The sequence below is a fragment of the Micromonospora eburnea genome (assembly GCF_900090225.1).
In the GTDB taxonomy this organism is placed as follows: Bacteria; Actinomycetota; Actinomycetes; order Mycobacteriales; family Micromonosporaceae; genus Micromonospora; species Micromonospora eburnea.
Genome location: NZ_FMHY01000002.1, coordinates 4,742,505 through 4,857,847 on the forward strand (window position 1 = coordinate 4,742,505; position 115,343 = coordinate 4,857,847).

The 115,343-nt window shown below is 69.6% G+C and carries 63 protein-coding genes (2 of these 63 cut by a window edge); 31 read left to right on the forward strand and 32 right to left on the reverse strand.

The window, feature by feature from the left end:
* The 6 genes from GA0070604_RS20610 to GA0070604_RS20650 form a co-directional block, all read left to right on the forward strand.
* Window positions 1-2,241, forward strand: partial view of a type I polyketide synthase gene (locus tag GA0070604_RS20610; RefSeq protein WP_091120901.1) — the end only. The gene continues 3,357 nt to the left of window position 1, outside the view; only the last 2,241 of its 5,598 coding nucleotides appear in the window; its start codon lies beyond the left edge, outside the window; its stop codon occupies window positions 2,239-2,241.
* Between the two features lie 47 nt (window positions 2,242-2,288).
* Entirely contained in the window at window positions 2,289-14,273 is an 11,985-nt protein-coding gene (locus GA0070604_RS33130; RefSeq protein ID WP_091120905.1) for a type I polyketide synthase, read from the forward strand.
* 8 nt (window positions 14,274-14,281) lie between these two features.
* A complete protein-coding gene (locus GA0070604_RS32670; RefSeq protein WP_167363536.1) occupies window positions 14,282-18,904 on the forward strand; it encodes a type I polyketide synthase in 4,623 nt (1,540 codons plus the stop codon).
* Complete coding sequence (locus GA0070604_RS20640) at window positions 18,904-20,379, forward strand: FAD-dependent oxidoreductase (RefSeq protein WP_091120909.1); 1,476 nt, start codon at window positions 18,904-18,906, stop codon at window positions 20,377-20,379. Before GA0070604_RS32670 ends, GA0070604_RS20640 begins: the two co-directional genes overlap by 1 nt.
* 60 nt (window positions 20,380-20,439) lie before the next feature.
* The gene (locus tag GA0070604_RS20645; RefSeq protein ID WP_091120913.1) at window positions 20,440-21,471 is read left to right on the forward strand and encodes a 3-oxoacyl-ACP synthase III family protein; all 1,032 of its coding nucleotides are present in this window, start codon (window positions 20,440-20,442) and stop codon (window positions 21,469-21,471) included.
* 80 nt (window positions 21,472-21,551) lie between these two features.
* On the forward strand, window positions 21,552-22,679 hold the full coding sequence (locus GA0070604_RS20650) for an alpha/beta hydrolase (RefSeq protein ID WP_141721360.1): 1,128 nt from the start codon (window positions 21,552-21,554) through the stop codon (window positions 22,677-22,679).
* Here the strand turns inward: GA0070604_RS20650 and GA0070604_RS20655 are convergent.
* The 3 genes from GA0070604_RS20655 to GA0070604_RS20665 all read right to left on the reverse strand — a co-directional run bounded on the left by GA0070604_RS20655 (window position 22,661) and on the right by GA0070604_RS20665 (window position 27,190).
* Window positions 22,661-23,434: an AfsR/SARP family transcriptional regulator gene (locus GA0070604_RS20655; RefSeq protein WP_091120916.1), complete on the reverse strand. Its 774-nt coding sequence runs from the start codon at window positions 23,432-23,434 to the stop codon at window positions 22,661-22,663. The two genes, GA0070604_RS20650 and GA0070604_RS20655, sit on opposite strands and share 19 nt — an antisense overlap.
* Window positions 23,431-24,219, reverse strand: coding sequence for a thioesterase II family protein (locus GA0070604_RS20660; RefSeq protein WP_091120921.1), 789 nt, complete (start codon window positions 24,217-24,219; stop codon window positions 23,431-23,433). Before GA0070604_RS20660 ends, GA0070604_RS20655 begins: the two co-directional genes overlap by 4 nt.
* Before the next feature lie 634 nt (window positions 24,220-24,853).
* A complete protein-coding gene (locus GA0070604_RS20665) occupies window positions 24,854-27,190 on the reverse strand; it encodes a HelD family protein (RefSeq protein WP_091120924.1) in 2,337 nt (778 codons plus the stop codon).
* 507 nt (window positions 27,191-27,697) lie between these two features.
* Here GA0070604_RS20665 and GA0070604_RS20670 point away from each other — a divergent pair.
* Complete coding sequence (locus tag GA0070604_RS20670) at window positions 27,698-27,925, forward strand: hypothetical protein (RefSeq protein WP_091120927.1); 228 nt, start codon at window positions 27,698-27,700, stop codon at window positions 27,923-27,925.
* Between the two features lie 158 nt (window positions 27,926-28,083).
* Window positions 28,084-29,391 (forward strand): lipopolysaccharide biosynthesis protein RfbH, encoded by a 1,308-nt coding sequence (rfbH, locus tag GA0070604_RS20675; RefSeq protein ID WP_091120932.1) that lies wholly within the window; start codon window positions 28,084-28,086, stop codon window positions 29,389-29,391.
* Window positions 29,392-29,488: 97 nt separating this feature from the next.
* Here the strand turns inward: rfbH and GA0070604_RS20680 are convergent, their stop codons facing one another.
* Genes GA0070604_RS20680 through GA0070604_RS33725 form a run of 4 tightly spaced genes read right to left on the reverse strand, consistent with a single transcriptional unit; the run spans window position 29,489 to window position 52,299 of the window.
* Window positions 29,489-30,676 carry a cytochrome P450 gene (locus GA0070604_RS20680; RefSeq protein WP_091120947.1) on the reverse strand — a complete coding sequence of 396 codons (1,188 nt, stop codon included), beginning with the start codon at window positions 30,674-30,676 and terminating at the stop codon, window positions 29,489-29,491.
* A 28-nt stretch (window positions 30,677-30,704) separates the two neighbouring features.
* Complete coding sequence (locus tag GA0070604_RS33135; protein ID WP_091120950.1) at window positions 30,705-37,307, reverse strand: type I polyketide synthase; 6,603 nt, start codon at window positions 37,305-37,307, stop codon at window positions 30,705-30,707.
* Between the two features lie 5 nt (window positions 37,308-37,312).
* Window positions 37,313-42,820 carry a type I polyketide synthase gene (locus GA0070604_RS33720; protein ID WP_141721362.1) on the reverse strand — a complete coding sequence of 1,836 codons (5,508 nt, stop codon included), beginning with the start codon at window positions 42,818-42,820 and terminating at the stop codon, window positions 37,313-37,315.
* On the reverse strand, window positions 42,817-52,299 hold the full coding sequence (locus GA0070604_RS33725; protein ID WP_141721363.1) for a type I polyketide synthase: 9,483 nt from the start codon (window positions 52,297-52,299) through the stop codon (window positions 42,817-42,819). The genes GA0070604_RS33720 and GA0070604_RS33725 overlap by 4 nt, the downstream gene beginning before the upstream one ends.
* Window positions 52,300-52,529: 230 nt before the next feature.
* Between GA0070604_RS33725 and GA0070604_RS20730 the strand changes: the two genes are divergently transcribed.
* From GA0070604_RS20730 to GA0070604_RS20765, 8 genes are all read left to right on the forward strand, one after another.
* On the forward strand, window positions 52,530-53,789 hold the full coding sequence (locus tag GA0070604_RS20730; RefSeq protein WP_141721364.1) for a nucleotide disphospho-sugar-binding domain-containing protein: 1,260 nt from the start codon (window positions 52,530-52,532) through the stop codon (window positions 53,787-53,789).
* Window positions 53,786-55,192: an NDP-hexose 2,3-dehydratase family protein gene (locus GA0070604_RS20735; protein ID WP_091120954.1), complete on the forward strand. Its 1,407-nt coding sequence runs from the start codon at window positions 53,786-53,788 to the stop codon at window positions 55,190-55,192. Before GA0070604_RS20730 ends, GA0070604_RS20735 begins: the two co-directional genes overlap by 4 nt.
* 8 nt (window positions 55,193-55,200) lie before the next feature.
* Window positions 55,201-56,217 (forward strand): Gfo/Idh/MocA family protein, encoded by a 1,017-nt coding sequence (locus GA0070604_RS20740; RefSeq protein ID WP_244162031.1) that lies wholly within the window; start codon window positions 55,201-55,203, stop codon window positions 56,215-56,217.
* Window positions 56,177-57,025: an NAD-dependent epimerase/dehydratase family protein gene (locus GA0070604_RS20745; protein WP_208602140.1), complete on the forward strand. Its 849-nt coding sequence runs from the start codon at window positions 56,177-56,179 to the stop codon at window positions 57,023-57,025. Before GA0070604_RS20740 ends, GA0070604_RS20745 begins: the two co-directional genes overlap by 41 nt.
* Before the next feature lie 49 nt (window positions 57,026-57,074).
* Window positions 57,075-58,283 (forward strand): nucleotide disphospho-sugar-binding domain-containing protein, encoded by a 1,209-nt coding sequence (locus tag GA0070604_RS20750; RefSeq protein ID WP_167363538.1) that lies wholly within the window; start codon window positions 57,075-57,077, stop codon window positions 58,281-58,283.
* A gap of 9 nt (window positions 58,284-58,292) precedes the next feature.
* Window positions 58,293-59,360, forward strand: coding sequence for a glucose-1-phosphate thymidylyltransferase (locus tag GA0070604_RS20755; protein ID WP_091127299.1), 1,068 nt, complete (start codon window positions 58,293-58,295; stop codon window positions 59,358-59,360).
* 27 nt (window positions 59,361-59,387) lie between these two features.
* Window positions 59,388-60,524, forward strand: coding sequence for a nucleotide disphospho-sugar-binding domain-containing protein (locus GA0070604_RS20760; protein WP_091120959.1), 1,137 nt, complete (start codon window positions 59,388-59,390; stop codon window positions 60,522-60,524).
* Between the two features lie 124 nt (window positions 60,525-60,648).
* A complete protein-coding gene (locus tag GA0070604_RS20765) occupies window positions 60,649-61,560 on the forward strand; it encodes a putative sugar O-methyltransferase (RefSeq protein ID WP_091120961.1) in 912 nt (303 codons plus the stop codon).
* A gap of 112 nt (window positions 61,561-61,672) precedes the next feature.
* On the opposite strand, the gene GA0070604_RS20770 is transcribed toward GA0070604_RS20765, so the two are convergent.
* Window positions 61,673-62,275, reverse strand: a complete 603-nt coding sequence (locus GA0070604_RS20770) for a dTDP-4-dehydrorhamnose 3,5-epimerase family protein (RefSeq protein ID WP_091120963.1) — start codon at window positions 62,273-62,275, stop codon at window positions 61,673-61,675.
* A 374-nt stretch (window positions 62,276-62,649) separates the two neighbouring features.
* On the opposite strand from GA0070604_RS20770, the gene rfbB reads away from it, so the two are divergent.
* From rfbB to GA0070604_RS20790, 5 genes are all read left to right on the forward strand, one after another.
* Window positions 62,650-63,654 (forward strand): dTDP-glucose 4,6-dehydratase, encoded by a 1,005-nt coding sequence (rfbB, locus tag GA0070604_RS20775; protein WP_091120965.1) that lies wholly within the window; start codon window positions 62,650-62,652, stop codon window positions 63,652-63,654.
* Window positions 63,655-63,760: 106 nt separating this feature from the next.
* On the forward strand, window positions 63,761-63,919 hold the full coding sequence (locus tag GA0070604_RS32695) for a hypothetical protein (RefSeq protein ID WP_167363539.1): 159 nt from the start codon (window positions 63,761-63,763) through the stop codon (window positions 63,917-63,919).
* 61 nt (window positions 63,920-63,980) lie between these two features.
* Window positions 63,981-65,837 (forward strand): HAD-IIIC family phosphatase, encoded by a 1,857-nt coding sequence (locus GA0070604_RS20780; protein ID WP_091120967.1) that lies wholly within the window; start codon window positions 63,981-63,983, stop codon window positions 65,835-65,837.
* 13 nt (window positions 65,838-65,850) lie between these two features.
* Window positions 65,851-66,078, forward strand: coding sequence for an acyl carrier protein (locus tag GA0070604_RS20785; protein ID WP_091120969.1), 228 nt, complete (start codon window positions 65,851-65,853; stop codon window positions 66,076-66,078).
* A 44-nt stretch (window positions 66,079-66,122) separates the two neighbouring features.
* Window positions 66,123-66,860 (forward strand): 2-oxo acid dehydrogenase subunit E2, encoded by a 738-nt coding sequence (locus tag GA0070604_RS20790; protein WP_244162032.1) that lies wholly within the window; start codon window positions 66,123-66,125, stop codon window positions 66,858-66,860.
* A 174-nt stretch (window positions 66,861-67,034) separates the two neighbouring features.
* Here the strand turns inward: GA0070604_RS20790 and GA0070604_RS20795 are convergent, their stop codons facing one another.
* Together GA0070604_RS20795 and GA0070604_RS20800 are read right to left on the reverse strand one after the other, a co-directional pair.
* Window positions 67,035-67,874, reverse strand: coding sequence for a CHAP domain-containing protein (locus tag GA0070604_RS20795; protein WP_091120973.1), 840 nt, complete (start codon window positions 67,872-67,874; stop codon window positions 67,035-67,037).
* A 247-nt stretch (window positions 67,875-68,121) separates the two neighbouring features.
* Window positions 68,122-69,561: a multicopper oxidase family protein gene (locus GA0070604_RS20800; RefSeq protein WP_091120979.1), complete on the reverse strand. Its 1,440-nt coding sequence runs from the start codon at window positions 69,559-69,561 to the stop codon at window positions 68,122-68,124.
* Between the two features lie 155 nt (window positions 69,562-69,716).
* Between GA0070604_RS20800 and GA0070604_RS20805 the strand changes: the two genes are divergently transcribed.
* Genes GA0070604_RS20805 through GA0070604_RS20815 form a run of 3 tightly spaced genes read left to right on the forward strand, consistent with a single transcriptional unit; the run spans window position 69,717 to window position 72,365 of the window.
* A complete protein-coding gene (locus GA0070604_RS20805) occupies window positions 69,717-70,592 on the forward strand; it encodes a hypothetical protein (protein WP_091120980.1) in 876 nt (291 codons plus the stop codon).
* A 4-nt stretch (window positions 70,593-70,596) separates the two neighbouring features.
* Window positions 70,597-71,715: a sensor histidine kinase gene (locus GA0070604_RS20810; protein ID WP_141721365.1), complete on the forward strand. Its 1,119-nt coding sequence runs from the start codon at window positions 70,597-70,599 to the stop codon at window positions 71,713-71,715.
* Window positions 71,712-72,365: a response regulator gene (locus GA0070604_RS20815; RefSeq protein ID WP_091120984.1), complete on the forward strand. Its 654-nt coding sequence runs from the start codon at window positions 71,712-71,714 to the stop codon at window positions 72,363-72,365. Before GA0070604_RS20810 ends, GA0070604_RS20815 begins: the two co-directional genes overlap by 4 nt.
* A gap of 2 nt (window positions 72,366-72,367) precedes the next feature.
* On the opposite strand, the gene GA0070604_RS34355 is transcribed toward GA0070604_RS20815, so the two are convergent.
* The 3 genes from GA0070604_RS34355 to GA0070604_RS20830 form a co-directional block, all read right to left on the reverse strand.
* Window positions 72,368-72,706 (reverse strand): integrase core domain-containing protein, encoded by a 339-nt coding sequence (locus GA0070604_RS34355; RefSeq protein WP_091120985.1) that lies wholly within the window; start codon window positions 72,704-72,706, stop codon window positions 72,368-72,370.
* A 33-nt stretch (window positions 72,707-72,739) separates the two neighbouring features.
* The gene (locus GA0070604_RS20825; protein ID WP_377593247.1) at window positions 72,740-73,513 is read right to left on the reverse strand and encodes a formylglycine-generating enzyme family protein; all 774 of its coding nucleotides are present in this window, start codon (window positions 73,511-73,513) and stop codon (window positions 72,740-72,742) included.
* 781 nt (window positions 73,514-74,294) lie between these two features.
* Window positions 74,295-74,876: a GNAT family N-acetyltransferase gene (locus GA0070604_RS20830; RefSeq protein WP_091120994.1), complete on the reverse strand. Its 582-nt coding sequence runs from the start codon at window positions 74,874-74,876 to the stop codon at window positions 74,295-74,297.
* Between the two features lie 885 nt (window positions 74,877-75,761).
* Between GA0070604_RS20830 and GA0070604_RS20840 the strand changes: the two genes are divergently transcribed.
* From GA0070604_RS20840 to GA0070604_RS20865, 6 genes are all read left to right on the forward strand, one after another.
* On the forward strand, window positions 75,762-77,207 hold the full coding sequence (locus tag GA0070604_RS20840) for an NAD(P)/FAD-dependent oxidoreductase (protein WP_167363540.1): 1,446 nt from the start codon (window positions 75,762-75,764) through the stop codon (window positions 77,205-77,207).
* Window positions 77,208-77,386: 179 nt separating this feature from the next.
* Entirely contained in the window at window positions 77,387-78,349 is a 963-nt protein-coding gene (locus tag GA0070604_RS20845; RefSeq protein WP_091121003.1) for an ABC transporter ATP-binding protein, read from the forward strand.
* The gene (locus tag GA0070604_RS20850; RefSeq protein WP_091121007.1) at window positions 78,342-79,127 is read left to right on the forward strand and encodes an ABC transporter permease; all 786 of its coding nucleotides are present in this window, start codon (window positions 78,342-78,344) and stop codon (window positions 79,125-79,127) included. The genes GA0070604_RS20845 and GA0070604_RS20850 overlap by 8 nt, the downstream gene beginning before the upstream one ends.
* Window positions 79,128-79,146: 19 nt before the next feature.
* Window positions 79,147-79,899 carry an ABC transporter permease gene (locus GA0070604_RS20855; protein WP_167363541.1) on the forward strand — a complete coding sequence of 251 codons (753 nt, stop codon included), beginning with the start codon at window positions 79,147-79,149 and terminating at the stop codon, window positions 79,897-79,899.
* A gap of 93 nt (window positions 79,900-79,992) precedes the next feature.
* Window positions 79,993-81,339: a condensation domain-containing protein gene (locus tag GA0070604_RS20860; protein WP_091121015.1), complete on the forward strand. Its 1,347-nt coding sequence runs from the start codon at window positions 79,993-79,995 to the stop codon at window positions 81,337-81,339.
* Window positions 81,340-81,360: 21 nt separating this feature from the next.
* Window positions 81,361-82,206 (forward strand): inositol monophosphatase family protein, encoded by an 846-nt coding sequence (locus GA0070604_RS20865; protein WP_208602141.1) that lies wholly within the window; start codon window positions 81,361-81,363, stop codon window positions 82,204-82,206.
* On the opposite strand, the gene GA0070604_RS20870 is transcribed toward GA0070604_RS20865, so the two are convergent.
* From GA0070604_RS20870 to GA0070604_RS20955, 18 genes are all read right to left on the reverse strand, one after another.
* Window positions 82,178-83,218, reverse strand: coding sequence for a Gfo/Idh/MocA family protein (locus GA0070604_RS20870; protein WP_091121022.1), 1,041 nt, complete (start codon window positions 83,216-83,218; stop codon window positions 82,178-82,180). The two genes, GA0070604_RS20865 and GA0070604_RS20870, sit on opposite strands and share 29 nt — an antisense overlap.
* A 56-nt stretch (window positions 83,219-83,274) precedes the next feature.
* Complete coding sequence (locus GA0070604_RS20875) at window positions 83,275-83,958, reverse strand: hypothetical protein (RefSeq protein ID WP_141721366.1); 684 nt, start codon at window positions 83,956-83,958, stop codon at window positions 83,275-83,277.
* Window positions 83,959-84,089: 131 nt separating this feature from the next.
* The gene (locus tag GA0070604_RS20880) at window positions 84,090-86,846 is read right to left on the reverse strand and encodes a non-ribosomal peptide synthetase (RefSeq protein WP_091121029.1); all 2,757 of its coding nucleotides are present in this window, start codon (window positions 86,844-86,846) and stop codon (window positions 84,090-84,092) included.
* Entirely contained in the window at window positions 86,843-87,301 is a 459-nt protein-coding gene (locus GA0070604_RS20885; protein WP_279615702.1) for a phosphopantetheine-binding protein, read from the reverse strand. The genes GA0070604_RS20880 and GA0070604_RS20885 overlap by 4 nt, the downstream gene beginning before the upstream one ends.
* A complete protein-coding gene (locus tag GA0070604_RS20890) occupies window positions 87,279-89,582 on the reverse strand; it encodes a lantibiotic dehydratase (RefSeq protein WP_167363542.1) in 2,304 nt (767 codons plus the stop codon). The genes GA0070604_RS20885 and GA0070604_RS20890 overlap by 23 nt, the downstream gene beginning before the upstream one ends.
* Before the next feature lie 59 nt (window positions 89,583-89,641).
* Entirely contained in the window at window positions 89,642-95,005 is a 5,364-nt protein-coding gene (locus GA0070604_RS20895) for a type I polyketide synthase (RefSeq protein ID WP_091121035.1), read from the reverse strand.
* 1 nt (window position 95,006) lies between these two features.
* Entirely contained in the window at window positions 95,007-98,450 is a 3,444-nt protein-coding gene (locus GA0070604_RS20900) for a condensation domain-containing protein (RefSeq protein WP_167363543.1), read from the reverse strand.
* A 74-nt stretch (window positions 98,451-98,524) separates the two neighbouring features.
* On the reverse strand, window positions 98,525-100,018 hold the full coding sequence (locus GA0070604_RS20905; protein ID WP_091121042.1) for an amino acid adenylation domain-containing protein: 1,494 nt from the start codon (window positions 100,016-100,018) through the stop codon (window positions 98,525-98,527).
* 85 nt (window positions 100,019-100,103) lie between these two features.
* Window positions 100,104-101,162, reverse strand: coding sequence for a glycosyltransferase (locus GA0070604_RS20910; RefSeq protein WP_167363544.1), 1,059 nt, complete (start codon window positions 101,160-101,162; stop codon window positions 100,104-100,106).
* On the reverse strand, window positions 101,155-102,069 hold the full coding sequence (locus GA0070604_RS20915) for a radical SAM protein (RefSeq protein ID WP_091121048.1): 915 nt from the start codon (window positions 102,067-102,069) through the stop codon (window positions 101,155-101,157). Before GA0070604_RS20915 ends, GA0070604_RS20910 begins: the two co-directional genes overlap by 8 nt.
* Window positions 102,066-103,373 carry a DegT/DnrJ/EryC1/StrS aminotransferase family protein gene (locus GA0070604_RS20920; protein WP_091121052.1) on the reverse strand — a complete coding sequence of 436 codons (1,308 nt, stop codon included), beginning with the start codon at window positions 103,371-103,373 and terminating at the stop codon, window positions 102,066-102,068. Before GA0070604_RS20920 ends, GA0070604_RS20915 begins: the two co-directional genes overlap by 4 nt.
* A 21-nt stretch (window positions 103,374-103,394) precedes the next feature.
* Window positions 103,395-104,561: an ABC transporter substrate-binding protein gene (locus tag GA0070604_RS20925; RefSeq protein WP_091121055.1), complete on the reverse strand. Its 1,167-nt coding sequence runs from the start codon at window positions 104,559-104,561 to the stop codon at window positions 103,395-103,397.
* Complete coding sequence (locus GA0070604_RS20930) at window positions 104,558-105,370, reverse strand: sugar phosphate isomerase/epimerase family protein (protein WP_091121059.1); 813 nt, start codon at window positions 105,368-105,370, stop codon at window positions 104,558-104,560. Before GA0070604_RS20930 ends, GA0070604_RS20925 begins: the two co-directional genes overlap by 4 nt.
* A 1-nt stretch (window position 105,371) precedes the next feature.
* Complete coding sequence (locus GA0070604_RS20935) at window positions 105,372-106,694, reverse strand: aspartate aminotransferase family protein (RefSeq protein ID WP_141721367.1); 1,323 nt, start codon at window positions 106,692-106,694, stop codon at window positions 105,372-105,374.
* Entirely contained in the window at window positions 106,691-107,806 is a 1,116-nt protein-coding gene (locus GA0070604_RS20940) for a Gfo/Idh/MocA family protein (protein WP_167363545.1), read from the reverse strand. Before GA0070604_RS20940 ends, GA0070604_RS20935 begins: the two co-directional genes overlap by 4 nt.
* A 984-nt stretch (window positions 107,807-108,790) precedes the next feature.
* Window positions 108,791-109,711, reverse strand: a complete 921-nt coding sequence (locus tag GA0070604_RS20945; protein ID WP_091121072.1) for a phosphotransferase — start codon at window positions 109,709-109,711, stop codon at window positions 108,791-108,793.
* A gap of 190 nt (window positions 109,712-109,901) precedes the next feature.
* Window positions 109,902-111,632 (reverse strand): ABC transporter ATP-binding protein, encoded by a 1,731-nt coding sequence (locus GA0070604_RS20950; protein ID WP_091121075.1) that lies wholly within the window; start codon window positions 111,630-111,632, stop codon window positions 109,902-109,904.
* Complete coding sequence (locus GA0070604_RS20955; protein WP_091121079.1) at window positions 111,629-113,380, reverse strand: ABC transporter ATP-binding protein; 1,752 nt, start codon at window positions 113,378-113,380, stop codon at window positions 111,629-111,631. The genes GA0070604_RS20950 and GA0070604_RS20955 overlap by 4 nt, the downstream gene beginning before the upstream one ends.
* Window positions 113,381-113,465: 85 nt before the next feature.
* Here GA0070604_RS20955 and GA0070604_RS20960 point away from each other — a divergent pair, with 85 nt between their 5' ends.
* Window positions 113,466-114,392: an LLM class F420-dependent oxidoreductase gene (locus tag GA0070604_RS20960; RefSeq protein WP_091121082.1), complete on the forward strand. Its 927-nt coding sequence runs from the start codon at window positions 113,466-113,468 to the stop codon at window positions 114,390-114,392.
* A 76-nt stretch (window positions 114,393-114,468) separates the two neighbouring features.
* Here GA0070604_RS20960 and GA0070604_RS20965 read toward each other — a convergent pair whose 3' ends face one another.
* Window positions 114,469-115,343, reverse strand: partial view of a tryptophan 7-halogenase gene (locus GA0070604_RS20965; protein WP_091121085.1) — the 3' portion only. It continues 601 nt past the right edge of the window; 875 of the gene's 1,476 nt are visible here — the last part of the coding sequence; its start codon lies beyond the right edge, outside the window; the stop codon is at window positions 114,469-114,471.

Genomic DNA, 115,343 nt, shown 5'->3' on the forward strand with positions numbered 1-115,343 from the left:
TGGCGGAACGGTGACGAGATCTACGCGGAGGTCCAACTCGCCGAGGGACTGGACGCCCGTGACTTCGTTCTCCACCCCGCTCTGCTGGAGAGTGCGTTCCGTCCGCTGTCGATCCTGCACCCTGCCGCAGAGGCGAACGACGCACACGCCGCCACAGCGCTCCTGCCGCATTCCCTGGCCGGGGTACGGCTGCGTCCTCTGCCCGCCTCCACCGTTCGCGTACGACTGACCGCCACCGGCGACGGCACGTTCGCCGCCCGGATGTGGGACACGTCGGGCACGACGGTCGGTGCCGTCGAGTCGTTGACGTTGCAACCGCTGTCCAGCCGGGACCTGCCCGCCGACGGAAAGCACCAGGACGCCCTGTTCCAGGTGGAATGGCATGCCGTGGAGCCGCCGAGGGGATCGTCGTCCCGGGCCGTGCTGGGTGAGCCTCTCCCCTGGCTCAGCGACACGCCGGCGTACCTCAAGATCGAGGACCTAGGCGCGAGCATCGGCGCTGGCGCTTCGACGCCTCGGTTCGTCATCGCATCATGCGAGACCGCACCCACGGCCGATACGGCCACTGCCGCTCATGCCGCCGGCCGACGGGCCCTGGCGATGGTGCAGTCCTGGCTCGCCGACGACCGGTTCGCCTCGTCCACGCTGGTCCTCCTGACGCGGGGCGCGGTGTCCGCCGGATTGCCGGACGACGTCGCGGACCCGGCCGGCGCCACCGTCTGGGGACTGGTCCGGTCGGCCCAGACGGAGAACCCGGGCCGTTTCCTGCTCATCGACATCGATGACACGGAGGCGTCGCGGGCAATGCTCCCGTCGGCGCTGGACTGCGAAGAGGCGCAGCTGGCGATTCGGAACGGATCCCTCTACGCACCGCGTCTGGCCCGCACGCCTCTCCTGTCGACCCAGGCCCTTTCCCCGACCGTAACAGCCTTCGCCGGTACGGTGCTCATCACCGGAGGCACCAGCGGTCTCGGCAGACTCGTCGCCCGGCATCTGGTCAGCGCGCACGGGGTACGGCGCCTGCTCCTCGTCAGCCGGCGAGGGCGCGACGCCGACGGGGCCGCCGAACTGGAAGCCGAACTGACCGAGCTGGGCGCGACCGTCACCATCGCGGCTTGCGACGCCGCGGACCGGCAGGCCCTGGCGCAGGTACTGAAGGGCGTCTCCGCCGAGCATCCGTTGACCGGCGTGGTCCACGCCGCAGGCGTGCTCGACGACGGAACGCTACCCTCGCTGACCCCCGAACGACTCGACCGGGTTCTCCGGGCCAAGGTCGACGCGGCATGGAACCTGCATCAGCTCACCGAGCACCTACCCCTGTCGATCTTCGTCCTGTTCTCGTCGATCGCCGGCGTGCTGGGCAACGCCGGTCAGGGCAACTACGCGGCGGGGAACGTGTTCCTCGACGCGCTGGCACAGCACCGCCGGGCACGGGCCCTTCCCGCCGTCTCGCTCGCCTGGGGGCTCTGGGCGCAGCCGGGAACCATGGCCGACCAACTCGCCACGGCCGACCAGAGCCGCATGGCACGCCGGGGCGTCAATCCGCTCACACCGGAGCGGGGTCTGGGCCTGTTCGACACGGCGCTGGCGTACGAGGCGGCGCTGCTGGTACCGGCGGAACTGAACCTGGCGGCGCTGCGGGCACAGGCAGGGTCGGGGCCGTTGCCGTCGATGCTGCGGCACCTCGTTCCGGCGAGCCGTATCGCTCACCAGGGTCCCTCCCTGACGAGCCGACTGTTGGAGCGCGACGCCGGCCAACGCCCGGCGCTGCTGCTCACCATTCTCCGCGATGAGATCGCCGACGTCCTGGGCCACCGCTCCGGCAACGCCATCGGCCCGGAGCGCCCCTTCCGGGACCTCGGATTCGACTCACTCACCGCGTTGGAACTACGGAACCGGTTGAACGGCATGACCGGGATCCGTATTCCGGCCACCGTCGTCTTCGATTACCCGACGCCCGCCGCGCTTGCCCGGTACCTGCTAGCCCAGGTCGTCCCGCAAGAGCGGGTACGACCAGCGCCGTTCCTCGCCGGCCTTGAGGCCCTGGAGAAGAGCCTGCTGGCCGACCCGCCGACCGGCCGCGAGCAAGCTCTGGTCACCCGGCAGTTGCGGTCCCTGCTGTGGAAGCTCAATGGCACGGCGTCGTCCAATGCGGGTGCGGAGACCGAGGACAGCGATCTCGGTTCGGTGACGGACGACGAACTGTTCGATGTGCTGGACCAGGAACTGGGGCAGGCCTGAGGTGGTGGGCTCCCCGATGATTTCGGCCCGCGAGAGGTGACCGTACGGTGAATGACGAAAAGCTGCGCGACTATCTCCGGCGGGCGACCGCGGACCTGCGCCAGGCTAATCGTCGGCTGCGTGAGGTCGACGATCGGGAACACGAGCCGATCGCGATCGTCGGCATGAGCTGCCGTTTCCCCGGCGGCGTCGCATCACCGGAGGCGCTCTGGAATCTGCTGGTGGAAGCGCGGGACGTGGTTTGCGAATACCCGGCGAGCCGAGGCTGGGAGATCAAGGAACTGTACGATGCCGACCCGGACCACACGGGCAGGACCTATACCCGTGACGGCTACTTCCTCGACGACGTGGAGGATTTCGATGCCGACTTTTTCGGGATCAGTCCCCGCGAGGCACTGGCACTCGATCCACAGCATCGTCTCGTGCTCGAGGCCTCGTGGGAAGCGGTGGAACGCAGCGGGATCCTGCCGGAATCGTTGCATACGAGCGATGTCGGTGTCTTCGTCGGCACGAACGGACAGGACTACACGAGAGCCCTGACCGGAATCCTCGACAGCGTCGAGGGCTACCTGGCGACGGGCACCTCGGCCAGCGCCGTCTCCGGGCGGATTTCCTACACGCTGGGCTTGGAGGGTCCGGCGATCACGGTGGACACCGCGTGTTCGTCGTCATTGGTGGCGTTGCACCTAGCGGGTCAGGCCCTGCGAAAGCAGGAATGCTCGCTCGCCCTCGCGGGCGGTGTCACCGTGATGTCGACGCCGGCCGCCCTGATCGAGTTCAGTCGGCAACGCGGCCTGTCACCCGACGGCCGGTGCAAGCCCTTCGCGGCGGCGGCTGACGGCACCGCCTGGGGTGAGGGCGTCGGAATGCTGGTGCTGGAACGCCTGTCGGATGCGTGTCGTAACGGGCATCCGGTGTTGGCGGTGATCCGGGGTAGCGCGGTGAACCAGGACGGGGCGTCGAACGGGCTGACCGCGCCGAACGGTCCGGCGCAGCAGCGGGTGATCCGGCAGGCGTTGACCAATGCGGGTGTGGACGCCACGGATGTGGATGTGGTGGAGGCGCACGGGACCGGCACGACGTTGGGTGACCCGATCGAGGCGCAGGCGTTGCTGGCCACCTACGGGCAGGGCCGTGAGGCTGGTCATCCGTTGTGGTTGGGATCAGTGAAGTCGAACATCGGCCACACGCAGGCCGCGGCGGGTGTCGCGGGTGTGATCAAAATGGTGGAGGCCATCCAGCACGGCCTGCTGCCGGCCACGCTGCACGTGGACGCCCCGACCCCGCACGTGGACTGGGACACCGGCCGGGTCGCGTTGCTCACCGAGACGGTGCCGTGGCCGGACACCGGTCGTCCCCGCCGGGCGGCGGTGTCATCATTCGGGATCAGCGGCACCAACGCCCACCTCATCCTCGAAGCACCCCCCACCCCCAACACCACCGGATCCCCCACCGCCACCGGACCTCTCACCACCACCGACGACGGCGATGGCACCGACACCACCGACGGCGGTGACACCCGCACCAACACCAGCAACGTCGGCGCCGGCGATGGTGGCGCTGGTAGTGGACCGGTGCCGTGGTTGTTTTCGGCGAGGTCGGTGGAGGCGTTGCGGGCGCAGGCGTTGCGGTTGGCGGATCATGTGGCCGCGCATCCCGGGTACCAGGCCGCTGACATCGCGGCCGCGTTGGTCACGACACGGACCCAGCATCGTTTCCGTGCCGGTGTCGTGGTGAACGGTGCTGGTGATGGTGAGGCGGTGTTGCGGGCGTTCGGGGTGGGGCAGCCGGACGCGGGGGTGGTGTCTGGTCGGGTGGTGTGTGGGGATGCCGAGGCCGGGGGGAAGATCGCTGTTCTTCTCACGGGTCAGGGTTCCCAGCGGGTAGGGGCCGGGCGGGGGCTTTACGGTCGGGAGCCGGTGTTCACCGCCGTGTTGGACGAGGTGTGCACCCATCTGGATGCTCACCTCGACCGGCCGTTACGGTCGGTGTTGTTCGCCGCCGCGGATGGTCCTGACGCGGGGCTGTTGGATGACACCACCTACACGCAGCCGGCGTTGTTCGCACTCCAGGTGGCCTTGTACCGGCTGGTGGAACATCACGGACTCCGCGCGGACTACTTCATCGGTCACTCGGTCGGTGAGGTGAGCGCCGCTCATCTGGCCGGGGTGATGTCACTGGCCGACGCCGCCGCTGTGGTGACCGCTCGGGCCCGGTTGATGGCCACGTTGCCGGCCGGGGTCATGGTCAGTGTCCAGGCCACCCCCACCCAGGTCGAGGAACATCTGAACCCGCGGGTCGGTATCGCCGCCTACAACACCCCTACCAACACCGTGATCTCCGGTGACCCGCAAGCCACCCACACCGTGGCTGACCGGCTACACGCCCTGGGCCATGCGGGCAGGGTGTTACACACCCGACACGCGTTCCACTCCCCGCACACCGAGACGATCCTGACCGAGTTCCACCACATCGCCAGCCGCGTCACCTACCAGCGGCCCCACACCCCGATCATCTCCAACCTCACCGGCGACGTCGCCGACCCCGACCACATCACCACCGCCGACTACTGGACCGACCACATCCGCCAACCCGTCCGGTTCCACCAGGGCATCACCACCCTGGACCAGCACCACGTCACCACCTACCTCGAACTCGGTCCCGCTCCCACCCTCACCCACCTCACCGAACACACCCTCACCCACCACAACCACAGTGACGGTGGACGGGGTGAGGATGTCGTCTACCTCAACGTCCTGCACCCCCACCACGACGAAACCCACACCCTCCTGACCACGCTCACCACCGCCCACACCCGAGGTCACCACATCACCTGGCACCACCACCTGACACCACCACCACAACCAGTACCCCTACCCACCTACCCGTTCACCCGCAACCGGTACTGGCCGGACACCAGCAGGATGGCCCTGGGGCTCGACGCCCTCGGCTCGACCACGGACCACCCGCTGCTCATGGCGTCGACCGAGCTCGCCAACGGCGAGGGGTGTCTGTTCACCGGCCGCGTCTCGGCGAAGACCCATCCGTGGCTGTCCGACCATGTGGTGGCGAACCAGGTGGTGTTTCCCGGCACAGCGTTCGTCGAGCTGTCCCTCCACGCCGCCCACCACACCGGCGCTGACCGGATCGATGAGCTGACGCTTCAAGCGCCGTTGATCCTCCCCGCCCGGGGCGTCGTCCAGCTCCAGGTCGCGGTCGGTGCCCCGGGGCAAAACGGCGAACGGACCCTGACGATCCACTCCAAAGCGGTGTCAACCGACGAGGACTCCGACGTGCCGTGGACCTGCCACGCCACCGGACTCCTCGCGTCGGATCCGCAACAGCAGCCGGCGCCACCCGCGGCGCAACCGTGGCCCCCGACCGACGCGACCAGGCTCGCCGTGGTCGACGCCTACCCGCTCCTGGCCAAGCGCGGCATCGAATACGGACCGGCATTCCAAGGGCTGCGGGCAGCCTGGCGACACGGCGACGATCTGTACGCGGAGGTGGAGCTGCCGGGCGGTGTCGACGGTGATCGGTACGCGATCCATCCCGCGGTGCTCGATGCCGCCCTCCACGCGACCGTCCTGCTGGACGAGGACCCCTCGGCGGCGGCGGCCCGGGTCCCGTTCACCTGGCAGGGCGTCTCCGTGCACGCCGTCGGTGCCACGTCCGTACGCGTCCGGCTGACCGCGCGGGGAGAAGACGCGGTCGGACTCTCGATTACCGACCCGACCGGTGCCCCGGTGGCCACCGTGACGTCGGTCGTCTCACGCAGGCTGACCGGCCGGCAGCGGCCGCTCAGCGATCCGGGCCGGCACGACACCGCCTACCGGGTGGAGTGGGTGGCTGTGCCGGCAGCCGTACCGGCAGGCAGCACACGCGAGGGCTGGGCCGTGGTCGGTGCGGCCGACCGGATCGGTCTCTCGTCCGGGGCACCGGGACAGGTCGGTGCCGCATACGCCGACCTGGCGGCGCTGCGGCAGGCGGCCGACGCCGGCGTCGCACCACCGTCCGTCGTGGTCGCCCTCTGCGACGCCCCCCGGCAGGAGACCACCGACTGCGTGCCCCGAACCCACGCGGCCGTACGAGAGCTGCACCAACTGCTCCAGGATTGGCTCGCCGACGACCGCCTCGCTGACACGCGCCTGGTCATGGTGACGACTGACGCGGTGGCCGCGACGGTCAACGACGACGTAGAGAACCTGCCGGCCGCCGCCGCGTGGGGCTTCCTGAGGGTGGCGCAGTCGGAGCACCCGGACCGGTTTGTGATCGTCGACATGGACGAGCCCGGGGCGTGCGCGTCGTTGTTGCCGGCCGTGCTCGCCTCCGGGGAGCCGCAGGCCGCCGTACGCTCCGGCGTGGTCTACGCGCCGCGGCTCGTGCGCGGCGCCGCTGAATCCGTGCTCGCCGAGCCCGCGAACGGCGAGGCGTGGCGGCTGGACGTCAGCACACCGGGAAGCCTGGAGAATCTCGTGCTGGTCGAGTGCGCGGAGAAGCTTCGTGCACTCGACGCCGGCGAGGTGCGGATCGCCGTACGGGCGGCGGGAATCAACTTCCGCGACGTGCTGATCACCCTGGGCATCTATCCCGACGAGGCGCTCGTCGGTGGCGAGGCCGCGGGAGTGGTGACCGAGGTTGGCCCGGGCGTCACCGGGCTGGCGCCGGGCGACCGCGTGATGGGTCTGTTCTCCGACGGGGCCATGGGCCCGATCGCCGTGACCGATCACCGGCTCCTGGCGCCCGTTCCCCGGGGCTGGTCATTCGCCCAGGCGGCTGCGGCGCCGATCGTCTTCCTCACCGCCTACTACGCCCTCACCGAGCTGGCCGACCTGCGGCCGGGCCAGCGGATCCTCATCCACGCCGCCACGGGCGGCGTGGGTATGGCCGCCACCCAGCTCGCCCGGCACCGCGGGGCGGAGGTGTTCGCGACAGCCAGCACCGGCAAGTGGGACACGCTGCGGGCGGCGGGGTTCGTCGAGGACCACATCGCGAACTCCCGAACCCTCGACTTCGAGCACGCCGTTCTGGCGGCGACCGGCGGAGCCGGCGTGGACGTCGTGCTGAACTCACTCGCACACGAATTCGTCGACGCTTCGCTGCGGTTGCTGCCGCGCGGCGGTCACTTCCTGGAGATGGGCAAGACAGACATCCGCCGGGCGGCCGAGGTGCAGGCGGCACACGCCGGTGTCAGCTATCGACCGTTCGACATGTTCGAGAGTGGGCCGGACCAGATCCGTACGATGTTGACGGCACTCGGGAAGCTCTTCGACAGCGGAACTCTGCGCCCGTTGCCGGTCTCGTCGATCGACGTCAGGCAGGCCCCACTGGCGTTCCGGCGCCTGAGTCAGGGCCAGCACATCGGCAAGCTCGTGCTCACCATCCCGCGGGATCCCGACCCCGACGGCACGTTCCTGGTCACGGGCGGGACCGGTGCGCTCGGGGCGTACACGGCCCGCCATCTGGTCGCCGAGCACGGGGCACGGCATCTCCTGCTGGTGAGCCGCCGGGGGCCGGAAGCCGACGGTGCCGGGGCGCTCAAGGCGGAACTGACGGCAGCGGGCGCCACGGTGACCGTGGCCGCGTGCGATGTGGCGGACGCCGACGCTCTCGCCGGCCTGCTCACGGGAATAGATCCGGAGCATCCTCTCACCGCCGTCGTACACGCCGCCGGTATCACCGATGACGGCGCGGTCACGTCCCTGACCGCGGACCGGCTCAGCCCGGTTCTACGCGCCAAGGTCGACGGCGCCTGGAACCTGCACCGCCTCACCCAGCACCTCGACCTGTCCGCGTTCGTCCTGTTCTCCTCCATCGCGGGGATCCTCGGCAACCCCGGGCAGGCCAACTACGCCGCCGCCAACACGTTCCTCGACGCCCTCGCGCAGCACCGGCACACCAACGGCCTACCGGCCACCTCCCTCGCCTGGGGACTGTGGCAGCGGGCCAGTGCCATCAGCGAGAAGGTTCTCGCCGGCAGGCGGTCGGCTGCGGGGGCGGGCATGCTCACTCCGCTGGCCACGGAGGAGGCCCTCGCCCTCTTCTCGGCCGTCGTGGCGAGTGCCCACCCGGTCGTCGTCCCGGCGCGGGTGAACCGGAGGGCCCTGCAGTCGGTTGCCGACACCGGCGTGGTCCCCCCGATGGTCCGAGCGCTACTGCGTCAACCCCGGCGCACCGCCAGGTCGGTGAGTTCGGGCTCGTCCGGCCTGCCGCGGCAGCTCGCCGGACTGTCCCCGGCCGAGCAGCGGCGCCTGCTGCTGGATCTCGTGCAAGAGCACATCGCGGCCGTGCTCGGGCACACGGCACCGCAGTCGACGGAGCCGACGCGTCCGTTCAAGGATCTCGGCTTCGACTCGTTGACCTCGGTGGAGCTGCGCAATCGCCTCACCGCGGCCACCGGTCTCAGATTGCCGGCGACGGTTCTGTTCGATCATCCGTCCGCCTCCGCGCTGGCCGACCATCTGCGCACGCTCGCCGTCGATGGCCATGGCCCGGCCGAGGTCATCGCCGACACCACGGCGAACGACGGCGACCTGATCGCGATCGTCGCAATGGCCTGCCGTTATCCGGGCGGGGTCAATTCCCCCGACGAGCTGTGGGAACTCGTCTCCGCCGGCCGGGACGCCATCTCCGGCTTCCCCACCGACCGCGGCTGGAACATCGCCGAGCTGTACGACCCGGATCCGGACCGCTCGGGCACCACGTACACCACTCGCGGCGGTTTCCTCACCGACGCCGACCGGTTCGACGCCGCCTTTTTCGGCATGAGCCCCCGTGAGGCGCTGGCGACCGACCCGCAGCAGCGCCTGCTGCTGGAGACCACGTGGGAGACCTTGGAGCGGGCCGGCATCAGACCGGAGACGCTGCGGGGCACCCAGACCGGGGTCTTCGTCGGCATGGCCGACCACCACTACGGCCTCAGCATCGCCCAGCCGTCCGCCTCGTCCCTGGAGGGCTACCTGTTGACGGGTGCCTCCAGCAGCGTCGCGTCCGGACGTATCGCCTACGCGCTGGGCCTCGAAGGACCGGCCATCACGCTCGACACCGCCTGTTCGTCGTCCCTGGTCGCGTTGCACATGGCTGCCCAGGCGCTACGCAGCGGTGAGTGCGACCTGGCGCTGGCTGGTGGGGTCACCGTGATGTCGTTCCCCGGCATCTTCACCGGCTTCAGCCGGCAGCGCGGGCTCGCCCCCGACGGGCGCTGCAAGGCGTTCGCCGCCGCCGCGGACGGCACCGGATTCTCCGAGGGCGTGGGAATGCTCATGCTGGAACGCCTGTCCGACGCGCAACGCAACGGCCGCCGGGTCCTCGCGGTCGTGCGCGGCTCGGCGATCAACCAGGACGGCGCCAGCAACGGGCTGACCGCCCCCAACGGCGCAGCGCAGCAGCGGGTCATCCGGCAAGCCCTGCACAACGCACGGCTGGAACCTGATCAGGTCGACGCGGTCGAGGCCCACGGCACGGGCACCACCCTCGGCGACCCGATCGAGGCGCAAGCGCTGATCGCCACCTACGGTGCGGGCCGCCCCGCCGACCGGCCGCTGTGGCTCGGGTCGATCAAGTCCAACATCGGCCACACCCAGCAGGCGGCCGGTATCGCGGGCGTCATCAAGATGGTGCAGGCCATGCACCACGGGCAACTGCCCCGGTCACTCCACATCGACGCGGCGAGCACGCACGTCGACTGGGACGACAGCGGCGTGGCCCTGCTCACCACCGCGACCGCGTGGCCGGAGACCGGGCGAGCCCGGCGGGCCGCCGTCTCGTCGTTCGGCATCAGCGGCACCAACGCACACGTGATCCTGGAACAGCCCTGCGCACCCGGGCCCACCCCTGCCGACCGACCCGACGTCCCACCGGCGCCGGGGACCTGGCCGGTCCTGCCGTGGCTGGTGTCGGCCAGGAGCGAGGAGGCGCTGCGCGGCCAGGCCACCCGGCTGCTGTCGTACGTCGAGTCCCGACCGGAGCTGGACATGACGCGACTGGCCGCGACGCTGGCCGGCGCGCGGACGGCCTTCGACCACCGCGCAGTGATCATCGGTACGGACCGGCACGACGTCATCCGTGGCCTGCGCGCCCTCGCGGCCGGGGAACCGCACGCGACGCTGGTGCGCGGACTGGCCTCGGCCGACCCTGGCCGGACAGTCTTCGTCTTTCCCGGTCAGGGCTCGCAGTGGGCCGGCATGGCCACGGACCTGCTGGCGGCGTCCCGCGCGTTCACCGGCAGGCTGGAGGAATGCGCCCGGGCGATCGAACGCCACGCCGGCTGGAACGTCATCGAGGTCCTGCGAGGCGTGCCCGGCGCCCCCGCCCTGGAACGGCTGGACGTCGTGCAGCCGGCTCTGTTCGCGGTGATGGCCGCCCTCGCGGATCTGTGGCAGTCGGCGGGTGTGGCACCTGACGCCGTCCTCGGGCACTCCCAGGGTGAGATCGCGGCCGCGTACGTCGCGGGCGGGCTGTCGCTGGACGACGCCGCGCGCGTGGTGGTGCTGCGCAGCCGTGCGCTGACCGCGCTTGCCGGCTCGGGTGGCATGGCCGCCGTCCCGCTCGCCCCCGACGAGGTCGCCCCCCGGGTCGCCGCGTCGGACGGCCGCGTCAGCATCGCCTCGATCAACGGCCCGGCCGCCACGATCGTCTCCGGGGATGCCGCCGCCGTCCGTGCCTTGGTCGAACAGTACGAGGCCGAGGGGGTCCGGGCCCGCATCATCCCCGTGGACTACGCCTCCCACTCGCACCACGTCGAGGCCATCCGCGACGAACTGCTGCACAGCCTGGACGGCATCGCGCCCCGCCCGTCCCGGATCCCGTTCTTCTCCACGGTGACCGGTGAGCCGGCCGACACGGCGGACCTCGACGCCGGGTACTGGTATCGCAACCTGCGTGACCCGGTGCGGTTCGACACGGCGACAGGGGCCCTGCTCGGCAGCGGTCACCGCCTGTTCGTGGAGGTGAGCCCGCACCCCGTCCTGACCATCGGCGTGGGCCAGAGCAGCGAGGGCCTGGGCGTACCGGCCACCGTGGTGGGCACGCTGCGCCGCGACCGGGACGGCCTGCGCGAGTTCCTGACGTCGCTGGCCACGGCGTACACCCAGGGCGCCGACGTACGGTGGGCCGACCTGCTGTCCCTGCCCCCGGCGGACGCGGCGGCGAGCCTGCCGACGTACGCGTTCCAGCGGGAGCGGTACTGGTTGCGGCCGGCCAGCGCGAGTCCCGGCACGGCGGTGCCGGGGATGTCCGGCACCGACCATCCCGTGCTGTCGGGCGTGCTCAAGCCGGCCGGGAGCGACGAGTATGTGTTCACCGGCCGGCTGTCCCTGTCCGCGTACCCCTGGCTCGCCGACCATGCCGTCATGGGCGCCACCGTGCTTCCCGGCAGCGCGCACGCCGAACTGGCCCGGTATGCGGCCCACCAGGCCGGCCACGACCGGGTCGACGACCTCACGCTGATGACGCCGCTGTTCGTTCCGGACACCGGCGACGTACAGCTCCAGGTCGTCGTCAACGCGGCCGACGAGCACGGCAGACGGACGGTGGGCATCTACTCCCGGCCGGGCGAGGCCGACCCCGGGACGGACTGGACCCAGCACGCCGGCGGGAACGTGTCCAGCACCTCGACGCCACCGCTGCCCCTCGGCGCGTGGCCACCGGCCGGGGCGTCGCCCGTGGCGGTCGACGCCGTGTACGACCGCTTCGTCGCGGCCGGGCTGGAGCACGGCGCCGCGTTCCAGGGACTGCGAGCGGCCTGGCGACGCGGCCAGGAACTCTTCGCCGAGATCGGGCTCGCCGCGGAGTTGGACGGCGACGGCTACGGGATCCATCCGGCCCTGTTGGACTCCGCCCTGCACGCTCTCGCCCTGACCGACGGCGGCACCGCCGCTGCGGGCGCGTGGCTGCCGTTCTCCTGGGCCGGGTTCTCCCTGCACAGCTCCGGCGCCCGGACACTGCGAGCCGTGCTGACCCCCGCCGGTCCGGACCGGGTGGGCCTGCGCCTGTACGACGAAACCGGTGCGCCCGTCGCGTCGATCAGCTCGCTGGACCTGCGGCCCATCAGCCGGGAACAGTTCACCGCCGCCCGTGGACCGGGCCGGGGCGAGCTGTGGGAACTGGGATGGATTCCTCGGACGCCGCAGCCGACGGGTGCCGAATCCCCGGGTTCCTGGGTGGCCATCGGCGACGATCCGCCGGTGCTCGGCGGCTCGGCCGCGCGGGTGCCGAGCCATCGGGACCTCGCCGCCCTCGGTGACACGATCACCGGTGGGTCGGCCGTACCCGAGGTGGTCATGGTCTCGTGCCGGGGCGACCGCTCCGGCGACGGCGAGGACGTGCGCACCGCCACCCGGACGTTCCTGAGCCTGGCCCAGGACTGGTTGTCCGACGCCCGGTTCGCCGCATCGCGTCTCGTCGTCCTCACCCACGGCGCGGTCGCCGTCGACCGGAACGAGGACGTGGGCGACCTCGCTGCGGCCGCCGTCTGGGGCCTGCTGCGCAGCGCCCAGACGGAGAACCCGGGCCGATTCCAGCTCATCGACCTCGATCCCGCCGGCCACAGCGCCGATGCGCTGCCGGCGGCGGTGGCCTCCGGTGAGCCGCAGCTCGCTCTCCGCGCCGGCCGCGTCCACGTCCCGCGCCTTGGGCGGGCGGACGTCCCGACCGGGGGTACGCCGTTCACGCTCGACCCCGACGGCACCGTCCTGATCACCGGTGGCACCGGGGTACTCGGACGTCTGACGGCGCTCCACCTCGTCACCCGGCACGGCACCCGCCGGCTGCTGCTGGCCAGCCGGCGTGGCCCCGACACGCCGGGAGCGCAGGAGATCGCGGCCGAGATCGCCGCCCTCGGCGCGGAGGTCACCCTCGCCCGCTGCGATGCCGCCGACAGCGAGGCCGTCGCCGCACTGCACGCCGCGGTGCCCACCGATCATCCGATCACCGCTGTGATCCACGCCGCCGGGGTGCTGGACGACGCCACCGTGCAGGCCCTCTCGGGTGACATGCTCGACGCGGTGCTGCGCCCCAAGGTCGACGCGGCATGGCACCTGCACCAGCTCACCCGCCACCTCCCACTGTCGGCGTTCGTGCTCTTCTCCTCGGTCGCCGGCACGTTCGGCAGTCCGGGGCAGGCCAACTATGCCGCTGCGAACGCATACCTGGACGCGCTGGCACACCGGCGTCACCGCGAAGGGCTGCCGGCCACCTCGCTCGCCTGGGGGCTCTGGCAGGAAGCAAGCGGGATGACCGGCCACCTGAAACCGGGCGAGGTGACCAGGATGGCCCGCAGCGGGCTCCTCCCGCTGCCGACGGACAACGCGCTCGACCTGTTCGACGTCGCGTTGACCCGGGGCGCGAGCCCCGTCCTGTCACCCGCGCAGCTCGACCTGCCCACCCTGCGCCGCCAGGCCGCCGCGGGTACGCTGCCCGCGGTGCTGCGCGGTCTCGTGCCCGAGCGCTCCCGGCGGGCCGAGAGCGACGGGCCGCCGCTGGCGGAACGGCTGTCCGGGCTGGACGTCTCGGCACAGACCGAGCTGGTGCTGGACCTGGTGCGCAAGACCACGGCCGCCGTCCTCGGTTACCGATCGGGCTCCGACGTCGCCCCCGAGAAGGCGTTCAAGGACCTCGGGTTCGATTCGCTCACCGCCGTGGAGCTGCGCAACCGGCTCGCCACCGCCACCGGCCTGCAGCTGGCCGCCACCACGATCTTCGACTACCCCAGCGCGCAGGCGCTCGCCGAGTACCTCCGGGCGCGGCTCGCGCCCGCCGAGGTGACCCCGGTGGAGGCGTTGACCGCCGAACTCGACCGGCTCGAGGCGATGCTCGCCGCGCTGGGGACGGACGACCCGGCACACGCCGTGGCGGCGCATCGACTGCGCGCCATGGCCATGGCGACGAGGCAGGCGCAGGCGCCGGATCCGGACGTCCAGGTCGCCGACCGGCTCAGCGCCGCATCGACGCAGGAGCTGCTGGACTTCATCGACCAGGAGTTCAAGGCGTCGGACACCGCCGGACCCTCCGCGCCCTTGCCCTTCAGCGATTAAGGATCAAGGTGGACACGACCGAGCACGGAAAAGTCGTCGAGTACCTCAAATGGGTCACCGCCGATCTGCACCGCACCCGGCGACGCCTGGCCGAGGCCGAGGCGGCCGGCCGCGAGCCGATCGCCGTCGTGGCGATGAGCTGCCGGTACCCCGGCGGGGTGGAGTCCCCGGAGGACCTGTGGCGGGTGGCGGCCGAGGGCACCGACGTGATCTCCGGTTTCCCCACCGACCGCGGCTGGGACCTCGACCGGCTCTACGATCCCGACCCGGACCGAACGGGCTGCTCCTACACCCGTGAGGGCGGTTTCCTCCACGACGCCGCGCACTTCGATCCGGCGTTCTTCGGCATCAGTCCCCGCGAGGCGCTCGCGATCGATCCCCAGCAACGCATACTGCTGGAGATCTGCTGGGAGGCGATCGAACGCGCCGGTATCGTGCCGGCCGCGCTGCGGGGAAGCGACACCGGGGTCTTCGTTGGGGTGATGTACGACGACTACGCCGGCCGCTTCTATCCCCAGGCCCCGGAGGGCTTCGAAGGCTATCTCGGCAACGGCAGCGCGAGCAGCGTGGCGTCCGGTCGGATCGCCTACACGCTGGGGCTGCACGGTCCGGCGCTCAGCGTCGACACCGCGTGCTCCTCGTCACTGGTCGCCGTCGACCTGGCGTGCCAGGCCCTGCGCCGACGTGACTGCACGCTGGCGCTGGCGGGCGGGGCGACCGTCATGGCCACCCCCAGCGTCTTCGTCGAGTTCAGCCGCCAGCGCGGCCTCGCCCCGGACGGACGCTGCAAATCCTTCGCCGCCGCCGCGGACGGTGCCGGCTGGGCGGAGGGAGCGGGCGTCCTCCTGCTGGAGCGGCTATCGGACGCGCAGCGCAACCAGCATCCCGTGCTAGCGGTCATCCGTGGCAGCGCGGTCAACCAGGACGGCGCGAGCAACGGGCTGACCGCACCCAACGGCCCGGCGCAGCAACGCGTCATCCGCCGGGCCCTGGCGAACGCGGGCATCAGCGCGAACGAGGTCGACGCGGTCGAGGCGCACGGTACCGGGACGACGCTGGGTGACCCGATCGAGGCGCAGGCCCTGCTCGCCACGTACGGTCAGGACCGCGACCCGCGGCATCCGCTGTGGCTCGGCTCGGTCAAATCCAACATCGGCCACACCCAGGCCGCTGCCGGCGTCGCCGGGGTCATCAAGATGGTCGAGGCCCTGCGGCACGGGCTCCTGCCGGCCACCCTGCATGTCGACGCACCCACGCCGCACGTGGACTGGGCCGCCGGCAACGTCGCGCTGCTGACCGAGCCCGTCGCCTGGCCGCGCACCGGCCACCCGCGGCGGGCTGCCGTCTCCTCGTTCGGCATCAGCGGCACCAACGCCCACCTCGTCCTCGAGGCGCCCCCGGAACCGGGCACGGACAGCGAGGCTGCCGGCGGCGCCGACACCGTTGCGCACCTGCCGTGGCTACTCTCCGGCAGGACCGAGCCGGCGCTCCGGAAGCAGGCCGAACGCCTGCTCGACCACCTCGGCCGGGCTGCGGACACCGATCCCGTGGCCGTGTCGTACGGTCTCGCCATCCGCCGCTCCCAGTGGGAGCACCGGGCGGTGGTGGTCGCCGACGACCACGCCGCGTTGCTGAACGGCCTGCGCTCGCTGGCGCAGGGGCAGCCGGACGCAGCCGTCATCACCGATGTCGCCGCCATGGGCGGCAAACTGGCGTTCCTCTTCTCCGGGCAGGGCAGCCAGCGTCCCGGGATGGGCAGCGAACTGTACGACACGTTTCCGGCGTTCGCCGCGGCCTTCGACGAGGTCTGTACGCATCTCGACCCGCACCTGGACCACTCGGTGCGCGACGTGGTGTTCGCCGCACCGGACGATCCGGCGGCGGCCGTCCTGGACCGGACGCTGTACACCCAGGTGGGGCTGTTCGCGATACAGGTCGCCCTGGTCCGGCTCAGCGCGTCGTGGGGGCTGCACCCCGACTACGTCGCCGGTCATTCCCTGGGGGAGGTGACCGCGGCACACGTCGCCGGGGTGCTGTCTCTGGCGGATGCCTGCACCCTCGTCGTCGCCCGCGGCCGGCTCATGGAACGGGCCCGGGCCGGAGGTGCGATGGTGTCGATCCGCGCCGCCGAGGAGGACGTCCGCGAGACGCTGGCCGGGCTGGAGCATCAGGTGTCGATCGCGGCGGTCAACGGTCCCCAGGCCACCGTCGTCTCCGGCGACGAGCAAGCCGTCTCGCGGATCGCGGCGGAGTGGAAAGCGCGCGGGCGCCGTACTCGGCGGCTGCGTGTCAGCCATGCCTTCCACTCCCCGCACATGGACGAGGTGCTCCCGGAGTTCCGGGAGATCGTCCGGCAGATCTCGTTCCGGCCGGCGACGATACCCCTGGTCTCCAACGTCACCGGCCGGTTGGTCACCGCCGATCAGCTCTGCACGGCGGAGTACTGGGTCGGTCACGTCCGCCACACCGTACGGTTCGCCGATTGCGTGCGAACCCTGCAGGACCAGGGCGTCACGCGTTTCCTGGAACTCGGCCCCGACTCGACGCTCATCACCATGGCGCAGGACTGCCTCACCGTCGACGAGCCGGCGCCCGCGCTGGTGTCGATGCTCCGCCCGAGGCGGCCGGAGCCACGGACCATCCTGGCCGCGCTCGCCCGCCTGCACGCCTGCGGCCACCCCGTCGACTGGACGGCCTGGTACGGGCAGCCCGCGCCCCACCCGGTCACGCTGCCCACCTACGCCTTCGAACGCAAGCGGTACTGGCTGGAGCAGCGCGAGCCCGTTCGCACCGGCGGTGCCGAGTCGCTGGAGTCGGCATTCTGGCACGCGGTCGACCACGCCGACCTGACGCGACTGGCCGCGGTGCTGGGGCTGGCCGAGCGGCAGCGCTCCGCGCTGAGTGAACTGCTGCCGCGGCTGACGGCCCTACGGCGATGGCCGGACCTGGGCTATCGGACGCATTGGACGCCGGTGCCGCCGGCGTCTGCGCCGCCGGCGGCGCAGACGTGGCTCGTCCTGGTGCCGGACGGGGCCCCCGGCGTCGTCGCCGAGACCATCGCCGCGCTCGGTGAACAGGGCGCCGAGGTCGTCACGGTCACCGTGGCGAGCGACGAGGAGTCCCGTGGGCTGGCCGACCGCCTTCGTCGGGCCGTGGGCGAGGGCGCCCGCTCCTCCGGTGTGCTCTCCCTGCTCGCGTTGGCGGAGCCCCTCGCGCCCTCGTCGGCCCTGAGCCGCACTCTGACCGTCATGGACGCGCTGGCGGCCAGCGGCGTACCGGGTGCCCTGTGGGTGGCCACGCGCGGCGCGGTCTCGGTCGGTTCCGGCGATCTGCCGGCCGGCGCCGGGCAGAGCCAGCTGTGGGGTCTGGCGCAGGTCATGGCTGCCGAGCGGCCCGACCGGTGGGGTGGGCTGGTAGACCTCCCGGACTCGTCGGTCCGGCAGGCCGGGCGGGCGCTGCGGGCGTTGCTGTCCGGAGCCACCGGCGAGGATCAGGTGGCGATCCGGGCATCCGGGGCCTACGCGCGCCGCCTCGGCCGTGCCGCACTGGGCACGGGCGCCGGCGAGCACCTCTGGCAGCCCCGCGGCTGCGTCCTGGTCACCGGCGCCACGACGACGCTCGGTGTCCACGCGGCTCACTGGCTGGCCGAGCACGGCGCCGCGCGCCTGGTGCTGGCCGGTTCGGCGCACCACGAGAGCACAGAGGTCAAGGAGCTCACCGAGGCGTTGGCCGGGTACGGCGCCGAGGTCTGCTACGCCACGGCGGACGCGGCCGACGTCAGTGCCCTCACCGGTCTGCTGGAGTCGTCGGACGCGAACCACCCGCTGACGGCCGTGGTGCACGTCGAGGGGTACCCGGAAGCGGACATCGCCGGGCCCGGCCGGGAGTTCGACGATGTGGTCCGCGCCGCGACGAACCTGACGGAACTCACCCGCGACATCGAACTGGACGCCTTCGTCACCTTCTCGCCTGCGGCGTGGCTGTCCGGCGTGCCCGGAGCGGTCGATGCCGCCGCCGGACTTGCGTACCTCGACGCGCTGGCGGCACGGCGTCGAGCGAGCGGCCTGCCGGCGCTGTCGGTCGCCTGGGGACCGTACGAGCAGGAGCCGCCGCGGTCGTGGGGTGTCGGCCGGATCAACCCGGCGTCCGGCATGGCGGTCCTCGCCTTCGCGCGCGATCCACGGCAGGAGGCGCTGATCGTCGCCGACGTCGACTGGGCGCCGTTCCTGTCCCGGGTCGAGGCGACCCGGGTGAACCCCCTCTTCCGCGACCTGGCCGGCGCGCCCGCGTCCGGTGACGACGGGCACCAGGCGGACGGGTGGCTCGTGCGCACCCTCCGGGAAGCGCCCGTGGCCGGGCGGCCGGCGGTGCTGGTCGACCTGATCCGCATGCGGGCGGCCACCGTCCTGGGGCTGGAGACGCCGGAGGAGCTGGGCGACCAGGACAGCCTGATGGACCTGGGGCTCACCTCGTTCGGTGCCCTCGAACTGAGCACGGTGCTGCGTACGGGCGGCGCGCACGTCTCACCCTCGGACGTCTTCGACCATCCGACGTGCGCCGCGCTCGCGGAGCACGTGAGCGCCATGCCCGCCCTGACGGTTCCCATGACACAGCACGGAGGAGACGCCTGATGAATCCCACACGTCACACGGTCGCCATCGCCGGCGCCGGCCCGGTAGGACTGATGCTGGCCGGCGAGCTGAGCGCGGCGGGCGTGCCCACCGTCGTCATCGAGCGGCTCGGGGCGGCACGGCCGGACGTGCCGGGCATGGCGATCAACCCGACGGTGGTGGAGCTACTCGAGCAGCGCGGCCTGATGGATGCCCTACGTGAGGACGGCGTGGCACTCCCCCACGCGTTCTTCGCCCATCTCGTCCTGGACCCGGCCCGCCTGCGGCAGCAGCGTCCCCTGAACTTCATGGTCCGCCAGGCGACGCTGGAACAGCGCCTCGCCGAGTACGCCGTGAAGAGTGGCGCGGAGATCCGTCGAGGTCACGAGATCATCGGGGTGGAGCAGGACGACAGCGGCGTGACGGTGCAGGTCCGGACCGCCGGCGGCGAGGACACGGTCCGGTGCCGGTACCTGGTGGGCTGCGACGGCGTGGACAGTTCGGTTCGGCAGCTGGCGGGCATCGGCTTTCCCGGCGCCGAGACTCCGTTCTACGGCATCCTCGGCGATGTGGACGCCAGCGAGGAGTTGTACGGCCACCTGGGTGCGCGGCAGTACCCGGACGGGCTGTTCACGGTCGCGCCGTCCGGCCCCGGCACCATGCGGGTGACCGTCGGCGTGTTCGACGTCGAACCGCCGGACCGCGAGAGGCCACCGAGCATCGCGGAGTTCCGCGAGCAGATCCGCCGGGTGTCGGGGCTGGATGTCGCGCTCGGCGACGCGCACTGGCTCAGCAGGTGGTTCCAGGTCGACCGGCAGGCCGAGACGTACCGCCGCGGCGACGTGTTCCTGGCCGGCGACGCGGCGCACGTGAACTTTCCGCTCGGGGGCCTGTCACTGAGCACTGGCATCGAGGACGCCGTCAACCTGGGGTGGAAACTCGCCGGCGTGATCCGTGGCTGGGCACCCGACCGCCTGCTCGACACGTATCAGGGCGAACGCTATCCCGTCGCCGAACGCGCTCGCGCGATCATCGCGGCCCAGACGGCCCTGATGCAGCCCGGGGGCAGGGCCGAGCCGATGCGGGACCTCCTCGCGGAACTCATCGTGTTCGACGACGTCAACGAGCATCTGGTCAAGGCGGTGGGCGGCCTGGACGTCCGGTACGACCTGCCCGGCACTGCCGGCCATCCGCTGGTCGGACATCGACTCGCGGACATCCCGCTCGCCACGGCGGGCGGATCGACCAGCACGGCCGCCCTCCTGCACGGCGGGCGCGGGGTTCTGCTCGATCTGTGCGGCGGCGCGCTCGTCGACGAGATGGGCTCCGGCTGGCAGGAGCGGGTCGACGGCGTGGTGGCGGAACCGGCGACCGTTGTCGGGGCCGCGGGTCTGCTGCTGCGTCCCGACGGCCGGGTCGCCTGGGCCACGCGGGACCGCGAGGCCGTGGGGCTGCGCGAGGCTCTCGACCGCTGGTTCGGCCCGGCGGGGCAATGAACGGCTAGGGCTGCTTTAGCGCAGGCCGCTAGCGTCGGGGCCGAAGCGGGAGGGATTCGAATGCAGACACCCGACATCCACATCCTGTCGGTCGCAACAGCGCTCCCCGGGCCTGCCGTGGACAACGCGACACTGGCCCGCCGCTTCAACATGCCACCGGTCTGGGAACAGTGGATCGACTCGTTCATCGGCACCCGCTTCCGGCACTTCGCCATGGACCTGGAGAGCGGGCAGGTCCGGTATTCCCTGGCAGACCTCGGGGCGACGGCCGCGGCACGGGCCCTCGACGCCGCCGGGATCAGCGCGCACGAGGTGGATGTGATGGTGCTGGGAACGGCGTCACCGGACACGCTCATGCCGGCGACCGTCAACATGATCGCCGACCGGATCGGCGTCGACGGTGTCCCGACGTACCAGATGCAGTCGGGTTGCTGTGGCGCCTTCCAGGCAATGGACCTGGCGTACACGATGCTGATGTCCGGCCGGCGTCGGACCGCACTCGTGCTGGGCGCGGAGAACTGCGCCAAGCACCTCGACCTGACGATCGACGTCGCCGCGCTGCCCGCTTCCGAGCAGGTGAACGGCGTCCTTTTCGGTGACGGTGCGGGAGCGATGGTGCTGACCACCGGGCCCGCACCGCGGCGGGCGGTGATCCGGCAGATCCATCTTCAGCTCGTCGGCCGCAACCGGCCCCCGGGGCAGGTGGTCGAATGGTTCGGACGCGGTGACCGGCGGTCGGACCGGCAGCCGGTCATGGAGGACTACCAGGCCATCGCCGAGTCGGTGCCGCTCCTGGCGGCCGAGGCGCTCGAGGACCTGCTCGACGACCTCGGTTGGCAGGAGGACGACATCGACTACCTGCTCCCACCGCAACTGTCGGGCGTCATGACCCGCAAGATCGTGGAACACCTGGACCTACCCGGCGCCACCGAGGTGAGCTGCGTGGTCGACATCGGCAACACCGGGAACGCGCTGCCGTTCTTCCAGCTCGAACGTGCGCTGTCGCGGCTGGCGACCGGGGACCGTGCGGTGGCCGTCGCCGTGGAGTCCAGCAAATGGATCAAAGCGGGCCTCGCGCTGGAGATGACCTGAAGCTGTGGTGATCGACACCGAAGAGTCCACCGCCCGGCGAGCCACGGGCGCTCACGCCTTGGTCAGAATGCGGTGAAACGATGCATGATGTAGCGGAACTCAAGCAGTTCGTGGTCGTCCACGCGCGGGGTCAGAAGATCGCGAACCACCGCGGGATACTCGACCGGATCAGCGGCGACCACGCCTCCGGCGCCGGCTCCTGGGTGGCCGAATGGACCGCGGTGGCCGAGCGGCTGGAGGAACGCGGACGCCTGCTGGAGGCGAGCCGGCACTACGCCATGGCGAGATTTCCCTTCGCGGACGGTCCGGCGCGCCGGGAGGCGCAGGACCGGTGCGTGCACGCCTTCGATCGCTGGCGGGCGAGCCAGAACGGCATCGAGCGGCTCGATGTCGATCTCCCGGACGGGCGCGTACGGTGCTGGTCCGCCGGGCTCGACCAGGCGAACCCCCGGCCCCTGCTGCTGGTCATGGGCGGCATCGTCACCGTCAAGGAGCAGTGGGGACCGATGCTCGGCCAGATCGCGGCGATGGGCATGGCGGGGATCGTCACCGAGATGCCCAACGTGGGGGAGAACACCCTCCGGTACGGGCCGGAGAGCTGGCGCATGCTGTCCGGTGTGCTCGACGCGGTCAGCGATCGGGCCGACGTCGCGCACACATACGCGATGACGCTCAGTTTCAGCGGCCACCTGGCGCTGCGCTGCGCGGTCGACGACTCGCGCATCCGGGCGGTCATCACCACCGGAGCGCCGGTGAGCGACTTCTTCACCGACACCACCTGGCAGCGTCGGGTGCCGCTCGTCACTACCCGCACCGTCGCGCACCTGATGGGGGTCGGAGCGACGAGGGTCTTCGAGAACCTGCCGGACTTCGCGCTGGCCGCAGCGCAACTCCGCGCTCCGGCCATCCCCGTCCGGTACGTGGCCAGCCGGCGGGACGAGATCATTCCCGCGACCGACTGGCATCAGCTCCGGCAGCACGTCCCCGACTGCGAGGTCCTGGAGATCGACGACGTCCACGGCGCGCCGGGCCACGTACTCGAGAGCAGGCTCTGGTGCCTTCGTGCCCTGCTGCGAATCCGCGACGTGCACGGCCCGATGAAAGGCGGTGTCGACCTGTTGTGCCGCCTGCTGCAGGCCCGCCGCCGGCTCGCCGCGCCGCGCGGCGAGCCGGCGGTGGACAGCCCCTCTCAGATGAGGGCCACGTGATCGTCCAGCTGGGGGTCGGCCACGAGGATGGCCCGGTTCAGCGCCTGAAGGCCACGGCAGGGTTCCAGGCCGAGTTCCTCGTTCAGCATGGCGCGGGCGCCCTGATAGACCCGCAGCGCGTCCGCCTGCCGCTCGGAGCGGTAGAGCGCGAGCATGAGCTGCCGGTAGAACGCCTCCCGCAGCGGATGCTCCAGGGTGAGGGAGTACAGGCGTCCGACAATCTCGCGATGGCGTCCCATGTGCAGTTGCGACTCCATCAACATCTCCAGGCACTCCAGGCGGGTCTCCGCCAGCCAGGCCGCGAATCCGTCGATGATCCGGCCGGCCCGGAGGTCGCCGGCCAGCGGTCCCCGCCACTGCGCCAGTGCCTGATCGAGGCACGCGACGGCCTGCTCGTACCGCTGGTCCCGGAAGTGGCCCCGCCCCTCTTCCACACTCTGCAGGAAGATGTGCAGGTCCAGCTCGTCGGAGCCCTTGCGCAGCAGATATCCCGACGGTCTCGTGACGACGGGACTGTCCGGCCGTTCGGGACGGCTCAGGAACTTCCGGAGCTGGGAAATGTATACGTGCACGCCGGCGGTCGCCCGCCGGGGCAGCTGGTCGCCCCAGATCTCGGCCATGAGCTGTTCGAGGGTGACGACCTGATCGGAGCGGACCAACAGCACCGTCATGACGATCTCGATCTTGGGGGCGCTGATCGTGGACACCTGGTCGCCGTCCAGGACGCGCAGCGGGCCGAGCACTTCGTACCTCATCGCATGCTCCCCTCGCGCGCGGTCCTCCGTCGGACCTGCTCCACGGCGGCGGTGACGATGCCGGTCACCCGCGGCCACTGATCGTTGACGTAGAAATGGCCGCCGGGGAGAACGTGCAGGTCACACCCGCCCATCGAGTGCTCGGCCCAGGCCGCGGCCTCGTCCACCGAGACCTGCGGGTCCCGGTCGCCGACCAGCACGGAGATGGGGCAGTCCAACGGCGGTCCGGCCACGTGGACGTAGGTCTCGACGGCCCGGTAGTCGTTACGTGTCACGGCGAGTACCGCGGCACGAAGGTCCGGCTCGCTCAGGAGCCGCTCGTCCGTACCGCCTACCCGGCGCAGCTCGGCGACGAGTCGCTCGTCGTCGAGGCGATGCACGGAGCTCCTGCGCCCGCAGGAAGGCGCGCGTCGGCCAGAGACGAAGAGCATCATCGGACCACGGTTGCCGGCCGCCCGCAGTTTGCGAGCGAGCTCGTACGCGAGTACCGCTCCCATGCTGTGACCGAAGAAGGCGAACGGAGCGTCGATCCACCCGTCGAGCGCCTGGTACGTCCGATCCACCAGTTCCGGGATGTTGTCGATCTGGGGCTCCAGACGCCTGTCCTGTCGTCCCGGGTATTGAACCGCCAGTACGTCGATACCGGGTGAGAGGGCCCGTGACATCGGAAAGTACCAACTCGCCGATCCGCCGGCGTGCGGAAGGCAAATCAGCCGTGTCGCACCTTCCGGGCAGGAATGAAATCGCCGAATCCAGGAGTCGTCCTTGCGTATCGAGCCGGACATTCATCGCCTTCCCGTTGTTGCACGCGCCAGCCGACATGGCGTTGCCATTTCTTGTGCGGCTGGCAGCCAGGCATGCGGGCCTCGGGGTTCCGCTTCGGCGCGCCCTTCACCGAGCGCCTTTCCTCGATCAGTCGACGCGCCGGCCAACGTCCACACCGAACCCGCGCGTCTTTCGGCAGCGATTTCCCGGGACACCGCGGCAGGGGCGTTGCCGAGGACGCCGGTGCGGGTGTGTCGCAGCCAAGCCGACATTTCCCGGACCCCTGCGGATCCGGCGAAATCGATGCTAATCGATAGTGGCGGCGTCGCCGACCCCAGTCGATGAGGCGGGTAGGGGTGCGGGACGGAAGAGATAGGGGTGCCGGCGACGCGCACCGTAAGGCGGCCGCCGATCGGAACGCCTACGCCTGGGACGCCCCGGCCCCGGCTGCGTTCGCACCACCGGCCGCCCGGCACGGTCCCGCACCAACCACCGCTCACCTGACTCGATCACGACCGTGACCAGCAGTGACCCGATACCACGAGTGGCCCTGCCCCCCTGTGGCCGCGTCGCGGACGCGGGCCACAGGGGCAGTCCGGGCCACCGGCCGGCACGGGGTCGCGTCAAGCGCCTGCGCCCTCGGTTGACTGACCCCTACGAGGACGGACTCAACGCCCGGAGCAACTCCGGCAGTTCACCGCTGTGGATGACGCCGAGTCGCTGCGTCGCCCGAGTGACGGCGACATAGAGATTCTTCGTTCCGTTCGGCGGGTCGGCCAGAATCCGGCCCGGCTCCACCACCAGCACCGAGTCGAACTCAAGCCCCTTGGACTGCTCCACGGTCAGCACGACCGCCACGGCGTCGAGGGCGGACGGCTCGTCGGCGAAGACGACCTGTTCGGTCTCGGCCAGCACCGTACGCAGTTCCGCCAGCAGAGCCGTGGGCACGATGATCGCGAGCCGGCCGTCCCCGACCCGGTCAGCCTCCTTCTCGATGATCCCCGGCAGTGCGGCCGCGAGGTCCGGGGCCTCGACCCGCAGGCTCCACGGTTCGGTGCCGGACGCACGAACGGCCCGGGGGGCGGTGAGGTCCGGATCGATGGCCCGGAGCACGTCGGCCGCGACCGCCATGATCTCGGACGGGGTCCGGTAGTTGATGGTCAGTTGTTCCTGGCGCCACCGCCCGGGCACGTACCGGTCCAGGGCCTCGTGCCACGACGCGGTTCCGGCGACGGCCCCGGTCTGCGCGATGTCCCCCACGATCGTCATGGATCTGCTCGGACACCGCCGCATGAGCACCCGCCAGGCCATCGGGGAGAGCTCCTGGGCCTCGTCCACGATGATGTGCCCGAAGGCCCACGACCGGTCCTTGGCCGCCCGCTCCGCCGTGGACATGAACTCGGGACCGCCGTGGTACTGCTCGAGAAGCTGTTCGGAGCTCAGCAGCCCCTTGATACCCATCTCCTCCAGCGCCTGCTCGGCATAGGCCAGCTCCGCCCGGTGCTCCGCAGCCGCGGCACGGGCCCGACGGATCTCCTCGGCGGTCTGCACGTCACCGAGCAGTTCGGCGGCCTCATCGAGCAACGGCACGTCCGAAGGGGTCCAGTACCGCTCTCCCCCACCGTCCTCCGGCGCCGCGCGCCACAGGGCGGCCCGCTTCTCCTCGGACAGATCAGGCGCCGCGGCGGCGAGGCGGTCGGGCGAGCTGAAGAGCTCGATGAGCAGTTGCTGCGGTGTCAGCACCGGCCAGAGCTGATGCAGGGCCGCTCGCACGTCGGGGTCCGCGCGCAGCTCCGTGGCGATGTCGGCGAGATCCTCGTGCCCGACCGCCCTGCTGCCGAGACTCTCCGCCGTCAACCGCGCGAGCCGAGTAATGATCTCCTTCTGGAAGACCCTGCGCGCATGATTGTGGGGCTGCCCCGACTCCAGCGCCGCAGCCCGCGCCCTTTCGCACACCGCCACCCCGAGCTCCACCACGTCCTCGTGGATGGTCCCGCGGTTCACGGTGATCCGTAGCGGGGCTTCCGGAACCCGCTTCAGGTTCTTCACCGCATTGGCCAGGACCTCCGCCATCTGCAGACTCCCCTTGACGGCAGCCGTGGCGGCGGGATCGGAGCCGACGGCGTTCAGGCCCGGATAGAGCTGGCCGACGCTGGACAGCAGGACGTCGTTCTCACCGAGCGACGGCAGAACCTCGTCGATGTAGCGGACGAAGGTGGGGTTGGGACCGACCACGAGGACGCCACGTTTGGACAACCGCTCTCGGAAGGTGTATAGTAGATATGCAGCACGGTGCAGCGCGACGACCGTCTTTCCAGTCCCTGGCCCACCCTGGACGACGAGAATGCCGGACAGATCCGCGCGGATGACGCGGTCCTGTTCCGCCTGGATGGTCGCAACGATGTCACGCATCCGGCCGGTCCTGCTCGCGGTGAGCGCAGCGAACAAGGCGGCCTCACCGTTGAGACTCTCCCGCTGATCGTCGTTGAGCGCATCCAGGTCGAAGACCTCGTCGTCGATGGCGATGACGTCCCGCTCCCGGGTACGCAACTGGCGCCGCCGCAGCACCCCAGCGGGCGCGGCCGGAGTGGCCCGGTAGAACCCTTCAGCAGCGGGTGCCCGCCAGTCGATCAGAAGCGGCTCGTGGTCCTCCTCGTCGAAGAGACTCAACCGGCCGACGTAGCGGCGGTCTCCGTCGACCATGTCCAGCCGGCCGAAACACAGCCCGTAGTTTGCGGCGGACAACTGGGACAGCCGCCGGGAGGACTTCTCCTCGGACACGTCGCGGTCGAACCGCGACTGGTGCGTGCCGCCGGCCTCCTGCAACTGAACCCTCTGTCGACGTTCGCTCTCACGATCGGCTAGCTGGTCGAGCCGCCGGTAGAGCGCGGACACGTACTCCCGTTCCTGTTCGAGCTCCCGGTGGCGGTAGCCCGCCGCCTCCGATTGCTCGTCCTTGGCTCCTGCCGCACCCTCGAATCCCAAAGCCATTCGCATCCTCACACGGGTCGATACGCAGCCGGCCCACTCCCCCGCTGCGAGCAACGACAGTAGCACCAGACATCAGTGGAAATCAGACAACGCGTCGACCTTGGCCCTCTGGCGGACGGTTTCGGCACACCGGTTCACCCCACCGTCCATGGTGGTCGGTGCCGGTCCTACTGTCCGATGACCGGCCAAGGTCCCGGCAAAGCCGCGGCAGTGCCGCGCCACTCACCGCCCGTACGGCCTGACCAGCGCTGATGCCAACGACCGCCTCGCGTCGTCCGGCACACCGTCAGGCGATCGCCACCGCCGCGACACGGCGGCCGTGCCCCTCGTCGCCTGCCCCGGTGGTCGGACGACCGCCGCCGGCATGCCCCGGAGGGTATCGGCTTTAGCCACAGCCTAAGCGGGCTGAAGAACCAGTCGGGATGGTGATGACATTCGATTACAAGGGGCGTGTTCATGGTTGATCGATGGTCATGGCGCGGGTACAGGTCATGCCTGCGATCGATCGTGCACCAGTCGGCGGACTGGCTGGAACGAATCGGTGCGGCATTCGCCTACTGCAATGTCTCGACCTTGGTGGTCTGGGGGCCGGGAGTCCTGCACGGACAGCAGCTGACCGGCGAGTTCGGCGGCGGTCCGGGCGGCGAAGCCCCGCTCACACCGGCGGAGTTGGCGGCGTGGTCGCGCCTGGTGAACGAGTTGCGGGCGTCTGGCGACTGCGACGAACATGCCTGAAGCCGCCTCCGGGACGAGGGTCACCTGTGCCAGGGTCCCGATGGAGGACAGCCGCCTCGCTCCAAAGCCGGCGGAGCTCGTCGACGAGGGACGCTACCACGCGCAGCATCACGGCTACCGAGCCGTTGGACAGCGCCTCGGGACCGAAGGGAAGCCCCATGTCCTCCACCGAAGAGCTCCTCTTCGAACTGGTTCGTAAGCACCACCGGGAAACGACCGCCCAGCGCGTTTTCGTTCCCGGGCAGACGCCGATCTGGCCGTCGGGTGCCTCACTGAACGAGGACGACCGCGTGGCATTGGTGGAGGCCGCTCTGGCGATGCGAATCGCCGCGGGGCCCAGCGCGCAGACGTTCGAGCGCTCGTTCGCCAAGGCACTGGGCCGCCGGAAGGCGCTGCTGACCAACTCCGGCTCGTCGGCGAACCTGCTCGCGCTCACCGCTCTCACCCAGCCCGAACTGGGGCGACGCCGGCTGCGGCCGGGCGACGAGGTGATCACGGTGGCGGCCGGTTTTCCGACCACCGTCAACCCGATCATCCAGAACGGGCTCGTGCCGGTCTTCATCGACGTCGAACTGGGCACCTACAACACGACAGCCGAACGGGTGCAGGAAGCGCTGACCAGCCGAACCCGGGCCATCATGATCGCTCACGCGCTGGGCAACCCGTACCCGGTGGCGGAGATCGCCGAACTGGCCCGCGCCGAAGGACTCTTCCTCGTCGAGGACAACTGCGACGCGGTCGGGTCGACCTACCAGGGTCGGCTCACCGGCACGTTCGGCGACGTCGCCACCACCAGCTTCTACCCCGCCCATCACCTGACGATGGGCGAAGGGGGCTGCGTACTGACCGATCGGCCGGCCCTGGCCCGGATCATCGAGTCGCTACGGGACTGGGGCCGCGACTGCTGGTGCGCTCCCGGCCAGAACGACACCTGTCACAAGCGGTTCTCACAACAGTTCCCCGGCCTGCCGATGGGCTACGACCACAAGTACACGTTCTCCCGTGTCGGCTACAACATGAAGACCACGGACATACAGGCCGCGCTGGGAGTGTCCCAACTTCGCCGGCTCACCGAGTTCGGAGAGGTCCGCCGGCGTAACTGGCGACGCCTGCGTGACGCCCTCGAGAACGTGCCGGGAATCCTGCTGCCCGAGCCAACGCCCGGCAGCGATCCCAGCTGGTTCGGCTTCATCATCACGGTGCTCGCGGACGCCGGATTTCGTCGCAGCGAACTGCTCGCCTTTCTCGAGGCACGCCACATCGGCACACGCATGCTGTTCGCCGGCAATCTGACTCGCCAGCCCGCCTACCGGGGGCAGCACTACCGTGTCGTCGGTGACCTGACCAACAGCGACATCATCACCGAACGGACGTTCTGGGTCGGGGTCTATCCGGAGCTGACCGCAGAGATGATCGACTACGTCGCCGCGTCCATTCGCGAATTTGCCGAAGATCGGGCCCGGTAGCCGTCGACGCGAGTCGGCAGCCTGGACCGCACGCACCGGCCGACCATCTGTACGCGTGGTCCACGCCGGGCGTGCGGTCGCGGCAGAACGATGCGGCCTACCAGACGACGGGCAGCCGGTCGAGACCGTACGTGTTCATCGCATCACGCGTATTCGTGTGCGAGTGGTCGGCTGCCAGCCGCAATCGGGGAAATCTGCGCAGCAGGGCGCTGATGGCGATGCGGATTTCCGCCCTTGCCAGGTTCTGGCCGATGCACTGGTGAATCCCGTGGCCGAAGGCGAGGTGGCTGCCTCGCGCACCGGCTTCCGCGAAGACGTTCGGGTCCGGGAAGTATCGCGCGTCGCGGTTCGCCGCAGACAGCGAGATGGTGCAGCATTCTCCCTTTTTGATGAGTACGCCGCCCAACTCCACGTCGGTCAGCGCGGTCCTGGTGACGAACTGGACGTTGGTCAGGTAGCGGAGGAGTTCGCCGACCGCCGCGTCGGAGAGGGCCGGACCGGCGGTCAACCGGCGTCGGAGATCCTCGTCCTGCAGCAGGAAGTAGGTGCTGAGGCCGATGGTGTGGGCGGTCGTCTCGTGGCCGGCGATCAGCATCATCAGAGCCAGGCCGGTCAGCTCCTGATCGTTCAGGTCGCCGTCAGCGATGAGCCGGCTCAGCAGGTCGTCAGCGGGCTCCCGGCGCTTCACCGAGACCAGCCGGCCCATGAGTTCGTGGGTTGCCCTGACCGACGCCGCCACATCATCCGCGGGCCGCTGCGGGTCGAGGGTCACCGCGCGTAGTCGCTGGAGCTCGTCCGCGAACTCGGGACCCGAGCCCAGGATATCCGAGATCACCTGCACCGGGATCGGGAGCGCGAATGCCTGCATGAGGTCGGCCGGGGGCCCGAGTCGTTCCATCGCGTCGAGGTACTCGGTGGTGACACGTTCGATCGCCGGCTCGAGCTGTCGTATACGACGGACCGTGAAGTACTGACTGAGCGGCTTGCGGTAGCGGGTGTGCTCCGGCGGATCCATGCCGATGAAGGCGCCGGGTGGCGCAGGCGTCGGTTTCAGCATCGTCGGCACCGGCGAGTGCCGCAGTTCATGACGCGTGCTGAAGGCGGCACTCGCCAGTATCGTCCGGGCCAGCGGATAGCTCGTCACCAGCCACCCGGTGTGGCCGTCCGGATAGGCCATGCTCACTATTTCCTGGCTCTCGGCGATCGTCGCCAGTTCGGCGGGCGGGTCGAAAGGACAGCCTCGCCGGGTGGGAAATTCGCGGAGGACATGCTGGTCGATTGTCATGGCTCTCCCTCGTCCGATCGACTGCTCGTCACAACTGGTTGTCGATGAAATCGAAAATCTCGTCGTCAGTGGCGGCGTCGATCTTGTCCAGGACGTCCGTCGCCTCGTCGTTGACGCGCGACGGCTCCGTGCCGATTCTTTCCAGGAATTCACGCAGTTGCGCCGCGACGGCCGCGCGCATGCCTCCGCCCGGCGTAGCGGCGACGATCGTCGCCTCCAGACTTTTGAGCTGTGACCGCACCGTTTCCACGGGATCCGGTTGATCCGGGATCAGCGTGGTCAGGAGTTGCTCCGCTATGGCTATCGGGGTGGGGTGATCGAAGACGAGCGACGCGGGCAGCCGGAGGCCCACCATCGCGCCCAGTCGGTTGCGCAGCTCGACGGCGGTCAGCGAGTCGAAACCCGCCTCCTTGAGCGGGCGCTTCCTGCCGATGGCTGTGATGTCACCATGGCCCAGCACGGCGGCCGCCTCCGTGCGCACCAACTCCACCACGACACTGTGCTGTTCCTGGGGCTCGAGACCGGTCAGCCGATCGGCCCAGGACGCCGCGACGGAGCCTTCCCCGCCCGAGGCACCGGCCGCCTGGCGCAGGCCGACACGGGAGTCACGGTGTGCCGGCGAAGAAGCTACGACACCGGTACGCCCCTGCGCGGCCTCTGCTGTGAGCCGGGCGGGCATCGCATAGGCACGCCCCGTGGCGAGTGCTCGATCGAACAGCGCCAACGCGGCCTCGGTGGAGATCGGCATGACACCCTGCTGCGCCATCCGCGCGACGCCGGACTCGCCGAGACTCGCGGTGATGCCACTGGGCTGCTGCCAGAGTCCCCAGGCGAGGGACAGTGCGGGCCGCCCGTTGATCCGCCGGCAGTGGGCGAGGGCGTCGAGGAACGTGTTCGCCGCGGCGTAGTTGGCCTGCCCGGGGCTGCCGAGGGTTCCTGCGGCGGAGGAGAACACGACGAACGCCGACAGGTCGACGTGTTCGGTGAGACGGTGCAGCTCCCACGCGGCGTCGGCCTTGGGCCCGAACACCGTTTCGAGGTGTGCTGGCGAGAGGGCGCCGACTGTGCCGTCGTGGACCACGCCGGCGGTGTGGATCACCGCGGTGAGCGGATGTTCGGCCGGTATCGCGTCGAGCAGGCTCGCCAGCTCACCGGGCTCCGCGATGTCGCGTTGCTCGATGGTGACGTCCGCTCCGAGGTTGGTGAGTTCGGTGATCAGTTGGGTGGCGTTGTGGGCGTGGGGGCCGTGGCGGCTGGTGAGTAGGAGGTGGCGTGCCTGGTGGTTGCTGACGAGGTGTTTGGCGAGGAGGCTGCCGAGCGCGCCGGTGGCGCCGGTGATCAGGACGGTGCCGTGTGGGTCCAGGGGTGGTGGGACGGTGAGGACGACTTTGCCGATGTGTTCGGCTTGACGGATGTGCCGGAACGCGTCACGGGCCGCGCGGATGTCGTAGGTGGTGACGGGTGGGGGGTGTAGATGCCCGTCGGTGAACAGGCGGATCAGGTCGGTGAGCATCTGCCGGGTGCGGGTGGGTCCGGCGTCGTGCAGGTCGAAGGGCTGGTAGTACACGCCGGGGTGGGTGGCGGCGATCCGGTCGGGTTCGCGGATGTCGGTCTTGCCCATCTCCAGGAACCGACCGCCGCGTGGTAGCAGCCGCAGCGACGCGTCGACGAACTCGTGGGTCAGGGCGTTGAGGACGACATCGACACCCGCACCGCCGGTGGCGTGGGTGATGGTGGTTTCGAAGTCCAGACTGCGGGAGTCACCGATATGGGCCGGGTCCAGGCCTTGCCGGCGTAGGGCCTGCCATTTCGGGTGGCTGGCCGTGCCGTACACCTCGGCGCCCAGGTGACGGGCGAGTTGGACCGCGGCGGTGCCGACTCCGCCGGCGGCGGCGTGGACGAGGATTTTCTCACCGGGCTGCAGGCGGGCGAGGTCGGTGAGGGCGTAGTAGGCGGTGAGGAACGTGATGGGTACGGCGGCGGCCTGCGGGTAGCTCCAGCCGCACGGGATACCGACGATCAACCGATGATCCGCGATCGCGGTGGTCGCCATGGCCTGGCTGAACAGTCCCATGACCCGGTCACCCACGGCCAGGCCGGACACGTCCGGGCCGACCTCGGTGACGACACCTGCCCCTTCACCACCGATACTGACCCGCCCCGGATACATACCCAAGGTCATCAACACATCACGGAAGTTCACCCCCGCCGCCCGCACAGCGACACGAACCTCCCCACTACGCAACGGACGCAACGCCTCCCGCGCCGCCACCAACTCCAACCGATCCAACGTGCCCGGCTCGCTCACATCGACCCGCCACGCCCCCTCACCCTCAGGCGGCGTCAAAGCATGATCGATACCCATCTTCGCCACCTGGAGGGCTGAGAAAACTCCGCGACGCATCGCGATCTGGCCCTCCCCCGCCAAGACGACCGTCAGCGCCTCGGGCAGGTGCCGCAAGGAAGACTCCTGGCCGTCGAGGTCGAGCAGCGCGAACCGGTCGGGGTTCTCCCGCTGCGCCGAGCGCACCAGCCCCCAGACCGGAGCCGAGCCGAGGTCCTGGAGGTGCTCCCCCTCGTCCACGGCGACCGCACCGCAGGTCACCACCACCAGCCTCGACTCGTCCAGACACTCGGCGCTCAGCCATTCCTGGATCAGCCCGAGGACTTCGCCCACCGCGACGTGCGCCGCCCTGATCGGCTCCATGGCGGGAAGCGCGCTGCGGGCGGCCAGGACCACGCTCGGTTGCGGCAGGCCCGCTCCGATGGCCGCGACCAGGGCAGCCAGATCGGGATGCTCGCTGGCCTCGACTCCGCTGGCCTCGAGCGCGAGAACCACTTCAGGCTGCTCCCCGAGGAGCGCCACGGAGCCGATGGGCGCCGGATCGGCCGGCGGAATGACCGGACTCCAGCGGACGCCGTAGAGGTCCCCGTCGTCGACTGCTCCGGCTGGGCGCAGCGTGAGGCTGTCCGTGGTGAGGATGAGTTGGTCTTGTGGGTCGGTGATGGTGAGTTCGATGGTGTGGTTGTCGTGTACGCGCAGGTGCACGCGCAGCGTGGTGGCGTCGTGGGCGTGGAGGGTGACGCCGGTCCAGGAGAAGGGGAGTTGGATGGTGGTGTGGTCGGGGTGGTGGAGGGTGAGAGCGTGTAGCGCGGCGTCGAGGAGTGCGGGGTGGATGGTGTGGTGGTGTGGGTGGGGGGTGGCAGGGAGGTGGACCTCGGCGTAGAGGTCGTTGTGGTGTTTCCAGGCGTGGCGTAGGCCTTGGAAGGTAGGGCCGTAGCGCAGGCCCCGCTGGTCGAGGTGGTGGTAGAGGTTGGTGGTGTCCAGCCTGCTGGCATGGGTGGGTGGCCAGACGGTGGCGGGGACGGCGGGAACGCCGGCGGTGCCGGTGGTGACCTCGGCGGTGACGTGGTCACTCCAGAGACCCGCCGTGGTGGTGTGCGCGCGGGAGCGGATGGTGCAGGCCCGATGGCCGGTGGCGTCCACCGGACCGATAACGAGTTGAATGTCGGTGGCGGTGTTATCGGACAGGGCAAGCGGCGTGTGGATGACCAGATCGGTGATGGTGTGATGACCGGTGTGGTGAGCGGCGTGCAACACCATGTCGACGAACGCGGTCGCGGGAAGCAGGCAGTGGTCCCCGATGGTGTGCTCGGCCAGCCACGACGGGGCGCTGGGATGCAGCGTGCCGGTGAACACGTGCGTGTCGTCAGGAAGTTCCAGCACGGCCGGTAGGAGCGGATGACCGGTCGGGGCAGCGTGAACAGGCACGACAGGGTCAGCGGCCAGCCAGTACCGATTCCGGGTGAACGGATAGGTGGGTAGGGGTACCGGTTGTTGTGGTGGTGGTGTCAGGTGGTGGTGCCAGGTGATGTGGTGGCCCCGGGTGTGGGCGGTGGTGAGCGTGGTCAGGAGGGTGCGGGTTTCGTCGTGGTGGGGGTGCAGAACGTTGAGGTAGACGACATCCTCACCCCGTCCGCTGTGGGTGAGGGTGTGTTCGGTGAGGTGGGTGAGGGTGGGAGCGGGACCGAGTTCGAGGTAGGTGGTGACGTGGTGCTGGTCCAGGGTGGTGATGCCCTGGTGGAACCGGACGGGTTGCCGGATGTGGTCGGTCCAGTACTCGGCGGTGGTGATGTGCTCGGGGTCGGCGACGTCGCCGGTGAGGTTGGAGATGATCGGGGTGTGGGGCCGCTGGTAGGTGACACGGCTGGCGATGTGGTGGAACTCGGTCAGGATCGTCTCGGTGTGCGGGGAGTGGAACGCGTGTCGGGTGTGTAACACCCTGCCCGCATGGCCCAGGGCGTGTAGCCGGTCAGCCACGGTGTGGGTGGCTTGCGGGTCACCGGAGATCACGGTGTTGGTAGGGGTGTTGTAGGCGGCGATACCGACCCGCGGGTTCAGATGTTCCTCGACCTGGGCGGGGGTGGCCTGGACACTGACCATGACCCCGGCCGGCAACGTGGCCATCAACCGGGCCCGAGCGGTCACCACAGCGGCAGCGTCGGCCAGTGACATCACCCCGGCCAGATGAGCGGCGCTCACCTCACCGACCGAGTGACCGATGAAATAGTCCGCGCGGAGTCCGTGATGTTCCACCAGCCGGTACAAGGCCACCTGGAGTGCGAACAACGCCGGCTGCGTGTAGGTGGTGTCATCCAACAGCCCCGCGTCAGGACCATCCGCGGCGGCGAACAACACCGACCGTAACGGCCGGTCGAGGTGAGCATCCAGATGGGTGCACACCTCGTCCAACACGGCGGTGAACACCGGCTCCCGGCCGTAAAGCCCCCGCCCGGCCCCTACCCGCTGGGAACCCTGACCCGTGAGAAGAACAGCGATCTTCCCCCCGGCCTCGGCATCCCCACACACCACCCGACCAGACACCACCCCCACACCCGGCTGTCCCACCGCGAACGCCCGCAACACCGCCTCACCATCACCAGCGCCGTCCACCACGACACCGGCACGGAAACGATGCTGACTCCGCGTCGTGACCAACGCGGCCCCGATGTCAACCGCCCGGTACCCGGGATGCGCGGCCACATGATCCGCCAACCGCAACGCCTGCGCCCGCAACGCCTCCACCGACCTCGCCGAAAACAACCACGGCACCGGTCCACCACCAGCGCCACCATCGCCGGCGCTGGTGCTGGTGCGGGTGTCACCGCCGTCGGTGGTGTCGGTGCCATCGCCGTCGTCGCTGGTGAGAGGTCCGGTGGCGGTGGGGGATCCGGTGTTGGTGGGGGTGGGGGGTGCTTCGAGGATGAGGTGGGCGTTGGTGCCGCTGATCCCGAATGATGACACCGCCGCCCGGCGGGGACGACCAGTGTCCGGCCACGGCACCGTCTCGGTGAGCAACGCGACCCGGCCGGTGTCCCAGTCCACGTGCGGGGTCGGGGCGTCCACGTGCAGCGTGGCCGGCAGCAGGCCGTGCTGGATGGCCTGCACCATCTTGATCACACCCGCGACACCCGCCGCGGCCTGCGTGTGGCCGATGTTCGACTTCACCGATCCCAACCACAACGGATGACCGTCGTCGCGGCCCTGCCCGTAGGTGGCCAGCAACGCCTGCGCCTCGATCGGGTCACCCAACGTCGTGCCGGTCCCGTGCGCCTCCACCACATCCACGTCCGTGGCGTCCACACCCGCGTTCGCTAACGCCTGCCGGATCACCCGCTGCTGCGCCGGACCATTCGGCGCCGTCAACTGACTACTGGCACCATCCTGATTCACCGCACTACCCCGAATCACCGCCAACACCGGATGCCCGTTCCGGCGTGCGTCTGACAGGCGTTCCAGCAGGACGATGCCGGCGCCCTCACCGAAGCCCGTGCCGTCAGCCGCGGCAGCGAACGGCTTGCACCGGCCGTCGGGTGACAGGCCGCGTTGGCGACTGAACTCGATGAACAACTGGGGTGTGGCCATGACCGTGACGCCACCAGCCAACGCCAGGTCACACTCACCCGACCGCAGCGCCTGACCCGCCAGGTGCAACGCCACCAACGACGACGAACACGCCGTGTCCACCGTGACCGCCGGACCCTCCAAACCCAGCGTGTAGGAAATCCGACCAGAGGCCACACTGCTGGAACTACCAGTGCTGATATAACCCTCAAAACCAGACGGAGCCGGCTGCAACCGAGACCCGTAGTCGTTGTACATCACCCCGGTGAACACACCGGTACGGCTGCCCCGCAACGTCTCCGGCGGGATCGCCGCACGCTCCAACGTCTCCCACACCGTCTCCAGCAGCAACCGCTGCTGCGGGTCGATCGCGAGCGCCTCACGAGGACTGATACCGAAGAACTCCGCGTCGAACTCGTCGGCGTCGTAGAGGAAACCACCCTCCCGGACGTAACTCTTACCCACCCGTTCGGGGTCCGGGTCGTACAGCCCCGCCAGGTCCCACCCACGACCCGTCGGGAACCCCCCGATCACATCCACACCATCGATAACCAGCCGCCACAACTCCTGCGGGGAATACACCCCACCCGGATAGCGGCAGCCCATCGCCACGATCGCGATCGGCTCACTGCTGGTCGACTCGGCCTGAAGCAGCCGCTGGCGGGTCTGATGGAGCTCGGTGGTAACCCGCCGGAGGTATCCACGGAGTGTTTCCTCGTTGCTCATCTACGCTATTCCTTCGGAGCCGAGTCAGGGATTCCGAGTTCGTTGTTGATGAAATCGAAAATTTCGGCATCAGAGGCCGAGTCGATTTCCGCGATCACCGTCGGGACGGCAGCGCCCGACTCTTCTTCGACGGGATTCAATTTCAACAGGAACTGTTGGAGACGGGTGGTTAGCCTGGTACGCCCGGCCAGGGAGAGGCCAGCCGCGACAGACTCGATCTTGTCGAGTTCCTTGAGCACCGCCTGGTCGGGCTCGGGCTGAGCCTTGGTCAGCTTTTCCAGGAGGAAGTCCGCCAGCGCAGCCGGCGCCGGGTGGTCGAAGACGGTGGTGGAGGGCAATCGCAGGCCGGTGGCGGCGTTGAGTCGGTTACGCAACTCGACGGCGGTCAGTGAGTCGAACCCCATGTCGAGGAAGCCGCGGTCGGCGTGGATATGGTCGGCTGAGTTGTGGCCGAGGACCAGTGCCGCGTTGAGTCGTACCGATTCGAGTAGTAGTTGTCGCTGTTGTGGTGTGCTGAGGCCGGCCAGTTGGGTAGCGAGCCGGGTGGTGTTCTCACCACCGGGTGGTGTGTGGCGGGGGGACACGGGTCGGTGGGCCAGCGAGTCCAGGATCGGGGAACGGTCGGGGTGGCGCCGTAGTGCTGGTAGGTCCCAGCGGGCGGCGACTACCTGCGCCCGGTCCTGACCGACGGCGGTGTCCAACAGGTGTAGTCCCTGTTCGGTGCTCAACGCCCGGATCCCGCTACGTGTCAACCGGTCACGGTCGGTGTCGGACAGCCCGCCGGTCAGCCCGGTACCGGTCTGCCACAATCCCCACGCCACACTCGTCGCGGGTAGCCCGACAGCCCGCCGGTGCTGCGCCAACGCGTCCAGGAACGTGTTCGCCGCCGCGTAGTTACCCTGCCCCGGGTTACCCAGCACCCCGGCCACCGAGGAGAACAACACGAACGCCGACAACGGCATGTCAGCGGTCAACTCGTGGAGATGCCACGCCCCGTCGACCTTCGGTCGTAGCACCGCCGACATCCGCTCCGTGTTCAGTGACTGCACCACACCGTCATCCACCACACCCGCGGCGTGGATCACCGCTGTCAACGGATGCCGCTGATCCACCTGCGCCAACACCCGCGCCAACCCGGCCCGGTCACCACTGTCACACTCCCGTACCCACACCCGCGCGCCCGCCGCTTCCAACCCCGCGCGTAGCTCCCCCGCACCCGCGGCGGCCATACCCCGACGACTCACCAACACCAACCGCCGGACTCCGTACCGGCGCACCAGGTGCCACGCCGTCAACGCCCCCAAACCACCCGTACCACCAGTGATCAACACCGTCCCCGACGGGTCCAACCCCCCGAACCCACCGCCGCTGGCGGGCACCGGTTGTGCGGGCAACCGCGACAACCGTGGCCTCAACACCACCCCACCACGCACCGCGACCTGCGACTCACCACCCGCCAACACCCCCGACAACACCCGCCAACCCACCACCCCACCATCACCATCGACCAACACGAACCGCCCCGGATGCTCCCGCTGAGCCACCCGCACCAAACCCCACAAACACGCCGCCGCGAGGTCGTCCACCGCCTCGTGCGGGACCGTGGCGACCGCCTGACGGGTCACCACCACCAGCCGGGCGTCAAGGTCACGAGCCAGCCAGTCCCGCAGCACCCGCACCAACGCGGCACTCACCTGATGCGCCCGCCGCACCACGTCCGCGTCTCTACCAGCCGTCTCGGGATCCACCACGTACAACACGGTGTCCGGAGCATCCACCGCCTCAGCCAACGCGGCCACGTCCGGATACACCGGCACCCCGTCCCACCCCGACCCCGACCCACCCGAACCCAGCAACGCCCACCCCACCGGCACCGCCACCTCGTCCGGGACCACCACACCCAACCGCTCCCACACGACGTGGAAGTTGTGCCGGTGTTCGGAGTCGCTTTCGAGCTTGTCCGGGGCGACCGGCCGGACCGTCAGCGTGTCGACCGAACAGATGGTGTGTCCGTACGCATCGCTCAGGTGCAGAGCCATGCTCGAATCTCCCGACAGCGTCATGCGGACGCGCAACGTTGTCGTTGCCGTTGCCGAAGCGGCGACCCGCACGCCGCTCCAGGAGAAGGGCACCGGGATCTGCGGGGTAGAGCCGTCTCCTCGGGGCTTGCCGGTGCCCAGGGGGTGAGCGTCGGTGAGGAAGATCGTTTGTATCGCGGCGTCGAGCAGGGCCGGGTGGACGATGAAGCCCTCATCCGACTCATCGCCGGAAAGCTCCAGCTCGGCGTGGAAGACGTCGCCTGCGCGCCAGGCGCTCTTCAAGCCCTGGAAGACCGGGCCGTAGTCGAGACCGTGATCGGAAAGATTGTCGTAGAAGCTCTCGATGTCGATGGGACTGCCGGCCGGATCCCACGGTCCGTCGTCCGGACGAGGCCCGGGGTTGTCGTCGACACCCAGGACGGCGGTGATGTTCTGGGTCCACGGCGTGTCCGGCGCGTCCGCGTCGAGGCGCCGCGACTCCACCTTCATGTCCCGGGTGCCGTCGCCGGTCGGTGGTCCGACCGTCACGTGGATCTGTACGCCTCCTCGCTCGGGCAGCGTCAGCGGTTCATGAACGTTGAGTTCTTCGATGTGGTTGCAGTCGGTGTGGTACGCGGCGTGCAGGGCGAGTTCGAGGAACGCGGTGCCGGGTAGCAGGACGGTGCCGGTGATGGCGTGGTCGGCGAGCCATGGATGGGTGGCTGTGGAGATCGTGCCGGTGAACACCCGCCCACCGTCGGGCAACTCCAAACCCCCGGCCAGCAGCGGATGCCCAGTAGCGGTCAACCCCGGCACCGTGACACCACTCGGCGCAGGATCCAACCAGTAGCGCTGGTGTTGGAAGGGGTAAGTGGGCAGGTCTGGTAGGTGTGTGGGGGTTGGGGTGTCGGGCAGGTTCAGGGGTGCGCCGTGGGTCCAGGCTTGTATCGCGGAGGTGAGGAATCGGTGGTAGCTGCCGTCGTTGCGGTACAGACTCGCGATCGCTGTGGCGGGGGTGGGGGTGGGGTGGGCGTCGATGGTGTCCTGGATAGCGGTGGTCAGCACGGGGTGGGCGCTGGCCTCGATGAACAGGGTGTAGCCGTCGCCCAGTAGTGCCTGCACGGTGTCCTGTAGGCGTACCGGCTCGCGGAGGTTGCGGTACCAGTACTGGCTGTCCAGACCGGTGGTGTCGTAGGGGGCGGCGGTCACGGTCGAGTAGAACGCGACGCTGGTGGCCGCCGGCCGGATGTTCGCCATGCTGGTGAGCTGGTCGCGGAGCACTTCGACCTGCACGGAGTGGGACGCGTAGTCGACCGGGACCAGCCTCGCGCGTACCGACGTGTCGGCGTAGAAGGTGATCAGCGCTTCCACGTCGGCGGGTGGACCGGACACGGTGGTGGACAACGGGCCGTTGACCGCGGCGATCTGCACCCCACCGGCCCGAGTGCCCAACGCGTCGATGTCGGCCCGGACCCGGTCGGCCGACGCCGCGACGTGCGCCATCGCACCGGTACCCGCGACCACCCGCAACGCCTGGCTACGCCCGACCACCAGCCGTAACGCCTCCGCCAGGTCCAACGCGCCAGCGACGTACGCGGCGGCGATCTCGCCTTGTGAATGCCCGACCACCGCGTCCACGACCACACCCGTGTGCTGCCACAACCGGGCCACAGCCGTCATCACCACGAACAACACCGGCTGGATCACATCCACCCGCTGCCACACCGGATCATCAGCCCCGGCCCGCAACACCTCCCACAACGACCAGTCCACACACTCCCGCAACACCTGCGCGCACTCCCGCACATGCGCCGCGAACACCGTGCTGGACTCCACCAACTCCAACGCCATCCCCGGCCACTGCGACCCCTGCCCCGGGAACACCAACACCGTCCCGCCCACACCCACCCGACCAGACACCACCCCCACACCCGGCTGCCCCACCCCAAACGCCCGCAACACCGCCTCACCATCACCGGCGTCGTTCACCACGACACCGGCACGGAAACGATGCTGGGTCCGCGTCGTGACCAACGCGGCCCCGATGTCAGCGGCCCGGTACCCGGGATGCGCGGCCACATGATCCGCCAACCGCAACGCCTGCGCCCGCAACGCCTCCACGGACCTCGCCGAGATCAACCACGGCACCAGCCCACCACCAGCGCCAGTGCCAGTGCCGGTGTCACCATCGCCGGCGCCGCCGTTGGTGGTGCTGGTGCCGGTGTCACCGCCGTCGGTGGTGTCGGTGTCATCGCTGTTGTCGGTGGTGAGGGGTCCGGTGGCGGTGGGGGGCCCAGTGTTGGTGGGGGGTGCTTCGAGGATCAGGTGGGCGTTGGTGCCGCTGATCCCGAACGATGACACCGCCGCCCGGCGGGGACGACCGGTGTCCGGCCACGGCACCGTCTCGGTGAGTAGCGCGACCCGGCCGGTGTCCCAGTCCACGTGTGGGGTCGGGGCGTCCACGTGCAGCGTGGCCGGCAGCAGGCCGTGCTGGATGGCCTGCACCATTTTGATCACACCGGCGACACCCGCCGCGGCCTGGGTGTGGCCGATGTTCGACTTGACTGATCCCAACCACAACGGATGACCAGCCTCACGGCCCTGCCCGTAGGTGGCCAGCAACGCCTGCGCCTCGATCGGGTCACCCAACGTCGTGCCGGTCCCGTGCGCCTCCACCACATCCACATCCGTGGCGTCCACACCCGCGTTCGCTAACGCCTGCCGGATCACCCGCTGCTGCGCCGGACCGTTCGGCGCGGTCAGCCCGTTCGACGCCCCGTCCTGGTTCACCGCGCTACCCCGGATCACCGCCAACACCGGATGCCCGTTCCGGCGTGCGTCTGACAGGCGTTCCAGCAGGATGATGCCGGCGCCCTCACCGAAGCCCGTGCCGTCGGCCGCGGCAGCGAACGGCTTGCAGCGGCCGTCGGGTGACAGGCCGCGTTGGCGGCTGAACTCGATGAACAACTGGGGTGTGGCCATGACCGTGACGCCGCCGGCCAACGCCAGGTCGCACTCGCCTGATCGCAGGGCCTGGCCGGCCAGGTGCAGTGCCACCAGTGATGAGGAACAGGCGGTGTCGACGGTGATGGCGGGGCCTTCCAGGCCCAGGGTGTAGGAGATCCGGCCGGACGCGACGCTGCTGGAGCTGCCGTTACCGATGTAGCCTTCGAAACCGGAGGGGGCCGGTTGCAGTCGGGTGCCGTAGTCGTTGTACATCACTCCGGTGAACACACCGGTACGGGTGCCCCGCAACGTCTCCGGCGGGATCGCGGCACGCTCCAACGTCTCCCACACCGTTTCCAGCAGCAACCGCTGCTGCGGGTCGATCGCGAGCGCCTCACGAGGGCTGATGCCGAAGAACTCCGCGTCGAACTCGTCGGCGTCGTAGAGGAAACCACCCTCCCGGACGTAACTCTTACCCACCCGTTCGGGATCCGGGTCGTAGAGCCCCGCCAGGTCCCACCCACGACCCGTCGGGAACCCCCCGATCACATCCACACCATCGATGACCAGCCGCCACAACTCCCGGGGGAGTACACCCCACCCGGATAGCGGCAGCCCATCGCCACGATCGCGATCGGCTCACCACCGTCGACCGTCGTCGGTGACGCGACGGTGGTCGTGGGGACCGAAGCGGTCAGCTGGTGCAGGATCTGCTCGGCCAACGCCGAGGGAGTCGGGTGGTCGAAGACGGTGGTGGAGGGCAATCGCAGGCCGGTGGCGGCGTTGAGTCGGTTACGCAACTCGACCGCGGTCAGCGAGTCGAACCCCAGTTCCTGGAACGGCTGGCCCACATCGACCGCTCCCACCTGGTCGTGACCCAGCACCTCAGCGGTGTGCGACCGCACCACCTGCAGCACCACCGACCGCTGTTCCGATGTGCTGAGGCCGGCCAGTTGGGTAGCGAGCCGGGTGGTGCTCTCACCACCGGGTGGTGTGTGGCGGGGGGACACGGGCCGGTGGGCCAGCGAGTCCAGGATCGGGGAACGGTCGGGGTGGCGCCGTAGTGCTGGTAGGTCCCAGCGGGCGGCGACTACCTGCGCCCGGTCCTGACCGACGGCGGTGTCCAACAGGTGTAGTCCCTGTTCGGTGCTCAACGCCCGGATCCCGCTACGTGTCAACCGGTCACGGTCGGTGTCGGACAGCCCGCCGGTCAGCCCGGTACCGGTCTGCCACAATCCCCACGCCACACTCGTCGCGGGTAGCCCGACAGCCCGCCGGTGCTGCGCCAACGCGTCCAGGAACGTGTTCGCCGCCGCGTAGTTACCCTGCCCCGGGTTACCCAGCACCCCGGCCACCGAGGAGAACAACACGAACGCCGACAACGGCATGTCAGCGGTCAACTCGTGGAGATGCCACGCCCCGTCGACCTTCGGTCGTAGCACCGCCGACATCCGCTCCGTGTTCAGTGACTGCACCACACCGTCATCCACCACACCCGCGGCGTGGATCACCGCTGTCAACGGATGCCGCTGATCCACCTGCGCCAACACCCGCGCCAACCCGGCCCGGTCACCACTGTCACACTCCCGTACCCACACCCGCGCGCCCGCCGCTTCCAACCCCGCGCGTAGCTCCCCCGCACCCGCGGCGGCCATACCCCGACGACTCACCAACACCAACCGCCGGACCCCGTACCGGCGCACCAGGTGCCACGCCGTCAACGCCCCCAAACCACCCGTACCACCAGTGATCAACACCGTCCCCGACGGGTCCAACCCCCCGAACCCACCGCCGCTGGCGGGCACCGGTTGTGCGGGCAACCGCGACAACCGTGGCCTCAACACCACCCCACCACGCACCGCGACCTGCGACTCACCACCCGCCAACACCCCCGACAACACCCGCCAACCCACCACCCCACCATCACCATCAACCAACACGAACCGCCCCGGATGCTCCCGCTGAGCCACCCGCACCAAACCCCACAAACACGCCGCCGCGAGACTGCCGGGATCGGGTGTGTGAAGGGGCTCATCCGGTGAGGTGTTGACCGCTCCACGAGTGACGATCACGAGCCGGCTGTTGGCGAGGTCGTCGGCGCGAAGCCATTCCTGCAAGACATCGAGCAGGCCGATCGCCGTGGCATGGGCCTGCGCGACCACGCTGCCGGCGGTCACCTCGACTGCGGCGTCCATCGGTGACATGACGACCACATCCGGTACCGCGTCGCCGTTCGCGGTGGCCATCTTCAGAGCGGCGAGGTCGGCATGACGGGTGATCCGTACGTCCCTCAGCTCCCCTGGCTCCGCGGGCCACCCCGCGTCGGGGCCGAGCATCGCCCAGGTGAGCGTGGATGGCTCCGCCGGCGCGCTCTCGGGCATCGGCGACCAGGCGATCTCGTACAGGACGTCGTTTTCGGCCCCGCGATTCGCGGTCACGTTTTCCAGGGCGACCGGGCGCAGGGCCAACGCGTCGACGTCGGCGATCGGTGAGCCGGTCTGATCGGTGATCGCCAGCGTGACGGTCCCGTCCGATGTCGATGACGACCGCACTCGCACCGCGGTGGCACCGCTGGCGTACAGCGACACACCTTTCCAGTGGAACGGGAGGGCGAGCCTGCCACGGTCGTCCGCCTGCAAAGAACCGCCGATGGCGAGCGAGTGCAGGGCCGCGTCCAGCAGCGCGGGGTGAAGACCGAAGCCAGCCGCATCGGCTTCCAGGTCCTCGGGAAGCTCGACGTCGGCGTAGACGTCCGGACCGTGCCGCCACACCCGCCGAAGCCCTTGGAAAGTTTCCCCGTACTCGTAGCCGCGAGCGGCGAGATCCGCGTACAGGGTGTCGGTGGAGAGGGGAACCGATCCGGCCGGGGGCCACACCGCCATCGACTGTCGAGGAGCCGGTGCCGTCATGGTGAGCACGCCCGTCGCGTGACGCGTCCAGTTCCTGGTATCAGATGCCGTGGGGCAGGAGTAGATGGTCAAGGCCCGTCGACCGGATCCGTCGTCGGCAGCGACGAGGGCCTGCACCCGCAGACTCTGATCCACTGGCAGGACAAGGGGCGCTTCGAGCGTAAGTTCTTCGATGTGGTTGCAGTCGGTGTGGTGCGCGGCGTGCAGGGCGAGTTCGAGGAAGGCGGTGCCGGGTAGCAGGACGGTGCCGGTGATGGCGTGGTCGGCGAGCCATGGATGGGTGGCTGTGGAGATCGTGCCGGTGAACACCCGCCCACCGTCGGGCAACTCCAAACCCCCGGCCAGCAGCGGATGCCCCGTAGCGGTCAACCCCGGCACCGTGACACCACTCGGCGCAGGATCCAACCAGTAACGCTGGTGTTGGAAGGGATAAGTGGGCAGGTCTGGTAGGTGTGTGGGGGTTGGGATATCGGGCAGGTTCAGGGGTGCGCCGTGGGTCCAGGCTTGTATCGCGGAGGTGAGGAATCGGTGGTAGCTGCCGTCGTTGCGGTACAGACTCGCGATGGCTGTGGCTGTGGCTGTGGCGGGGGTGGGGGTGGGGTGGGCGTCGATGGTGTCCTGGATAGCGGTGGTCAGCACGGGGTGGGCGCTGGCCTCGATGAACAGGGTGTAGCCGTCGCCCAGTAGTGCCTGCACGGTGTCCTGTAGGCGTACCGGCTCGCGGAGGTTGCGGTACCAGTACTGGCTGTCCAGACCGGTGGTGTCGTAGAGGGCGGCGGTCACGGTCGAGTAGAACGCGACGCTGGTGGACGCCGGCCGGATGTTCGCCATGCTGGTGAGCTGGTCGCGGAGCACTTCGACCTGCACGGAGTGGGACGCGTAGTCGACCGGGACCAGCCTCGCGCGTACCGACGTGTCGGTGTAGAAGGCGATCAGCGCTTCCACGTCGGCGGGTGGACCGGACACGGTGGTGGACAACGGGCCGTTGACCGCGGCGATCTGTACCCCACCGGCCCGAGTGCCCAACGCGTCGATGTCGGCCCGGACCCGGTCGGCCGGCGCCGCGACGTGCGCCATCGCACCGGTACCCGCGACCACCCGCAACGCCTGGCTACGCCCGACCACCAGCCGTAACGCCTCCGCCAGGTCCAACGCGCCAGCGACGTACGCGGCGGCGATCTCGCCTTGTGAATGCCCGACCACCGCGTCCACGACCACACCCGTGTGCTGCCACAACCGGGCCACAGCCGTCATCACCACGAACAACACCGGCTGGATCACATCCACCCGCTGCCACACCGGATCATCAGCCCCGGCCCGCAACACCTCCCACAACGACCAGTCCACACACTCCCGCAACACCTGCGCGCACTCCCGCACATGCGCCGCGAACACCGCGCTGGACTCCACCAACTCCAACGCCATCCCCGGCCACTGCGACCCCTGCCCCGGGAACACCAACACCGTCCCGCCCACACCCACCCGACCAGACACCACCCCCACACCCGGCTGCCCCACCCCAAACGCCCGCAACACCGACACCGCACCACCAGCGTCATCCACCACGACACCGGCACGGTGAGCGAACACCGCCCGCCGACCCAACACCCCCGCGACAGCCGCCACATCCACATCCGCACGACCAGCCACAAAATCCGCCAACCGCAACGCCTGCGCCCGCAACGCCTCCACCGACCTCGCCGAAAACAACCACGGCACCACATCGGTGTCGAGGGGCAGGTCTGGTAGGTGTGTGGGGGTTGGGGTGTCGGGCAGGTTCAGGGGTGCGCCGTGGGTCCAGGCTTGTATCGCGGAGGTGAGGAATCGGTGGTAGCTGCCGTCGTTGCGGTACAGACTCGCGATCGCTGTGGCGGGGGTGGGGGTGGGGTGGGCGTCGATGGTGTCCTGGATAGCGGTGGTCAGCACGGGGTGGGCGCTGGCCTCGATGAACAGGGTGTAGCCGTCGCCCAGTAGTGCCTGCACGGTGTCCTGTAGGCGTACCGGCTCGCGGAGGTTGCGGTACCAGTACTGGCTGTCCAGACCGGTGGTGTCGTAGAGGGCGGCGGTCACGGTCGAGTAGAACGCGACGCTGGTGGACGCCGGCCGGATGTTCGCCATGCTGGTGAGCTGGTCGCGGAGCACTTCGACCTGCACGGAGTGGGACGCGTAGTCGACCGGGACCAGCCTCGCGCGTACCGACGTGTCGGTGTAGAAGGCGATCAGCGCTTCCACGTCGGCGGGTGGACCGGACACGGTGGTGGACAACGGGCCGTTGACCGCGGCGATCTGTACCCCACCGGCCCGAGTGCCCAACGCGTCGATGTCGGCCCGGACCCGGTCGGCCGGCGCCGCGACGTGCGCCATCGCACCGGTACCCGCGACCACCCGCAACGCCTGGCTACGCCCGACCACCAGCCGTAACGCCTCCGCCAGGTCCAACGCGCCAGCGACGTACGCGGCGGCGATCTCGCCTTGTGAATGCCCGACCACCGCGTCCACGACCACACCCGTGTGCTGCCACAACCGGGCCACAGCCGTCATCACCACGAACAACACCGGCTGGATCACATCCACCCGCTGCCACACCGGATCATCAGCCCCGGCCCGCAACACCTCCCACAACGACCAGTCCACACACTCCCGCAACACCTGCGCGCACTCCCGCACATGCGCCGCGAACACCGCGCTGGACTCCACCAACTCCAACGCCATCCCCGGCCACTGCGACCCCTGCCCCGGGAACACCAACACCGTCCCGCCCACACCCACCCGACCAGACACCACCCCCACACCCGGCTGCCCCACCCCAAACGCCCGCAACACCGCCTCACCATCACCGGCGTCGTTCACCACGACACCGGCACGGAAACGATGCTGACTCCGCGTCGTGACCAACGCGGCCCCAATATCCACCGCCCGATACCCAGGATGCGCGGCCACATGATCCGCCAACCGCAACGCCTGCGCCCGCAACGCCTCCACCGACCTCGCCGAAAACAACCACGGCACCGGTCCACTGCCACCAGTGCCAGTGCCGGTGGGGGGTTCGGGAGTGCTTGTGCTTACGGTGGGGGGTGCTTCGAGGATCAGGTGGGCGTTGGTGCCGCTGATCCCGAATGATGACACCGCCGCCCGGCGGGGACGACCGGTGTCCGGCCACGGCACCGTCTCGGTGAGCAACGCGACCCGGCCGGTGTCCCAGTCCACGTGTGGGGTCGGGGCGTCCACGTGCAGCGTGGCCGGCAACATGCCGTGCTGGATGGCCTGCACCATCTTGATCACACCCGCGACACCCGCCGCTGCCTGGGTGTGGCCGATGTTCGACTTCACTGATCCCAACCACAACGGATGACCAGCCTCACGGCCCTGCCCGTAGGTGGCCAGCAACGCCTGCGCCTCGATCGGGTCACCTAATGTCGTGCCGGTCCCGTGCGCCTCCACCACATCCACGTCCGTGGCGTCTACACCCGCGTTCGCTAACGCCTGCCGGATCACCCGCTGCTGCGCCGGACCATTCGGCGCGGTCAGCCCGTTCGACGCCCCGTCCTGGTTCACCGCGCTACCCCGGATCACCGCCAACACCGGATGCCCATTACGACACGCATCCGACAGGCGTTCCAGCACCAGCATCCCGGCGCCCTCACCCCAACCGACACCGTCAGCCGCCGCCGCGAACGGCTTGCACCGACCATCCGGCGACAGACCCCGCTGCCGACTGAACTCCAGAAAGATCCCCGGACTCGCCATCACCGTCACACCACCGGCCAACGCCAGGTCACACTCACCCGACCGCAACGCCTGACCCGCCAGATGCAACGCCACCAACGACGACGAACACGCCGTGTCCACTGTCACCGCCGGACCCCGAAGCCCCAACGAAAACGACACCCGCCCCGACGCAACACTCACCGCATTACCCGTCAACAGGTGGCCGCCGACATCGTTCGATGCCTCGTGCATGCGGGGCCCATAGTCCTGACCCATGGCACCGACGAAGACGCCCGTCAGTGTGTCGCGCAGCGTCCCAGGGTCGATACCCGCCCGTTCGATCGCTTCCCACGACGTCTCCAGCAGCAGCCGCTGCTGGGGATCCATCGCCCTGGCTTCCCGGGGGCTGATGCCGAAGAACGCGGCGTCGAACTGATCCGCGTCGTAGAGGAAGCCGCCGTGCCTGGCATAGGTCGTGCCGGCATTGTCGGAGTCCGCGTCGTACAGGTCGTCGAGGTTCCACCCGCGGTCGCCGGGAAAAGGCCCGACAGCGTCTCCACCGTCGAGGAGTAGCTGCCACAGCTTCTCCGGGCCGTCGGCACCGCCAGGAAACCGGCAGGCCATACCGACCACGGCGATCGGTTCGTCGGTCCTGCTCAGCATCGACGGCGCGGCGATGGGGGCCGGTACGGCAGGCGCCAGCCCGTTGACGATGAACTCGGCGACCCCGCCCGGCGTGGGGTAGTCGTACGTGAGCGCAGCGGGCAGTCCCAGCCCGGTCGTCTCGGCGAGGCGATCCCGCAGTTGCACCGCCGACACCGAGTCGAAGCCGAGTTCCTTGAACGTCCTGCCGGCGTCGATCGCCTCGCCCGTCACGTGTCCCAGAACGATGGCGATCTGGGTACGGAGAAGGTCGAGTACCGCCTCCGTCCGTTCCGCTCTGCTGCGTCCCGCGAGCCGACTGCGCCACGGCGAGGCATTGGTCGAGTCGTCGTCGCCGGACGGGGTGGCGGAGGAGGTCCGGGCATCGGACGGCCAATACCGCTGCCGCTGGAAGGCGTAGGTCGGAAGCGGGACCCGACGACCGGAGGCACCCAGGACGCGGCCCCAGTCGACGTCGACACCGGCGACGTACAGCCGGGCCAAGGCCGCCATCACGGTCCTGGCGTCGGCGTCGCCACGGTCCGTCGTTGGGTCGGGGCGTACCTCGCCGGCGGCGACGGTCCCGGCACCGAGTTCGAGGAAGGCGGTGGCGCCCGCGGCTCGCAGCGTCCCGACTGCGGCCTCGGAGTCCGCCGCGTGGCGTGCGCCATGCACCCAGTGCTCCGGCGTGCGCAGCGTGTCGACATCGACCGCCTGGCCCGTGGCAGCGGAGAAGAGGGGGAGGCGCGGCGCCGCGAACGACAGCGTGGCGACCGTACGCCGGAACTCCTCGCCGGCGAACGTGGCGCACCCGTCGCCGACCGGCGCGTCGGCGCCCAGCGACGCGAGGAGACGGGCTCGGGCCCTGAGCAGTACGTGGGCATCGGTCAGTGTGAGGATTCCCGCCGCATGGGCGGCAGCGACCTCTCCGGCCGAGGCACCGACGAGGGCTGCGACCGGCACGCCCCAGGACTCGTACAGGCGGAACAGGGCGATGTGCGTCGCGAACGACGTCGCGTCAGGGTTCGCGGGATCGTCGGTGCGTTCGAACGCCTCGGCGAAGGCGGGGAACTCTTCGTGGAGGTGCCAGCCCAGCTCCGGGAAGTCGGCGCTGTCACCGGTGAACACGACGGCCAGCCGGTGTCCCCGGGTGGCCCTGCCGGTGAGGAGACGCCCGTCGGCCGATCCCTGGATCACCGCGTCGAGACCGCTCAGCAGTGCCTCGCGTCCGGCGCCCAGCAGCACGGCGCGGTGCTCGAAATGGGTACGCGTGGTCGCCAGGGACCGGCCCACGTCCACCGTTGCCAGGTCGGCGCGGCTGCTCAGGTGGTCCCGCAGCCGGCTCGCCTGGCCCCGGAGCGCCGACTCCGAGCGTGCCGAGATCAGCCACGGCACCAGCCGGTGGTCGGATTCCGCCTCGCTGATCGGGGCCGGTGCGGCAGCGGCGGGTTCGGCCAGGACGACGTGGCAGTTGGTGCCACCCATGCCGAACGAGCTGACCCCGGCGACCAGCGGACGGTCACCCGGCCAGGGCGTGAGGGTGGTCTGCACGCGCAGGTTGAGACGATCGAGCGGGATGTCGGGATGCGGGGTGCGGTGGTTGAGGCTGGGCGGAAGCAGCCGGTGGTGGATGCTCAGGACGGCCTTCAGCAGTCCGACGATGCCCGCAGCGCCTTCGAGGTGCCCGACGTTGGTCTTGGCCGAGCCGACGAGCAGGCTGCCCTGATCGGCCGTCCGGGCGCCGCCGTAGACGGATCCGAGCGCGGCCGCCTCCACGGGATCGCCGACACGCGTGCCCGTTCCGTGCAGTTCGACGTACTGGACCGCGGCCGGCTGCACCCCGGCACGTTCGCAGGCGCGGCGCAGCACGTCGGCCTGTCCGGCTGTGCTCGGGACCGTCAGACCGTCGGTCGCGCCGTCGTTGTTGACCGCCGTGCCGTGGATGACACCGTAGATGCGGTCTCCGTCGGCCACCGCCTGAGCCATGGGTTTGAGGACGACGAATCCACCGCCCTCGCCGCGCACGTAACCGTTGGCCCGGGCGTCGAACGTGTAGCAGCGGCCATCCGGGGAAAGAGCTCCGAACCGGACGGTCTTGGCCGTGCTGGCCGGATCGGTGATCAGGTTCACCCCGCCGACGAGGGCGAGGGTCGATTCGCCGGAGCGCAGGCTCTCGCACGCGAGATGGACCGCGACCAGGGATGAGGCCTGGGCCGCGTCGATGGTGAGACTCGGGCCGAGCAGCCCGAGCAGGTACGAGATCCGGTTGGCGATGATGCCGCGGTTGGTGCCGGTCATCGCGTGCCGGTCGTAGCCTTCGCCGCGGTGCTGCGCGAGCGACACCGCGTGGTCGTCGGCGATGGCGCCGACAAAGACGCTGGTACGGGTGCCGTTGAGCGTCGGGGGCGGGATGGCGGCGTCTTCCAGCGCCTCCCAGCCCAACTCCAGCATCAGCCGTTGCTGCGGGTCCATGCTGACCGCTTCGCGCGGGGAGATCCCGAAAAACTCCGCGTCGAATTCGTCGACGTGGTCGATGAGCCCGGCGTACCGGAGGCGGGTGTCCGGCGGTTCGAGGGCATCGGGGTCGGCCGGGTAGCGTCGGCTCAACGTCTCCCGGACGGAGTCGGTGATCGCGCTGGTGCCGCCCGCCAGTAGGTCCCAGAAGGCAGCGGGATCGGGAGCGCCGGGAAGCCGGCAGGACAGACCGATAATTGCGACGCCCTGCTCGGGCGAACAGTTTTCCCCAGCGGCAGCGTGATGACCGGTCATGCTTGGATGCTGAATAGATCAGCTAAGGGAAACCTTGCCGGACCCTAAAGGGCCGTGCGCCGCCGTCCGCAGCCTGACCGGCGTACCGGCCTGGGCGAGGGACAGCGCAACGGACCGGAATTTTAGCGGCGTTTTGGTGGGGTCCTGTCCGCGGTCTAGCGGCGCGTGATGCGATCGGGCAACCGGATTACCAAGGCTGGCGTCTCTGGGCACGAAATGGCAATTCGGGAGTGAGTGATCGCTGCCAAATTCCTGGAGTTAGCGTGCGTGTATTGTTCGTTCCGCTGGCTGCGGCCGGCCATTACTACGCGATGGTGCCGCTCGCCTGGGCTCTGCGTGCGGCCGGCCATGACGTGCGCGTGGTCGGCGAGCCCGCGACGCTCGGCATGATCGAGAGGTCGGGACTGACCGCGCTGCCCGTCGCGGGATCCTCCGGCGTCATGACGAACATCAGGATGTCCGTCGACGCGTTGCGTCAGGAGACCGGCAAGAGTCTGGCTGACTTCGGTGACCTCGAATCCATGCCCCCGGACGTCCGGCAGCGGTTCAAGGAGCTGCGGCGGGAGGCGTTCGCCGGCACGGCCGCCTCGATGGCGGACGAGCTGGTGCACTTCGCGCACTACTGGCGGCCGAACCTCGTGGTCACCGACCCGGTGATGTTCGCGGGGCCGCTCGTCGCCGCGGTGGCCGGGGTGCCGGTCGTGCGCCACCTGTCCGGACCGCTGCTTCCCACGGCGGGACGGTCGCTCGGGGACGGCCTGCCGGTCGAGCGATGGCCTGCGTCGTTGCGCGCGCTGTTCGACCGTTTCGGCGCCGAGGCGCGGCCCGATCCGATGACGGCGACCGTCGACCCCTGCCCGCCGATGCTGATGACCACGGCCCCGCCCAACCGCATCGGCATGCGGTACGTGCCCTACAACGGCTCGGGGGCGATGCCCGGGTGGTTGCGGCGGCCGGCGACGCGGCCGCGGGTGTGCGTCTCCTGGAGCATGAGCAACACGGCGAGCTCCGGCGACCGGAACTACCCGGCGGCCGTGATCTCGGCGGCGCTCCGTGACCGCGGTATGGACGTCGTGGTCACCGTCAAGGAGAGCGATCGGGCGAATCTCGGTCGGGTGCCGGACGGCGTACGGGTCGCCAGCGAACTGCCGTTGCAGCTGGTGGTTCCCTCCTGCGCCGCCGCCGTCAACCACGGTGGTGGTGGCACGTCGCTCACCGTCGTCACTCACGGTGTGCCGCAGGTGATGACACCGCAGGACCCGGCACACGTCGTGCACGCCGAACGGATATCGGCGGTGGGCGCCGGAGTCGCACACCGCACGCGTCCCATCGACGTCGCCGCCATCGCCGACGCGGTGGAGTCGATGGTGTCCGACGACCGGTGGCGGACCGCCGCCCGGAAGGTCCAGGAGGACAACTCCAGTCAGCCGTCACCGCTGGAGGCGGTACGGGAGTTGGAGAACCTCGTTACGGCCGGATCGATCCGGTGAACGCTCCCGACAACACGGCGCGGCGCTTCACGGAGTCCGCCCTCGCCGAGCACCAGCCCTCCTCCATCGCGGATTTCCACTCCTGGTGGGCGGAACGCCTGCGCGCCGGGGTCTTCGAGGTCGCCCCGATTCCGTTCGCCGAGCTGAACGGGTGGTACTTCGCACCCGACGGCGGAAACCTGGTGCACAAGAGCGGACGGTTCTTCGAGATCGGGGGCATGCACGTCGCCGCCGACGGCGGTGAGTCGTGGTCACAACCGATCATCAATCAGCCGGAGATCGGCATCCTCGGGATCCTCGTCAAGGAGTTCGACGGCGTGCTGCACTGTCTGCTGCAGGCCAAGATGGAGCCGGGGAACATCAACACCCTGCAGTTGTCGCCGACGGTCCAGGCGACGCGCAGCAACTACACGCGGGTGCACGGCGGCAACGAGATCCGCTACCTGGAGTATTTCCGGGGGCCGAAGCGCGGGCGGATTCTCGTCGACGTGTTGCAGTCCGAGCAGGGTATGTGGTGCTGGCGCAAGCACAACCGGAACATGGTCGTCGAGGTCACCGGTGACATCCCGGAACACGAGGACTTCCGCTGGTTGCCGTTGAGCCAGGTGTGGCGGCTGCTCTCCGTCGAGAACCTGGTGAACATGAACGCGCGCACGGTTCTGGCCTGCCTGCCGCTGCAGCGGCCGCCCGCCTCGGCGGCGACGGCCGGCTCCAGCTTTCATGAGGCGTTGTACCGCTCGTACGAGAAGGGCGACGGCGAGTCGCGCAGCCTGCACTCGCTGACCGAGATCGTCAGCTGGTTCACGGAGATGAAGACGCGCAACGAGTGGCGGTCCAGCCTCATCACGCTGGACAAGGTGACCCGCTTCTCGCGGACCGCCGACGCGATCGCCGACGACGACCGGAACGGTTTCCAGATCATCGCTCGGCGGGTACGTGCCGAGAACCGCGAGGTGACCGAGTGGACCCAGCCGCTGCTCGCCCCGCGGCGTCAGGGACTGGCGGTCTTCCTGGCCCGCGAGATCATGGGCGTCATCCACGTGCTGATCCGGGCCCGGCCCGAGCCCGGGCTGTTGGACCGGGTGGAGATGGGGCCCAGTGTGCAGCTCGCCCCGACCGGCGCCGTCGCCTCGGTCGTCGGTCCGGAGCCGTTCTACGAGTACGCGGTCGGCACCGACGCCTCGCGGGTGCGCTTCGACGCCGTGATGTCCGAGGAAGGGGGCCGGTTCCACCACGCGCAGACGCGGTATCAGGTCATCGAGGTGGGCGACGACGTCCCGGTGGAGACGCCGGAGAACTACTGCTGGCTGACCCTCGACCAGATCATGGAGCTGGTACGGCACGGTCACTACCTGACCATCGAAGCCCGCAGTCTCCTCACCTGCGTTCATTCGCTGTGGTGACCGCGGACATGTCGGCGATGCCGGCCGCGGCGGCGGCCCCGCCGGTGCGTTTCGCCGTGCTCGGGTGCGCGGACATCGCATGGCGCAACATCCTCCCGGCGATGAGCACGGTCGATGATGTTCGCGTCGTCGCCCTGGCCAGCCGCGACGGCGCGAAGGCGGCGAGGTTCGCCGGCCGTTTCGGCGGTGATCCGGTCGAGGGGTACGCTCGCGCCGTCGACCGGCCCGACGTCGACGCCGTCTACGTCGCCCTGCCCACCGCCCTGCACCACACCTGGACACGGCGGGCGCTCGACGCGGGCAAGCACGTCCTCGTCGAGAAGCCCTTGACCGCCAGCCTGACGGACACCGAGGACCTCGTCGGGTTGGCGCGAGAGCGCGGCCTGGTGCTCATGGACGGCTTCCAGTTCCTGCACCACGCGCAGCACGCGGCCGTACGAACAATGGTCGACCAGGGCAGGATCGGGCAGCTCCGCGAGTTCACCGCCGTGTTCGGCATTCCTCCGCGCGCCGACGACGACATACGTTACCGGCCGGATCTGGGCGGAGGCGCGCTGCTCGACGTGGGCGTCTACCCGGTTCGCGTGGCACAGCTCTTCCTCGGCCCGGACCTCGAGGTGGTGGGTTCGCTGCTGCGACGGGACGCGCGGCGCGGCGTCGACATCAGCGGCGCCGCCCTGCTGGCCTCCCCGCAGGGGATCCCCGCACACCACTCCTTCAGCTTCGCGGCGTCGTACCGCTCCGGTTATGCGCTGTGGGGCAGCGAAGGCTCGCTGATCGTCGACCGCGCCTTCACGCCGCCGGCCACCTTCCGCCCGGCTATTCGCCTCCAATCGCAGGGTACGACGGAGGAGATCTTTCTCGATCCCGACAATCAATCGGCCAACCTGGTGCGCGCGTTCGTGCGTGCCTTACGACAGGGCATCGACATGGAGTCGTACGGCGAGAGCCTCATCCGACACGCGGCAGTCGTCGATCAAATTCGTGACCAGGCGCGGTGGACCACCATCGACGGCGAATCCTGAAAGGAGATTGCGCGTGGAAATCATCGGCCGCGGGTTCATCGCACAGAATTTGAGAGCACTGGCCGACAAGCATCCACATGTCGTCACGTTGGCCTCCGGCGTGTCACAGGTGGACGGGGTGAGCTCGGCGGAGTACCAGCGTGAGGCGGAACTCGTCTACGAGACGATCGCACGCTGCCAGCGACAGGACAAGACGCTGCTCTTCTTCTCCACCGCGAGCGCCGGCATGTACGACGCCATGCGCGGATGCCGTGGCCGCGAGGACGACCCGGTATATCCGGGCAACTCGCACGGCAGGAACAAGCTGCTCCTCGAAACCGTCATCCGATCCTCCGGTGTCCGTTTCCTGATCCTGCGCCTCAGCCACGCCTTCGGCGTCCACCAGGCGTCCCACCAGCTCATCCCGTCGCTGTACCGGGCTGTGCTGTCGGGGAAGGTACGCATCCACCGCGGCGCCTCCCGGGACATCATCCACGTGTCCGACGCCGTGACGATCGTGGACCAGCTGCTGGCTGCGGGCATTACTCAGCAGGTCGTCAACGTCGCTTCGGGCGTGACGGTCCCCTCCGAGGCGATCATCGATCATCTCGCGTTCCGGCTGGGCCGCACGATCGAGCAGCGGACCGTCGTGGACGGCGATGCCTCGGTGTGCCTGGTGTCTCTGGAGAAGCTGCGGAAACTGGTCCCGGCGGTGAGTGGGCTGGGCTTCGGCGACGACTACTACAAGACGGCTCTCGACCGGTACATCGCGGGATGCGATCCCGTCGGTGCCTCCTGGACGGGCGCCACGAACGCGGGCAGGTCATGAGCGGGTACCTGGGATGCCGCCGAGCGGCGGCGAGGATGGGAGCGAAACCATGAGAGTGCTGTTCATGCCGCTGGGCCTGTCGACGCACTATCTCCATCTCGTGCCGCTCGCGTGGGCGTTCCGCTCGGCGGGGCACGAGGTGCGGATCGCCAGCCAGGGCCAGGCGGTCGAGTCGATCCTGCGATCCGGGATGACGCTCTCCCACGTCGGTCGCGACTACGACTTCGTGGAGAACTGGAAGCGTACGCTCGTCGAGCTGGGCCGGACCATCGAGGCGGGTGACGATCGGCGAGCGGAGGCGGCGAGACGGTCCCCCGAGGAGCGCGAGCGGCTCATCAACCTGCGTACCGAGCCGTTCCTGAAGAGCGCGGTGGCGATGATGGCGGATCTGATCCCGCTGGCCCGTTCCTGGCAGCCGGATCTCGTCATCGCCGACCCGCTGGTTCTCGCGGCTCCGCTGCTGGCCAAGAGCATCGGGGTGCCGCTGGTTCACCACCTGTACGGTCCGGCGGTCAACGAACGGGTGGGCTTCGGCGGGGTCGGTCCCGGCACCATGCCCTGGCCCGACGGCCTGCGTCAACTGTTCGCCGACTACGGCCTTGCGGCTCGGGCCCAGTACTCGGTCCGGGCCGTCGACCCGTGCCCGGACAGCCTGCAGTTCCCGGGCGTGCCGAACCGGCTGCCGATCCGCTACGTGCCGTACAACGGTCCAGGGGTCGCGCCCGCCTGGTTGTCCGAGCCGGTCGCACGCCCCCGCATCTGCGTCACCTGGGGAGCCACACACACCGAGATGGTGGGGAGCAGCAACTTCCTGGTGCCGCAGATCCTGACCGCGTTGGAGGGCATCGACGCCGACGTGGTGGTCGCCGTGAGCGCCGCCGACCGGGACCTCGTGACGGCGACCTCACCGAACGTCCGGATCGAGGTCGGGCTGCCGTTGCACACGCTGCTGCCGACGTGCGACGCGATCGTGCACCACGGCAGCTCGGGAACGATGCTGACCGCGGCGTCCGCCGGTGTGCCCCAGGTGATCGTTCCGGTCTTCATGGACCGCGCCGAGATCGCTCAGCTCGTGGCCGACTCCGGGGCCGGGGTGCACGTGCCGCTGGAGACCGCCGACACGGCTCACCTCAGCGCCGCGGTGACCCGGGCCCTGTCGGATCCGACGATGAAGAAGTCGGCCGAGTCGCTACGCCAGGAGATGCTCGCGACACCTTCCCCGTCCGAGGTGGTCAAGACCCTCGAAGAGTTGTCCTGAGAGGTCATGGTGAAAGCTCTCGTGTTGTCCGGCGGGGCCGGCACCCGGTTGCGTCCGTTCACGCACAACGGTCCCAAGCAGCTGGTGCCGGTGGCGAGCAAGCCGGTTCTCCTGCATGCCCTTGAGGCGATCACCGCCGCTGGCATCACCGACGTCGGCATCATCGTCGGCGACTCGGGCAAGGCGATAGCCGAGGCCGTGGGTAACGCCTCCTACCTGGGCATCTCGGTCGAGTACATCGTGCAGAGCGAGCCGCGCGGCCTGGCGCACTGCGTACTCATCGCCCGGGACTTCCTCGGCGCCGACGACTTCGTGATGTACCTTGGCGACAACATCTTCGTCGGTGGCATCGGCGCTGCGGCTGCCGAGTTCCGGCGCACCCGGCCGGCGGCTCACCTGGTCCTGACGAAGGTCGCGAATCCGTCGCAGTACGGCATCGCCGAGCTGGACGGCGCGGGCAGGGTCACCCGGCTGCAGGAGAAGCCGGCACACCCGAACAGCGACCTCGCGGTGACCGGCGCCTACTTCTTCACGCCGGAAATCCACGAGGCGGTCCGCAGCATCGAGCCGAGCGGACGTGGCGAGCTGGAGATCACCGACGCCGTCCAGTTTCTGATCGAGCGCCGACGCAACGTGACCGCGCAGTTGTTCCCTGGTTACTGGGCGGACACCGGCACCCTGGGCGATCTTCTGGAGTGCAACCGGGTTCTCCTGGAGGGCATCGCGCCCGCGACTCACGGGCTGGTGGACCACCGGTCGCAGCTCTCCGGTCCCGTCATCGTCGAGGCGGGGGCGGTCGTGCGGCGATCGACGATCACCGGTCCGGTGATCATCGGTGCCGGCAGCGTCATCGAGGACAGCCGGGTGGGGCCGTTCACCTCCATCGGCCGAGGGTGCCGGCTACGCGCCGCCGGCGTCGAGTACTCGATTCTGCTGGACGACGCGTCCGTGTTCGACGTCGGCGCCCTCGCCGGCTCGATCATCGGCAAGGGGGGTCAGGTGCGTCGCGCGCGTAAGGACGCGGCGGCTCACCGCCTGTTGATCGGCGACGACAGCCACGTCGAGGTCTCCGCCTGACCACCGATCGATGCCGAGGAGGACGACATGCGTGTTCTTTTCACCACGACGCCGCTCACCGGGCACTTCTTCCCGCTGGTGCCGCTGGCCTGGGCGTTCCGAATCGCGGGTCATGACGTGCTCGTCAGCACCTCGGACAACTTCGTGGAGCCCGTCCTGCGCTCGGGCCTGCCGGTCGCCGCGACCGGCCCGGCCGCGGACCTGACCGAGATCGGCCGAGCCGGACGCCCCTCGGAGCCGGACGCGGTGATCGGCCGGCGTCACACCCACGGGCGTGCGTTCGCCCGCATCGCCCGGCAGAACTTCGCGGGAACCCGGAGCCTCGTCGACTTGTGGCATCCCCACCTCGTCGTCAGCGAGCGCGCCGAGTTCGCCGGTCCGCTCGCCGCCCTGGCCGCGGGCGTCCCCTGGGTCTCGTATCACTGGTCGGTGTCCCAACTGCCCGAATACCGGGACGCCGGCGCGGAAGAGTTCTCGGCCGAGCTGAGCGACCTGGGATTCGCCGGAATCCCCGCCCCGCAGCGCGGTCTCAACCCGTGGCCGGTCAGCCTCCGGTTGCCGCACGCGTCGGACCACCTGGGGGTACGTCACGTCGCCTCCAGCGGGGAGGCTCCCCTACCGGACTGGGCGTTTCGCACCCCCGACCGGCCGAGGATCTGCGTGACGCTCGGCACCGTCGTGCCCCGGGCCGCGGGTGACGACGCCTCCGACTTCATGCTCGCCATGCTGGACCACCTGGCGGCGCTGGATGTGGAACTCGTGGTGGCCGTCGACGACGACATCGCCGCACGTTGGCACCGGTTGCCGCCCGCTGTCCTGCACGCCGGCCGCATCCCCTTCGGCAGTGTGCTGCCCTCCTGCGCGGCGATCATCCATCACGGCGGGCAGGGCACCGCCCTGAATGCCGTCGCGGCGGGGCTTCCTCAGCTGGTCCTACCGTGGTTCGACGACCAGTTCGACAACGGTATGACGCTCGCCGAGTCGGGCGCCGGCCTCATGCTGTCCCCGCCGGAATGCACGCCGGAAGCGGTGGCGCGAAGCTGCGCCCGGCTCCTGGCGGACGAGAAGCACACCGATGTGGCCGCCACCCTGGCCCGGGAGATGGCTCTGCTGCCGCTCCCGTCGGCCGTCGTCGCACACTTCACCGATCTGGACGCGAAATAAGAACGCCAATTAGAAGCCCTTTGGAAGCGCCGGGAAGAATCCGGATACCGGCCACGGGGATCACCTGTCGGTCCGGATCCGAAGCAGCCGCGCATCGCGGCGGAGCACGATATGGGAGGGTGCTATGTCGCATAGTTTCCAGGCAAGTAGGCAGTGGGAGCGGATCCAACGCGAGTGGGTCACCGAGGATGCCGCGGCCGACCTCACCGGTTTCAAGTCCGATCGCCGGAACTACAACATCTCGTTGTGGGACCCGACAGCGAACGGAATCAGGTACCTGAAGACCCTCGTCTTCAACTACGGTATGCAGCTGAAGCCCGAGGAATGGGCCCGGATCGAGCGCATCAAAAACCGTGACGTCGGCGATCCGGTCACGGTGCGCTGCCAGGGCCGGACGCTCTGCCTGGACTATTTGCAGGCCTCACTCGAACTCGGATTCATCGAGCGGGTGGTCGATCTGCAGGAGGGCAGGGTCCTGGAGATCGGCGCCGGATACGGACGTACCTGCCACGCGATCCTGTCGAACTACGACATCGAGAGCTACCACATCGTCGACCTGGCGAACACGCTGGCACTGAGCCGGCGGTATCTGCGTGAGGTACTCGACGACAAGCAGTTCACCAAGATCCGGTTCGTCGAGGTCAACGACATCGGCGAGGTGCTGGAGGGGCCGAGCTTCGATCTGTGCATCAACATCCACTCGTTCACCGAGATGAAGCCCGAGGTGGTCCGGGCCTATCTCGACCTCATCGACCAGAAGTGTGCCGCCTTCTACGTCAAGAACCCGGTCGGGAAGTATCTGGACAAGAGCATGGACGGCCACTTCAAGGGCGCCGAGGCCGTCCAGCTGGCCATGCAGACCGGCCCGCTGCGGCAGGTGCTGGACATTCATGACAGCGAGGCGGTGGACGCGGCCGTGCCGGAATTCATCGCGGCGTATCTGCCGGGCAGCGACTGGTCTTGCGCAGCGGATGCGCGGGCGGTGCCGTGGAGCTACTTCTGGCAGGCCGTCTACCGCAAGCGACCCGCGGCGTGATACTGGCTGGTCCCGGGCGTTCCTGAGCCGCCGTAGCGGTACCGCTGCTCCGCCGGCGCGGGGCGCCATGGCGGCCGCCCACCGCCCCAGGCCGGGAGTGCGGGCCGACCGGTCAGGATCCGTCGGCCCGCTCGGTCTTCAGGCAGTCGGCGTAGGACGGGAACAGGCCCTGCGCCCTCGCCTCGGCCATCGACGGCGCGCCGCGGTCGCGTTCCGACAGGATGATCTCGATGTCGTCGGGGATCGGAAGGCCGAGGGCCGGGTCCAGCGCCGAGATGCCGAACTCGTTCTCGGCCGCGTACTCCTCAGAGCACAGGTAGGTGACCGCGGTGCCGTCCTCCAGGGACAGGAACGCGTGCCCCAGCCCGGCCGGGAGAAACACGGCTCGGGGCGCACGGGAGTCGATGTGTATCGCGTCCCAGCGGCCGAACGTCGGCGATCCGACACGCAGGTCGACCACCATGTCGATGAACGACCCGTGCGCGCAGTACACGTACTTCATGGAGCCGGGCGGGGTGGCGGTGAAATGGATGCCGCGCAGCGCTCCCCGCTGGGAGACGCTGCAGTTCGTCTGCGCCACCGGGAAGAACGGACGCCCGGCCGCCTCGGCGAACACCGACTCCTGATAGAGGGCCGCGAACTGCCCCCGCGCATCGGGAAACAACCGGGGCACGAACTCGACAGCGCCTTCTACCTTGAGCTTACGATACTCCATGACGATCCCTTTGGGAGCCTCTCGCTCGTGCCATATTCGCGCTCGCGGGCAAGCAACGACGTGGCGAGACCTGCGTTTGCCTCGATTGACCGTCGAGGCGGCCGTTCCTCCATGATAACGAGCGCTCTAAATTGAGCCTTTCGCAATCCTTCATTGACCCTGTCGCGATATTCGAGGGTTGTTCGAATACCTTCGACAGGGGAATATTGAATTCTGACACCGGTCACCAGCCTGCGGTCGAAACGACATCGCCGCGGCCCTCGCGGCGTCCGACTCCTTGCCCGGCGGGGCGGCCGGTCCGGCTCACCATGAACGATTCAGGGACTCCACGCGGAGAAAGGGACTTCAATGCAGGTTGGTCATGGAGTGCTGAGATGAGGATTCTCGTCACCGGCGGTGCGGGCTTCATCGGCTCCCACTACGTCCGTTCGCTGCTCGACGGCGCCTACGACGGCGGGTACGAGGACGCCCAGGTGACGGTGGTGGACAAGCTGACCTATGCCGGAAACCGCGACAACCTGCCGGCCCAGCACCCCCGGCTGCGGTTCGTGGAAGGCGACATCTGCGACGGTCCCCTGCTCACAGAGCTTCTCCAGGGACACGACGCGGTGGTGCACTTCGCCGCTGAGACCCATGTCGACCGTTCGCTCACATCGGCGTCGGAGTTCGTCCGGACCAACGTCAGCGGCACCCAGAGCGTGCTCGAGGCGTGCCGACGGGCCGGCGTGGAACGGGTCGTGCACGTGTCGACCGACGAGGTGTACGGCTCGATCAGCGAGGGCTCGTGGACCGAGGAGTGGCCACTGCTGCCCAACTCCCCGTACGCCGCGTCCAAGGCGGCCTCCGACCTGATGGCTCGGGCGTACTGGCGTACGCACCGCCTTGAGGTGTGCATCACCCGGTGCTCCAACAACTTCGGCCCGCGTCAGCACCCGGAGAAGCTCATCCCGTTGTTCGCCACCAACCTGCTCGAGGGCAGGCCGGTGCCGCTGTACGGCGACGGCCGCAACGTGCGGGAGTGGCTGCACGTCGACGACCATTGCCGGGCCATCCAGCTCGTGCTCACCCGGGGCCGGGCGGGCGAGGTCTACAACGTCGGCGGGGGCAACGAGCAGACCAACCTGGCGATCACCGAGCGGTTGCTGGAGCTGACCGGCACCGACTGGTCGATGGTTCACCGGGTCCCGGACCGTAAGGGGCACGATCTGCGCTACTCGGTCGACGAGACCAAGATCCGTGACGAGCTGGGCTACGCGCCGCGAGTCGGGTTCGATCAGGGGCTGGCGGACACGGTCGACTGGTACCGGGACAATCCGGCCTGGTGGAAGGCCGTTCAGATGCGTACGGCCGGCTCAGCACCGCCGCCGGCGATCGATTGACATGGACGGGGAAACGGCGCTGATTCGCAGGCCGGTGAACCCACTGGCGACCGGGTGCGACACCAACACGGCGTTACTGACGCTTTATCGTCCCGACCGACGATGGATGCATGGCTTCCTGGGACATCCGCATCCCGTCGGCCGGGGCACCGGGCACGTCGGCACCGCCCGGTGCGACCTCGCGCGGGCCGCCGCCCGACGACCGGTCGCCGCCGGCGGCATCGACCTGACGATGACGAACACCACCACCGGGACCTGCCGATGACCGCCACGGCAAACACGGTGGCCGACCGGATCGGCATTCGCCGACGAGAAGGCGTGACGCGATGACCGCGATGGACGAGTTCATCGCCCTGCACCGCGCGGGGACCCTCCTGGACGACTACCCGCGAGCCACCGCCCTGGCACGGGAACTCAGCGACCCGGACCTGCTCCGGGCCGGACGCCTGCTCGCGGCGCTCGACCAGGAGCGGCTGCGCGCCGCACACCCGGAGGTCAGCACCGTGACCGTCGCGGTCACCGGCCACGGCACCCTGCCCGACCTCGTCGCCGCGCTCACCGCCGAACTCGCCCGCCGCCACCTGTTGCTCGTTCCGTACGCCGGACAGTTCGACGGGTACCTGCTTGAGCTCTCGGATCCGGACAGCCGCCTGCACGCCGGTCGGCCGGACCTGATCGCATGCGTCCTCGACCCGGCGGTGATCACCGACGAGGTACCCGTGCCCTGGCGCGTCGATGATGTCGAGAAGGTCCTCGACGCCAAACTCGGCGTGCTGACCGGGCTGGTCGACCGAGTGGCCGAGATCGGTTCCGGCACGCTGCTGCTGAACACGATCCCCCTCCCCCGGGAGTTCCGTGCCCAACTCGTCGACCAGCGGTCCCGGGCCCGGCTCGGCGCGGCCTGGCGCCGGTTCAACGCCGCCCTGCTGGAGCTCTCCGAGACCCGGCCCGGTCTCGTCGTACTCGATCTCGACCCGCTCGTCGGCACCGGGCTGCCCATCGCCGAGCCGCGCCTGGAGGTCTACGCCAAGGTTCACCTCTCCCCGCAGCTCCTGGCCGGGTACGCGCGCGAGGTCGCCGACGTGGCCGCCCTGCTCGCCGGACGAACCCGCAAATGCCTCGTCGTAGACCTCGACGGCACGCTGTGGGGCGGGATCCTGGGCGACGACGGGGTGGACGGAATCGAGATCGGCGACACCCGCCGCGGCGAGGCGTTCGAGCGCTTCCAGCGGGTCGTCAAGCAGATCGCGTCGCAGGGCGTGCTCCTCGCCGTGGTCAGCAAGAACGACCCCGGACCCGTGGATGAGGCTCTGCGTCGACGTGACGGCATGGTGCTGCGCGACACCGATTTCGTCCAGGTGATCGCCAACTGGCGGCCCAAGCACGACAACCTGAAGGCCCTGGCAAAGACCCTCAACGTGGGCACCGACAGCCTCGTGTTCGTCGACGACAGCGCGTACGAGTGCGGGCTCGTCCGCCGGGAACTGCCCGAGGTCGCGGTGATCCAGGTCGACGGGGAACCGGCCGGGCACGTCGCGGCGATGCTACGGGACGGCTGGTTCACGGTCCACGAACTGACCGAGGCCGACCGGAAACGCAGCGGAAGCTACCGGGCCGAACTGGACCGCACCGACTTCCTGCAGAGCTTCGACTCCCTGGAGGACTATCTGCGTGAACTCGGCGTGCGAGTGGTGCTGGCCGACGCCACCGAGGCCGACGTGCCACGGGTGTCCCAGCTGACGCTGCGCACCAACCAGTTCAACCTGGTCACCGAGCGGCTGCAGCCCGCCGACGTACGTGAGCTGATCGCCGGCCCGGCCACCCGCGTGCTGACCATCCGCTCCGGCGACCGTTTCGGTGACAACGGCCTGGTCGGCGCGGTCTTCCTGCGCCGGGACGGCACCGAGACGCACATCGACAACTTCGTGCTCAGTTGCCGCGTCTTCGGCCGCGGCATCGAGCAGGCATGCCTGGCGGCGGTGCTGCGCCAGGCCCGCGACGGCCGGACCTCGGCCGTACGTGCCCGGTTCCGGCCCAGCGCCAAGAACGGCAACATGCGGGACTTCTACGGCCGGCACGGCTTCGCGGCGGCCACCCACGCGCCGGACGGATCCATCGAGTTCGTCCACGACCTGCGGGTTCTGCCCGAGATTCCTGGCCACCTCTTCATGGCCGACAGCTGAGAGGACCTGCCCCGTGAACAACATCGACGACTTCGCGGCGCTGCTGCGGGACGAGATCGGGCTCAGCGTCACCACCGACGACCTCACCCGCGACCTGGACGAAGTGACCGGCTGGGACTCGGTGCACCTGCTGACCGTACTGATGGCGCTGGAGCGCGCGGCCGGCCGTCCGGTCCCGATGGCCGCGGCCCTGGAGGCACCCAACCTCGCCGCCATCTATCAGCTGGCCGTGGACGCATGAGGATCGGCCCGGTCGCCCCGCAACGGCGGCCGACCCTGCACCTGATGGGTCAGCTCCGTTCGTACGCCCCGGTCTTCATCGACACCGAGGTGGACATGACGGAGGTGCGCCGGCACCGGGCGTCCGGCCGGCGCTACTCCTACGTCACCTATCTGCTCCACGCGGCCGCCCGGGTGCTCACGGCACATCCCGACGCGAACGCGGCGATCCGGGGCCGGCGCTTCCCCCGAGTTGCGAAGTATTCACAGGTGAACGGCAAGCTCGCCCTGGACGCCACGGTCGGGGGCGAGCGCGTGGTGCTCTCCTGCGTCCTGCCCGGGCTCGACCACGCCGGCCTCGACGACATCCAGGACCGGGTGGAGCACCTGCGCGACGGCGACCCGGAGACGATGCCGGAGTTCGCGGGCATCCGTACGCTGCGCCGCCTGCCGTGGCCGCTCGGTGCGCTCGCCTTTCGTGGTGCGATGCGGTCCCTGCGACGGCGCCCGCACCTGCTGGGCACGTTCGCCGTGACATCGCTGGGCCACCGGCCGGTGGACGGCTTCTACTCCTGCGGCGGCACCACCGTCACCCTCGGAGCGGGGCAGGTGGCCGACCGTGCGGTGGTCCGCGACGGGGGCCTGGCGATCGCGCCCGTCATGCGGCTGAGCCTCGCCTTCGACCACCGCGTCATCGACGGCGCCGAGGCCGCGGACGTGCTCGCCGACATCCGAGCGGCGCTGGAACGGTTTCCGGTGCCGGTCTCCCGAGCGGACGCCGCCGCACCGGCCCCAGCCGCCTGACCCGCCCTCCGAGCGCCGTTTGCGGACGGAGCGCCGCCACCGCTGACGCGCTCCTCCGCCACCCTGGACGCGGGGATTCCATGGGCGGTACGGGGAAAGACGTGGCGGCGCCGGTGCGGGCACGCCAGCCCGACGGGCGGGCGTGCCCGCGATCCCACAGCCAGCCGCGGAAGGTCACTTGAAGCGGATGAACTTGGAGAACTGGTTGTTGGCGGTGCCCACCGACACCGTCCGGTGGCTGTAGGCGACCGCGACGTTGTAGTTGTACTCGTCGACCTCGAAGGTGCCGTTCGAGTTGACGCTGGTGACGAAGGCGACGTGACCGTAGGTGCCGCCCTGGCTGACCGCGATGTCACCGGCCTTCGGGCTGTTGTAGACCGGCACCCCGGCGCGTCCGGCGGCGGCGACCCAGTCCTTGGCGTTACCCCACATGGCCCCGCCATACTGGTTGTTGAATGGCACGCCGACCCGGCTCCGCAACGCCCAGGCCGCGAAACTGGTGCACTGCCCCTTCCAGAAGTTCCAGGGGTCGATGCCCGTGCTCTGGCCCTTGTACGGGTAGTCGTCCTTCGCCGGATAGCTCGTTCCGGAGATCAGCTGGTGGGACGCGTTGTTGTTCTTCAGTGTGGCGTTCAGGTTCGTCTTCGCGCCGGGTGCGAAGTCCTGGTGGGCGTAGGAGGCGTCGTAGTCGCTGTTGTAGTAGACCCGCACGGTGCTGCTGGTGCGGTTCCACACGGAGGCGGCGTTGTTCTTGATGCACAGGCCCTGGCCGGCGCCCGCGCCCTTGAACTCGTAGCAGTCCGGCTGGGTGGTGCCGTAGTTGGCCAGGGATCCGGTGTGGTCGGAAACCGACCCCGCGTGGTCGCTGTTGTAGTAGTAACAGAACTCGCCGGTGTCGCAGATCCCGTCGCGGGCGGCCGCCTGAGCGGGGGCGGTGACCGCGAGGACGCCGAGAGTTGCGGTGAGCACGCTCGCGCTGAGGGCGCTGAGGACGCGAACGGTGGTCCTAGGCATGTCCACTTTCCTTCCAACAGCGAATGAGGGCCGACCCACCCTACAAGCTATTGATCAACTCAGGGGTCCAGGCCGTGCGTGGCCCGGCTGGCGAAGCTCGTGGGCACGACCCGCCACACCTGGGCTTCCCAGGCGGGGGATGCGGCACGCCCACGTCGTCAGGCCGGCGTGCCCGCATCCCTCAGCTGGGGCGACAGGTCACTTGACGCGGATGAACATGGACGCCGCCAGCAGATTGAAGATCAAGTTAGTGGCTATGACCGGTCGTCGGGAGCCGGCGTGGGGTGTGGTCCTCGGTGCCGGGCTTGACGAGGACGAACTGCCCCATCATGCCCCGGTCCTCGTGTTTGAGGATGTGGCAGTGGTACATGTACGGCGTCATCGGGTCGATGTGCCTGCCGAACTCCACCGCTAGCCGGACCTTCGTCTTGCCGGGTACGAACACGGTGTCCTTTGGGCCGCGCAGGTGCTCCGGCGGGTTCCTGCCGTCGATGTCGAGTACCCGGAAGGCCACCTCGTGGATGTGGAAGCTGTGGGCGAACGTGATGTTGTCGATGACCCAGATCTCGTGGGCCCCGGCGGGTACGACCTCGTCGATGCGGGCGATGTCCATCTTGCGACCGTTGATCTGCGACCCGCCGAGCCGGAAGGTCCGGACCTTCGCGCCGGTAACCGGCCCGGCCACGTCCGCGAGCGTTTCGGGTAGCGCGGGCGACGGCGAGAGCTTCCCCGCCGTGACGAGCTTGAGCAGGTCGTAGTCGCCACTCTCGATGTCGGAGTCACCGGCGAAGCTCTTCAGCAGTACCTTCTCACCCGGGGCGAACTCGGCCACGATCTCGAACCGTTCTCCTGGGCTGATCCGGAGCCGCCGCACGGGCGCCGGCCGGCCGAGCAGGCCGCCGTCGCTGGCGACGACGTGGAAGGTGCGGTTGTCGGCGAACCCGATGGTGTACACGTGCGCGTTGGAGCCGTTGAGTAGGCGGAACCGGACACGCGTGGTGGTAACCGAGAAGACCGGGCCGTACGTGCCGTTGATCAGAATCTGGTTGCCGAGCAGGCCGTACGTGCCGCCGAAGTCCTCGTCCAGTTCGCCGTTATCAGTGAACTTCTTGTCCTGGATGATCACAGGGATGTCGTCGATCCCGTACGCGTGGGGCAGCGCGACGGCCGCGTCGTCGTCAACGAGGAACATCCCGGCGAGTCCGCGGTAGACGTGCGGCGCGGTCCGGCCGTGCGGGTGGGGGTGGTACCAGGTCGTGGCGGCCGGCTGGTCGACCGTCCACTGGGGAACCCACGTAGCACCGGATCTGATCATCTGGTGTGGTCCGCCGTCCATCACAGCCGGAAGGCGCATTCCGTGCCAGTGCAGGGTGCTGTCCTCATCGAGCGTGTTGTGCACGGCCATCGCGACTCGGTCGCCGCGCCTGGCCCGAAGCGTCGGGCCGAGGTAGTCACCGTTGATGCCCCACGTCCGGGCGGACTTGCCGGGGAGTAGTTCGGAGTGCCCCTGGCGCAGACGCAACCGGTACCGCTTGACTCCGTCCGCGTCGGGCGTGGGATCCAGCACGGGCGGAATGCGCAGTGGCGTGGTGAACGATACGCTGCCCGCGTTGCCCGCCACCCCCTCGCACCCGGCCAGCGCGAGCCCGGCCAGACCGGCCAACGTGAACAAGCTGCGTCGTCTCATAACCCGAACGGTATTGAACCTGCTGGTCAGAGGCGTCATCCGAAAACGGCAACCAGAGCGTACGCCCCCGGCGGTAGCGTCATCCCCCAGCAGTACACGCAGGATGCCGCCCGAGGCCGAGGCGGCGACCGGGCCCGTCGGGCACGGTTGTCGGCATGAGACAACTCCTGGCTCTCGCTCTCCTCGCCTCCTCCCTGTCGATCGCCCCCGCGGCCCTGGCCGACCCCGCACAGGCGTCCACGCCCCTGCCCGCCCCCTCGTCGGCACCTTCCGCGCAGCAGCTCGACATCGTCGTCGACGCGGACGGGTTCGACGCGCCGTCGGCACTGCTCGCGGGGACGGTGACGCTCCGCGTCCGTTCGACTGATCCGCACGGCGCCTGGCTCGGACTGGTCCGGCTGCGGCCCGGTGTCACCCTCACGCGCTATCTCGGCAACCTCGAACGGGCGATGGGCGACGACCCGGTCGACGGCGGCACGGCGGTGGCCCGGGACGTGGACATGCTGGGCGGTGTAGCCGTCGCGGACGTACCGGCCGCGGCGACGCTGGCCGTGTCGCCCGGCAGGTACTACCTGATCGACTTCAAGGACGTCGGGCTGCCCGACCTGGCGCGCCGGGTACGACCGGTCACGGTCCTGCCAGGGCACGCCGGTCTGCCGCCTACCGCGACGACGCGGATCACGCTCACCGACGGCAGGTTCACCGCGCCCGAGGTATTCCGCGGGCCTGTACACGTGGCCAACCTCTCGCGCCAGTACAACGAGGCGATGCTGATGCCGGTCCGGCCTGGAACGTCGCTGGCCGACCTGGACAAGTTCTTCACCGAGGTGGACGCCGGGCGGTACCCGAACGATGCGCCGTTCACCGGTGGCCCGACCGGCGTGGTACCGCCGTCCCCGGGGCGGTCCGTGGTGTTGGACGCCCCGCTCCCGGCCGGCCGGTACGCCCTGGTCACCTGGGTGCGCGATCTACGAACGGGCAGGATGTTCGCGGCAGAGGGGATGCGCACGCTGATCACGGTGGAGGGATAGGAACGTGCCACGACCGGTCGACATCGCATTGGGCGCCGGGCTCATCGCGGTGGTCCTCACCACCAGTCTGCTCCGCCTCGGCCCGCCGGGGCCGACCGGCCCGTTGAACGGGGGCGCGGTTGTGCTCGCCGTAGCGGCCGGCATCGCGGTGGCGTTCCGGCGGTGGTTTCCGGTTGCCTGCCTGGTGGCCGTGAACCTGGTCACGATGGTGTGGTTCCACGCCGACTACCACGGCCGGCTGATCACCGTCGCGCCGCTGATCTGCTGCTACACGCTCGCGGCGTACCGGGGTTGGCGGGCGGGGCTGGTCGGCGGGCTGCTGACCGCAGCGACCACCGTCGTCACGGTACGGCTCGCGCTGGGCGGAGAATGGCTCGGTGACCAGGTGTTCAACGCCGTTCCGCTGATCGCCGCCGCCACCGCGCTCGGCGCGGCGGTGCACTCGCACCGGGCGTTCGCGGCGGGCGCGCGTGAGCGGGCCGAACGAATCGCCGAGGCACGGTCCGACCAGGCTCGCCGGCAGGCAGCCGAGGAACGGCTGGAGATCGCCCGCGAGCTGCACGACGTGTTCGGCCACACCATGGCGGCGATCAGCGTGCAGGCCGGTGTCGCTGTACACGTCATGCAGCGCAGGCCCGAGCAGGCCGCCGAGGCACTGTCCACGATCAAACGAATCAGCAATGACGGGCTCACCGAGGTACAGGTGCTGCTCGGGGCGATGCGGTCGGAGGACATGCGTACCGCCACCGGCGGCCTGGCCCACCTGGAGAAGCTGCTCGACACCGCCGGCGTACGGGTCGACCTACGGGTGCGCGGCGAGAGCCGGACCGTTCCGGTCGCGGTCGACCTGGCCGCGTTCCGGATCATCCAGGAGTCGCTGACCAACGTACGGCGGCACGCCAACGCCTCGTCCGTACGGGTGGAGTTGAGCTACGGCGACGAGCTGGGAATCGTGGTACTCGACGACGGAAAGCCCTCGGACACGTCCACGACCGTGGGCGGGCACGGCATCGAGGGCATGCGCGCACGGGCTGAGAAACTGGGCGGGACCCTTGTCGCCGGCCGGCGGGACGACGGCTTCGAGGTACGGTGCGTCCTGCCGATCCGGAAGGACGCCCCATGATTAAGGTGCTCATCGCTGACGACCAAGCCCTGGTACGAGGCGGGTTCCGGGTCCTGATCGACAGCGAGCCGGACATGACGGTGGTCGGCGAGGCGAGCGACGGGGCGACCGCGGCCGAGCTGGCGCGTACGACCGGCCCCGACGTGATCCTGATGGACGTCCAGATGCCTGGCGTGGACGGCATCGAGGGCATCCGCCGGGTGGTGGCGGACCCGGCCCTGGCCGGCGTCCGGATCCTCATCCTCACCACGTTCGACGAGGACGAGTACGCCATCGCCGGGCTGCGCGTCGGCGCGAGCGGGTTCCTGCTCAAGAACACCGAACCGGAACAGCTCCTGCACGGCATCCGCGTCGTGGCGGGCGGGGAAGAGCTGTTGTCCCCAGGGCTCACCCGACGGCTCATCGCCCGGATGACCATACCGTCCACGGCCATCAACCATGACGTGTTCGCCCAGCTCACCACCAGAGAGCGGGAAGTCGTCGCGCTCGCCGCGCAGGGCCTGAGCAACGAGGAGATCACCCGTGAGCTGGTCATCAGCCCCGCCACCACCAAGACACACATCAGCCGCGCGCTGACCAAGCTCGACGCACGCGACCGGGCGCAGCTCGTGGCCCTGGCGTACCGGCACCGGCTCATCGAGCCCAGCTAGGTTTACTTGGTTTTCGGGGTCTTGACGATCATCGGGCCCGGATATGCCGACGGACAGGGCCGATGCGGTGGTCTCACGCTACCTCGCTGGCTGGTAGCGGGTTGATGATGGCGCTGGCTTCGTGGGCGGCGGGGCTGAGGTAGCCGAGGCTGGAGTGCCGGGCGGCGGGTGTTGTACCAGCCTGCCACGTACTCGAATATCGGCTGGCGTTGCGGGTGGGCCATGCCTTGGCGGTGAATCAGTTCGGCCTTGAGCGTGGCGAAGAACGACTCGGCGACGGCGTTGTCCGAGCGCTGCCTGCGCCGGCCCAGTGGTAGCCGGATTCCGTGCCGCTTGGCCAGGCGGGCGTGTCCGTCGCGTCCGGCGGGCTCTGGCTATTTCCGGGGTGGCAGTGGTGCGACCGGGCGGACCGCGGTGAACTGAGCGTGCTCATACCGCGTGGCGGCGAGCAGCAACAGCCATTCGTCGCAGCCCTGCCACGGGTAGAGGTCGGCGGCACCGCCGCGTACGACCCTATGCCCGTCGCCAGTGCGTGGACGGGCATCCGCCGGGGCACCCACAAACCCGGGAATCCACACGTCGGCGCAGATCTCGGCCGCCGAGCCCATCGCGGCCAGCCCGAACGCGTTCTCAGCGGCGGCCGTCCGCCGCTCATCGCCGAAGTCGTCGAGCAGTTGGTCCTCGCCGGGTTTCTCGTCGCCCCGGAAGGTCAAGGTGGTGGCGCCGGCTCGGGCGGCGTACTCCCACTCGGCCTCGCTGGGCAGCCGGAACGGCAGCGCCTTGAGCAGGTCGTCCAGGTCATCCTCGAGCCGGGCCGTGCCGGAGTCCGCGTCGGCGTAGTCGTCCTCGTACTCGGGCAACCAGTGCCGGACCTGTGCGACCGTCAACGGGTGCCGGGCTATCAGGAATGGTTCGACCCGCACCTCGCGTACCGGCTGGGCATCTCCAGCACCGGCGAAGAACGGCTCAAGAGTGTCCTCGGCTCCCCCACTGCGCTCGATCGCGCGTACCGCCGCCAATTCCGCCTCGGACATACCCATGCGGAAGGTCCCGCCCGGCACCTCCCGAAAGACCACGCCGGATGGGATATGCCGCCCGGCCACGATCTTCTTGGTCCACACGACACCGAACGCTAATGCAGTGTCCATTAACGTTCGCCAGGTTGGGGGCTGCTCCCGGGATTGTCGTGCGGGTGGTGCTTGGGATCAACGGGTGGCGTCGCCGCCGTCGGGATGTTCCGCTGGCTGGTCATCAGAAGTTGTGTCGGGAGTTGTCGGGGGCGAGGCCGGGCACGTTCGGTGAACTGGACTCGGTGGGTGCCCCGGTCGGTGTTGAGGTGGTTCTCCGATGCGTGGTTCGCGGCGGCGAAGCGCCGCCGCGATGGCGACCCGTCGGCGCGGTTTCCGCGCCGCCGCCGTACGCTGATGCCGGTCGTGTCCTGGGCAGTAGAGCAGCGCATCGGTGTGCTGCATGTGGGCGACCCCCGAGGGGTGGTCGACATCGATGCGGGGCGGCGGCACAACCTGCGGCTACGGCAGTGGCAGACCGGTCGCCTGTTGCAGCCTCACCGACGGGGCTGTCCTCGCCGGTGTCACCGTCCACCTCGTCGATCAACGGGACACCTCCTCCACCTGCTCGCCCACACAGCGAGGATCCACCAACCACACCGGAAACCCGGTGAACGCCAGTGGAAACCGCACTAGCGTCACGGACCTCGTGATATCGCCTGATTTTGCCGAGGCCCTGGTTTCACGGCGCGTTATTTCGCCATGACCAGGTGTGGTCAACTCGGCAACGTCCGGATGCAAGCAGCCGCGATTCGGTTACCTTCCGTGGCGAGGGCTTCGCGGCACGAGAGTGCCCGGCGCCAGCCCCTCGACGCAGCGAAGCGAAGCACGGATGCCGGCAACGTCGCGCGGGGGAGAGAACTCAGCGGGCGGGCACCGGCTCGGCCGACGGCCGCCACTCCCGCCTGATCAGCCCGTAGACCCACGAGTCGGAGACCTCGCCGTTCACGACGCAGTCTTCCCGTAACGTCCCTTCCCGCACGAACCCGAGCTTTTCCAGCACGCGGGCGGATGCCACGTTGCGTGTATCAGCCTCAGCCTGGACGCGATTCAGGTCCAGCGTGTCGAATGCCCACCTCAGCAGGGCACGCGCGGCCTCCGTCGCGTAGCCGTGGCCCCACGCCGCATCGTCGAAGCAGTAGCCCAGCGATGCGCTGCGGTAGTCCGGATTCCATCGGGTCAGGCTGCACCAGCCGATGAACGCCCCGTCGGAGACACGATCCACGGCCAGCCGCGCCCCGGTGCCATCCTCCGCCATCTGCCGGCAATCCGTGATGAACCGCTCGGCGCGCTCGCGTTCGCTCCACGGTGGCGCGTCCCAGTAGCGCAGCACGTAGGCGCTGCTGTGCAGCGCGAAGAGGTCGTTGGCATCCGCGTCGTCGAAGGGACGCAGTCGAAGGCGAGGGGTGTGCAGCGTGGGGGTGGGCAGCGACGTGCGCGTCATGTTCCCTCCGGAATTGGTGGCCGATCAACCAGACATCCGGTACCGGCCACTCGCAACGAGTTTTCTCGGCGGGCGGGCGGAACGACGCTTGTCCCGGCGGTCGTCCCGATACGTGGCGCGTCATTGCCTGCGGGTTCTAATCCCGGTCACCCTCGTTGGCCTGATCGGACGCATGTCGTTCATGGCGCCGTTGTGGTTGTCACGGGTCAGGAAGCGGTTGAGGCGTCGACGCGGAGCCCTCGCCCTTGTCGATACCGGTGAACCGGGCGGTGTCGTCCTTGCCGTAGGCGGAGTAGCCGCAGGTCGCCTTGGTGTTGCCGGCCCATCCGTGACCCGTTCGACATCCGCGTGCGGGTTGCAACCGTGGAAAGCGGCTTCGTCCGTGCCATCGGCGTTGTGCCTCGTCTGCGACAGCCGCTCGCCCGACAGCGCGTACCGGTACGACTTGGTCGCCTGCCCGTCGGTCGCCTCGTCCAGCACCTCACCAAGAAAACCAGGTAGTCGCAGGTGTACCGGGCGACTGACGTCGTGCCGTTGGCGTTGCGGTGCTTGTCCGCCACGTGGTCGAAACCGTCGTACACGGTGCGCAGGTGCCGCCCGAGCAGCCGGGTCGTCAGCACGTACACGATCGCGGCGAACACCGCCCGAGCCTCGATCGACGGCGTGCCACCACCCTGGGAACGTCGAGACGACGGTGGGATCGACGGGGCAGCGTCCCACGGCTCGACCGGCAACCACCGCGAGCTGACCGTCCGTCCAGAGTAGATGGGAGCTGCTGCCAGGATCAGCCGATCACCGCCTGAAAAAGCGCTCCTGGTACGCCACTCAATTGATCGCTACACTCACCTGTCTAGATCAACGATTACGCACGGGGAGTGGTCGCGTATGAGTTCTGGAACCTTTGACGTCGTCATCGTCGGTAACGGTTCAATCGGCCTGTCCACGGCCATCGCCCTCGCCGACGAGCAACCGGACGCCTCCGTCGCGGTCGTGGGTCCCTCCGCGCGGGTCTACGCAGCGACACCGGCCGCCGGCGCGATGCTGGGCTGCTTCGGTGAGATCACCGCAGCGGGCGTGGCCAGCCCCTACGGGCGCCGCAAGTTTGAACTCGCCAAGACCGCGCGCGGCTACTGGCCGGCCTGGTTCGAGCGCCTGGGCGTGGCCCCGGACAGTGTTCTGACCACTCGGGAGACCGTCGTCCTGCTCAACTCGGTGGGCTACTCCGAGGTGGACAGCGGCAACTTCGTCGCCATCGAGCGGGAGCTGCGCGACGCGAACGAGCCGTTCAGCGAAATCGACGTCAACGACATCAAGTGGATCGATCCCGATTCGAACTTCCGCCCCCTCCGGGCACTTCATCTTCCCAACGAGGGCGCCGTCGACTCGGGTGCGCTGCTCGACGCTCTGACCGCAGCGGCCGAACAGCGGGGTGTCACCTTCATCGACGCGACGGCCACCGCGCTGCGGGCCGCGAACGGCCGCATCCAGGGGGTCGACGTCGCCGGGGGCACCATCTCCGGTGGCACGGTCGTCGTGGCCGCCGGCGCGGCGAGCGGACCGCTGATCCAGTCCGTGCCGGAGCTGGCGTACCGGGTCCCGATGGTGGTCGCCGGCGGCGGGGTGTCGGTGCTGGCGCAGGTCGGTGACCAGTCGGTTCCGCCGTACGTGCTGCGTACGCCGAACCGGGCCTTCGCCTGTGGGCTCCACGTCGTTCCGCGCAAGAACGGCACCGTCTACGTCGGCGCCACCAACGACGTCTACTTCGAGCCGCAGACCGACTGGGAACTCGCGGACCTCATCTTCCTTACCGACGGGGCCATCCGGCAGGTACGGCGCGATCTGAACCACGCCAAGATCCAGCACATCGGGTTGGGTAACCGGCCGATGAGCATCGACGGCTGGCCCCTCATCGGGCCCACCTCGGTCGACAACCTCTGGATCCTGACCGGCACATACCGCGACGGACTGCACCAGTCGCCCATGCTCGCCACGGACCTCGCCCGCCGCATCAGCGGCAAGGAGGGCGTGGTCGATCTCAGCGAGTTCCGGCCCGAGCGGGAACCGATCAACCCGGTCGACAAGTCGACCGTCCTCGATGACGTGGTCCGTCACACGCTCGCCTGCGGGCACGAGGACCCCTGGCGAGTCGACCCGGACTGGCCGGGCTTCATCGCCAACGTCTCCCGGACCGCCTACAGCGCCCTCATCGACCGGCTTGGCACCGACTACATCGCGCCGCCGGAGGTCCTGCACAGCCTGCTCATGGCGGGTGACACCGAGATATCCCGCATTCAGGACTACTACAAGGCCGTCTACGCCGCCTGGCACTGATCACACGGAGGTCTCCGGGTGTACTGACACGGCGCACCCGGAGACCTGTTCTCGACATCCCGCGCGGAGGTAGGCGCCACCGCTGGTGGGTCGCGGACCCGCCCGGGGGGCGCGTCGTCCGCACCTTCGGTGCTCGATGACACCGGATCGCCGGCCTCAGCTATATCAGGAGATCCCCTATGGACGGACCAGCCGTCGAGATCATCAACGTCAGTCAGACGTACCGCGGCCGCAGAGGACGGGTCGCCGCGCTGCACGATGTCAGCTTCAACATCGACGAGGGCGAGATTGTCGGACTGCTCGGCTCCAACGGAGCGGGCAAGACGACCCTGACCCGGATCATTGGCACCCTCCTGCTGCCCACGGAGGGCACCGTCCGGGTCTTCGGCTCCGACGTGGTCCGGGACACGGCCGCCGTACGAAAGAACACGGTGGCCGTCTTCGGCGGCGAACGGGGCCTCTACGACCGCCTCAGCGGCCGGCAGAACCTGATTTTCTTCGCCATGTTGCATGGCGTACCGCGACGGGGACTCGCGGCGCGGGCCGACGAGGCTCTGGAGAAGTCCGGACTCAGCGAGGCCGCGGACCGCGCGGTCGAGACCTACTCCAAGGGCATGCGGCAGCGCTTGCACCTGGCCATCGGTATGGTCAGTACGCCCCGATTGCTGCTGCTCGACGAACCCACCGTGGGCCTGGATCCCATCGAGGCCGAACGTCTGCGCGTCGCGATCGCCGACCTGCGTGCCGTCGGCGTGACGATCCTGCTCACGAGTCACTATCTGCTCGATGTCGAACGGCTCGCCGACCGGGTCGTGATCCTGTCCAAGGGCCGGGTCGCCGGGAACATGAGCGTGGCGGAGTTCGCCCGCACCGCCGGGTACACGGCGACCGTGGTGGTACGGGGCCGGGGATCGGCACCGCAGGAACTCTCCGGCGGACTGCCCGGCGTGGCCGTGGACGAAGTCGTCGAGGACTCCGTGACGTGGACCGCGCGGCTCCGCGTGGCGGGCTGGGGTGCGGAATCCTTCGGTCAGCTCAGCCGTCTGCTGAGTTCCGGCAACATCCTCGACGTCGAGGTGCAGCCGCTACGGCTTGAGGACGCGTACGCGCTCATGGACAGCAAGCTCTCCGCCAATGGGTGACCGGCTCACGGCGACCCTGTGGCTCCTGTGGGACTGCAGCCGCATGCAGGCCCGGGAACTGGCAGGGCACCCGCTCGCGCTCATCATCGGCGTGGTCCAGCCCGCCGTCTTCCTCATGATCACCATGGGTTTCGACTCCGCGGAACTCGGAGCCGACCGGGCCACCCAGCTGGCGGTGGCTGTCATCCTCACCTCGCTGTGGGCATCGACCGTCTGGATGGCGGGCGGCATCCTGCACCGGGAACAGGAGCTCGGCACGCTGGCCGCCAACGTGGCGAGCGTGCATCCCGGCTTCCTCGTTCTGCTCGGAAAGTGCCTGGGCGCGACCGTGCGGACGGTCCTGGGCATCCTCGTCGCGGCGGGCGTGACAGTCGTGCTGATCGGCGCACCCGTCCAGCTGAAACAGCCGGAACTCCTGCTCCTCGGTCTCGTCACCGTCGTGGCCTCCGGCACCGCGCTGGGCATGCTGATGTCGTGCCTGTTCCTGGTGACCCCGTACGGCATGCATTTGTCCAGTGCCCTGATGTACCCGATCTTCCTCCTCGGCGGCATGCTGATCCCGGCAGACGTTCTACCCGGCCCGCTGCAGTTCGTCTCGAAGCTGATCAGCCTCCACTGGGCACAGGAGTTCCTGACCGGTGCCGCGCTCGGCCACACAGACGTGAACGCCTACCTGATCATGGTGGGACTGACGGTCGGCTACTTCGTCGCCGCGGTGTGGACCTTCAACCGCCTGGTGGATCACGCACGAAGGGGCGGAACTCTTGAGCTTGTCTGACACCGCATGGCGCCTCGGCTTGACGGCCCGCCTGGGGGTCGTCGAGTTCCGTGAGGCGAACCCGGACTGGGTCATCTGGTCGGCACTGGTGCCACGAGCCATCCTGCAGGCGCTCTTCTTCACCGTGCTCGGTGGCGTCATCGGTGGTGACGACGCCAAGGCGTACACCTTCGTCGGCGCGCTGGCGGGCTCGGTGACGCTCTCCGGCGCCGTCGCCGTCATCGACGTACCACTGGTCGACAAATGGTTCGGCACCTTCTTCCGGCTGCGTACCGGGCAGCTGAAGCCGATCCTGGTCTTCCTCATGCGGACGCTGCCCTACCCGGTTCTCGGCCTGGTGTTCATCCTCAGCGCGATGGTGGTGGTCGGTCCGCTGACCGGCCAGACCGCACTCGTCCTGGACCTGGTTCCCTGGCTCCCGCTCTTCTTCCTCATGTCGGTGACGACCACCGCCGCCGGCCTCGCCTGCGCCGCGCTGGCCGTCGGTAAACGGGCCAACGTACTCGTCGGCAACCTGCTGGCTTACCTCATACTGCTCGCCAGCGGGGTGTTCCTGCCCAGCGGGCAGGTGACCTGGGTCGACTGGATCGGAAGCGTGCTGCCCATCCGACACGGGCTGCAAGCCGTACGGGACGGCCTGGAAGGCCGCCCGTGGCTCGGTGGCGTAGTGGCCGAGATCGTGGTCGGGGTGGCTTGGGGCCTGCTGGCCTGGGCGGTCGTCGCCATTCAGGTTCGCCGTGCCCACCGGCACGGCTTCGACAGCTTTTCGTGATCGCTCCGGTTCCGACCCGGAGCCGAGGCGCAAGGAACGGATCGTCATGCCGACGCGGGCGATCTGTAACCGTTGAGGGGATACCCGAAAATCATGACTCAAGAACGACTGCCACTTCTGTCGGAGCAGCGAGACCGGCTGGCCTACGCCGCGTGGACCGAGGGACAGGGCCTCGGCGAGTTCGTCCGGAACTTCGGCGGCGGATTCCGGCTGCGCGGCGCGCTGGACGTCGACACGCTGAAGGCCGCTCTCACCGCCCTGGTGGAGCGACACGAGGCGCTTCGCACCGCCTTCCCGGATGGTTTCGACTCGGACTACCAGGTCGTACAGGAGCCCCGCGAGGCGGTGCTCGCCGAACAGGATCTGCGGCACCTTCCGGAGGAGGGCCGCGTCGAGGCGGGCCTACGGAGCGCGGGTGAGTACCTGAGCCGCAACCTCGACCCGGCCGGCGGCCTGATGCTCAGCACGGTGCTGGTTCGCCTCGGCGAGGAGGACCACATCCTCGGGCTCGCGCTCGACCACATGGTGGCGGACGGCGCATCGCTGGAGACCCTCGTCGATGAACTGTGGCAGCTGTACGCGGCCGCGGAGCGAGGCGAGCCTTCCCCGCTCCCGACGACTCGGTTCGACTACCGCGCCTACCTGCGCTGGGAGGACGACTGGCTGCGCAACGATCCGGTGCCGCGGCAGTCGATCGCCCGCTTCGCCGAGGTTCTGGAGGGCCCGGGGGTCCTGCCGCTGGCCGACATCAATGGCCGGCTGCGCGACACAAACGACCGCTTCACCCCCAAGCACGTGGCCGGGACGGTGAGCGGTGACGACTACAAGAAGTTCACCGCCTACTGCCGGGACACGCGGATGACGCCGTTCGTCGCCCTGCTCACGGCCTATCTGGGTGCCGTGCACGCCTGCGGGGGCTCGAGCGACATGGGGGTGATGATCCCGATCAGCCGCCGAACCGAGGAAAGCCACATCAACGCGGTGTGCAATCTGACCACGCAGGCGACCGTGCGCGTCCGGTTCGACACGTCGGCGTCGTTCCGTGATCTCAACCGGCAGGTGCGCTCGGCCGTGATGGAGACCTACCGGCTCGGCCAGGTTCCGTTGTACGAGGTCCTGAAGGAGCTGGCGCCGGAGACGGCGGGCCGCCTCTTCCTACGCCCCTGTCTCTTCTTCGATCTCGCTCCGGCGGGCTGGACGGGCGGGCGGCGGGCGGTGGGCGACCTGACCGTCGATCCGGTCGACGTACCGATCACCCTGCGGCATGAAGAGCTGCTCTCCGTCTTCGCCTCGACCAGCGAGGACCAACTGTCCTACCACCTCCTCTACCCGGCCGACGTGTACACCGCACCGGCGATCGACGATCTCAATCGCGCCTTCACCGGCCTCCTGGAGCGGTGCGTCAACGATCCGCTCGCACCGGTCGGCACGCTGTTCTAGGTCCACCGGGAGTCGAAGTACGTGCCCGGCCGGCTCACCACCACAACGCCTCACCGGAGAAAGCCCATGAGCGCCTCGGAACTGCTTGACCTCGCCATGGCGGCCGCTTCCGAGGCGGGGAGGACGCTCGCCGGAGGGCGGGCGGCACCGCACTCCGTCGACATCAAGTCGTCACCTGGTGACGTGGTGAGTGAGCTGGACCGGGCGAGCGAACGGCTCATCGTCGAGACGCTGCTCGCGGCACGGCCGGATGACGGCATCCTGGGAGAGGAAGGAGGCGAGCGAGCCGGCAGCTCCGGGATTCGCTGGGTGATCGACCCGCTGGATGGCACGCTCAACTTCCTGCGCGGCACGTCGGCGTTCGCCGTTTCGATCGCCGCCGAGATCGAGGGCGAATCGGTCGCCGGGGTGGTGTACGAGCCGGCGACCAGCCGGACGTACGCGGCCGTCCGTGGTCACGGCGCGTGGTGTGACGGGCGGCCGATCACCGCGTCCCGGCAGAAACGGCTCAGCCACGCGCTGGTCGGTACCGGCTTCGGCCACGACCTGGCACTCCGGGCACAGCAGGCGTCCCTGCTCGGTGACGTCGCCAAGCGCGTGATGGACATCCGCAGCAGCGGTTCGGCCGCCCTGGATCTGTGTGCGGTGGCGGCCGGACACCTCGACGTCTACTACGAATGCGACACCCGGTTATGGGATCGCGCGGCCGGCACGCTGATCGCCGCGGAAGCAGGCGCGGCGATCAGCGGTCGGGTTCCCGGCCGGCCGGGCGACGAGCTCGTCATCGCCGGCTCGGCACCCCTGGTGGACGCGATACGCGATCTCTGTGCCGAGCGGCTCAGACCCGATCCGGCTGGCGGGTGGTGACCGGCACCTCGACGTCGATCCAGGCGCCGCCGCGCTCCGCCGAGGTGTAGGCCGCCTCCATCACGAACGCGGTCAGCAACGCCTCCCGCATGATCGCGTCCTGACGTCCCGGCTCCTCCACGCACCGCACGAAGTCGCGGAGCATGTGAACGAACCAGCTCTTGTGGGACGGGTCGTCGAAGCCGGACGTGATGACGGAACGGGAGGTCCGCCCCTCGATCGTGTAGGTCAGGTTGTCTCCGTCCACGCTGACGAATCCGGACGCGCCCGCGATCGTGTAGGTCGTGCTCCGGTGGTCGGCGCCCCAGGAGACGGTCAGGTCGATCTCCGCACCGTCGTCGCAGCGCATGCGCATCAGCGCGGTGTCCTCCGTGTCCGCGTACTGGTTTTCCTGAAGCCGGCCCATGAGGCATGAGACCGCCGTCGGCGTCCGGCCGGTCATGTCCATGGCGAGGTAGATGCTGTGCGGCCCGTGATCGCGCAGGATCCCGCCACCGGAGATCTCCCGCTCACGCCGCCAGTGCGGCCGCCATTCCTGCACGCCGACCGCGTGCCCACGACGCAGGGTCCGGAAGGAGGCGTTGAGCACGTCACCGAAGCCGGGCGCCCGGGTGATTTCCTTGACCGCTTCCAGGATCGGGGCGAACTTGTAGACGTGGCACGGGTAGAAGACCCGGTCGCTGCGCCAGATGTCCTCGACGAGCTCCTTGAATCCCGCCTCCGCCGGCATGAAAACCGGCTTCTCACACAGCACGTGCAGGTCGTGCGCGAGGCCTAGCGAGCTGTAGTGCCCATGTGTGCTCGGCGGCGTACAGACGTCTACGAAGTCGAGATCCTCGTTGGCCACGAGATCCGCGAAGCTCTCGTAGGCATGCAGCCCGGCGGCCTCGGCTGCGGCCCGGCGTTCGGGTGACACGTCCACCGCCGCGACAATCTGCAGCGCGTCGAGCTGCTCGTAGCCGGCCATGTGGCCCATGGCGATGAATCCGAATCCGATGAGGGCTCCTCGCATGCCTCTTGTCTCCTCACTCTGTTCGTCTGTTGTTCTGCTCGGGGTGGTGTGGCTGCTCACCGCACGACCTCCGCGACGAGCCGGGCGGTCGCCGGGTCGGCGAGCAGTTCCGCACGGGGCACGGGAACGCGATGACTCGCCACGCCGAACCCCTCGGGCACGTGGTTCTGGGACACGACGATCATGGGTTTGCCGCTGTCCGCCGGGTATGCTCCGGCCCGCCCAGCGGTGATCAGATAGCTCAGGAAGGCGGCAAACCGTTCGGAGAAGCCCTTCCCCACCTCTTCATCGGCCCCGAGAGCTGCGCATGCGTCGCGCACGACACCGTCGTACACGTGCTGCAGCTCGCGCATCGCGTCCGTGAGTGTCCCGGCGGGCCGCCGGCCGATGTCCTCCCCGAGGGAGTCGGTGATCGAGGCTGCGGCCGACACGGCGGCTTCGATCCGCTCCGGTGGGAGCAGTTCCGCATAGCCCTCCGCGGAGGTGACGAAGAGTTCCTGGATCACCTCGCTGTCGACCCGGGCGGGGTCGAACAGGATGAGCGCCGGATCCCCCTGACCGCTCTCCTTGACCAGCTCTGCCGCGCGCAGGGCGAGAGCGGCGCCAGCGCAGTAGCCGAGCACCCCGCAGACCTCCAGGCCCGCGTCTCGCAGGTCGTCCAGCCACCCGCGGACGCACACGTCGGGGTCGGTGCCTTCGACCGGATCATCGGTCTGGGGCATGAACACCGGCTGCCACACGACTGCGTCCGGCGCCAGATTGGCGACGAGAGTGGAGAAACCCGCCTCCCGGCGGCCCGGTCCGAAGTCCACTGCGAGCAGGGCACGGTCGCTCGGCCCCGGAGCAAGAACCCGCCAGTTGGTCCGCATCGTCATCTCGATCCGTTCGTCGGTTGAGCCGGTTCACGCACACCGGCGGGGACCACGTAGGCCATCAGCCGGCGGTCGCCCGATCCGTCATCCCTCGCCACGACCACGGCCTGCTTCACCTTCGGGTGCCGGCGCAGCAGGGTGGCGATCTCGTCGACCTCGATCCGGTGGCCCCGGATCTTGACCTGTGAGTCAGCCCGGCCGAGGAATTCGAAGGAGCCGTCCGCGCGCAGCCGGACCAGGTCGCCCGTCCGATAGAGGCGTTCCCCGCCGGTCTCCGGGGGTCCGCTCACGAAACGCTCGTCAGTGAGGCCCGGGCGGCCGCGATACCCCAGTGCCAGGCCGGTTCCACCGAGGTACAGCTCGCCGACGACGCCGGCCGGCAGGACACCGCGGCTCGCGTCGAGCACCCAGGCCGAGGTGTTGTGGATCGGGCGGCCGATGGGTACAGCCACGTCGTCCGCTTCCGGGCGTACCTCGGCGATCAGCGACCACACGGTCGTCTCGGTCGGGCCGTACATGTTCCAGACCTCGGTGGCCACCCGGCACAGGGCGTTGGCCAGCGGACGGGAGAGTGCCTCCCCACCGCACAGCGCCAGGCGCAGGCGGAGGTCATCCGGGGCGAGCGCCAGGATGCCGCCCCAGGTCACCGGGGTCGCCTGCATGACGGTGATCCGCTCGTCCCTGATCAGGTCGAGCAGACGCTGTGGATCGCGTGCCTCCTCGGTCGAGGCGATCACGATGCGCGCGCCGACCGTGAGGGGCAGGAACAGCTCCAGCACCGAGATGTCGAAGGAGGGGCTGGTCAGCGAGAGCATCACGTCGTCGCGGGTCACACCGGGAAGCTTCGCCATCGAGTTCAGGAAGTTCACCACGGCGCGATGCGGCACGTTGACGCCCTTGGGCGTGCCCGTGGAACCGGAGGTGTAGATGACGTAGGCCGAGTCCTCCCCGCTCCCCTCGCTCCGGGCCTTCAGCGGCGGTCCGTCTGCGGCGTCGTCGTCCTCGTCCATCACCACCACCGGCGCGTCGAGCGCGGCGAACCGGTCCGCCGGCGTGTCCGGCCCGGTGACGATCACCTGCGCTCTGGCATCACGCAGGACGAAATCGACCCTGCGGCGGGGATACGTCGGGTCGACCGGCAGGTAGGCAGCGCCGAGCTGCCAGCTCGCGAGCATCGCGATCAGGGCCTCGGCGGACCGGTCGAGATGGATGGCGACCACACCGCCGGCAGCCACCCCGTGACGCGCCAGCCGCTCGGCGAGCCGGCCCGCGTGCCGGCTGAGCTGCCCGTAGGTGAGCACGCGCTGGCCGCTGCGCACGGCAGGCACGTCCCGATACCGGTCGATCACGTCGAGCACCAGGCCGAGGACGCTTCGCACGGGAGGCAGCGGGGTCCGCGCGGGCGCGCACATGTCAGCCAGTTGGCGGCGTTGCTCCTCGGTCACCAGGCTGAGCTGTTCCACCGGCGTATCGGGCTCGGCCAGACCGTGCCGGAGCAGGCTGACCGTGTGCTCCAGCAGAAGCTCGGCGCTGTCCTTCTGGTAGATGTCCGTGCTGGCCACCAGCGTCATCCGGGTCGACGAGTCCTCGTCGGCGCCGCTGACCACGACCAGTTCGAGATCCGTCTGGATGGTGCCGGTGGTCGCCGGCAACCGCCGGCAGCTCAGCTCCGGGACGTCGGCGAACGCTTGGATCGATCGCGAGGCGTTGTTGAACAGAACCTGGTAGATCGGGTTGTAGGCGAGGCTTCGCTCACCGCCGAGCTCCGCCACCACCTTGGCGAACGGGGGACGCCGATGCGACAGCGCCGTCAAGGTCTCGCCCCGCACCGTGGTGACGAGGTCACCGAAGGTTGTTCCCGCGGGCAGCTGCACGCGCAGCGCCACCACGTCCATGAAGAGACCGATCAGGCCCTTGAGCTCGGCACGGTCCCGTCCGGAGACGGACGTTCCCACCACAATGTCCCGCTCACCGCTGTGCCGGGCCAGGGTGGCCACCCAGGCGGCGGACAGCACCATCGCCGGGGAGACCCGATGCCTGCGGGCGAACGCCTGCAACGCGGCGCTGTCGTCGGCGGTCAGCGACGCGTGCGCCTCGTACGAGGACAAGGTCGGGCGGCTCGGGCGTTGTCCGGCACCGGGCATGGCGAACAGCGACGGGGCGCCCTGAAGGCGCTCCCGCCAATAGGCGAGATCCGGAGCCCAGGAGCCGTCAGCCGCGGCGGCCCGCTCCTGCTCGACGTGCCGCCGGTAGGTGATGGGCAGTTCGGCCGGCCGCCAATCACCTCCGCTGCGGAAGGCGGCGTAGGCCTTTGAGAGCTCGTCGAAGAACTCACCCATGCTCGCCCCGTCGGAGATGATGTGATGCATGACCACCATGAGCACGTGATGGTCGTCGGCGATCGCGATCAGGGTCAGCCGCACCAGCGGCAACTCGGAGATGTCGAATCGCTTCTGGATCTCCGCCTCGGCCACGCTCGCCCAGTCGTCGAAAGAGGCCACCGGCACCGTCCGCAGCACCGGCGGCGACACCTCGTGCACCCGGCCGAAGGGCCGGCCGTCCTGTTCGTGGAAGGTGGTACGCAGTGGCTCGTGCCGCCCCACGACGGCGCGGGCTGCGCGGTCGAGCACCACCGGGTCGAGCGGACCCCGGATCTCGTACGCCGCGGCGAGGTGATGCGTCACCGTGCCGGGCAGCAGCTGCTCCAGCAGCCAGATTCGCTCCTGCCCGAACGACAGGTCGGTGTTCGACGTCATGCCTTCCCCTCCCCCACGGCTACGGCATCGCGCACGCGTGCCGCGAGCGCCGCTACTGTCGGCTGCTCGAACACGTGCTGGGCCGGAACCCCGACCCCGTACGTCTTTCGGATGTGTGCGATCACCCGCATGGCCTGCAGTGAATTGCCGCCGAGCTGGAAGAAGTCGTTGTGGACGCCGACCTCGTCCCGGTGAAGAATCTGCCCCCAAAAGCCGGCCAGGTCCCGTTCCAGGTCGTCGCCTGGTGCGCCGTCCATATCGAGCTCGACCGTGACCTCGGGCAACGCGTTGACGTCCACCTTGTGGTTGGGCGTCTGCGGCAGGGCCTCCAGTACGACGATCGCCGACGGAACCATGTATTCAGGCAGCAGCTGACGCAGGTAGCTGATCAGCTCCTGTTCGAGCACGTGTCTCTTCCTTCCGGTGCGGTGGTCAATGGATGTCGGGACGGCCACGTGGAGCGGGGCTGTCGCGCCGCGCGACGCCGGCGGCGGGGTCCACCGCGACGATCCGCACCTCCGCCGTGTAGCCCGCCCCGTCGGGACCGGTGAGCCAGGTCTGGTCGACGTCGGGCAGCATCTCCGTGACGGTGAACCGCGTCTGCGGCGCCTCGGCCGTCCGCCGTACCGCCTTGGCGAACAGATTGACCAGGACGAGACTCGAAAAGTCGACGAAGAGCGGCTTGTCCTCGACCGGCACCTTGTAGAACGCGCGTTCGGGAAGGCCCTGCTCGGTGAGCCAGGCGCGAGCGGCCAAGTACCGGTCCGCCTCCTTCTTGATCGACGCCCAGCTGATCTCGGTGGCGTCGATGGACCACGACTCACGAGCCAGGACCAGCCGGTCGATCGTGACTCGTGGCCGGTGCGCGGCCGGTGGCAACGGGCGGAAGCCGTTTACGACGGCCGCCGACAGCAACTCCCCCACCACTTCGAGGAGATCGAGCCGGCGGTTTCCGTCGCGGGTCCTAACCACGAGTTCGCCATCCGTACGCTCCACCACCAGGCGTGCCGCCGGCAGGGGTTCGGCGGGTGTGCCGCCGGCATCGGGATGCAGGCTCCAGTAGGTGTACCGGGGCGACATCAAGGCCGACGGCGGGTAGGTCCGCGAGTTCACCGCCTGCCAGTGCTTCGGGGAGGAGAGGTACACCCGCCGGTCGCCGTGGTCCGCCTCGTCCGCCCGGAGCAGCCAGGTCGGGTCCTCGTGCTGTTCGACGAAGAGGCGGCTCTCGACGGTGTTCGAGGCGAGATGCAACTCGCCGAGAACGAGCAGGTAGTCGCCGCGGGCCATGGCCTCCGGCCCCCTGGCAGCGATCATGAGGTCCGGCGCGTGGTGGACGGCAGCCGCCCAGGCCGGCTCCGGGGCGGCGAAGACCTCGGCCACCCGGTCCGCTATTTCCTCTGCGCGTACGGCGTGGTGGCGTACCCCGACGGGCGGTCGTAGGATCTCCTGCCACCGTCGCTGGAACTCCTCGACGACCCTCGCCACCGGCCCCGGCAGCTCCCGGAGGGAGAAGAACAGGTGAGGGGTGGCGGCCGCGACCACCGCCGCCAGGGAGGCCGGAGCATCCCCGGACCGCGCGCGGACCCGCTCGTACGCCTCGTCGAAGACCTTCCGGTACTCGCGTGCCGCCTCGGCGACGAACCACCGGGCGCTCTGCAACAGCAGAGTGAGCGGCGGAGCCAGTGCGTCGACGAGTGGGGCCCCGAAGTGGACCTCCACGTCACGGACGGTGTCCTCGTACATGATGGTACGGCCGGCATAGGTCTGCCCCGGCCGCCGGACCGCGTCCACCTTGGCGAGGTCCTCGAACACCTCCGCGGCGTGGTCCAGCGCGGCCACGAGCGCGGCTTCGTCGCCGGCCGCCGCCGTCACCGCGTCACGGGCCTCCAGAAGGCGGCTCAGCCGGCCCAGAACCGCCTCCCGGACCGCCGGGTCGCCCACCCGGCCGAGCCGGTCGATCAGCTCCCGCTCGGGGTACGCACTCACCGACACCTCCAGGCCCAGGTGCAGCAGCCCCCGTTCCCGCAGGTCGACCAGCAGGTCGAAGACCGCCTCCTCGGTGGGCAGCTCGGGAAAGCCCGACCAGAGGATCTCATCGGTGATCTCCCGGGCCGTCCGGACGCCGTCGCAGAGACCGATCAGTTCCGCCTCTGGTTCGGTCAGCATCACCGGTGGCCGATTGGTCCGATGCAGCGTCCGGCCGACGAGGTCGAACGAGTTGACCCGGCGGGGCGGCAACCACGGCAGCAGCTCCGGCTCCTGCTCCAACGCCCGGGCCACCGCGTCCACCGCCCACACCTCCAGGTAGGTGGTACGCCGAGCGAGGAGCCGGGGGCCGGAGGCGACCCGGACAGCCGCGTCGCCGGCCGACCAGTGTGTCCAGCCGACCGGGCCGAAGAACCCGACCGTGTCGTTCTTGACGCAGTAGCGCTGCCAGTAGCTGGCGATCGTCGACTCGTGGTTGCGGCCCCGGACGTTCCGCGGCTCCCCGGCGGCGGCCTTGTCGACACAGTTGGCGATGAGCGCACGGTTCTGCCACGCCACCGCCTCCCGGAACGCGGGATCGCGGGCGATGAGGCGGATCTGCTCCGACAGCCGGCCGGCCGCTCGCTCATAGGCCGCCTGGAACTCGTCCCGGCTGGTCTTCCCGGCCACGGCCAGGTCGGCCGCCGACGCGAGCTCCGGGTCGCTGAGGCGGTTCGCTCCGGACACCGGGAAACCGGCGCTGCGCAACACCGACTGATTCCAGATCGACCAGTCGCTCGCGCCGAGGCGGAGAAGATGACTCGCCGTCGTCACGCGGCGCCCAGCCGTCGCAGTTCCTCGGTGAAGCTGCCGAGGGTCGGGTAGTCAAAGATGGCCCCGATGCTCAGGTCGATGCCGAACCGGTCCCGGACCTGGGATATCAACTCCACCGCGGTGAGCGAATCGCCGCCCAGGTCGAAGTATTCCTGGTCATCGGTGAGATCGGCGACGCCGAGCGCCGTCGTCCACAGTTCGCGGACCTGGTCGGTGAGGTCGGCCTGCTTCGCGGCCACCACCGGCGCGGCAATCTGCGGCTCGGGCGGAGACTGCGGTGCGACCGGTTCCGCCACGACTGGCCGGGAAGCCGGCGCCGGCTTCGCTGCCCGGGGCTCCGTTCGCGGCGCCACCACCACGGCGTCGGCGGACAGCGGTTCCGGACGATCGCCGCGAAACCGCCGGACCGCCACCTGCCGGGGCGTGCGTGCCGACAACAACGTCATCAGCAGGTCGACGCCGGTCTCGGGCGAGATGCCGACGCTTTCCACGTCGTCCTCGGCGGGACGCGACGACACCAGCGCGCTCGGGTCGGCGGTCCGGCGCATGGTGAAACCCCGGACCTCGACGAGCACGGTTCCGGCCTCGTCGAGGACGTCGAGGTCCGCCACGATGCTGTTGGCCGGCGCGTCCGGCCGCCGGCGGAGGTGGCTGAGGACGCGGCCGGAGAGCCGGCCGTGCACCGTCATCGACCGGTACATGAACGGCACGTGGATGTCGTCCTTGTCCAGGTCGCGTACGGAGGTGGTGGCGGCGTCCATCAGCGTCGGATGCACCGCGTGCCGGGCGGCCTCGTGCTGGTACTCATCCGGCAGCGCCAGGGTCAGCAGTTGGTTGTCACCGGCCGGGTCGGACCGGACCTGGTGGTAGGTACGCCAGCGCGGGCCCAGTGTGAACGCCTGCCGGTCGCTGCCGAACGGTGGCAGGGCACGGTGTTCGGACAGCTCTGCGTACAGCTCGTCCATGGCGACCCGGCGGGGCTCGCCGGTGCCGCTCGGCATCCACTGGGCGATCCGCCCCCGGACGTGGGTCTGCACCTCGGTGGGTGACGAGGTGGTCAGCGGCGCTGACGAAACCGAGAAGGCCCAGTTCTCGCTGTCGGGGCTGAAGGCGACCTCCACCCGACGCGGTGAGGTCAGCTCCAGGGCACGCTGGAACACGACATCGTTCAGCTGGACCGGCTCCTCCGCCCCGTCGAGGAACACGGCGCGGAACGCCTCGATGACGAGGTCGAGATGCCGGGTACCCGGCACCACCGGCACCGTGCCCAGCCGATGCTCGTCGGTCACCGGGTCGTTCTCCGCGCTCAACACGGTTTGCCACCGCCGGGCGACCGTCGACCGGCCGGAGGAACCGGACAGCAGCCCGCCCGCTGCCATACCCACCCCACGCCAAGCCGGCCAGTCGATGCTGAGCAGGCGATCCGCGGGGATCGACGTATCCCGGACGAAGGCGTCCAGATAGGCATTGGCCGCGGCGTAGTCCGCTCCCCCGACCTGTCCCTCAAGCGCGGCGCGGCTCGAAAAGCAGACGAAGAAGTCCAGCCGCCGGCGACCGGTGAAGACCTTCTCCAGGTTCAGAACACCCGTGATCTTGGGCGCGAAGGTCGCCGTGCCGTCCTGCGGGCCGGTGAACTGGACCATGCCCGAACCGGTCCGGCCGGCCAGGTGCAGCACGCCGTTGACCGGACCCCATTGGGCGGTCACCTCGTCGATCAGGTGGCCGAGCGCCGCCTCGTCGGTGACGTCGCAGGCGTGCGCCTGCACCGTCGCTCCGAGTGCGCCGAGTTCGTCGAGGATGTGACCGGGCACCGATCCGGTCCTTCCCACGAGGACGAGCACAGGCTGCTGACCGGTCCGGGCGATACCCCGGGCGACCTCGATGCCGAGTCCCCCACAGCCGCCGGTCACCAGGTAGACGCCGTTGCGGCGGATCGCCGGTGACGGCCCGGACGTTACGTTCAGCCGTCGCTCGCCGGGCACCCAGCGGAGTTCGCCGCGCAGCGCGACGACCGGCGGGCCGGCCCGATGCGCGAGTTCCCGGGCGAGGTCGTCGGCGTCGACCCTGCGCCCGACGTCGATCAGGCGCACGGTGAGCCGCCCGTCCTCGTCCGCCATCGTCCTGGCCAGCGGAGGCAACAGGGCGTTCTCGGGACGCACCGGCTCAGATCCGCTGACGTCGACAGCGTGCTCGGTCAGCACGACGACATGGCCACCGTCGGCCAGGGCGGACGTCCGGGACACGAGCCGCCCCACCTCGTGCAGCAGGCCGTAGGGACGTTGAAGGGCATCCGGATCCGAGCGGACGGCGGCCTCTTCCGTGAGACTCCAGGCGTACAGCACCATGATCGGACGCCGTCCGGATGCCGCGACGTCACGCAGGATGCCGGCCAGCTCGCCCACGCGACGGAGGGGCACGTGAAACGACCGCTCCCCGACGCCCGCCGTCGGGCCGGCCGGGACCGGCAGCACCCGGATACCTGCCCGTTGCAGGGCCGTCGTCAGCTCGCGTGCCCGGTCGTCCTCGGCCAGCAGCAGCGCGCTCAACTGTTCGCCACCACCGGCGGTGGTCTGCCTCGGGGACTCGACCCAGCAGGGCACCGAGAACGGCGACTCGTCCACACGGGTTTCGGCGGCCAACTGTGCCTCCATCGGCTCAACGGTCGTGGATACGTCTGCGGTCGGGGCGCTCGCGGGAGCGGACGGCTGCGGCGCTGCGGGCTCGGCTGCCGTCTCCGGCGGATCGGCCCAGAACCGCTCGCGCTGGTACGGGTACACCGGCAACGGCACACGGGTGACAGGACGGGACGGCTCGACCGCATGCCAGTCGACGTCGTGCCCGTCGGCCCAGACCGTGGCGAGACCCCGCAGAACCGCGATCTGATCCCCGCCGGGATTGGAACGCCGGGGCGGCAGTGACGCCACCGCACGATGGCCACCGTCGGCCAGGGCACGGCTCAACGAGGTCAACGCCTGGCCCGGGCCGACTTCGACCAACAACTGCGGGCCCTGGGCGAGGAGCTGCTCCAGCGCGGGACCGAACAGCACCGGCCGGATCAGCTGATCGGCCCAGAACGCCGGATCCCTCGCCTCGTCGTCGCTCATCAGCACGCCGGTGGCGGCCGAGATAATCGGGATTCGAGGTGCGCGGAGCTCGACGTCCCGGAAAGCGGACCGGAACTCGTCGGCCGCCGGCCGCATGGCCTCGGTGTGGAAGGCATGCGAGGTCCGGACCTCACGACTGCGTAGTCCTCGTTCCCGTAGCGAGACGACGGTGCGGGCCAGTGCCTCGTGCGGGCCGGCCAGCACGGTCTGCCGTGGCCCGTTCATCGCCGCCACCTGTACCCCCGGGGCCAGCAGGTCGGCGACCTCGGCGGCGGTGGAGGCGACCGCGAGCATGCCGCCGGCCGGCATCCGGCTCATCGCACGGGCCCGCGCCGCGACCAGCTCGATCGCGTCGGAGAGACGGACCACGTCGGCTACGGCGGCCGCGGTGAGCTCGCCGATGCTGTGCCCGAGAAGCCGGTCCGGCACGATGCCCCAGGACCGCCACAGCTGTGCGAGCGCGTACTCGACCGCGAACAAGAGCGGCTGGGCGGCAGTCGTGTCCGCGAGCTCGGCGTCACCGCCGGTACGCCACACCTCCCCGACGTCGACTCCGGCGGCTGAGAACAGGTGCAGCGTCTCGTCGAGCACGTCGGCGAAGTGCGGCTCCTGCTCGTACAGGTCGTGCGCCATGCCGACGTGCTGGGAGCCCTGCCCGGGGAAGAGGAAGGCGACGTCCCGGCGGCTCGCGTCACCGCTCACGACGGCGTCCGAATTCTCCGTGCTGAGCCCGGAGACCGCCTCGGCGGCGCTGCCGGCCACCAGCGCGGCCCGATGCGGGTAGGCGTGGCGACCGTGCTGGAGGGTGGCCACGGCCGCGCCGAAGGTCCGCTCACCGTTCTGGGCGAAGTAGTTCGTGAGCCGCTCCCGCTGGACGTCCCGGGCGGAGGCGGTGGCCGCCGACCACACCAGCAGTCGGGGCCGGGACACCGCGGGCTCGGCGGCGCGAAGGGGCGCCTCCTCCAGCACGGCGTGCGCATTGGTGCCGCCGATGCCGAAGGAGCTGACCGCGGCGAGCCGGGGCTGCCCCGTTCGGCGGGGCCATGGGGTGAGATCACGCGGCAGGTAGAAGGGTGAACCGTCCAGGTTCAGCTTCGGGTTGACGGTCGTCACGTTCACCGTGGGCGTGATCTGTTCCCGCTCGAGGCTCAGGACGGCACGGATGAACGAGGTGACGCCCGCCGCGTGCCCCAGATGGCCGACATTGGCCTTGGCCGAGGCGAGGGCCACGGTTGCGCCGCCGGGGTGCCCGAGCCTGCGATAGGCCGACACCAGAGCGGCCACCTCGATCGGGTCGCCCAACACCGTCCCGGTGGCGTGTGCCTCGACCAGACCGACGTGGTTCACGTCCGCCCCGGCCATCGTCATCGCTTCCAGAATCACGTTTGTCTGGCCGGTGACGCCCGGGGCGGTGAAGCCGACCTTGTGGGCTCCATCGTTGTTGACGGCCGTGGCCCGAACCACGGCCCGGACGGCGTCGCCGTCGGCCAGAGCCTGGGAGAGTCTCTTGAACACTACGACACCGCAGCCGCTGCCGAAGATCGTGCCGCTGGCCGCCTCGTCGAACGGCCGGCAGTGCCCGTCACGGCTGAACGGGCCGTCTGCGGCCCACCGGTACCCGTGACCGGGCGGCAACTCCACCTCGACGCCGCCGGCCAGCGCCACATCGCACTCGCCGTTTCGGATCGCGGCGATCGCCTGATGCACGGCGACCAGAGAGCTGGAACAGGCGGTCTGCACGCTCATGGCGGGCCCGGTGAAGTCCAGCTTGTACGACACCATGGTGGCCAGCGATCCGATGTTGTTCCAGGTGCCGATGGCCAGCCCGGTGATGCCCCGGGCCGTCTCCGGATGCGGGCGCAGATAGAGGTCGACGTACCGGTTGGTGCCCGCGGCGCTGAAGACGCCGACGTCCGTCAGCGTGGCCGGGTCGTAGCCCGCGTTCTCCACCGCGGCGTGCGCGGTCTCCAGGAAGAGCCGAAGCTGCGGGTCGCTGGTCCGCGCCTCACGAGCCGTCATCCCGAACAGCGCCGCGTCGAACATGTCCAGGTCCGGTGCCTCGGCGATGGCCCGCACATACGCGGGATCGTCGAGCGCGGAACGGGGAACGCCGGCGGCCAGCAACTCTTCGTCCGATCGCTGGCGGACGCACTCCCGCCCGGCGCTCAGGTTCTCCCAGAACTGCTCCACGTCGTGGGCTCCGGGAAACCGCCCGGCCAGGCCGATCACCGCGATGAGCTCCAGTTCATCATCCATGTCAGGACGTTCCTTCCCGCTCGTGGTTCAACTGGGCTCGGACGGCCCGCCGGCGGTCGGTGGCGCGAGTCGACTGCGGCGAAGGGCTCAGGAGTGACGCGGGACTGCCGTTCCCGCCCGCCTTCGCGAGCAGCGCGGCGATCTCCCGTGCCGTCGGATGTTCGAAGAACGCGGTTGCCGGAGGTGGGTCCGGTATCGCGTCGGCCAGCAACGTGTGCAGCTGCAGCAGTTTGATGGAGGTGAGACCGGCCTCGAAGAAGTGCTCGTCGAGGCCGATCCGGCGGCCGATGACGTCGGCGATCAGGTCGATCAGCCAGCGCTCCGTGCCGGTGTCGGCACCGCGCCGGTCCGACTGCGGGCTGCGGTCACCGCCGTTCGCGGGCGGCACCCGCGTGTCGCTGAACACCACCTTGTGGTTGGCACTGGTGGCGAGACGCCGCCGGACGTCGATCACCGCCGGCACGGCGTACCGTGGCAGCAACGACGACAGGTACGACCGGAGAGCCTGGGAATCCACCGTGCGACCCGGCTCGGGGACGACCTGCAGTGCCAGAACCGTTCCGGTCACCGTCTCGGTGGTTCCCGCGACGGCCTGGGCCACCGCGCTCGCGCGCAGTGCTGCGGCCTCCACCTCGGCCAGGTCGAGCCGGTGGCCGTCGATGTCGATCTGACGGTCCCGCCGGCCGACGAACTCGACCGTGCCGTCCGGGCCGATCCGGCCCACGTCACCCGTCCGGAAGGCGGGCCGGCCGCCCGGTCCGGGAAAGAAGCGGTCTGCCGGGCCGCTGTCGTCCAGGTACCCCGCGGCGATCCCTGGTCCGGCGACGACGATCTCTCCTGGCTCGCCTGTCCCGGCGTCCCGGTCGCCGCCGGTCCACACCAGCAGTTCGTTGCCCGCCACGCCCCGCCCGTGCGGCAGCACCGCGTCGTCCGGCCAGTGCGCCAGACCTTGCTCCGCCGGCTCGCCGCGCTTCAGCACCTGATGGCAGGCCGTCACCTGTGGTGTCTCCGTGGTGCCGTAGGCGTTGACCACGGCGGCGGAGGTCAGCTTCCGCAACCGCCGGACCAGCCCGGCCGTGAGCGGAGCGCCTCCGCTGATGACGAGCCGCAACGTGTCCAGCCGCGTCTCGGGCGCGGCGTGGTACGCGGCGACCAGCAATTCCAGCAACGCGGGGGTGGCGTGCAGGACGGTGATCCGGTGATCGGCGATGAACCGCAACAGTGCGGCCGGGTCGGCGAGCACGTCTTCCCGGGGTACCGCCACGCTCGCGCCCACGTACAGCGGGATGAGCAGGTCGCGCAGTATCGGGTCGTGCCCGAGCCCGCCGACGAGCACGAACCGGTCCGCGGCCGTCGGCTGGAAGGCCGCCAGGTACCAGGAGAACGCCGAGCCGAGCGGTTCCGGACCCACCACCACACCGGCCGGGCGTCCTCCGCTGCCCGAGGTGAACAGCACGTGACTCGCACCGGGCAGCGTCCGCGGGTCCGGCGCACCGGCTCGAACCTCCGGAATCGATGCGGCCGCCGGCGGCACGTCGATCACCGCGGCCGGCCGAAGCAACTCCTGCTGCTGTGCCAGGCGCGCATCGGGCAGCGACGCGTCGGTCAGGGCGGTCACCGCGCCGGCTCGCCAGCCGGCGAGCAGTGCTGTCGCCAGGCCGGCGGTACGACGGCCGCGAATCTCGACCACCTGACCCGGCGTGACACCCGCAGCGGTCAATCCGGCGTGCAGTCGCTCGGAGGCGGCGTCGAGCTCGCCGTACGTGATGCGGCCCTCGGCCGTGAGCAAGGCGGTCTGGTCTCCGTCGCCGCGTAGCGCCCGCGCGGGCGACCACCTCCCGTCATCGCCGGGGCGCGGCGCCGGGTCGGTCACGCGCAACGGTGACAGTGCCCGCCGCGCCGAGGTGACAAGCGAAACCGCGTCCGGTGGCGCGGAGGCGTCGGTCAGCACCTGATCGAGCACGAGCAGACACTGGTCGAGGAGCTCCCGCGCCACCTCCGGCCGGACCCGGTCCGCGGCACGGATCAGCTGCAGCCGGAACCCGTCCGCGTCCCGGTGGAGGTAGAGGTTGATGTCGAACAGGGCCGCCATCCCGGACACCCGCTGCGTGCTCACCTCGACGCCGGGTAGCTGCGGCGGCGGGGCGCCCTGGGTGAGGTCGTTGAACCACACCTGGAACAAGGGGTTGGCCAGCGTCCGCGAGGAAAGGTCCAGCTCACCGACCACGGCGTCGAAGGTGGGGGTGGCGTGAGCGACCGCGCCGAGGTGGCGATCACGTACGTGGTGCAGCACGTCGAGCAGGTCGGACCGGCGGCCCACCTCCAGCAGCAGCGGGGTGGTCTCCACCAGGAAGCCCACCAGCCGGTGGTCCTCGGCCGTACGTCTGCGGCTGACCGGCATGCCGAGCACCACCTGTTCCGCCCCGCTCCACCGGGTCAACACGACGGCGAGGCAGCCCAGGAAGAGCACCGCCGGTGTCAGCGCGTGCGTACGCAGGAACAGCTCGACCCGCCGGGCCTGCTCGGGGCCCAGCGACACGTCGTGGTCCGCCCCTCGCAGTGAGGGAGCCACCGTGTGGGCCAGCGGCAGCCTGGTGCTCTCCGTCGCGCCGGCGAGAAGCTCCCGCCAGTAGCGCAGGTCGGCCCGCCAGGCAGCACCGCCCACCAGCCGGGTCTCCGTCTCGGCGTGCTCGGCGAAGCTGGGTGCCGGCCCGAACCCGGGCTCCGCACCGGCCGACCGGGCGGTGTACGCGGCGGCGAGGTCGGCCAGGACGATGTCCATCGTGGCTTGGTCGGAGACGATGTGATGCATCACCAGCACCAGACATCCGTCAGCCGCGCCGGGCCCGTGCAACAGCGCTGCTCGCAGCATCGGCGCCCGGTCCATCGGGATGGTGACGGCCGACAACCGGTGGACGAACCGTTCCACCTCCGGCTCGGTCGGCCCGTCTCCCGTCTCCTCGATCTCCCACTCCACCTGGGCGTCATCGTCGTACCGGAGCGCCGGGCCATCGGTCACGCTCGCCCGCAGCGCGTCGTGCCGGCGCACCACGTCGGAGAGCGCGGCACGCAGCGCGGCGACGTCGACACGGCCGCGCAGGCGCAGTGAGACGACCACGTTGTAGGCGGCCGACTCGGGATGCAGCCGGCTCAGCACCCACAGGCGGTGCTGGCTCGGGGCCAGCGGGGAGGAGGTGCGCGCCCGGTGGCCCCCGGCGGAAGCCGGGATTCGTACGGGCACCGCACGCCGCCGGACCTCGGCGAGGGACAGGTTGTCCCGCAGCAGATCGGTCAACGGGATCTTCAGGCCCAGCTGCTCCCGCGCCGCAGCCACGAACCGGGCGGCAGCCAGGGACTGCCCGCCCAGGGTAATGAAGCCTTCGGCCTCGTCCTCCGCGCTCTCCGGCGGCCCGGCCGCCTCCCACCAGAGGTCGTCGAGTGACACCGTATCGGGCGATTCGTGCGGGCGGCCCGCCATCCGTATTACTCCGTTTCGTCGAGGGCGGCTGCGTGGTGCCGCTAGGACTGCCGGGCGGCCAGGACCGCGACCTGCGCTCGGTCGAGCTTCCCGTTGGCGGTCAACGGCATTTCGTCAACAGCGACGAACCGGTCCGGGATCAGGTACGACGGAAGGCTGTCCAGGAGATGCCGGCGCAACGCACGCGGGGAGACCTGGTCGCCGTCGAACACCAGCACGGCGACCACCTGCCGCTCGGAATCCGAACCGACCACTGCCACCGCAGCGGCGTGCACCTGCTCATGGGCGAGCAGGGCGGCCTCGATGTCGCCGGCCTCCACCCGGACACCACGCACCTTCAGCTGCTCCCGGTCGATCCGCCCGTGGAAGATCAGCACGTCGTCTTCCCAGGCGACCAGGTCGCCGGTGCGATACCAGCGGCCGGGCACGTCCGGGAGCGTCACGAAGCGCTGCCGAGTCAGCTCCGCGTTGCCCAGGTACCCGTGGGCCAGTGCGGCCCCGGTCACGTACAGCTCGCCCTTCGCGCCAGCGGGCACCTCGCGGCCGGCGCTGTCACAGACCCGGACCTCGACGCCGCCGATCGGGCGCCCGATGGGTGGCGACTCGCCTGCCGCACCGGTGGTGAGCGTGTGTGTCGTGGTCGCCACCGTCGCCTCGGTGGGACCGTACACATTGACCAGCAGCGGCCGCGCCGGGAGCGGAACCGGAAGCACCATCCGATCACCGCCGAAGAACAGGATCCGCAGGTTGGCGGGCACCAGCCCGTCGGCGAGTGTGTGGGTGGCGAGACCGGTCGGCAGGAACAACGTGGTGCACCGGTCCCGTTCCACCTGTGCGGCCACCGCCTCGGGGCGGATCCGGTCCGCGTCCGTGCAGGTGACCACCGTGCCGCCGAGGGCCAGGTACGGCCATGTCTCGAACACCGAGACGTCGAAACCCAGGCTGCACACGTGCAGCGAGCGGTCCGCGGCGTCGATCGAGTAGGTGTCGGCCAACCAGCGGATCAGGTTGCCGAGGGAGGCGTGGCCGACCACCACTCCCTTGGGCGCACCGGTGGTTCCGGAGGTGTAGAGGACGTAGGCGGGCGGGTCGTCCTCCGCCGGCGGCTCGAGCAGGTCCGGCCGGTCCACCGCCTGGGCCGACTCCGGGACGGTCAGTTCCTTGAGCCCCAGCGTGGCGCCGATGCCCTGGTCGCTCCCGGAGACGAGCACGGCGGCCGGGCGGGCGTCCGCCACGATGCGCCGCAGCCTGGCCGGTGGGTTGAGCAGGTCGAGCGGGACGTACGCACGTCCCGCCCGCCAGGCGCCGAGCGCACCGGCCAGGAACGGCGTGCCTCGCTCGGTCGCGATCGCCACGATCGGGCCCGGGAGTCCCGCCAGCATGGCGGCCACCTCCCCGGCCCGAGCCCACAACTCGCCGTACGTGGTGACGCCGTTCGTATCCTCGGCGGCGATCGCATCCGGCCGCGTCCGGGCCTGCTCGGCGATCGCGGCCAGGGGCCACGGCATGACGCCCGGCGTTGTCTCGTCAGGCATGGTCTCAGAGCCCTCGTTCTCTCGACGGGAGGATCGGCATCGGTTCAGCGGCGGCCGATCCGTTGATGTGGCCGGGATGCTCCGCCTATGCCTTCCGTGCGGCACTCCGGGCCAACGCCAGCATGTCGGGCAGGTCGAACACGTCCTCGACGGTCACGCTCCAGCCCTCAGCCTCGAGGAGGGTGATCAGCCGGATCGCGGCGAGCGAGGTTCCGCCCAGGTCGAAGAAGTTCGCCGTGGGCTCGACCGGCTGGCCGAAGATCCGCTCGGCGATGCCGAGCATCTTTGCCAACGCATCGTCCTCGGGTGACACCCCGGCCTCCTCAGCCTCAGCCGCTGCCGTCGCCTGCCCGGTGGCCCACGAGAACGTCTCGTCGGTCTTACCGGTCGGGCTGTTCGAGTAGCCGCCCAGGTAGTACCGCAGGGTCGGGCGGCGAGAGCACTCGATGGACTCTCCGCGATCAATCAATGCCCAGAACAGCTTGTCGTCCTCGCCGATCAGGTTCTCGGCGTCACTGGAGCTGAACTCCTCGGCGAACGTGACCTCGAGGAGGAGGCGCCGGTCGAGCAGCCAGGAACTCGTGTCGGCCGGTTCGTCGTGGAATCCGGGACGGTCGCCGACGATGTTCGACCCCGGTGTCACGATTCCCTTGGCGACGTAGTCGCGGTAGATCTCGGCCGCGTCGTCCGGGTTCTGCGCCCACGGCCACCGAGGTTCCAGATACGGAGTCCCATCGCGGTTGAGCAGCTGAACGTGACTGTGAACGGCGCGCGCACCGGTCTCGACGGCACACGTGATCAGAGTGTCCAGGTGGTCAGGCGTCCACTCGTTGTCGTCGTCCAGGAACGCGATCCACCGATCGGTGGCGCGCCGGACGCCGAAGTTGCGCAGCTTCGAGGAGCGGCCCGGCCCTGACACCTCCCAGTACTCCCGCGGCATGTACAGCACCTCAGTGCCGGCGGGCTGAGCCGCGTCGAGCGCGTCCCGCGTGGCGGGGCAGTCGTCGATCAGCACCAGGTGCCGCACCGGGTGGGCGGTGCGCTGCTCCCGCACCGATCGGATCGCCCGTCGCACCAGGTCCGGCCGGCGGCGGGTCAGGGTGATGACGGTAACGCCCCCGTCGTCCTGCGGGATCTCATTCATCGGCGGCCGCCCACGCGACGTGTTCCTCTTCCACCACGCAACCGTCGTCGATGGTGATGTCCTCCCGGGCCAGGGCCAGGAACTCTCGATCGAGCACGTCCTCGGTGGGCAGCGTCTGCCGCCATGAGCGGCGCGGCACCTCGGCATGCGGGTGGATCCGGCCGACGCTGCCCAGGCAGTTGCGACAGGCCCGCAGTGGCTTCGTCCCGTTCAGGAACTCCGCGAGCGAGGAGACGAAGCCGGGTCCGCCCTGGATCTCGATCCCGTCGACCGTACGGTCCCAGGAGACGTCCGCCAGTTGCTCGGCCAGCACCACGCTCTGGGGGCATCGGTACAGCCAGCCGTCGTGCAGGGTGTGCGACAACCACACGTGGGCCAGCTTGCAGGTGTCGAAGATGTCCCGGACGAGCCCATCATCGTCCGTGCCGCGCTCGGAGTAGGCGACACGGAAGTGGGTGTAATGGTTGATCAGCAGGTCCACGCCGTGCTGCCGTGCCCGCTCCCGGAAGACGCCGAGTTGTTCCTCGCTCAGCGGGCGACTCGGGTAGATCGACATCTCCACGGTGTCGACCGCCTCCCAGAACTCCTCCGGCGCACGGTGCAGCAGCGTCCCGTTGGTGCACACCAGCACCGAGTCGGAGACGCCGCTGGATCGGACCGCCTCGATCACCCCGAGCAGGTCGGGGTGGAGGAGCGGCTCCCCGCCGAGAAGCTTCACGTACGAGGCGTGGTAGCTCTCGGCGAGGAGACGCAGGTCCGCGCGCAGGCGCGCCGGGTCGATGTTCTGCCTTCGGTACAGAGGCGCGAGATGACTGCACGAGGTGCACCGCATGTTGCAGTGGAAGGTCACGTTGACCTCCAGGCCCTCGGGATTGATCACCCGGCCGTCCTTGACCTCGAGGGTCATGACCGACTGCCCCCGGCGTCGGTACGCAGGTGGTCCAGGTTCTCCGTCACCTTGGCCACCGCCTCGGCGATCGCGCGCACGTCGTCCTCGGTGCCGAGCAGCGCGTGGTGCAGGAACGCGACGCAGCTGTGGTAGGCGGCGGTGGCGGCCGGCAGGTCGAACCGGCTCGGCAGGAACAGCCGCCGTTCCTCCTCGGCACGCGGCAGACGCGGCGACTTCAGCGGCACGTAGAGCGGGTTCGCGTTCAGTGGCGTGTCGAGCGTCTCGAAGAAGACGTTCAACTCGGCGGTGAGCGCGTCCACCACCCGGGTCACCGGGAAGGGGCCCAGCACCTCCGGGTTCAGCCTGATCACGAAGTCGTAGTAGGTGCGTGCCGTCAGACCCTCAGGCACCGGCAGGGTGGCGACACCGGGGATCTCGGCGAGCAGCTTCTCCAGCAGCGCCCCGTTGCGGGCACGCAACCGCTGCTGCTCGTCGAAGAGCTCCAGCTGGCTGAGCGCGACGGCCGCGTGGAACTCGGACATCGAGTAGTTGTGGCCCTCGACCGCGCCGACCTCCTCGATGTCGAGCTGGCCGACCACGGGATTGGCGGTGTATCGCCGGCCGTTGGCCCGGAACTGCTGGAGGTGGTCGTAGAGCTGAGCGTCGGAGGTGATGGTGATGCCGCCCTCGCCGCTGGTGATGACCTTGGTCTGCTGGAGGCTGAACACACCGATGGTGCCGAAGGTGCCGACCTTCCGGCCGCGCCACTCGGCGCCGTGTGCCTGGGAGCAGTCCTCGATCAGGGGGATGCCGGTCTCCTCGGAGAGCTTGAGGAACCCGTCCACGTCCGCAGCCGAGCAGTAGGCGTGGACGACGAGGATCGCCCGGGTCCGTTCGGTGATCGCGGACCGGGCCGCCTCCACGGAAATGCTGAGGGTGTCCGGGTCCACGTCCACCAGGATCGGCACCGCGCCGAGGCTGGCTGCCGCCGAAGCGCACGCCACCCAGGTCAGGCCGGGGACGATGACCTCGGTGCCGGGGCCGATGCCGAGGGCCTCCATCGCGATGGTGAGCCCGGACGAGCCGTTGGTGCAGGGCACCGCGTACGGGACGCCGTGGTAGTCCGCGAAGGCGCGGGCGAACCGCTGTTCGAAGGGGGGCGTACCCGTGTAGGCGCCGCTGACCGCCCAGCGGCCCGACGTCGCAGCCTCCTGGAGCATGCGCAGCGTCGACTCCGTCGCCTGCGGCCACGTGGGCCAGGAGGTGTCATGAACCGGGGTGCCACCGAAGAGCGCGAGGGGTGAGGTACCGACGATCGTCATGAATTTCCTTCCACGAGTTGTTCAGAGGCGACGGAGCTGAGCGCGGCGGTCCTCCACCGTGCGCAGCAACTCGGCGGCACGATCCGGCTCACGCAGGAATGCCTGGATCGCGGCCATGCCTACCTCGGCGAGTTCCCAAGGGGTGTCGAGGTCGTAGAACTGCGATACGGAGTCCGCCCGGCGCAGCACCTCCATGCCTTTGGCGACGTGCGGTGCCGCACGGGTGACGTCCACGTCGTCGCGGGTCGGCAGGACGGTGAGGGTCTCCACGGTGAGCTGCTGCACCTGCCGGGAGCCCAGGTAGGCGAGGAAGGCCCTGGCCTGCTCCGGTGCCGCGGTCCGTCCCGGAGCGAAGTAGCCGTCGACGGGCGCGTCCTCCCCGACCGGCAGGCCGGGATCGAGGATGGGGAAACGGAACAGGTCGATGTCGGACTGGTCCTCCGGCAGGTACTCGTCGGAGACGTACGCCCCGATCAGAGTCATCCCCGCGCGCCCGTCGAGCAGAGCGTCGACCGCGTCCTGCTCGTCGTAGTCGGTGGGCGATCCGAGGAACCACCCGTCGTCGAGCAGCCGCTGCCAGAACGTGAAGACGGACCGTACCCGGTCGTCGGTGTAGGGCACCCGCAGGTCCAGCAGTTCCCGGTGGAACGCGGGCCCGTTGATCCGCAGATTCAGGTAGTCGAACCAGGCGGCTGACGGGCAGTGGTGTTTGGCGCCGAGCGCGAACGGGGCGATCCCGGCGGACTTCAGAGTCCGCGCGGCGGCTCGCAGATCGTCCCAGTTTTCGATCGGCGTGGTGATCCCCAGCGATTCCAGGACCGAGCGCCGGTAGTAGACCGCCCACCAGTACTGGGAGGTCGGCAGGTAGTGCGCGGTCTCTCCGCTGCCGGGCCGGAACCGCGGATCGTAGGCCCGGCTCAGGTCGTCGCGGCCCCAGAGCGGCGTGACGTCCAGCATCAAACCGTCACTGATCAGCGATTCCGACCGGTTGCCGGCCACCCAGGTCATCACGTCCGGGGGTCGCTCGTCGGCGAGGTAGTCGCCCAGCTTCTCCTTGAGCTCCTCGTGGTCGATCAGGGAGAGCGTCACGGGTACATCCGGGTGCTGGGCGTTCCACTCCCGCACGATCCGTTCGTCCAGCTGTGCCATCCGCTCGGCGGTGTGGTCGGTCAGGAAGGTCAGCGTCATCGCGAGGCACCCGCTTCCGCGTCGGTGGCGAGGATCCTCCGGAAGAACTCGATCGTCGGCGGGGCCTGCCGTCCGAAGTCGCTGAAGTCCTCCTCCACCGTGAGGCCGCCGGTGTACCCGGCCGCCCGGAGTGCGGCGACGAAGGCGGTCTGGATCTCTTCGCGAAAGTCCATGCTGCCGCGTGGAATCGAGGAGGTGTGGGCATGCCCGATCGCCCCGGCGGCGACCCCGACCTCGTCGGTGACGTTCAGCCCTTCGCTCGCCACGTGGTAGCAGTCGACGGCGATCCGCACGCCGGTACCGGCAAGTTCGTCCACGATGGGCCGCGCCTCGGCGCAGGAGTTGAGGAAGTTGGTCTCAGCAGCCGTGAGGGGCTCCAGGGTCAGGCTCATGCCCCGGCTCTCGCAGTCCTTTGCCGCCTGGCTGACGAAATCGAGGAACTGGCGGCGGGCCGTGTCGACCGGAAAGCCGTCGGGCACCGAGCGCGCCTGACCGCTTCCGAGGACCACGGTGCGGACCCCGAACCGGGCTGCGCGGTCGCACATGTCCCGGAAGACGGTCAGCGCCCGCGTGTGGTCGGCGTCGTCACCGACCACGCGGCACTTGAAGCGGCGGGGCAGCGGCGAGGTCATCGCCGCCGCGGGCAGACCGGTGGCGCGCACCAGCCCGACCAGCTCCTGGATGTCCTCCGGGCCGACACAGAGCATGTCGCCCTTGAGTTCCAGGTAGTCGGCGGCCAGGCCAGCGGCCTGCTTGACCTCGTCCGGGGTACGCACGATGCACCCGAGGGCGGGCGAAGAGGTGGTCATGTCAGCTCTCCTCCGGGATCCGGACCGTGCGCAGTACCTCTTCGAACGCCGTGAGGCCCTCGTCGAGCTGCTCCTCCGGGATCGTCAGCGGTGGGTAGATGCGGATGCGGCTGTCGTACGCCATGGCCAGAACCCCCCGGCCGACCAGCCGCCGGAAGATCTCCTGGGTGATGTCGCGGGGCAGGACCTGGCGGGTACCGGGGTGGACCAGTTCGACACCGATCATCAGGCCGGTGTTGGCGGCGTTCCCGACGATCGGGATGTCCCTCGACCAGGCCGCCAGCCGGGCGGACACCCGCTCGCCGAGGACCCGGGCCCGCGCGGGCAGTTCCTCGTCCAGCAGGATCTGCAGCGTCGCGAGCGACGCAGAACTGGCGAGCGGGTTGCCACCGAAGGTCGAGGCTGCGGCGCTCGGGGCCCCGAACGGCGTGCCCGCGATCAGCTCCGGCCGGCTGACGATGGCGCTGGCCGGCACTCCGGATGCCATCGACTTGCCGAGCACCACGATGTCCGGCCGGATCTCCGGGTCATGTTCGAAAGCGAACAGCGTCCCGGTACGCCCGAACCCCGTGATCACCTCGTCCAAGATCAGCAGTGCGCCGTACTTGTCGGCGAGGAGCCGCAGGCCCCGAAGGAAACCGGGCGGCGGAATGATGTTGCCGTTCGTGCCCTGGATCGGCTCCACGATGATCGCGGCCAGGTCGCCCGTGCCGTTGTAGATGATCGATTGCTCGGCGAAGTCCAGGCAGCGGCCGACACAGTCGGAGCAGTCGGCGCCGAAGGGACAGCGGTAGGGGTCGGGAAAGGGAGCGTGGTACGAGCCCGGAGGAAAGGGTCCCGAGTGGTGCTTACGCGGGCCCGAGTGCAGCGACAGAGCCCCTTGGGTCTTGCCGTGGAAGCCTCCCCAGAAGCTCAGCACCTCTTGCCGGCCGGTGGCGGAGCGAGCGAACTTGACCGCCGCCTCGACCGCCTCGCTGCCGGTGGAGAACATGTGGATGCCGCGGAGCTGCTCGGGAAGCCGCTCGGCCAGCAGCTCGTAGTAGCGGGCCCGCACGTCGGTGTAGAAGGAGCCGACGATGCACCGGTCGAGCTGCGCGCCGACGATCTCCCGAAATCGGGGGTGTGAATGACCGATGTTGCAGACGCCGACTCCGGTGAAGAAGTCGATGTAGCGCCGGCCGTCGGTGTCCCAGACCTCGGCGTTGCGGGCTCGGTCGACGACGATCCCGGCGAGGTCGGACATGGACTGAGAACCGGGCAGCCGATAGCGCCTCTCCCGCTCGATCACGTCGGAGGCGCCGATCCGGGTGATGGACGCTGTCATCGCCACCTCCCCGCCTCACCGCCGAGTCCGGCGGGTGCTCCGGCGGCCAGGATCCGCTGTAGGACGACGATGTCGGCACGCGAGTCCGCCACGTCGGTCAGCGGCGCCTTGCCGCCGGTCACGCAGTCGTGGAACGCCCGGAGTTCCTCCCGGAACGCCTCGTCGTAGGACGCCTGCACCCGGCTCTCGATCAGCGCGCCGTCCTCCATGCGCTGGACCACCACGGGCGTGGGCCAATGCTTGAGGAACGGCGACGGGAACTGGATGCGAACCCGCTGGGTGGGCGAGAGGACGGCCAGTTCCTCGAAGTAGTCGCGCACCTCGGCGAGGTACGTCCAGGTGTAGGTGGTCCGCAGGTCCCCGGGGTGCCGCAGCACGGTGGTAACCGAGGGAGTCGTCGAACCCGCGGGCCAGACCTCCGTGAAGAGCACGTCCTCCGGTTCACCGACGAGCGCGCGCAGTGCGTTGATGTCGTGCACCATGCTTCCCAGGAACACGTCGTAGTAGACGAACCGCAGGCTGTCGCTCAGCCCGCCGACCGCCTCGTCGAGCAGTTCCTCGTGCGCCCGGGTGGCGCGCTGGGCGACCTCGGGCGGAACGTCTCCGAACCGCAGCACGCCGTGGATGTCGATGTACTGGTCCTCCGCGGGATGCAGCGTGTTGATCTGTACGTACCGCGCGTCCGACATGGCCTTGACCATCTGCTGGCCGTACAGGTAGCCGGGATCGAACCGCTTCATGTAGCCGACCATCACGGTCACGCCGGCCTTTTTCGTGGCGGCCTCGATCTCGTCGGCTTCGCGGACGGTGAGCGAGAGCGGCTTCTCGACCAGCACATGCTTGCCCGCGTTGACGGCGTCGAGCACCTGTGGGCCGTGGCTGCCGCTACTGAGGACGAGAACCGCGTCGACGTCGTCGTCGAGCAACGCACGGTAGTCGGTGTGGCGATGCTTCTCGGGCACGCCGTACATCCGGCCGATGGCGTCAACGAGGCCGGGCGAGAGGTCGCTCACCGCGGCGATCTCGAACAGGTCGGGAAGGCTGCGGAGATACGGCAGATGCATGATCTGCGCGACCGTGCCGCAGCCGATCACGCCAACCCGAAGGCGCACTTCGTTCAACATATCGTCCTCTCGTGAAACAACGGAGCCCCTGCCAGCGGGGGTACACCCGGATTTCGACGTTGAGGTGGCCGCGCCCGCACCCGGATCGCGGGCGGCCGCCGGACACGTTGTTCGACGGCGTCCTCACGGCAGCACTGAGCCACCCGGCAGCTGTTCATCGAGACTTGCCGACTTCATCGCCATGGACGTCACGACGAGGCAACGGCCACCGCACGGCGCATCAACAGCGCCGAGCGCCCCAGCTCAGGATCAGGCACCACGGCTCTGCCGGCATGACCGGGAGAGCGCGTTACCTGACAATGACGGCAGACGTGAAATCGCCCGGACCCGGCGACACGAGAAGTCGCCGTCTATTGCGGCTTGTCATCGTTGATCCGACACAGGGCCGCGAATTCCACTGACAGGCCAGACCTTTGAATTATCGCCAATAACGACTGACCGCGCGACCGACATGCTCGCCGACCAGAATTCCTGGTTTCCGCCCAGGACACGCATTCCCGTCACATCAGGCTCCTCGGTCAGCTCGACGCTCCCGCTCCACCGGCCCTGCGGGCCGGAGGACGTCGAAGTGATCTCCATCGTAGACGAGAAACTCTTTGAACCGCGACCCCGATTTGATCTTTCATCACCGCGCCCGGAATGATATGGGCATCCAGCCGCGCCTCTGTCCCTCGTTGATCACGCCAGCACGGCGATGACCTGCGGAATCTCGCCTCCAGCAGGCCGCGGACCGGTGGCACCATTCACAGGCTTCACAGGACAACCCGCGGAAACAGCGGCCCAGGTCGGGCCTGCCCGGCCGGACCCCGGGGCGGAGGGCGAAAGCCCCCGCAGACGCCACGCCGCCGGGCTCAGCGCCTCGCCGAGGCCCGTCACGGACCCGGAGGCATGAGCCCGGCGGCGGGCCGGGAACAGCGGAAAGACCATCGATCGGCCCTCGCCGCGACTCACTCTGAGCCGGAACGGCGAGACTCAGGCCGACGCGGCCTCAAGGTTGAGGGCGAGGTACTTCAGCGCCGCGGCGGCGTCCTCACCTTCGCTGTGCGGACGGCGGAGGTCGTCGAGGAAGGCAGCAACGTCGGCGAGCGGCCACCAGAGCCGGTAGAGGGCTACCCCGGCCGGCGACACGGTGCGGTCGCTGATCCGGCTGTACTGGGCCAGAAGTTGCTCGTCAGCGCCGGCGGGCTCCTCCCGGAGCATGCCGGCGAACGCGTCGGTGAGCATCCACATGTCTCGCTCCAACGGCGCCATCTGCACGGTCGCCCAGTCGATCAACCAGGCCCCGGTGGGTGAGCGCATGACGTTGCCGGGATGCGGCTCACCGTGGGTGACCACCCAGTCGGACCCGTCGCCGCGCACCTCGTCGACGAGCCGGTCGAACCTGTCCAGCCACTGCCGGACACGCTCCTCGTGAAGGGTCAGCAGATCCCGGGCGGCCTCGGAGTGCGGGCCACCGGTCCAGGGACGCCCCAGATCAGCGAGAGCCGCGTTCAGCCCGTCCCTGCCGGGCAGCAGCAGTTCGGCACGCGGCGCCAGGTGAGCGACCGCGGGGGTGGCACGGTGCAGCTCGGCCAGGAACCCGGTCACCTCGGCGAGATCCTCGCGCCGATGGGGGCCGAACTCCCCGGCGGTGCCGGCGATCATCGGGAACACCGACAGGGCGTACCGCGACGACAGTCTCCACAACGGTGCGCCGTCCTCGGCCGGAACGGGAGCAAGCACGAATTCGAGTCCCGCGTCGCGGTGCAGGGTCAATGCGGTCCCCTGTGAACGGCCGAGCCGGCCGAACTCCTCTTCCCTCCCATCCTCCGCGAAGCCGAGGTCGTCAACCTTGACAAACCATTCCGATCCGTGCTGGTCAGTCGCCGACCAGTGGTAACTGCCGAACCCCACCGGAAGGTAGGTCAGTGATTTGACCCCGATGGACCATCCTTCTCTCAGCGCCGTAAACAATTCTTTTTCATCAAGGCCGACTGGCTTGTCCCGCATGTATTTCATTCTGCCATGCATCCAGCGGACGCCATGCCACCGGCTGGATCACCGGCCCCGTCCGGATCGACGCCCGGCACTGCCACCCGCGATCTCAGCCGTGCCAGGAACGCCACAGCGCGGCGTAGGCGCCGCCGGCGCGTACCAGGTCATCGTGGTTGCCGAGCTCGGCGATCCGCCCATCGACGAGCACGGCGATCCGGTCGGCGTCCCGCGCCGTGTTGAGCCGGTGCGCGACGGCGATGACCGTACGTCCGACCAGCACGGCGGCGAGGGCGCGTTCCGTCCGCCGGGCGGTGGTCGGATCGAGCGCGGCGGTCGCCTCGTCGAGGATCATGACGTCCGGGTCGGCCAGCAGCAGCCTGGCGAGCGCCAGCTGCTGGGCCTGGGCGATGTCGAGCCTTTTGGCCCCGTCGCCCAGCTCCGTGTCGAGGCCGGCGGGCAGTGCGGCGTACCAGTCCGCGCCGACACTGTCCAGTGCGGACAACATATCCTCGTCGGAGGCGCTGGGCGCCGCGAAGGCCAGGTTGTCCCGCAGTGACCCGATGAAGACGTGGTGCTCCTGCGTGACCAGCGCGATCCGGCGCCGGCGCTCAGCCGGGTCCAGCGCGCTGACCGGACATCCGCCGATGCTGACGACGCCGTCGCGGGGCGCGTCGATTCCGGCGAGCAGCCGGGCCAGAGTGGACTTTCCTGCTCCGGAGGGACCGACGATCGCGAGGCGTTCGCCCGGACGCACCTCGAGATCGAGGCCGTGCAGCACGTCGCGGCGGCCGTCGTACGAAAACCGTACGCCGCGCAGCACCAGCCTGCGGTCCGTGGGAACGCAGGTCCGCCCGAGCTGCTCGGGCGGCACCTGCCCCACCCCGAGGACACGCGTGAGGGAGGCGAAGCCGCGCTGCGCCTGTTCCGTCCATTGCAGGATTCGGTCGATCGGATCGATCGCCTGCTGAAGGTAGAGCGCCGCGGCGACCACCTCACCGAGGGTGACCATACCCTCGGACAGGAGAATGCCACCGAGAAGCAGCACCGCGGCGATCGGCAACGAGTAGGTGGTTTCCACCACCGGCATGAACACCGACCGCAACCGCAAGGTGGCCCGCCGCGTCACCCACGCCCCGTGTATCCGCTCCCTGCCGTACGCGATACGGTCGTCGGCGAGGCGAAGCGCCTCCACCGTGCGGGCGCCCTCCGCGGTCGTGGTGAGCGCGTCGGTGAGCTCGGCGGTCGCCGCGCCCTCGGCGAGGTACGCGGGAGTGCCCCGGCGCAGATACCAGCGGGTGACGGCGTAGATCGACGGAATCCCGACCAGCGCGACCAGGCCAAGCAGCGGGTGCAGCAGGAACACGGCCCCGAAGAGCAGCGACACCTGCGCCCCCGCGACGGCGATGGTGGGCACCACGTCCCGGACAGTCGCTCCGACGTTCGCGACGTCGACCGAACTGCGGGTGGACAGATCGCCGACACCGGCCCGCTCGACCACCGAGACGGGCAGGGCGAGCGTCCGAGAAACGAACTCCTCACGTAGCCGGGCCACGGCCCGCTCGCCGAGCCGGTGAGCGGCGTACCGGGCATACCGGGAGAGCAACAGCTGCGCCAGGACACACCCGACGATGGCCAGCGCCAGCCGGTCCACAGCGGCCACGCCGGCACCTGCACCGACCTCGTCGACGATCCGGCCGAGCAGCCACGGCGCGCCCAGGCCCACGATCGCGGCGGTGCCGTGCAACACCAGCACCACGGCTGCCGCCCTGCGGTCCCGGACGAGGAGACCGGCCGCGGTCCGGCGGACGGCGGATCGGTCCGCCACGGGAAGCCGGTTCACCGCACCGCCTCCTCGGCGACCGTGGCCCGGCTGGCCTCGCCGGATCGGCTCTGGCGTAACACCAGCTCCCGATAGCCCGGATCGTGCTCGACGAGTTGGGCGTGGGTGCCGGTGCCGGTGACCCGGCCACCGCTCACGTGAGCGACCATGTCGGCCCTGCCGAGCAACAGCGGCGATGTGGTGATAACAATCGTGGTCAGGCCGTCCCGGAACGCCGCCATGCGTTCGGCGATTCGAGCCTCGGTGTGCGCGTCCACGGCTGAGGCCGGCTCGACGAGGATCAGCACCCTGGGCCGGGCGAGCAACGCCCGGGCGAGACGTATCCGCTGCCGCTGGCCGCCGGAGAGATCGAGCGCGCGCGTGCCGACCGGCGTGTCGAGCCCGTCCGGCAACGCCTCGGCGACGTCCTCGGCCGAGGCCGCGTGCAGCGCCGCTGTGATCTCGGCGTCATCGCGTCTCACCGGGCCGCGAAGGACGTCCCGCAACGTCCCGGCGAACAGGTACGAATCGTGCTCCGCGACCAGTATGCTCGCGCGTATCTCGCCGAGCGCGATTTTGGTCACCGGCACGCCGCCCCAGGTCACCCTGCTCTCGGCGTATCGGCCGAGCCGGTCCGCCAGCGCCAGGCCCTCGGCCGGGTCGTCGACCGCGACGCCGAAAAGGCCGCCCTCCGGCACGGTCAGCCCGGTGACCGGGTCGTGCAGGTCGGCGGGGCGCCCGGGCGCCGGCTCGGCTCCAGGCCCGTCCGCGTCGTACGGCTTGATACCCAACAGGGCGATGATCCGGCCGGCGGCCACCCGACCCCGGATGAGGTCGTAGCTGTCCTCCAGGAGGAACCAGACCGGGACCATAAGGGCCGCCGCGTATCCGTAGACGGCCACCATCTGCCCGATCGAGATCTCGCCGGTCACGGTCATTCGCGCCGTGAGCCACACCACGGCGGCGAGAAAAGCGCCCGGTATCGCGACCGTCAGCGCGTCGACCCAGCTGACGACGGCGCCGACCCGGTAGCCCCGAGCCAGCGCGACCGCCGATCGGGCCGCGTACCGGCGGGCGAACAGTTCGCGCCCGCCGACCCCGGCGAGCACACGTAGCCCGGCGACGATGTCACCCGCACGGGCGGTGAGCAGGCCCTGTTCCTGGCGGTAGGAACGTTCGGCGCGGTCCAGGCGACGCAGCAACGGTCCCATGGTGGCCACGATCACCGGTATGCCCAACAGCACGACCAACGCCAGGAGTGGGGAGACCGTCCAGAGCAGGACGGCGACGACCCCGTACGCGATGATCCCGCCCAGCCCAGGCCCCGCCAGCGAGAGCACCGCCGCGACCTGGCGGACGTCGGAGCCACCGACGGTCGCGACCTCCCCGGTGGCGAGCCGGCGGGGCAGCACCGCGCCGACCCGTGACAGGTGACGCAGCAGGACCTCGGCGCTACGGGCACTGGCGTCCTCGCGCACCATCGTCATCGTGCGATGTCGGAGGATGGCCAGGTGGGCCAGCGCCGCGCCGGCGACCACGATGGCGGCGGACCACAGCAGTAGGGACACGGTGTTCCCGGCGCGCAACCCGTCGTCGATGGCACGGGAGACGAGGTAGGGCCGGGCAGCCAGCCCCACCATCCACGCGGTGCCGAAGAAGGTCCCGCGCAGCACCCTCCATGGCTGGCAGCGGGCCAGCCACCAGATGTACCGCAGCGGGCTTCGCGTGTCCGGGCTCCCAGGTTCGGCATGAGGAATCTGCGGGGCCATCGGCTCAGGTTACCGATCATGACCGCCGCCGCGCTGCCCACGAAGCCGGACAGCGCGCGCTGCCCACTGTGGATAGCATGCGGCCATGGATCTGAGGATCATGACCGAGCCGCAGGAAGGTGCTTCCTACCACGATCTGTTGCGCGTGGCGCAGGCTGCTGAGGCTGCCGGTTACGACGGCTTCTTTCGCTCTGACCACTATCGGGCCATCGACGGGCCCGGTGCCCCGGGCCCCACGGATGCGTGGACCACCCTGTCGGCACTGGCCGTCCAGACCGAGCGGATCCGCCTCGGCACGCTCGTCACCTCCGCTACCTTCCGCCTGCCCGGCCCGCTCGCGATCGCGGTCGCGCAGGCCGACCAGATGTCCGGCGGGCGCATCGAGTTCGGCCTCGGCGCCGGATGGTTCGAACCCGAGCACACCGGCTACGGCATTCCGTTCCCTCCCCTCGCCGAACGCTTCGCGCGCCTGGCGGAACAGCTCGAGATCATCACAGGGCTGTGGGCAACGCCGCCGGGTGAGACCTACACCTTCGCCGGCCGGCACTACACGCTGACCGACTCTCCGGCGCTGCCCAAACCGACGCGGAGGATCCCCGTCATCGTGGGTGGCACGGGGCCACGGCGGACGCCGGCTATCGCCGCCCGCTTCGCCGACGAGTTCAACGTGCCGTTCGCACCGCTCGGTGAGGCCGCCGACCAGTTCGACCGGGTCGCCGCGGCCTGCGCCGAGGCCGGACGCGATTCCTCCCGCATCATCCGCTCCTTCGCGCACCCCCTGGTGATCGCCGCCACCGAGGACGAGGTCGCCCGGCGCTGCACCTCGCTCGGCCTGGACGAGGAGGACATTCAGGCGAGCCCGCTCATCGGGACGCCCGCACGGATCATCGATCAGCTGGGCAGGTGGCGGGAGAAGGCCGGCGTCACCCGGGCCTATCTGCAGCTACCGGATCTGACCGACCTCGGCAGTCTGGATCTCTTCGCCTCGGAGGTGGCACCGCAACTGGCGTGAGACGCCGCGGCATCCCCCTTGAGAGGTCGATCACGAAGAACCAGGTGGTCTTGTCCGGCGAGGATTTCGGCACCGGTCAGCCGAGCCTGGTCCAGTGCAGTCCATCGGGCGAAGGCGTCAGGCCGCCCGGGCGGACCGCCTCCTCGTAAAGCACCTCGCCGGCGGCGGCCTGCATCTGCAACTTCGCGCCCTCCTCCAGAACCAGCTCGACCAGGGACGATTGGAACAGCTCGCGGTCGTTCGTCGTGTTCTGCGGTTCGTCGATGAGGTCGGCGAACTCCCGGAACTGCTCCCGGCGGTCCTGGTAGGAGCCGGCCCGCACCAGGCCCCGTTCCTGGGACGCGCCACCGCCGACCAGTTCCACAAAGGATTCCAGGTCGCTGGCGGTGTTGCTGGTGACCTTCTTCGCCGTCCAGAAGTACGAGTTCTCGTCCTGGTGCATGTCGTAGAAGGCCAACAGGAAGTCATGAAACACCGAGTACTCCCGGCGATACCGAAACTCGTACTCCTCGAAACACGTGCGCTCGTCCAGTCGGCCTGCGAGCACGGTGTTGATCGAGCGAGCGGCCAGCAGGCCGCTGTAGGTGGCCAGGTGCACCCCGGAAGAAAAGACCGGATCGATGAAGCAGGCCGCGTCGCCTACCAACACCATCCCCGGCCGGTGAAAGACGTCACGGCAGTATGAGTAGTCCTTGCGAATCCTGATGTCACCGTACGGTCCACTGGTGACCCGGGTCGCGTTCGAGAGGTGATCGGCGATGAGCGGACATTGCTGGATGAGGTCCGTGAGGGCTTGCTCCCGGTCGGCCTGAACCGCCGTCTTCAGCGTCTCCGGCCGCAGTACCGCACCGACACTGGTGAGTTCCGCGGTGAGCGGGATGTACCAGAACCAGCCTCCGTCGAACGCGGCGCACAGAATGTTGCCGGAGTTCGGCGGAGGCAGTCGCTTGC

Excerpts from the sequence above, each read along its gene's own strand:
- GA0070604_RS20640 (WP_091120909.1), top strand. The coding sequence starts at position 18,904 with ATGAATCCCACACGTCACACGGTCGCCATCGCCGGCGCCGGCCCGGTA.
- GA0070604_RS20645 (WP_091120913.1), top strand. The coding sequence starts at position 20,440 with ATGCAGACACCCGACATCCACATCCTGTCGGTCGCAACAGCGCTCCCC.
- GA0070604_RS20650 (WP_141721360.1), top strand. The coding sequence starts at position 21,552 with ATGCATGATGTAGCGGAACTCAAGCAGTTCGTGGTCGTCCACGCGCGG.
- GA0070604_RS20655 (WP_091120916.1), bottom strand. The coding sequence starts at position 23,434 with ATGAGGTACGAAGTGCTCGGCCCGCTGCGCGTCCTGGACGGCGACCAG.
- GA0070604_RS20660 (WP_091120921.1), bottom strand. The coding sequence starts at position 24,219 with ATGTCCGGCTCGATACGCAAGGACGACTCCTGGATTCGGCGATTTCAT.
- GA0070604_RS20665 (WP_091120924.1), bottom strand. The coding sequence starts at position 27,190 with ATGGCTTTGGGATTCGAGGGTGCGGCAGGAGCCAAGGACGAGCAATCG.
- rfbH (WP_091120932.1), top strand. The coding sequence starts at position 28,084 with ATGTCCTCCACCGAAGAGCTCCTCTTCGAACTGGTTCGTAAGCACCAC.
- GA0070604_RS20680 (WP_091120947.1), bottom strand. The coding sequence starts at position 30,676 with ATGACAATCGACCAGCATGTCCTCCGCGAATTTCCCACCCGGCGAGGC.
- GA0070604_RS33135 (WP_091120950.1), bottom strand. The coding sequence starts at position 37,307 with ATGAGCAACGAGGAAACACTCCGTGGATACCTCCGGCGGGTTACCACC.
- GA0070604_RS33725 (WP_141721363.1), bottom strand. The coding sequence starts at position 52,299 with ATGACCGGTCATCACGCTGCCGCTGGGGAAAACTGTTCGCCCGAGCAG.
- GA0070604_RS20740 (WP_244162031.1), top strand. The coding sequence starts at position 55,201 with ATGTCGGCGATGCCGGCCGCGGCGGCGGCCCCGCCGGTGCGTTTCGCC.
- GA0070604_RS20750 (WP_167363538.1), top strand. The coding sequence starts at position 57,075 with ATGAGAGTGCTGTTCATGCCGCTGGGCCTGTCGACGCACTATCTCCAT.
- GA0070604_RS20760 (WP_091120959.1), top strand. The coding sequence starts at position 59,388 with ATGCGTGTTCTTTTCACCACGACGCCGCTCACCGGGCACTTCTTCCCG.
- GA0070604_RS20765 (WP_091120961.1), top strand. The coding sequence starts at position 60,649 with ATGTCGCATAGTTTCCAGGCAAGTAGGCAGTGGGAGCGGATCCAACGC.
- GA0070604_RS20770 (WP_091120963.1), bottom strand. The coding sequence starts at position 62,275 with ATGGAGTATCGTAAGCTCAAGGTAGAAGGCGCTGTCGAGTTCGTGCCC.
- rfbB (WP_091120965.1), top strand. The coding sequence starts at position 62,650 with ATGAGGATTCTCGTCACCGGCGGTGCGGGCTTCATCGGCTCCCACTAC.
- GA0070604_RS32695 (WP_167363539.1), top strand. The coding sequence starts at position 63,761 with ATGCATGGCTTCCTGGGACATCCGCATCCCGTCGGCCGGGGCACCGGG.
- GA0070604_RS20780 (WP_091120967.1), top strand. The coding sequence starts at position 63,981 with ATGACCGCGATGGACGAGTTCATCGCCCTGCACCGCGCGGGGACCCTC.
- GA0070604_RS20790 (WP_244162032.1), top strand. The coding sequence starts at position 66,123 with ATGGGTCAGCTCCGTTCGTACGCCCCGGTCTTCATCGACACCGAGGTG.
- GA0070604_RS20795 (WP_091120973.1), bottom strand. The coding sequence starts at position 67,874 with ATGCCTAGGACCACCGTTCGCGTCCTCAGCGCCCTCAGCGCGAGCGTG.
- GA0070604_RS20800 (WP_091120979.1), bottom strand. The coding sequence starts at position 69,561 with ATGAGACGACGCAGCTTGTTCACGTTGGCCGGTCTGGCCGGGCTCGCG.
- GA0070604_RS20805 (WP_091120980.1), top strand. The coding sequence starts at position 69,717 with ATGAGACAACTCCTGGCTCTCGCTCTCCTCGCCTCCTCCCTGTCGATC.
- GA0070604_RS20815 (WP_091120984.1), top strand. The coding sequence starts at position 71,712 with ATGATTAAGGTGCTCATCGCTGACGACCAAGCCCTGGTACGAGGCGGG.
- GA0070604_RS20825 (WP_377593247.1), bottom strand. The coding sequence starts at position 73,513 with ATGGACACTGCATTAGCGTTCGGTGTCGTGTGGACCAAGAAGATCGTG.
- GA0070604_RS20830 (WP_091120994.1), bottom strand. The coding sequence starts at position 74,876 with ATGACGCGCACGTCGCTGCCCACCCCCACGCTGCACACCCCTCGCCTT.
- GA0070604_RS20840 (WP_167363540.1), top strand. The coding sequence starts at position 75,762 with ATGAGTTCTGGAACCTTTGACGTCGTCATCGTCGGTAACGGTTCAATC.
- GA0070604_RS20845 (WP_091121003.1), top strand. The coding sequence starts at position 77,387 with ATGGACGGACCAGCCGTCGAGATCATCAACGTCAGTCAGACGTACCGC.
- GA0070604_RS20850 (WP_091121007.1), top strand. The coding sequence starts at position 78,342 with ATGGGTGACCGGCTCACGGCGACCCTGTGGCTCCTGTGGGACTGCAGC.
- GA0070604_RS20860 (WP_091121015.1), top strand. The coding sequence starts at position 79,993 with ATGACTCAAGAACGACTGCCACTTCTGTCGGAGCAGCGAGACCGGCTG.
- GA0070604_RS20870 (WP_091121022.1), bottom strand. The coding sequence starts at position 83,218 with ATGCGAGGAGCCCTCATCGGATTCGGATTCATCGCCATGGGCCACATG.
- GA0070604_RS20880 (WP_091121029.1), bottom strand. The coding sequence starts at position 86,846 with ATGACGTCGAACACCGACCTGTCGTTCGGGCAGGAGCGAATCTGGCTG.
- GA0070604_RS20895 (WP_091121035.1), bottom strand. The coding sequence starts at position 95,005 with ATGGATGATGAACTGGAGCTCATCGCGGTGATCGGCCTGGCCGGGCGG.
- GA0070604_RS20905 (WP_091121042.1), bottom strand. The coding sequence starts at position 100,018 with ATGCCTGACGAGACAACGCCGGGCGTCATGCCGTGGCCCCTGGCCGCG.
- GA0070604_RS20910 (WP_167363544.1), bottom strand. The coding sequence starts at position 101,162 with ATGAATGAGATCCCGCAGGACGACGGGGGCGTTACCGTCATCACCCTG.
- GA0070604_RS20915 (WP_091121048.1), bottom strand. The coding sequence starts at position 102,069 with ATGACCCTCGAGGTCAAGGACGGCCGGGTGATCAATCCCGAGGGCCTG.
- GA0070604_RS20920 (WP_091121052.1), bottom strand. The coding sequence starts at position 103,373 with ATGACGATCGTCGGTACCTCACCCCTCGCGCTCTTCGGTGGCACCCCG.
- GA0070604_RS20925 (WP_091121055.1), bottom strand. The coding sequence starts at position 104,561 with ATGACGCTGACCTTCCTGACCGACCACACCGCCGAGCGGATGGCACAG.
- GA0070604_RS20930 (WP_091121059.1), bottom strand. The coding sequence starts at position 105,370 with ATGACCACCTCTTCGCCCGCCCTCGGGTGCATCGTGCGTACCCCGGAC.
- GA0070604_RS20935 (WP_141721367.1), bottom strand. The coding sequence starts at position 106,694 with ATGACAGCGTCCATCACCCGGATCGGCGCCTCCGACGTGATCGAGCGG.
- GA0070604_RS20955 (WP_091121079.1), bottom strand. The coding sequence starts at position 113,380 with ATGGCCCCGCAGATTCCTCATGCCGAACCTGGGAGCCCGGACACGCGA.
- GA0070604_RS20960 (WP_091121082.1), top strand. The coding sequence starts at position 113,466 with ATGGATCTGAGGATCATGACCGAGCCGCAGGAAGGTGCTTCCTACCAC.